Origin of the sequence: Staphylococcus sp. HMSC065D05, from assembly GCF_001813195.1 — a bacterium.
GTDB lineage: Bacteria > Bacillota > Bacilli > Staphylococcales > Staphylococcaceae > Staphylococcus > Staphylococcus epidermidis.
Map to the genome: position 1 here is coordinate 244254 of NZ_KV811746.1, position 115343 is coordinate 359596.

Consider the following 115343-nt stretch of genomic DNA (forward strand, 5'->3'; position numbering starts at 1 on the left):
TTCTGAGGTTAATGAAGGTGATATCGCACCAAATTTCACAGTTCTTGATAATAGTTTGAATCAAATTACTTTAGATGATTATAAAAACAAGAAGAAATTAATTAGTGTTATACCATCTATTGATACAGGAGTATGTGATAGTCAAACTCGAAAGTTTAATGAAGAAGCTTCAGCTGAAGATGGCGTAGTTTTAACGATATCAGTAGATTTACCTTTCGCCCAAAAAAGATGGTGTGCATCAAGCGGATTAGAAAATGTAATTACTTTAAGTGACCATAAAGATTTATCTTTTGGTCGAAATTATGGACTTGTAATGGATGAATTACGCTTACTTGCACGTTCGGTATTTGTGTTAAACGAAAACAATAAAGTAGTATATAAGGAAATTGTCAGTGAAGGTACGAATTACCCTGATTTTGAAGCCGCATTGAAAGCATATAGAAATATTTAGTCATATTGAACTATTGACAGTAAAAAGTTTTAGTGTCCATACTTGTTCGAGTAGTAAATTAATTATTTAGAGTTAATTCATACTATCAATCACGGATGGACACTTTTTTAAATAGAAAGGGATATTTTATGTCTGAAGAAAACACTATAATGGAACGTCTATTTCATACATTAGACGATAAAGCTAAAGTCTTAAACAAAGAAAATGGACAAAGTTTTATCGAAAATTTAGGGCTAGCTATGGAAGATATATATACAAACCAAAGAGAACTTTTAGAGCAAGCAACGCTTCAAGATAGAAGGAAAGCTTTTCAATTTGCATATTTAAGTTTATTACAAGAAGAAAATATTCAAGCTAATCATCAGATTACGCCTGATTCTATTGGACTCATTCTCGGGTTTCTTGTTCAACGCTTTTTAGAACATAAAGAGGAAATGCACATTGTAGATATTGCAAGTGGGGCAGGTCATCTAAGTGCAGCAGTGAAAGAAGTACTTTCTGATAAAACAATTATGCACCATCTGATAGAGGTCGATCCAGTGCTATCACGTGTAAGTGTGCATTTGGCCAATTTTTTAGAGATACCATTTGACGTTTATCCTCAAGATGCGATTATGCCATTACCATTGGAAGAGGCAGATGTCGTGATTGGAGATTTCCCAATAGGATACTATCCTTTAGATGAACGTAGTAGAGAAATGAAGTTAGGTTTCGAAGAGGGACACAGTTATTCCCATCATCTGTTAATCGAACAATCTATTAATGCGCTAAAAGGGGCAGGTTATGCATTTTTAGTTGTTCCTAGTCATCTCTTTGAAGATGATAAAGTGAAACAGTTGGAAAATTTCATTGCTACAGAGACTGAGATGCAAGCATTTTTAAATTTACCTAAAACTTTATTTAAAAATGAAAAAGCACGTAAATCTATATTGATTTTACAAAAGAAAAAATCAGGAGAAACTCGACCAGTTGAAGTCTTATTAGCAAATATCCCTGATTTTAAAAATCCTCAACAATTTCAAGGTTTCATTTCTGAATTGAATCAGTGGATAGTCACAAATCATACAAAAAAATAGTCTGTAACAATATAGTATTCAAACTGTGTTAATGATAAAATGATTATGTGAAAAATATAACTAAACAAATGATGGAGGACAATGTCTTATGTCAAAATTAATTTTGGCGGTAAATGCTGGTAGCTCATCTTTAAAGTTCCAGCTAATTAAGATGCCTGAAGAAAAACTAGTAACTAAAGGTGTGATAGAACGTATTGGTTTAAGCGATTCTATCTTCACCATTCATGTTAATGGCGAGAAGCTTACTGATATCAGAGATATCCATAATCATGAAGAAGCCGTTAATATAATGTTAGATAGTTTTAAAGAACATGAAATGATTAAAGACATCACTGATATTCAAGGAACAGGTCATCGTGTTGTGCACGGTGGCGAAACTTTCCCTAAATCAGTTGTTGTTACTGATGATGTAGAATCTCAAATTGAAGAATTAAGTGAATTAGCACCTTTACACAATCCAGCTAATTTAATGGGTATTAGAGCTTTTAGAAAGTTATTACCAGAAATCCCACATGTTGCGGTGTTTGATACTTCTTTCCACCAAACTATGCCTGAACAAGCTTATTTATATAGCTTGCCATATCATTACTATGAAGACTATGGTATACGTAAGTATGGTTTCCACGGCACAAGTCATAAATATGTATCTCGTAGAGCTGCTCAAATTGTTGGTAGACCAATTGAAGATTTAAGAATTATTTCTTGTCACATCGGTAACGGTGCATCTATTGCAGCTATAGACGGTGGAGAATCTATTGATACATCTATGGGATTCACACCACTTGCTGGTGTAACAATGGGGACTCGTTCGGGGAATCTTGATCCAGCTTTAATACCATTCATTATGGAAAAGACAGGTAAAACAGCTGATGAAGTATTAGAAATACTTAATAAAGAATCAGGATTATTAGGTCTTACTGGGACATCAAGTGATTTGCGTGATTTAACTGAAGAAGCAAAACATGGACGTCAACGTTCACGTGTTGCACTAGATTTATTTGCTTCAAAAATTCACAAATATATTGGTTCTTATGCAGCTAGAATGCATGGTGTAGATATTATTGTATTTACTGCAGGAATAGGTGAAAACTCACATATTATTCGTGGTAAAGTTTTAGAAGGACTTGAGTTTATGGGTGTTTATTGGGATCCTAAGAAGAATGAAAGTTTACATGGTGAAGAAGGTTATATTAATTATCCACATTCACCTGTAAAAGTACTTGTTGTACCTACTGATGAAGAAGTAATGATATCTCGTGACGTGATTAAATATGGTCAACTTAATGATAATACACCCAAAAAAGAAGAATTTAATACCAACGAAAGTATCGAAGTGAATTAATTTTAAAAATAGAATTAATGAATTCAAATAGTATCTTTTTCTATATGTATTAAAAAATTTTAGTACATATAGAAATACTGCCGGTTAAGTTAGTAAACTACAACCGGCAGTATTTTTGATTTTATCTATAACAGTGACTAATCTTGATATTTTTCACGTAATTGAGATGTTGCTACTTGAGGTTGGAAATCTTCAGGCATTTCTTCTGTACGTACAACTAATACGTCACAAGGTGCATGTCGAACAATCGCTTCTGATACAGAGCCAACAATAAAACGTTCTACCGCATTTAAACCTGATGTACCACTCATAATCAAATCAGCACCAACATCATGCGCTAATTTTTTAGGTATAATTGCTTTAGGTGAGCCGAATTCTAAACGTGTGTCAACATTTTTTACACCTGCATTTGTGGCTACTTCTTTATAACCTTTAAGTAATTCTTCGGAGAAATGCTTTGATTTTTCTGTGAATTGAGCATCATATACTTCATAAGAAGAATACGTACGTGAGTCAATTACATTCACAATAGTTAATTGAGCATCGTTACGTTTAGCAACACCGACAGCTTTGTTAAAAGCCCATTCTGCTTCATGAGATCCATCGACTGCGATTAATATATTTTTATAAGAAATCATCATTTATTGCCCCCTTTATCTTTCTTAATTCTATTTTAACACAATAAACAGAATATTTAATTAATAATAATTACAAAATTATGTCATTATATGTTATCGTTTGCCGTTTTGATAAGGACACGATACGATAAGGTTGGAGGTAGATAATATGAAAATTGGGATTCCTAAAGAAATAAAGAATAATGAGAATCGAGTGGGGTTATCACCAAGTGGTGTACATGCACTTGTAGACCAAGGACATGAAGTTTTAGTAGAAACAAATGCTGGTCTAGGATCTTACTTTGAAGATGGTGATTATCAAGAAGCCGGTGCCAAAATTGTTGATGAGCAGTCAAAAGCTTGGGATGTTGATATGGTCATCAAAGTCAAAGAACCACTTGAATCAGAATACAAATTCTTTAAAGAAGAGTTAATCTTATTTACTTATTTACACCTTGCGAATGAACAGAAATTAACTCAGGCACTTGTGGACAACAAGGTTATATCTATTGCTTATGAAACTGTACAATTACCAGACGGTTCTTTACCGTTATTAACACCAATGAGTGAAGTGGCTGGTAGAATGTCTGCACAAGTGGGAGCTGAATTTTTACAAAGATTTAATGGAGGTATGGGTATCTTACTAGGTGGCATACCTGGAGTGCCTAAAGGTAAAGTCACTATTATTGGTGGCGGTCAAGCAGGAACAAATGCAGCTAAAATAGCTTTAGGGTTAGGTGCTGAAGTGACAATTTTAGATGTTAACCCTAAACGTTTAGAAGAATTAGAGGACTTGTTTGATGGCAGAGTAAGAACAATAATGTCCAATCCATTAAATATAGAAATCTATGTAAAAGAAAGTGATTTAGTCATTGGAGCAGTTCTGATTCCAGGTGCTAAAGCGCCAAACTTAGTGACTGAAGATATGATAAAAGAAATGAAAGATGGATCAGTGATTGTAGATATTGCGATAGATCAAGGTGGAATCTTTGAGACTACTGATAAAATTACAACGCACGATGCCCCAACTTATACTAAACATGGTGTCGTGCATTATGCTGTGGCTAATATGCCAGGCGCCGTTCCACGTACATCTACAATTGGATTGAACAATGCAACATTACCTTATGCGCAATTATTGGCTAATAAAGGTTATCGTGAAGCATTCAAAGTAAATCATCCATTATCTTTAGGTCTAAATACATTTAATGGACACGTGACTAATAAGAATGTAGCCGATACATTTAATTTTGAATATACTTCAATTGAAGATGCATTGAAATAATGCGTGAAATTTACCCCAAGCTTCAATCATGTGAATGAAGCTTGGGGCTTATTGTGGTTTTGTTATTTTTCGTATTGAGTTAATATTTCATAACCATTTTCAGTTACTAAAATATCATCTTCAATTCTAACACCAGCCACATGAGGGACATATACGCCAGGCTCTATAGTAATCACCATTCCTGCTTCAAGTTTATTATTATTTACACTTGATATATCTTGATATTCATGTTCTTCAAGGCCTAATCCATGACCTAGTCTATGCGGAAAGTAATCACCATAACCTGCTTCTTGGATTATATCTCTTGCTATTTTATCAATATCTTTGATGGTAACTCCTGGTTTAATAGATTTAATTGCTTCCGTTTCTGCTTTTAAAACAATGTTATATATATTTTGTGCTTCCTTATTAGGTTTGCCAAAATGAATTGTGCGTGTCATATCACTGCAATAATGATGGTATACAACACCTAAATCAAATAGTACAAACTCATTTTGCTTTAATTTTCTGTCACCGGGTGTACCATGTGGTGAAGCAGCATGGTCACCGAAGAGTACCATCGTGTCGAAACTCATTTCATTAACGCCATATTTTTTTATTTCATTTTCGATATGGTTGACAACTTCTCTTTCTTCTACACCTTCTTTAAGAAAGGATTTACCAATTTCAATACATTTATCAGCTAACGCAGCTGCCTTTTTTATATTGATAATTTCATCTTCTGATTTGATATTACGTAAGTCCTTGATTGATTGATCAACATCTTGATAGTGTTCTATATTAAACGCTTTTGTTAATTCTCTTTGACGTTTAACTGTAAGATGTTCACTTTCAATGAGCATTTTAGAGAAAGTTTTAGAGTATTTGTCGAATGGGTTTTCAGTATCTAAATAACCGACGATTTTACCTTTAAACGGTGATTGTTTTACTTCTTCAACTTCCATTTTTGGACAAAATAAAACAGGCTCTTCATTTGATGGAATGAGCAAAGCGAAGAGTCTTTCATGTGGCTCACTTCGATACCCAGTAAAGTAAAAGATGTTTAAGGGTGTCGTAATCCATGCTGCATCAGCATCTTCTTGTTGTAAAACTTTTTTGATTTCTTCTATTTTAGTCATATAATGAACCTCCATCATGTGATGATATATTAATTCTATGCTAATAAGATATAGTTTTCAAAAAGTAAGAGTTATTGATTGAACTAAACAAGCTAAATAGCTCACTAGTGTTATAAATGTGACTGTTAGGGTATACTGTTAAAAGATATTACTTTTAGGAGGGAAACTCTTATGAAACTTTCATTTCATGGTCAATCAACAATTTATTTTGAAGGTAACGGCAAGAAAGTTATAGTTGATCCATTTATCTCTGGCAACGATAAATGTGACCTAGATGAACAAACGTTAGAGGTAGATTACATTATCTTAACACATGGTCACGCTGACCATTTTGGTGATGTAGTTGAATTGGCCAATCGTAACCATGCAACTGTGATTGGTTCGGCAGAATTACAAGGATATTTATCTACTTATCACGGAGTCGAAAATGTTCATGGCATGAACATTGGTGGGAAAGCTAAATTTGATTTTGGAACAGTCAAATTTGTTCAAGCATTCCATAGTTCTAGTTTTACACATGAAAATGGTGTGCCCGTATATTTAGGTATGCCTATGGGAATAATTGTCGAAGCTGAAGGTAAGACTATCTATCATACTGGGGATACAGGATTATTTAGTGATATGAAATTGATAGCAGATAGACACCCAGTTGATGTATGTTTTGTTCCTATTGGAGATAACTTTACCATGGGAATAGAAGATGCTAGTTACGCTATTAATGAATTTATTAAGCCTACAATCAGTGTTCCTATTCATTACAATACATTCCCGTTAATTGAACAAGATCCAGAGCAATTTAAGGATGCAGTTCAGGTAGGGGAAGTGCAAATTCTCAATCCAGGAGAATCAGTGGAATTTTAATTATTTGTCTAAATGACATATAGCTTTTGGTTTTTAAGTCATTTTCTAAAAGTACAACGTTAATTAAAATTTAACAGTAGTAAGTTGATATTTTGAATTTAAGAAATATAAATAAGAGCCTGAGACACACATAATGTCTCAGGCTTCCTAATGTTGTGGCAAGTCGATTGCTGAATAAAAATTGAAATTATATCAAACCTTTTAATACAAATACTAACTCATTTATTATAGTTTTGGTATTTTAGGTTACGAGTATGTCGTTTATTTAACTATTAAAACAGGAATAGTAGCACGTTTAGCTACTTTATGACTTACGCTACCTAAAACAAATTTCTTATTGTCTTCAGCTTTTCGGTTACTAAGAACAACAATTTCATATTTACCACTATTCGCAAATTTTAATAGCTCATCCTTAGCATTGCCTCTCACAATAACTTCATCATAATCAATGCCGTAGTCTTCTAAAGTTTTAAGTGTACTTTCTAAACCTTTAGAACGTTTTTCGGTTAGCTTATCTAAATGTACGCCAGCTCTGATTGACGCTTGAGCATCTTGCTCATTAATGGCATTTAAAACTGTGACGATAGTACCTTCACCTGCTAAACGAGACACCTCTTTAAGAGCTTTCTCATTTTTAATTTGAGTGTCTACCCCAAGTAGAATATGTTTATACATAAATCATCCCTCCTCAACTTTATTTTAGTAAAGTTTTAGTGTGATTTCCATTAATATTTAAATATTTTGAATATAATCTTTAACGGTAATTTATATTGATTAATATTTAGTATTTTAGAATGATTGAACAATGATTTTTTGTACATTAAAAGTTATAATGATAAAAAGACTGTTATAAAGATATAAGAGGTAACGGGATGACAAAGAATGAACAAATAATTAAACATATTGAATCTTTATCAATAGGCTCTAAAATCTCTGTGCGAAAAATTGCTAAAGATCTTAATGTGTCTGAAGGTACTGCGTACAGAGCAATTAAAGATGCGAGTCAACTTGGAATTGTAGCAACTATTGACAGAGTTGGTACTGTTAGAATCGAGAAACGAAATAGAGAAAATTTAGATAACTTAACGTTTAATGAAATTGCAAATATTGTTGAGGGTCAAATACTTGCCGGTAGAGCTGGACTTAATAAATCAGTTTCAAAATTTGCAATAGGAGCAATGCAATTTGATGATATTCTGAAATATATAGGCAAACACACATTATTAATTGTTGGAAATAGAGAAAATGTACAGATTGAAGCTTTAAAACGAGAAACTTCAATACTCATCACAGGTGGTTTTCGTCCAAGTGCTGAAATTATACGATATGCAGATGAGCATGAATTGCCAATTATTTCTTCAAGTTATGATACATTCTTAGTTGCTAATATCATCAATAAAGCAATGTTTAATCAGAAAATACGCAAAGAAATACTTGTGGTTGAGGATATAGTTAAACCAATCAATGAATTATCAGTGTTATTTGATTCAATGACAATTCATGATTACAAAAAAATAGCAAATGAAACTGGCCATACAAGGTTTCCTATAGTAAACGAAGAATTTAAATTAGTAGGTATAGTAACAAGTAGAGAAATCATCAATATGAACGAAGAAGATCTATTAGGTAAGGTTATGACTAAAAATCCATTGAGTGTTAAATTAACAAATACGGTTGCTAGTTGTGCCCATTTATTAATTTGGGAAGGGATTGAATTATTACCAGTAACTGATAATAATAAAAAAGCTGTCGGTGTAATTAACAGACAGGATGTTTTAAAATCAATGCAATTATTAGGTAGACAACCTCAAATTGGTGAAACAGTGAATGATCAAATTGCTAAACATATTTCAATACATCAACAAGGAATAAATGTCGACGTATCTCCACTCATTACAAATCATTACGGTACTTTAAGTAAAGCAGTATTTGTTGGAATTATTGAGGAAACGATTCGTCACGAAATGAGAAAGTATAAAAAAGGTAATGTCATGATAGAAAGTATGAGTATTATCTATATTAAGACTGTACCAATTGAATCTTCTATTGAAGTACATTATGAAATGTTAGATGTTGGACGATATTTTGCTAAATTAGAAGTTACTATGATTAATAATGGTGAAAAAGTTGCTAATGCCTTAGTAATTTGTCAAATGTTTGATGGGTTTTAAAATAATATTTAGAAATTTAAAGGGAGTAATTAAAATGGAAGTAAAAATGAATGAAATAATGGAAGCATTAGAACAAAGTGAGTTAATTATTATTCACAGACATCTAAGACCTGATCCAGACGCATATGGTTCGCAATTAGGTTTGAAATATTACTTGCAAAAGAAGTTTCCAGATAAACAAATTTATGCTGTAGGAACTAATGAAGATTCTTTGAAATTTATAGGTTTGATGGATGAAATTGACAATGATATGTATAAGAAAGCGACTGTAGTTGTATGTGATACGGCAAATGCACCAAGAATAGATGACCAACGTTATGATACAGGTACCAAACTTTTAAAAATTGATCATCATCCTGCTACTGATCAGTATGGAGATATAAACTATGTTAATACCAAAGCTTCTTCCACTAGTGAAATAATTTACGAATTCATTTCACATTTCAACGATGAACATATCATTGATGAACAAGTTGCTAGATTGTTATATCTTGGCATCGTCGGAGATACTGGACGTTTTTTATTTAATAATACTACACCACGGACAATGCAAATTGCTGGAAAATTACTTACATATCCTTTTGATCACAACCAAGAATTAAACAAAATGTCTGAAAAAGATCCGAAACTATTACCATTTCAAGGCTATATATTGCAAAATTTTGATTTAAATGATAAGGGATTCTGCAAAGTTAAAATAACTAAAGACATACTTGAAAAATTTCAAATACAACCTAATGAAGCGTCTTTATTTGTAAATACAATCGCCGATATTCGAGGATTAAAAATATGGATGTTTGGCGTTGATGAAGGAGATCAAATCAGATGTAGGTTGCGTTCTAAAGGTCATATTATTATTAATGATGTCGCTAATACATTTGGTGGTGGTGGACATCCAAATGCATCTGGAGTTTCAGTAAATAGTTGGGAGCAATTCGAGCAACTCGCCGAAGCTTTAAACGACAAGTTATAATTTTTAAAAGGAGGTAAGAGACCATGGAAGCACATTTAAATATTCATACTTCTTTTGACCTGTTAGATTCTAGTTTGAGAATTGATGCATTAATAGATAAAGCTAAAAAAGAAGGATACCGTGCGCTTGCAATAACCGATACAAATGTATTGTACGGTTATCCAAAGTTTTATGATGCTTGTATTGCAGCCCACATACATCCCATATTTGGTATGACTATATATTTAACGGATGGTCTCTATACTATTGAAACAGTTGTTTTAGCAAAAAATAATCAAGGACTCAAGTCATTATACCAACTTTCTTCTGCTATAATGATGAAAAATAAAGAAGAAGTACCTATTGAATGGCTAAAAAAATATGATAAACATTTAATTATCATATTTAAAGAGGCTGAGTTGTCTCATAAGCAAATCATTGATGCGTTTGAAGGTAAGAAAGAATTGTATTTAAATCATAATAGTAATAATACATTGACTGGCAAACGTGTATGGATGCAATCTGCAAGATATTTAAATGAAGATGATGCTGAAACCATTCCAGCTTTACATGCCATAAGAGATAATACTAAGTTAGATTTAATACATGAGAAAGAAACACTTGATGAACATTTTCCTAGTATGGAAGAACTTCAAACACTAAATCTTAGTGAAGATATGATTGCTAACACGAATGAAATTGAAAAATTATGCCAAGCAGAAATTGCATACCATCAATCACTGTTGCCACAATTTGTGACACCTAATGGTGAGACTTCGAAAGATTATCTTTGGACAATACTTATACATAGGTTACAAAAATGGGAACTTAATGACAAAACTTATTTCGATCGGTTGAAACATGAATATAAAATTATTACTGATATGGGTTTCGAGGATTATTTTCTTATTGTAAGTGATTTGATTCATTTTGCTAAAACACATGAAGTGATGGTTGGGCCAGGTCGTGGTTCATCAGCGGGATCATTGGTAAGTTATTTATTAGGTATTACTACGATAGACCCGTTAAAATATAATCTTTTATTTGAAAGATTTCTTAATCCTGAACGTGTAACTATGCCAGATATTGATATTGATTTTGAAGACACGAGACGTGAAAAAGTAATTAAGTATGTACAAGATAAATATGGTGAACATCATGTATCAGGTATTGTGACATTTGGACATCTGTTAGCCCGTGCTGTTGCTAGAGATGTAGGAAGAATAATGGGTTTTGATGAAACGAGTTTAAATGAGATTTCAAAACTTATTCCACATAAATTAGGTATAACTCTTGAAGAAGCATACCAGAAGCCAGAGTTTAAAGCATTTGTTCATCGTAATCATAGAAATGAACGTTGGTTTGAAGTAAGTAAAAAGTTAGAAGGCTTACCAAGACATACGTCGACACATGCTGCAGGTATCATTATCAATGATCAACCATTATTCAAATTTGCGCCATTAACAACTGGTGATACAGGATTATTAACGCAGTGGACTATGACAGAAGCGGAACGTATAGGATTATTAAAAATTGATTTCTTGGGATTACGCAATCTATCAATTATTCATCAAATTATTTTACAAGTTAAAAAGGATTTAAATATAAATATTGATATAGAAGCCATTCCTTATGATGATAAAAAAGTGTTTGATTTATTATCAAATGGGGACACTACAGGTATTTTTCAATTGGAATCAGAAGGCGTTAGAAGCGTATTAAAAAGATTGCAACCTGAACATTTTGAAGATATCGTAGCTGTCACATCATTATATAGACCAGGGCCAATGGAAGAAATACCAACTTATATAACCCGTAGACATAATCCTAACCAAGTTGCTTATTTACATCCTGATTTAGAACCAATCTTAAAAAACACATATGGTGTTATCATTTATCAAGAACAAATTATGCAGATTGCAAGTCAAGTTGCTGGCTTTAGTTATGGTGAAGCAGATATTTTAAGAAGAGCAATGAGTAAAAAGAATCGTGCAATCTTAGAGAGTGAGCGTCAACATTTCATAGATGGTGCAAAAAATAATGGTTACGGTGAACAGATAAGTAAGCAAATTTTTGATTTAATACTTAAGTTTGCTGATTATGGGTTCCCACGTGCCCATGCTGTTAGTTACTCAAAAATTGCATACATAATGAGCTATTTAAAAGTGCACTATCCTCATTATTTTTATGCAAATATCTTGAGTAATGTAATAGGAAGTGAAAAAAAGACTGCAGCTATAATTGACGAAGCTAAGCATCAAAGAATTAGCATTTTGCCTCCCAATATTAATCAAAGTCATTGGTATTATAAGGCAAGTAATAAAGGAATATATTTGTCTTTAGGTACAATTAAAGGAATTGGATATCAAAGCGTTAAATTAATTATTGATGAGCGCCAGCAGAATGGACCTTATAGAGATTTCTTTGATTTTTCAAGACGTATACCTAAAAGGGTGAAAAATAGAAAATTACTTGAGTCTCTTATCTTAGTAGGCGCATTCGACACTTTTGGCAAAACTAGAGCGACATTATTACAAGCAATTGATCAAGTATTAGATTTAAATTCTGATGTTGAACAAGATGATATGCTTTTCGATCTTTTAACTCCTAAACAATCATATGAAGAAAAAGAGGAACTGCCTGATCAATTATTAAGTGATTATGAAAAAGAATACCTAGGATTCTATATTAGTAAACATCCAGTTGAAAAGAAATTTGAAAAGAAACAATATTTAGGTATATTTCAATTGTCTAATGGAAGTCACTATCAACCTATACTTGTTCAATTTGACCATATCAAACAAATAAGAACGAAGAATGGTCAAAATATGGCATTTGTAACTATGAATGATGGAAGAACGATGATGGATGGAGTGATTTTCCCAGATAAGTTTAAAAAATACGAAACTTCTATTTCAAAGGAACAGATGTATATCGTATTGGGTAAATTTGAAAAGCGTAATCAGCAAATGCAACTTATCATCAATCAACTTTTTGAAGTTGAAGCGTATGAACAAACAAAATTGTCTAATTCGAAAAAAGTTATTTTACGTAATGTAACCCATCTTGAACCACAATTTGAACATTCAAAAGTGCAATCTAATAAACAACATGCATTAAATATTTATGGTTTTGACGAATGTGCAAATAAGATGACAATGTTGGGACAAATTGAACGTCAACCTCAAAATTTTGATCTATTAATACAAACTTATTCACCAGCTGATATTAGGTTTATTTAACTTTTAACGATTTTTAAATTATGATATAGTTAACTGATGATTATTTCTTAATCATCAGTTTTTCTTTTATAATTATTTTTTGTTCTGATTTAACACACTAAATCTGTTTTATCAGCAGAAGAAATAATTTGAATTGCAACATCTAAAAATCAATTTACTTTCAATGATTGTACTATTGTTCTACATATTTACTAGTAAATCGTGTATATTTAAAATGATTCAGTTTTCTATTCATGGATTGATTTATGTACTGAATACATATAGTTCAATGACTTCTCACAAAATAAAATAGGGGTTGATTAAATGTCTTTAAGAGATGACGCTTTAGAAATGCATAGAGAGAACCAAGGTAAACTAGAAATTACACCAAATGTTAAAGTGACAAATAAGCAACAATTAAGCCTAGCATACTCACCTGGCGTTGCTGAACCTTGTAAAGAAATCCATGAAGATCCAAGAAAAGTGTATGAGTACACTATTAAGGGAAATACAGTTGCTGTTGTAACGGATGGAACTGCTGTTCTCGGTTTAGGGAATATTGGAGCAGAAGCAAGTATTCCAGTAATGGAAGGAAAGGCAGCACTGTTCAAAAGTTTTGCGGGTATTAATGGTGTGCCGATAGCATTAGATACAACGGATACTCAAGAAATCATAAAAACAGTTAAACTTATTCAACCCAACTATGGTGGAATTAATCTTGAAGATATATCAGCTCCTCGCTGTTTTGAAATTGAAGAAACCTTAAAGAAAGAGACCAATATACCTATTTTCCATGACGATCAACATGGTACAGCTATCGTTACTATGGCTGGGTTAATCAATGCTTTAAAAATTGTAAATAAAGAGTTAACGGATATAAAAGTTGTATTAAATGGTGCAGGTGCAGCAGGTATCGCTATAGTAAAGTTACTTCATGCTTATGGCGTGAATAATATGATTATGTGCGATTCAAAAGGTGCTATTTATTCTGGCAGAAATTTAGGTATGAATGATACAAAAACATATGTAGCAAAGTGGACGAATAAAGATAAAGTTGAAGGTTCACTTGAAGAAGTGATTAAAGATGCAGATGTTTTTATAGGTGTATCTGTAGCGGATATATTGACGCAAAATATGGTGAAGACAATGGCTGATGACCCAATTATTTTTGCTATGGCTAATCCTAATCCTGAAATTAATCCCAATGAAGCCAAACAGGCAGGTGCAAAGGTTGTGGGTACTGGTCGATCTGATTTTCCGAACCAAATTAATAATGTATTAGCTTTTCCAGGTATTTTTAGAGGCGCTTTGGACGTTGAAGCTACTCATATTAACGAACATATGAAAAAGGCAGCTGTAGAAGCTATCGTTCATTTAATCGACGAAAATGAGTTACATCCCGATTATTGTATACCAGGACCATTTGATAAAAGAGTAGCTCCATCAGTAGCCAAAAATGTAGCTAAAGCTGCTATGGAATCCGGTGTAGCAAGAATTAAAATTGATACACAAGAAATATTTGATAAAACTATGAAACTTACTGACTTAAAATAGATTAAACGAATAGCTATATTTTAGTACTATTACGACTTTTACAAAATATGTAAAGTCTTTTTAAATGAAGTAACAGAGGATATTTGGAGGTTTACCAATGTTTAAAGATTTTTTTAATCGAAGTAAGAAAAAGAAATATTTAACAGTTCAAGATTCTAAACAAAATGATGTACCTGCTGGTATAATGACAAAATGTCCTAAATGCAAAAAAATAATGTATACAAAAGAATTGAATGAAAATTTAAATGTATGCTTTAATTGTGATCATCATATAGCTTTAACCGCATATAAAAGAATAGAAGCAATTTCAGACGAAGGGTCATTTATAGAATTTGATAGAGGTATGACATCTGCTAACCCATTAGACTTTCCTGGATATGAAGAAAAAATTGAAAAAGATCAGCAGAAGACTGGACTTAATGAAGCGTTAGTGTCTGGTACTGCGAAATTAGATGGAATACAATATGGTGTTGCAGTTATGGATGCTCGTTTTAGAATGGGAAGCATGGGCTCAGTAGTTGGTGAAAAAATATGTAGAATTATTGATTATTGTACAGAACATCGTTTGCCATTTATTCTGTTTTCTGCGAGTGGTGGAGCTAGAATGCAAGAGGGAATTATTTCTTTAATGCAAATGGGGAAAACTAGTGTTTCTTTAAAAAGACATTCTGATGCAGGACTATTATATATTTCTTACATAACTAATCCCACTACTGGAGGGGTTTCTGCAAGTTTTGCTTCGGTTGGGGATATTAATTTAAGTGAACCTAAAGCACTAATCGGATTTGCTGGTAGACGTGTTATAGAACAAACAATTAATGAAAAGTTGCCTGATGATTTCCAAACTGCTGAATTTTTACTAGAGCATGGTCAACTTGATAAAGTCATTCATCGAAAAGATATGCGTGAGACTTTATCAAATATTTTAAAAATCCATCAAGAGGTGAGTAACTAATGTTAGATTTTGAAAAACCACTTTTTGAAATTAGAAATAAAATTGATTCTTTAAAAGAATCTCAAGAAAAAAACGAAGTTGATCTTCAAGATGAAATAGATATGCTGGAAGCATCATTAAAAAGAGAAACAACAAAAGTTTATACTAATCTGAAACCTTGGGATCGTGTTCAAATCGCTCGTTTACCAGAAAGACCAACCACATTAGATTATATTTCCTATATTTTTGATTCATTTATTGAGTTACATGGCGATAGAACTTATAGGGATGATCCAGCAATGATTGGTGGAATTGGTTATCTAGATGATAAGCCAGTAACAGTTATAGGCCAACAACGTGGTAAAGACACGAAAGATAATATTTATCGTAATTTTGGTATGGCTCACCCTGAAGGGTATAGAAAAGCTTTGCGTTTAATGAAACAAGCAGAGAAATTTAATCGTCCAGTATTTACTTTTATAGATACTAAAGGTGCTTATCCGGGTAAAGCAGCTGAAGAAAGAGGTCAAAGTGAATCAATTGCAAAAAATTTGATGGAAATGGCTTCATTAACTGTACCAGTTATTGCTATTGTTATTGGTGAAGGTGGAAGTGGCGGTGCTTTAGGTATTGGAATCTCAAATCGTGTTCTGATGCTTGAAAATAGTACTTATTCAGTTATTTCACCTGAAGGTGCAGCTGCACTTTTATGGAAAGATAGTAACTTAGCTCAAATTGCCGCTGAAACTATGAAAATCACTGCACATGATTTACTAGATTTAGGTATCATAGATGAAGTGATTAATGAACCTCTTGGTGGTGCACAAAAAGATGAAGAAGCGCAAGCCTTATCAATTAAGAAAATGTTCCTTAAACATTTAAATGAATTGAAGCAACTCACACCTGAAGAATTAGCAAATGATCGTTTTGAAAAATTTAGACAAATTGGTTCGGTTGTGGAGTAATTTTGTATGGCTATTAGTCTAATTGTTAGGCTTTTAGCTCTTTTTTTATGTTGTAATAAAAATTACATTTTTAAAACGTTTACATCTATGAATTGTCTTTCTTTTAATGGAACGTTAAAAAAATTTATGGTAATTTAGAGTTGAAGATAAATCTAGTTAAGGAAAGGTATGTCGTCATGAAGAAGATTGCAGTTTTAACTAGCGGAGGAGATTCTCCGGGTATGAACGCTGCTGTTCGTGCAGTGACTCGAACAGCAATTTACAATAATATTGAAGTTTATGGTGTTTATCAAGGTTACCAAGGTTTACATGATGATGATATTCATAAGCTTGAATTGGGTTCAGTAGGGGATACAATACAACGAGGAGGAACGTTTCTCTTTTCCGCAAGGTGCCCTCAATTCAAAGAAGAGGATGTACGTAAGAAAGCTATTGAGAATTTACGTAAGCGTGGTATCGAAGGTTTAGTTGTCATTGGAGGAGATGGCAGCTATAGAGGGGCACAACGAATTAGTGAGGAATGTAAAGAAATTCAAACAATTGGTATTCCAGGTACAATTGATAATGATATTAATGGTACGGATTTTACAATTGGTTTTGATACTGCATTAAACACTATTATTGAATCAGTCGATAAGATTAGAGATACGGCATCAAGTCACGCAAGAACGTTTATTGTTGAAGTTATGGGGCGTGATTGTGGAGATTTAGCATTATGGGCTGGATTATCTGTAGGAGCTGAAACGATTGTTTTACCAGAAGTCAATACAGATATTAAAGATGTAGCTGAAAAGATTGAACAGGGTATCAAAAGAGGAAAAAAACATTCTATCGTTATGGTTGCAGAAGGTTGTATGAGCGGCCAAGAATGTGCAGATGAGTTAACGAAGTATATTAACATTGATACACGAGTTTCAGTGTTAGGTCACATTCAACGTGGCGGTAGCCCATCTGGTGCTGATCGAGTATTAGCTTCTCGACTTGGCGGATATGCTATTGAACTTTTAAAACAAGGCGAGACAGCTAAAGGTGTTGGCATTAGGAATAATCAATTAACTTCTACACCGTTTGATGAAATTTTTGCTGAAAATGATCGCAAATTTAATAGTCAAATGTATGAATTAGCAAAAGAATTATCAATTTAAATTTATTTGGGAGGATTATAAAAATGAGAAAGACTAAAATTGTATGTACAATAGGACCAGCTTCAGAATCAGAGGAAATGCTCGAAAAATTAATGAATGCAGGAATGAACGTTGCGCGTTTAAATTTCTCACATGGTAGTCATGAAGAACATAAAGCAAGAATTGATACAATTCGTAAAGTTGCTAAACGTTTAAATAAAACAATTGGCTTGTTATTGGATACTAAAGGGCCAGAAATTCGTACGCACAATATGAAAGATGGGCTTATTGTTTTAGAAAAAGGCAAAGAAGTCATTGTAAGTATGGATGAAGTTGAAGGAACACCTGAAAAATTCTCTGTAACATATGAAAATCTAATCAATGATGTCAATATTGGTTCATATATACTATTAGATGATGGTCTAGTTGAACTTCAAGTCAAAGAAATTAATAAAGATAAAGGCGAAGTTAAATGTGATATCTTAAATACTGGTGAATTAAAAAATAAAAAAGGTGTTAACTTACCTGGTGTTAAAGTTAATTTACCTGGTATCACTGATAAAGATGCCGATGATATCAGATTTGGTATAAAGGAAAATGTAGACTTTATAGCTGCAAGTTTTGTAAGACGTCCAAGTGATGTTTTAGATATCCGTCAAATTCTTGAAGAAGAAAAAGCAGAAATAACAATTTTCCCTAAAATTGAAAACCAAGAAGGTATCGATAATATTGAAGAAATTCTTGAAGTATCTGATGGATTAATGGTAGCACGTGGTGATATGGGGGTTGAAATTCCGCCAGAAAGCGTACCAATGGTTCAAAAAGATTTAATTAGAAAATGTAATAAATTAGGAAAACCTGTAATTACTGCGACTCAAATGCTTGATTCTATGCAACGTAATCCACGTGCGACACGTGCAGAAGCAAGTGACGTAGCTAATGCAATATACGATGGTACTGACGCGGTAATGTTATCAGGAGAAACTGCAGCAGGTCAATATCCAGAAGAAGCTGTTAAAACTATGCGCAATATTGCAGTTTCTGCTGAAGCAGCGCAAGACTATAAAAAATTATTAAGTGATCGTACTAAATTAGTTGAAACATCATTAGTCAATGCAATTGGTGTTTCTGTTGCACATACTGCCTTAAACTTAAATGTAAAAGCTATAGTAGCAGCAACTGAAAGTGGTTCAACAGCACGTACAATTTCTAAATATCGTCCACATTCAGATATCATTGCTGTAACACCTAGTGAAAAAACTGCTAGACAATGTGCAATTGTATGGGGAGTAAATCCTGTAGTTAAAGAAGGACGTAAAACAACTGATGCTTTACTAAATAATGCTGTAGCAACAGCAGTCGAAACTGGTAGAGTTTCAAACGGAGATTTAATTATTATTACTGCTGGTGTACCTACTGGAGAAAAAGGAACTACAAATATGATGAAAATCCACTTAGTAGGTGATGAGATTGCTAAAGGCCAAGGTGTTGGTAGAGGATCTGTTGTAGGCCACGCAATTGTTGCAGATAGTGCAAGTGACTTAGAAGGTAAAGATTTATCTGATAAAGTTATCATTACAAATTCTGTTGATGAAACATTAGTACCATATGTTGAAAAAGCTATAGGTCTAATTACAGAAGAAAATGGTATTACTTCACCAAGCGCAATTATAGGTTTAGAAAAAGGTATACCTACTGTTGTTGGTGTAGAACAAGCAACTAAAGAAATTAAAAATGATATGTTAGTGACTTTAGATGCGTCACAAGGTAAAGTGTTTGAAGGTTATGCTAACGTTCTTTAATTTAACAAATGATAAATTAAAAAAGAAGATTTGATAATCACAAAGCTTTAAAGCTATTCATAAGAGAGCCTGGAACATTGATTTATGTTCCAGGCTCTTATTATTAGGGTAGTTAATTATTGAAATTAAAAATGATTAAATCAACCTTTTTCAATACTAGTTATCGATTTTAAGGTAAAAAATCAAATGTCATCTGTATCCTAATTTATTCTTTTTATAACTTACAAAACAAATTATAAAAAATTAAATATATAGGGATTTTTCTATGTTTGACTAATAAAAGTAATAGAAGAATGATTCATTGAAAAATAAAAATTGAAGAAATTAACAAGATAAGATCAGAGGCTTCTAGATGACATCAATTAGTAAAAAGTAAGAAAAGTATATCACTAAAACAAATTAAAAAATCGACACTAGTAATCAGAAATTACTAAGTGTCGATGTAAATTTTATCGTGCTTCTTTATTAGCTTTTTTGTATCTTAAGTACATTAAACCTAATAAAATAAACCAAATAGGCGTGCAGTAAATCGCTCTTCTTGTATCAACATTAATAAATAACAAGGCAAATACAAAAACAAAGAAAATAAGAATAAGGTATCCCATGTATTGACCGCCTGGTAGTTTATATGTTGCTTTCTTATGAAGTTCTGGATTTTTACGACTATAGTTAATATAAGCAATAATAATTAATGCCCAAACCACAACAAATAATACTGTAGAAATCGTAGTTACATAAGTAAATACAAGTGTTGCATCAGGGAATATGTAATTCAGTAGCGCTGCAATTAACAATAAAGCTGATGATGCAATGATCGCTTTATGTGGCACACCATGTTTATTAGTACTAGCAAATGTTGGTGGTGCTTGATTTTGGTTTGAAAGTCCATAAAGCATTCTGCTGTTTGAGAAAATACCACTGTTACATGAAGAGGCAGCAGCTGTTAAAACAACGAAATTAATTATTCCTGCTGCAAATGGTATACCAATTAATGCAAACAATCTAACGAATGGACTATTATCTGGATCTACTTTATCCCATGGAATAATAGACATGATGACTGCTAATGCACCTACATAAAAGATTAAAATTCTAATAGGTACACTATTGATAGCTTTAGGTATAGTTTTTTCTGGATCTTTTGTCTCGCCTGCAGTAACACCAATCATTTCAATACCAACAAATGAGAACAATGCCATTTGGAATGACATAAAGAATCCAGAAGCTCCTTTTGGAAAAATTCCATGTTGATACAAATGAGTTAAACTTGTGTTACCAAATGGTGTCTTGAATGCGAATAAAATCATGATTACACCTATAACGATTAATGCAATGATTGTAACTATTTTGATGATTGCGAACCAGAATTCAAGCTCACCAAACAACTTTGCACTTAATAAATTGAAAGACATTAGAATAAGTACACAAAATAAAGCACTAATCCAATTAGGTATATCTGGGAACCAAAAACTTATATATTTGGCAACTGCAGTCACTTCAGCCATACCAGTAATAATCCAGCATAGCCAGTAAGTCCAACCAGTTACAAATCCTGCGAACGGTCCTATATATGTGTTGGTCACGTCAGCAAAAGATTTGAAGTTCGTATTTTGAATAATAATTTCTCCCAATCCACGCATGAACATAAATAACATGAACCCTATAATAATATAAGTAAGTAATATTGAGGGACCAGTCATTGCGATAGTTTGTCCGGCACCTAGGAACAGACCAGTTCCTATAGCACCTCCGATGGCAATTAATTGAACATGTCTATTGCTCAATTCTCTTTGTAAATTCTCAGCCATAAGACAACTCCCTTACTATAAGATATATATATTATGCACTTATAATGCAATTTATACAATTCTTTTCGAAAAAAAGTGTGAAAATTCACCATAATTATTATTAATATTTTTTAATCATTCTTGATAACTAAACGAAAAGACATAATCAATTGTGATTTTTTGGAGGAGATAAGTATGGGGAAACCTGTGTTGTTAGGGGTTTTAGAAGGCAAATATTATAAGTGGTGACTAGTGATTTTTCTTGTACTGATATGAGAATGTTTTTAATGTTTCACAAATTGTTTGAATTTAGCTATAATATTTATTGAAAGCCATTTCATAAAGAAACAGTAAAGGGGAAATTTATCATGGCAGAATTAAAAAGAGGTTTAGAAGGGGTTATTGCAGCTGAAACTAAAATTAGCTCAATAATTGACAGTCAGTTAACATATGCGGGCTATGATATTGACGATCTCGCAGAAAACGCGCAATTTGAAGAAATAATTTTTTTACTATGGAATTATAGACTTCCTAATGAAAAAGAGCTAAGTGAATTAAAAGAAAAATTATTTGATTATATGACTCTTAACACTAGAGTATACAAGCATTTTGAGGAGTATGTGACAGATCATGTCCATCCAATGACTGCTCTACGTACATCAGTATCTTATGTAGCTCATTTTGATCCAGAAGCGGAAAATGAATCTGATGAGAATAAATATGATAGAGCTATTCGTATTCAAGCTAAAATCGCTTCTTTAGTAACGGCTTTCGCTAGAGTTAGAGACGGTAAAGAACCTGTTAAACCTAATTCTGAACTTAGTTATGCAGCAAATTTCTTATATATGTTAAGGGGAGAACTACCAACAGAAGTTGAAGTTGAAGCATTTAATAAGGCATTAATTTTACATGCTGATCATGAACTTAACGCATCTGCATTTACAGCACGTTGCGCAGTATCTTCGTTATCAGATATGTATTCAGGTGTTGTTGCAGCTATTGGTTCATTAAAAGGACCATTACATGGTGGCGCAAATGAACGAGTGATGTCAATGCTTAAAGAAATAGGTAGCATTGATAATGTTGATCACTATTTAGATGAAAGATTTGCAAATAAAGATAAAATTATGGGCTTTGGTCATCGTGTTTATAAAGATGGTGATCCAAGAGCTAAATATTTAAGAGAAATGAGCCGTAAAATCACTGAAGAAACAGGGCAAAGTGAACTGTTTGAAATGTCATTAGCCATTGAGAAGAGAATGAAAGAAGAAAAAGGACTTATTCCTAATGTCGATTTCTTTAGTGCTACAGTCTATCATAGTATGAATATTCCACATGATTTATTCACACCAATATTTGCAGTAAGTCGTGCTTCTGGTTGGATTGCTCATATTTTAGAGCAATATCGAGACAATAGAATTATGCGACCAAGAGCTAAATATATAGGTGAACAAAATCGTAAATATGTGCCTATTGAAGAAAGATCATAAAATAAATTAGTATTATAACTTAAAAATATGGAGGTTAATTGTATGTCTGCAGAAAAAATAACACAGGGTAAAGATGGTTTAAATGTACCTAACGAACCTATTATTCCGTTTATTATTGGTGATGGTATTGGACCTGATATTTGGAAAGCAGCTAGCCGAGTAATCGATGCAGCTGTTGAAAAAGCGTATAATGGAGAAAAACGTATAGAATGGAAAGAAGTTTTAGCAGGTCAAAAAGCTTACGATGAAACTGGAGAATGGTTGCCACAAGAAACGTTAGAAACAATTAAAGAATATTTAATTGCTGTTAAAGGTCCTTTAACAACTCCAATTGGTGGTGGAATTCGTTCGTTAAACGTAGCACTGAGACAAGAGTTAGATTTATTTACTTGTTTACGTCCGGTACGTTGGTTCAAAGGCGTTCCTTCACCGGTTAAACGACCTGAAGATGTTGATATGGTTATTTTCCGTGAAAATACCGAAGATATATACGCAGGGATAGAATTTAAACAAGGTACATCAGAAGTAAAAAAAGTTATCGATTTCTTACAAAATGAAATGGGAGCAACAAATATTCGTTTCCCTGAAACTTCTGGTATTGGTATAAAACCAGTATCCAAAGAAGGTACAGAACGTCTAGTAAGAGCGGCTATTCAATATGCAATTGATAATGATCGTAAATCAGTAACTTTAGTTCATAAAGGTAATATTATGAAATTTACTGAAGGTTCATTTAAGCAGTGGGGCTATGATTTAGCTCATAATGAATTTGGTGATAAAGTGTTTACATGGCAACAATATGATGAAATTGTTGAACAAAAGGGTAAAGATGCTGCGAATGAAGCACAAAGTAAAGCTGAACAAGAAGGTAAAATTATTATTAAAGACTCTATCGCTGATATCTTCTTACAACAAATATTAACACGTCCAGCTGAACATGATGTTGTGGCAACTATGAATTTAAATGGTGACTATATCTCTGATGCTCTCGCAGCTCAAGTTGGAGGCATTGGTATTGCGCCTGGTGCTAACATTAACTATGAAACTGGACATGCTATTTTTGAAGCAACACATGGTACTGCACCTAAATATGCTGGTTTAAATAAGGTTAATCCGTCATCAGAAATTTTAAGTTCAGTTTTAATGCTGGAACATTTAGGTTGGCAAAAAGCCGCAGATAAAATCACTGACTCTATTGAAGCAACAATTGCTTCAAAAATCGTAACATATGATTTTGCACGTCTTATGGATGGTGCAAAAGAAGTTTCAACATCTGATTTTGCTGATGAACTAATTAAGAATATTAGATAACTTTTTTATAAAAATTTCAAAGAACCTGAGACATAAAATATTAGTGTCTCAGGTTTTTTTGTATGATCAATGAATTTAAAATAATCCTAACATTTTTTTACTTCATTGCGACCCAGTAGATAGAATATCATCAATAAATTGTACAAACACAGCAAGTTGGAATTGGGATAGAAATGTTTATTTAATACAAATTTAACCCACTTCTTATCTTGAACAATCACTCTGTTTAAATTTCATATTTCTTTTAATAAAGTTTCCTTCAACAAAATATAAGTCGACGTTACTATCATGTATAATTTTTACGGGTAAAATTATAACTTTTATTAAGATTATGTAAATTTGATGTATAGCTATATTATTTCCATTTAAATATCAGTTATAATATAAATGTATAAAAAGATTAGGAGGCACACTATGTCACAAAAAATATTAGTGGTTGATGATGAGCAATCCATCGTGACCTTACTAAAATATAATTTAGAAACAGCAGGGTATATAGTCGAAGTCGCTTATGATGGTGAAGAGGCATTGAAAAAAGTTGAAACCGAACAACCGGAACTAATTGTATTAGACGTTATGTTGCCAAAAAAAGATGGTATAGAAGTATGTAAAACAATCAGGTCTGATAAAAATTTAGTACCGATTTTAATGTTGACAGCAAAGGACGATGAATTTGATCGAGTTTTAGGACTAGAACTAGGTGCTGATGATTATATGACAAAACCATTTTCACCTAGAGAGGTAGTTGCCAGAGTTAAAGCAATATTAAGACGTTCTCAATTTGTTAATGAAATTGAAAAAGAAGATGTTGATGATGAAGATATTATCATTGGTTCAATTAGAATACGACCTGAATTCTTTGAAGTCTATAAAGAAGATGAATTATTAGAATTGACGCCAAAAGAATTTGAATTGTTATTATATTTAATTGAAAGACAAGGAAGAGTTATTACCCGAGAACATATGTTGAATTCAGTGTGGAATTATGAATTCGCTGGAGATTCTCGAATTGTTGATGTACATATAAGCCACTTAAGAGATAAATTGGAAGAAAATCCTAAGCAACCTAAATTGATAAAGACTGTACGAGGTTTAGGTTATAAACTGGAGAGACCTAAAGCTTAATGTTGAAGTTTCATCTGCGTTTATTACTATTAATTAGTACTATTACAATCATTAGTTTTATTGGTTTAGGCGCTATCATTCACAACACAATTTATCAAACATTAACTAGTAATCAAATTAAAAGCTTAGATAGTGAAGCTCGTAATTATATTAATCTCTTTAATAATAATAAAGAGAAAGAAATCACTAATATAGCTCATAATGAAAAAAATATCATATTAATAAAAGAGAACGATAAAGATAAAATTATTTACTCAAGTGGAAATATTAAAAATATTGACCATAGAATTGATAATGAAGCTAATCCTTCGAAATTAATCAATAAAAATACAAAACTCGGTATGCGTTACACCTATAAGAATACAATAGATAATAAAACAATATACATAAGTGGAATTAATAATGAAATTATTGATTTACAAAAGGATTTATGGAAATATTTGTCTATTGTTGGAGTCATTGTATTATTTACGGTTTATTTAGCAAGTAGAAGTATCAATCGAACATATATTAGACCTATCAATGAAGTAACTTATGCTACATCACTTCTTGCAGATGGATATTACCATGTTCGTGTTCCAGAAAGTAATGTGAAGGAAACTAGAGCATTATTTGTGACTACAAATGACTTAGCGCGACGATTGCAAAAATTAAACAATAGTCAAAAAATTCAATCCAATAGATTAAAAACTACCTTAGAAAATATACCGAGTTCAGTACTGATGATTGATAAACATGGAGAAATTGTAGTTGCTAATCATGCTTATTATCAGGTGTTTAACCCTGATCAAATGGTAGAAAATAAAAGTTACATTGGTTTCATAGATGATAGTATCGAAAAATTGATTATTGAAAGTTTTAGAACTGAAAAAGTTATCTATGAACAATTAGAAGTTGATATTAATAACGTACATACTAAATATTTCGATGTATCTTGCATCCCCATTTTAACTAAATCTAAAAAAAATTTACAAGGTATGGTGGTTGTGCTTCATGACATTACTAATTTGCAGAAATTAGAAAACCTTAGAAGGGAATTTGTTGCTAATGTGTCACATGAACTCAAAACACCGATTACTTCAATCAAAGGTTTTGCAGAAACTCTGATTGAAGGTGCTAAAAATGATGAACAATCGCTTGATATGTTTTTAAATATTATTTTAAAAGAATCTAATAGAATAGAGTCATTGGTTACAGACTTATTAGATTTATCACATATTGAACAGCAAAAAGAACTTGAAATAAATTACATGAATTTGTCTGAATTAGCTATTAATATAATAGATAATTTGCAAACACAAGCACAAAATAAGAGAATCAAAATACAATCTGAAATCGAAAAAGATGTCATCATTGAGGCACATGAAAATAAAATAGCGCAAGTTATTACTAATTTACTATCAAATGCTATAAATTATTCCTCAGAAGATAATAAGGTAATAGTAAGAGTATATAGAAATGACAATAAAGTTTATTTAGAGATTCAAGATTATGGTATTGGTATAAGTGAAACAGATCAAAAGCGTATATTTGAACGTTTCTATCGTGTAGATAAAGCTAGAAGTAGAGATTCAGGCGGTACAGGACTTGGTCTTTCTATAACAAAACATATTGTTGAAGCACACAATGGTAGAATAGACGTTAAAAGTGAACCTGGCAAAGGTTCGATATTCAAAGTTCTATTTAATGATAATTAAATTTGAGGGCACTACATTGTTGGTACAGACAAAGTGGTGTCCTTTGTTGTAGTGATTATTTAGAAATATAATGTTAAGACTCATGCTATTAATTAAAATCAAAATACATATTGTCATTGACAGACATAAGATGAGTGCAAACTCATAGATGGGAAATTTTTAAGAAGCATTTAACTTAATATTTTTTTAGCATTTATAAGTTAACTATTAGTAATAGTTAATGCGTAGTGAGTACTAAACTCGCTTACTCGTTATGTATTTGTATATATGCTAAAATATATGTAAATCTGTTCTGGAGGTTACGTATTTTGAATAAATTAGTATTAATAGATGGTAATAGTTTAAGCTTTAGAGCGTTTTATGCTCTTCCTTTACTTTCAAACCATGCAGGTATTCATACAAATGCAGTTTACGGCTTTGCTATGCTTTTAGAAAAAATAATTAAAGAAGAAAAACCGAATCATTTTTTAGTTGCATTTGATGCAGGTAAAACGACTTTCAGACATTCTAAGTACAGTGAATATAAAGGTGGTCGTCAAAAAACTCCACCTGAACTAAGTGAACAATTTCCATATATTCGTCAACTATTAGATGCGTATCATATTAAAAGATATGAACTTGATAATTATGAAGCTGATGACATTATAGGAACATTAAGTAGACAAGCTGATGAAGCTGATTTTGAAACCATTATCATTACAGGTGATAGAGACTTAACTCAATTAGCCACTGATAATGTTACAATATATTATACAAAAAAAGGTGTTACCGACGTTGATCATTATACACCTGAATTTATAGCAGAGAAATATCAGGGGTTAGTGCCGAAACAAATTATCGATATGAAAGGTCTAATGGGGGATACCTCTGACAATATTCCTGGAGTCGCTGGTGTCGGCGAAAAGACGGCAATTAAATTACTTAATCAATTTGAGTCAGTAGAAGGGGTCTATGAACATATTGAGGAGGTTACTGCAAAAAAATTAAAAGAAAAACTCATTAATAGTAAAGCTGATGCCTTAATGAGTAAAGATTTAGCAACAATCAATGTTCACAGTCCGATTGAAGTATCATTAGAAGATACAAAATTAACTCTTCAAGACGACACTGCAGAAAAAATTGAACTATTTAAAAAGCTAGAATTTAAACAGCTACTAGCAGATATAGACACACCTTCTAATAATGAAGAAGTTATAGATAAAACTTTTGAAATTGAGCAAGACTTTCAAAATGTAGATTTGAATGATTTAAATGAAGCGGTAATACATTTTGAACTTGAAGGTACTAATTATCTTAAAGACGCTATTCTCAAATTTGGTTTTTATACAAATCATCAACATGTAGTAATAAATGCTGATGATGTAAAGAATTATAAAAATTTAGTTCGATGGCTTGAAGATAAAAATACAACCAAAATTGTCTATGATGCAAAAAAGACTTATGTATCTGCTCATCGATTGGGGATTAATATAGAAAATATTGAATTTGATGTTATGTTAGCAAGCTATATTATTGACCCATCACGTTCTATTGATGACGTTAAATCTGTTGTAGGTTTATATGGACAAAATTATGTAAAAGATAATATTACAGTTTTTGGGAAAGGTAAGAAACATCATATACCTGAAGAATCAATTTTAAACGAACACATTGCTTCCGTGACAGAAGCTATATCAGCTGTAACTCCAATCATGAAATCACAGTTAGAAGATTATAATCAAATTGAACTGTTGAAAGATTTAGAATTACCATTAGCAAGAATTTTAAGTGAAATGGAAGAAATTGGTATATATACCGATATCAATGATTTGAAAGAAATGGAATTCGAAATTCAAAAAAAATTAGATGTATTAATTTCCAATATTCATGAGTCTGCTGGTGAAGCATTTAATATAAATTCTCCTAAGCAATTAGGTGTTGTTTTATTTGAAACATTACAATTGCCTGTCATTAAGAAGACCAAAACGGGCTATTCAACAGCTGTAGATGTATTAGAAAAACTACAAGGTGAGCATCCTATAATAGATGATATTTTAGAATATAGACAACTTTCTAAGTTGCAATCTACGTATGTAGAGGGATTACAAAAAGTAATAAGCAAAGATCATAGAATTCACACACGTTTTAATCAAACGCTTGCTCAAACTGGTAGATTATCTAGTGTAGATCCTAATTTACAAAATATACCTATACGATTAGAAGAAGGAAGAAAGATTAGAAAGGCTTTTAAACCAACTTCTAAGGATAGTGTGATTTTATCTGCTGATTATTCACAAATTGAGTTACGTGTACTTGCGCATATCACGCAAGATGAAAGTTTAAAACATGCATTTATAAACGGACATGATATTCACACTGCAACAGCAATGAAAGTATTTAATGTTGAATCTGATCAGGTTGATAGTTTAATGAGACGTCAAGCAAAAGCTGTTAACTTTGGTATTGTTTACGGCATCAGCGATTATGGATTGAGTCAGAGCTTGGGTATCACTAGAAAAAAAGCTAAAGCATTTATTGATGATTATTTAGCTAGTTTTCCAGGTGTAAAACAATATATGTCTGACATTGTTAAAGATGCAAAAGCACAAGGTTATGTAGAAACACTACTTCATCGTCGTCGATACATTCCTGATATAACAAGTAGAAACTTTAATTTAAGAAGTTTTGCAGAAAGAACAGCAATGAATACGCCCATTCAAGGTAGTGCGGCTGACATAATAAAATTAGCAATGGTTAAATTCAGTGAAAAGATTAAAGAAACTAAATATCATGCTAAGTTATTATTACAAGTTCATGATGAACTCATATTTGAAATACCAAAATCAGAAGTAGAAGATTTTAGTAAATTTGTAGAAGAAATTATGGAACAAGCATTAGTGCTTGATGTACCTTTAAAAGTAGATTCTAATTATGGTGCAACATGGTACGATGCTAAATAAAGAAAGGATAATATCATGCCTGAACTACCTGAAGTTGAACATGTTAAAAGAGGTATTGAGCCATTAATAAAAAGTGCAAAAATAGAGAAAGTAACTTTTGCTAAAAATGTAATTAACGGTAAGAATAATCACCGTGAGACGATTATAAAAGGTATGGAATTAGATACTTTTAAAAAACTTACTGAAGGTTATGTTATAAAAAAAGTTGAGAGAAGAAGTAAGTACATTATATTTTATATAGCCTATCATGACGAAGACAGAATCTTAGTTAGTCATTTAGGTATGGCAGGCGGTTTTTTCGTTGTTAATAACCTTGATGAGATAAGTACACCGAATTATCGAAAGCATTGGCAAGTCATTTTCGATTTGGATAATGATCAAAAATTAGTCTATTCTGATATCAGACGGTTTGGAGAAATCAGAAATATAGTCAATTTTGATAGTTATCCCTCTTTATTAGAAATCGCTCCAGAACCATTTGAAGAGGTGGCATTTGAACACTATTTAGAATGTTTGACTTTGAAAAAATATAAGAACAAACCAATAAAACAAACGATTCTTGATCATCGTGTTATAGCAGGAGCTGGAAATATCTATGCCTGTGAAGCTTTATTCAGAGCTGGTATTACTCCGGATAAAATTACAAATTCACTCACTAAACAAGAAAGAAAATCTCTCTTTTATTATGTTCGAGAAGTTTTAGAAGAGGGTATAAAATATGGAGGTACTAGTATTTCAGATTATAGGCACGCAGATGGTAAAACAGGACAAATGCAATTACATTTAAATGTATATAAACAAAAAAAGTGCAAGGTTTGTGGTCATTCGATTGAAACAAAAGTGATAGCTGGAAGAAATAGTCATTTTTGTCCAAACTGTCAGAGATAAAGGAAGAGTGAAATAATGTCTAAAGTGATTGGGATAACAGGTGGTATTGCCACTGGAAAATCAACTGTTTCAGAATTATTAACAGCATATGGGTTTAAAATCGTAGATGCTGATATTGCTTCACGCGAAGCAGTTAAAAAAGGATCTAAGGGACTTGAACAAGTTAAAGAGATTTTTGGGGAAGAAGCAATTGACGAAAATGGTGAGATGAATCGTCAATATGTAGGAGAGATTGTTTTTAATCATCCTGACTTACGCGAGGCTCTTAATGAAATAGTTCATCCTATTGTAAGAGAGATAATGGAACAAGAGAAAAACAATTATCTAGAACATGGATATCATGTAATTATGGATATCCCATTGTTGTACGAAAATGAATTACAAGATACTGTAGATGAAGTTTGGGTGGTTTACACTTCTGAAAGTATTCAAATCGATCGTTTAATGGAAAGGAATAATTTATCATTAGAAGATGCAAAAGCACGTGTATATAGTCAAATATCTATAGATAAAAAAAGTAGGATGGCAGATCATGTGATAGATAATCTAGGTGATAAATTAGAACTTAAACAAAATTTACAAAAATTACTTGAAGAAGAAGGGTATATTCAATCTGAGAGTGAATAGTAAATATAATGAAAATCGTATAGAATGCTTTTATATTGTTATCACTAAGTGTATGTATTATAAATAAATAATTACATATTAAACACTAACAATTAGAGCCACAAATTAGGCTGGGACATAATCCCTAGCAAAATAGCCAGTAAATGAGTTTTTATAAATTCATTTACTGGCTTCTTTATTTACAATACTTCGTATTGTTGGCTCGCTTTCTTAGGGGACAGCTTCAGCCTGTAGTCTTCAGCTTGTCCTATTTTCTCATGAGTTTCGCCCAAATACTTTGTATTTATATGTAATTTAACATTGAAATACTTTCAAAAATAAGGTCCTTTCGTATAATTTAACAAATACCACTAAACTAAATTAACGAGGTACCTTATGTATAAAGATTATAATATGACTCAACTTACTTTACTAAAGGAAACTTCAGTACATATTCCCACACATGATATGTCACAATATGCGAATGATATTGTTGAAACAATTCCCGATACTGAATTCAGACCGCATCGTTGCGCAACATTATAGCATCCCAATATGATGTTGAAAGTAGTGTTATATGCCTACACATAATCTGTATTTTCGGGTAGAAAAATTTCTTAATGATAGTATTCGAATGATGTGGTTTTCACAAATTCAAAATTCTTCTTATAAAACGATTAATCGATATAGAGTAAATACAAAAGTAGATGTTTTATTAGAATCCTTATTTATTCAATTCCATAGTCAATGTTTGAATCAAAATCTTATAAATGATAAAGCTTAATTTATATTTATAGATAAATTTGTCAGTAAACGCTTTCATTTAAAATTGAATATGTTATACTATTTCCATAAAGTATAACATATAAAACAAGGGGTGCTTTGAATGGCAACGAATATTGCAATTAACGGTATGGGTAGAATAGGTAGAATGGTGTTACGAATAGCACTAAATAATAAAAATTTAAATGTGAAAGCGATTAACGCTAGTTATCCACCTGAAACAATTGCACATTTACTTAATTATGATACGACGCATGGAGTTTATGATAAAAAAGTTGAACCGATAGAAAGTGGTATTAAAGTGAATGGACATGAAATTAAATTACTTTCTGATCGCAATCCAGAAAATTTACCATGGAATGAGATGGATATTGATGTTGTTATAGAAGCGACAGGTAAATTTAATCACGGAGATAAAGCAGTTGCTCATATTAATGCAGGTGCTAAAAAGGTATTACTCACTGGACCGTCTAAAGGTGGAGACGTTCAAATGATTGTTAAAGGAGTCAATGATAATCAACTTGATATTGATACATACGATATCTTTAGTAATGCATCTTGTACTACTAATTGTATCGGTCCAGTTGCAAAAGTCCTCAATGATAAATTTGGAATCATAAATGGTCTGATGACAACTGTTCATGCGATAACAAATGATCAAAAAAATATTGATAATCCACACAAAGATTTAAGAAGAGCACGTTCTTGTAATGAAAGTATTATTCCAACGTCAACAGGTGCTGCTAAAGCACTTAAAGAAGTATTGCCTGAAGTTGAAGGTAAACTTCATGGAATGGCTTTAAGAGTACCAACTAAAAATGTCTCTCTCGTTGATTTAGTTGTTGATTTAGAACAGAATGTTACAGTTACACAAGTTAATGATGCATTTAAAAATGCCGATTTAACAGGTGTTCTTGATGTTGAAGAAGCTCCTTTAGTTTCTGTAGACTTTAACACAAATCCTCATTCAGCTATTATTGATTCTCAATCTACGATGGTTATGGGACAAAATAAGGTGAAAGTTATCGCTTGGTATGATAATGAATGGGGGTATTCGAATAGAGTTGTTGAAGTAGCTGACAAAATTGGACAATTAATTGATGATAAAGCAATGGTAAAAGCCATTTAACTGAATATTTATACTTGCACTAAACCTGAGATAGCCATATTATCTCAGGTTTATTTATATACAAATAGCCCTAAACAAAGTTGAAGCACCATTGATGTTATTATAGATAACCAATTAGCTTTAGACATATTACTAGATACTTTCTTTATAGAAAAATAATCCATAGTCATTATTTATTAATCAAGTTGAGATGATTTTGAAATGAGATGATTTTAACGAATCATCTTTCAAATTATAATTTAATAATGGTACTTTTGGTCGTATTTATAAAATTGTGTAGTACACTTAAATGATTGAAATTCATTTAATATGTTTAATCACGTTAAAATGTAATATTTTTAATAAATAACATAGTACACTAAAACCTTTATTTATAAGATATATTTTCCTTTTTTACACATAGTGGTGTTATCAATGTATCATTACATTCTTTCATTTATAGTTGTAATTGACCTTTCTTTTTTACACAGTACTTTTATAGTATAATGTACGGTGATCAAACTTGGGAGGGTGATATATATGAAATGCCCAAAATGTAATTCTACACATTCCAGAGTGGTTGATTCTAGACATGCAGATGAGGCCAATGCGATTAGACGTAGAAGAGAATGTGAAAATTGCGGAACGCGTTTTACAACATTTGAACATATTGAAGTAAGTCCATTAATAGTAGTGAAGAAAGATGGAACTAGAGAACAATTTTTAAGAGAAAAAATATTAAATGGTTTAGTAAGATCTTGCGAGAAACGACCAGTGCGTTATCAACAACTTGAAGACATAACTAATAAAGTGGAGTGGCAACTTAGAGATGAAGGACAAACTGAAATTTCTTCTAGAGAAATTGGCGAGCATGTTATGAATTTATTAATGCATGTTGACCAAGTTTCTTATGTAAGATTTGCATCTGTATATAAAGAATTCAAAGATGTTGATCAACTCTTAGAGTCAATGCAAGGTATCTTGAGTGATAATAAACGGAGTGATAAATAGATGGGGTTACAAACCTATGAATATGGTCTAAAACCACAAGATGGATTTGAGGTGATTACACATTTCGAATTCACCTCACAACATTTAGATATTTTAAATCGACTATTTACCCCTTTAATTGGAGTTGAATCAATAGGACTCTATCATTTTATGAGTCAATTCATAGACGAAAGTCAACATCTCGGGTTAACGCATTATATATTCATGAATGAACTAAAAATTAACTTATTAGATTTTAGGGAGCAAATGGACAATTTAGAGGCTATTGGATTGATTAAAACATTTGTAAGGCATGAAGAAAAGTATTCTCACTTTGTTTATGAGTTAATTCAGCCTCCAACAGCCTATCAATTTTTTAATGATCCTATGTTATCAGTATTTTTATTTAGTGAGGTTGATAAAAAACGTTATCAAGCACTTAAATCTTATTTCGAAAAAGATGAGAAAGATTTAAGCAAATATCAACAGACCACTAGAAAATTTACAGAAGTATTCAATGTACCTAAAAAGGTCAATGTTTCAGATCAAATTAATTTAAAGCAAATCAAACATTATAATGGTATAGATTTATCTAATGAAACTTTTGATTTTGAAATGTTGAGACAGATGTTGAACCATCATTTTATTAGTAATGAAATTATCGATAAAGAAGCTAAGAATTTGATTATACAACTTGCGACGCTTTATGGGATTACTGAAGATGGCATGAAAAATGTTATATTAAGCTCCATTACCAGTGCACAACAGTTATCTTTTGAAGAAATGCGTAAGCAAGCTAGAACTTATTATCTGATTGAACATGATAATCAATTGCCTAAATTAGAGCATCAAACACATAAAACTAACGATGAAAAAAAAGATCGACACACAAAAGATACTACAAATGATTGGTTACAACTGCTAGATGAAACAAGTCCGATTGATATGTTAGCAAGTTGGTCTGATTCAGAACCTACACAGTCGCAAAAAAGTATGATAGAAGAATTGATTAACCGTGAAAAAATGAATTTTGGTGTAATCAATATACTTTTACAGTTTGTTATGCTAAAAGAAGATATGAAGTTGCCAAAATCTTATATTTTCGAAATTGCTTCTAACTGGAAGAAAATTGGTATTTCAAATGCCAAACAAGCATATGAATACGCATTACAAGTTAATCAACCTAAAAATTATGAAACACATTCTAATGATAAACGGCAGAACAATCGTGGAAGACAAAATCAATTTTTATCCAAAGAAAAGACGCCTAAATGGCTTCAAAATAGGGACAATCAAGAAGATAATAAAGATATAAATGATGACACCCTCGAAGAAGATCGACAAGCATTTCTTGAAAAGTTAAATCAAAAGTGGAAGGAGGAAGATAATTAATGAAAAGTTTCAGAAATATCATGGGCGATTCTCAAAATCTAGATAAACGTATACAAAAAATAAAACAAAATGTGATTAATGATCCTGACGTTAAACATTTTCTTGAGAAAAATCGTAGTCATATAACTAATGAGATGATAGACGAAGATTTAAATGTTCTTCAAGAGTATAAAGACCAACAAAAAGTCTATGATGGACATCGCTATGATGATTGTCCGAATTTTGTAAAAGGACATGTTCCTGAACTATATATCGAAAATGAAAGAATCAAAATTAGATATCTACCTTGCCCGTGTAAAATAAAACATGATGAGGAACGATTCGATTCACAACTTATTATATCTCACCATATGCAAAGAGATACACTTCATGCAAAGCTAAAAGATATTTATATGAATAATCGAGAGAGACTTGATGTAGCAATGGCAGCTGACAAAATCTGTACAGCAATTACTAATGATGAAAAAGTAAAAGGATTATATTTATATGGGCCTTTTGGTACAGGAAAATCATTCATATTGGGTGCTATTGCAAATCAACTTAAATCGCAAAAGATTTCATCAACTATTGTATATTTACCAGAATTTATACGCACTTTAAAAGGTGGTTTTAAAGACGGTAGTTTTGAAAAAAAATTACAACGTGTGAGAGAAGCTAATATTTTGATGTTAGATGACATTGGCGCAGAAGAAGTCACACCGTGGGTAAGAGATGAAGTGATTGGTCCTTTATTACATTATAGAATGGTACATGAACTTCCTACATTTTTTAGTTCTAATTTTAATTATAGTGAACTTGAGCATCATCTTTCAATAACTAGAGATGGCACTGAAAAGACTAAAGCAGCTAGAATTATTGAAAGAATTAAAACTTTATCGTCACCTTATTATTTGACTGGCAAAAATTATAGAAACAATTGAATTTTAAAGTATGTGGTGTATAATAGAGATAAATCTTAATCGTTGAAACTATTGAAGATACGATAATTTAATCTCTGTTACACAGAAAGTCATTAACTGATGAGAATATGGCTAACACATTAAATTATTACTACTTCGTTATTATTGATATTTGTAATGAATATCCGGCTCAAGACCGTTATCTTATGTAGAGTATAGTATATGACTGGTCACGCATGTTTTTCATATACTTAACTAGGGTGGTACCACGACAAACTCGTCCCTTGATAGGGGGCGAGTTTTTTTATGCTCAGTAAAGTCAATTTATTCAATAAGCCAACGATCAGATGTTTTATTAAATAGGAGGATAACATATGAATCAAATTAATATTCAATTTCCAGATGGTAATACAAAAGAATTTGATAAAGGGACTACTACAGAAGACATCGCTCAATCAATTAGTCCAGGATTAAGAAAAAAGGCAGTTGCGGGAAAATTCAATGGTCAACTTGTCGATTTAACACGCCCTTTAGAACAAGATGGAACTATTGAAATTATTACGCCTGGGAGTGAAGAAGCGTTAGAAGTACTTCGTCATTCAACAGCTCATTTAATGGCACAAGCATTAAAACGTTTATACGGTGACGTTAAATTTGGTGTTGGTCCTGTAATAGAAGGCGGATTCTATTATGATTTTGATATGGATGATAAGGTTTCATCAGATGATTTTGATAAAATTGAGAAAACAATGAAACAAATTGTGAACGAAAATCATAAAATTGTAAGAGAAGTAGTTAGTAAAGAAGAAGCAAAAGACTTCTTCAAGGATGATCCTTATAAATTAGAACTTATTGATGCAATTCCTGATGATGAAAGTGTAACACTTTATACACAAGGTGAATTTACTGATCTTTGTCGAGGCGTACATGTACCTTCAACTTCTAAAATTAAAGAGTTCAAACTATTATCTACAGCTGGTGCATATTGGCGTGGAAATAGTGATAATAAAATGTTACAACGAATTTATGGTACAGCATTCTTTGACAAAAAAGATTTGAAAGCACATCTAAAAATGTTGGAAGAACGTCGTGAGCGTGATCATCGTAAAATTGGTAAAGATTTAGAATTGTTTACAAATAATCAACTCGTTGGTGCTGGTTTACCGTTATGGTTACCAAATGGTGCTACAATACGTAGGGAAATAGAACGTTATATTGTCGATAAAGAAGTAAGTATGGGATACGATCATGTTTACACACCAGTATTAGCCAATGTTGATTTATATAAAACATCTGGTCACTGGGATCATTATCAAGAAGATATGTTCCCAGCAATGAAGTTAGATGAAGACGAGGCTATGGTCTTAAGACCAATGAACTGTCCACATCATATGATGATTTATAAAAATAAACCCCATTCTTATCGCGAATTACCTATACGTATTGCTGAATTGGGTACTATGCATCGTTACGAAGCAAGTGGTGCAGTATCAGGTTTACAACGTGTTCGAGGAATGACATTGAATGATTCTCATATTTTTGTTAGACCTGACCAAATTAAGGAAGAATTTAAACGTGTAGTTAATATGATTCAAGATGTATACAAAGATTTTGGTTTTGAAGATTATCGCTTCAGATTGAGTTATAGAGATCCTGAAGATAAGCACAAGTATTTTGATGATGATGAAATGTGGGAAAAAGCTGAATCAATGCTTAAAGAAGCATCAGATGAATTAGGTTTAACATACGAAGAAGCCATTGGTGAGGCAGCATTCTATGGACCTAAGTTAGATGTTCAAGTAAAAACAGCAATGGGAAAAGAAGAAACTTTATCAACAGCACAACTTGATTTTCTTTTACCAGAACGTTTTGACTTAACGTACATTGGTCAAGATGGAGAACAACATCGTCCTGTAGTTATACACCGTGGTGTAGTTTCTACTATGGAACGTTTTGTTGCATTTTTAACTGAAGAAACAAAAGGTGCATTTCCAACTTGGTTGGCGCCAATGCAAGTTGAAATTATTCCTGTAAATGTAGATTTACATTATGATTATGCTAGACTTTTACAAGATGAACTAAAATCGCAAGGTGTTCGCGTTGAAATTGATGATCGTAATGAAAAAATGGGATATAAAATTCGTGAAGCTCAAATGAAAAAAATACCTTATCAGATTGTTGTAGGTGACAAAGAAGTAGAGAATCAAGAAGTAAATGTAAGAAAATATGGTTCTGAAAAACAAGAATCAGTTGAAAAAGATGAATTTATTTGGAATGTTATTGATGAAATCCGTTTAAAAAAGCATAGATAAACTTGAAAATATAAAGGATATCATGTATATTACAAATTAATATAATAAATAGAGTTAGAGGTTGCATTATTAATGACTAACTTATCAGAAGTCGTATGGGACAAGTGTTGAATAAGCGAAAGGTAATAATGCCGAAATGATGTTAATTCCATAAGTTAGCATTGTTGGGACAACTTTCGAATAGAAGTTGTACTGTCACTTTATGTGATGTGCTACCTTATATAGATAAACATAAGTGGTTGCATATCTTATAGGTATGTAACCACTTTTCACATTATTGATACAGATAAAAAGACAAGCGATATAAAAGTAAAATGATATTAATATCGTTTCACTTTTATATCATCTATACCAAATTTATCTACAACAATGATATGCATTGATGTGGTAACAAGTTAGCCTCTACTTATGAAGGAAAGGGAGCTTCTATGAATAAGAATAATAAACAAATTGACGGTGTTCAAAGAGGGTTAAAAGATAGACATATTTCAATGATTGCCATTGGGGGATGTATAGGAACTGGTCTATTCATGACTTCTGGTGGAGCTATACATGACGCAGGTGCATTGGGCGCTTTGATTGCCTATGCAGTTATTGGAGCGATGGTGTTTTTTCTAATGACGTCGTTAGGGGAGATGGCGACATATTTGCCTGTGTCAGGTTCATTTAGTACTTATGCTACACGCTTTGTCGATCCCTCACTAGGATTTGCTTTAGGATGGAATTATTGGTTTAACTGGGTGATTACAGTAGCAGCTGATGTTACTATTGCAGCGCAAGTTATACAATATTGGTCCCCTATGCAAGGCATACCAGCTTGGGTCTGGAGTTGTATCTTCCTTATTATTATTTTCGCGCTTAATTCTCTATCCGTTAGAGTATATGGAGAGAGTGAATATTGGTTCGCACTTATCAAAGTAGTTACAGTCATCATATTTATAGGAATTGGTATCTTAACTATTTTAGGAATTATGGGTGGAGAATTTGTAGGATTTGATACGTTTACAAAAGGAGATGGGCCAATACTAGGTGGGAATTTAGGTGGTAGCTTGCTATCAATTCTCGGTGTATTTCTAGTCGCAGGCTTCTCATTCCAAGGAACTGAACTTATTGGTATTACAGCAGGTGAATCTGAAAATCCAGAAAGGGCAGTTCCAAAAGCGATTAAACAAGTGTTTTGGCGTATACTTTTATTTTACATTCTAGCTATTTTCATTATTGGTATGTTGATTCCATATGATAGTGAAGCGTTAATGGGCGGTGGTGATAGTATAGCTACTTCACCTTTTACATTAGTATTTAAGAACGCTGGACTAGCTTTTGCTGCTTCATTTATGAATGCTGTTATATTAACAAGTGTATTATCAGCAGGTAACTCTGGAATGTATGCTTCAACAAGAATGTTATATTCAATGAGTAGAGATAAATTAGCTTATAATTCTTTTGGAAAAACAAATAAAAATGGGGTACCATATGTATCTTTAATTGCTACTGGAATACTAGTCATTCTTATTTTTGCTTTGCAACATTTAAGTGGAGATGCATATGAATACATTGTAGCTGCTAGTGGGATGACTGGTTTTATTGCTTGGGTTGGTATAGCAATCAGTCACTTTAGATTTAGACGCGCATTTGATAAACAAAATTATGATAAGTCAAAATTAAAATATAAAGCGAAGTTATTCCCATTTGGTCCTATTTTTGCAGGTGTTTTATGTGTAATAGTTATCATTGGACAAGATGTAGATTTTATTAAAACAGGTAACTTTGATATGAATAGATTTTTTATAACTTACATGGGAATTCCTGTATTCTTAATTTTCTTCTTTTACCATAAATTTAGATATAAAACTAAAAAGATTCCTCTAAACAAAGTTGACTTAAGGCAAGATGTTTCGATGGAAGAAATAAGACACCATAAAAATAATTAAAAAAAGTTTGACTTAAACAATAAATATTGATATGATTATTAACGTTGAATACGAAACGAACCAAGTAGAAGCACCCGCTTCTCACCTGTGGCGACGCTAATGCAGTTGGCAGGTCAATCATGTTACACATTTATTGTGTCTAAGAAGAGCGGGTAGTTATACTCGCTCTTCTTTTTGCTTGGAACAATTTCGTAAATTTCTGGGAGGTGTCAACCATAGCAAAAGATCAAACTCAAATTAATGAGAAAATTCGTGCAAAAGAACTACGCTTAATAGGCCAAGATGGTGAACAAATTGGTGTTAAATCTAAACGTGAAGCTTTAGAAATGGCTGAACGTGTTGATTTAGATTTAGTTGTTGTAGCACCAAATGCAAAACCACCTGTTGCGAGAATAATGGATTATGGTAAATATAAATTCGAACAGCAGAAAAAAGAAAAAGAAATGAAGAAGAAACAAAAAGTCATTAATGTTAAAGAATTACGTTTAAGCCCAACTATTGAAGAACATGATTTCCAAACTAAGTTGAAAAATGGACGTAAGTTCTTATCTAAAGGCGATAAATGTAAAGTTTCAATTCGTTTCAGAGGTCGTGCGATTACACATAAAGAAATTGGTCAACGTGTGTTAGAAAAATTTGCAGATGAATGTAAAGATATTGCAACTGTTGAACAAAAGCCTAAAATGGAAGGGCGTCAAATGTTTATTATGTTAGCGCCTATCAACGAAAAATAAACGTTAAATTATAGGAGGAAATGAATCATGCCTAAAATGAAAACTCACCGTGGAGCAGCTAAACGTGTTAAAAGAACTGGTTCAGGTCAATTAAAACGTTCTAGAGCTTTCACATCTCACTTATTCGCAAATAAAAATACTAAACAAAAACGTCAATTACGTAAAGCTAAGTTAGTTTCTAAAAGTGATATGAAACGTGTTAAACAATTATTAGCATACAAAAAATAAGATTTTAAACGAATATATACGATAGAGATCATCTAAGGAGGAATTTATTATGCCACGAGTTAAAGGTGGAACAGTAACAAGAGCACGTCGTAAAAAAACGATTAAATTAGCTAAAGGTTACTTTGGTTCAAAACATACATTATATAAAGTAGCTAAACAACAAGTAATGAAATCAGGACAATATGCTTTCCGTGACCGTCGTCAACGTAAGCGTGATTTCCGTAAATTATGGATAACACGTATTAATGCAGCTGCACGTCAACATGACATTAGCTACTCACGTCTAATGAACGGATTGAAAAAAGCTGAGATTGATATTAATCGTAAAATGTTATCAGAAATTGCAATCTCAGACGACAAAGCTTTCGCTGAATTAGTATCAAAAGCTAAAGAAGCTTTAAAATAATATTTATACAAGACCTGAGACAATAATCTTTGTCTCAGGTCTTTTTATGTGCTTGTTGTTAATATATTATTTAAAAGTACTTAAATATTGAGTACAATACCTTGATGTAATGACGGACATATTTTATTTATTTGGTCATTTTCATAATACTAGGTTATTTCAAATCATGCTTTGAAATAATCAATATATACGAAGTCAATAACTAATAAGAGATAAATTTTCATTCATGTTATGACAGTGAGGTGTATAATTTTACTTTGCTAAAAGTTTCATCATATCAATAATGTAAGATTGTGTCTTATTTTAATTAAGAATATAATGACACTTTTATCGTTTTACATATACATATATTCAATCGCAAAAAATGATAATTTTTGCTAAAATGACTGATAGTATACTATATCTAAAAGGAGATAATCATGTCTAAATTTGATGAACAAATAATTGTTGTAAACAGAGATATTTTATTTAACAAAGATAAGAATGCTTTTAATGGTTTTTTACATAAAAATAATTTCAAAGGAAAAGAAATTTTTAGCGCGTTAAGTAAATATGAAGTGAAAAGACGTGGTGATATGGAAGATGATCCATCGTTTAAACAATTAATATCATATTGCCTACTAGAAAATGAGAAGGGAGAAATCCTTGTTTACGAGCGTCTTTCTGGTGGGGGGGAAGAACGGTTACATGGTCAGTCATCTATCGGTGTTGGTGGTCATATGAATGATGTTACTGGAGCTGATTCAATTAATGAAGTTTTAAGAGTTAATGCTCAACGAGAATTAGAAGAAGAAGTAGGATTAAGTAATAATAAATCTCAAAATATGGAATATTTAGGTTTTATAAATGATGATGATAATGATGTGGGTAAAGTTCATATGGGCGTCGTATTTAAAATCACTGTGCAATCAAACGATGTTGAAGCAAAAGAAACTGATACGCTAAAAATTAAATGGATAGAACAAGGCGACATTCATTCCTATGAGGATTTTGAAACATGGAGTGCATTAATTCTTCAAGATATATCATGATTGGAGTGCTAAATTAATGGCTGATATTATACCTTTTCCGCAGTCTAAAAGTAAAGTGATTAAACAAATAAATGATGCAGAAAGAAATGCAGATTTTGAAAAGATGTATCATTTGTTTAATGTATATGAACAGCATTTCGACCTTAACGAGGATATTGCATTAAAGAAATGCCGGATGCTTTTAAAATTGAATGCTTATTTAGAGTTACGAGAAGAGGCAATTATTTTGTTAAAACGTGGATTCAACTGTTATGACGAATTGATGATATATTATATTAAAAGTCTGAATGGTTTAGGTCAATTTTATGAAGCAGTTGAAGTAATTAATCAAATTATCGATGAAGTTAAAAATCATAAAACCAGAATGGAACTTTTTCCACTTAAAGAATATGCAATATCGAGACTTGATGAAGATAGAGAAGCATTGTCTTCATCTTTATCAGATTTTGGTTCGCTTAACACACGTGAACAAACATCTTTAATATTACAACTTATTGATAATGGGCATTATAATTTTAAAGAATCAGTAGCGAATATATTAATTTCTATAGAGTTACCTAAAAATTTAGTGAGCTTAATGTTGGAATATTTAAGATTTGCTGAATATTCTCATACAATTACAATCCATAAATATGGTGAAACGATAAATGTCAATCCTAATCATTTAAGTGGCATTGAGCACACGACGATTAAAGACAAGGTCATCCCTGTCGTAATGAATAGATTAGAAGATGGAGCGCTGCATATTTTAAAAGAAGCACAACATATGATGAATAATCATTCTATACTCATGTATCCTATAGATATAGAGTCGTTATACACTATTGATGATTGGATAGATGCATATGATGTTTACTTCAAACAATTAATTGGTATAGATATAAATGGCTGTAACAATGACACTTTACATTTCATTAAATCATTAGATAATGAAATGTAAAATTTAATTTGTTGCAAATTGAGTAAAAGAATTTTAATATAGAAATCGTTGAAAATAAACTTGAACAACCCTTCGTTTTCAAAGTTTGTTAACGCTAAAAACCTATGCTATAATAGGGAAGTTGAAAAAATAAATTAGTCAATCATGGAGGTATTTATACATGACAGCAACTTGGGAAAAAAAGGAAGGTAATGAAGGCGTTTTAACTGTTACTGTTCCTGCAGAGAAAGTAAATAAAGCATTAGATCAAGCATTTAAAAAAGTGGTCAAACAAATTAATGTGCCTGGATTCCGTAAAGGTAAAGTGCCTCGTCCGATTTTTGAGCAACGTTTTGGTGTAGAAGCACTATATCAAGATGCAGTGGATATCTTATTACCTGAAGCTTATGGTGAAGCAATTGCAGAAACAGAAATTAGTCCAGTTGCACAACCAGAAGTTAATGTAACTCAAATCGAAAAAGGTAAAGATTTCATTTTTGAAGCTACAGTTACAGTTGAACCTGAAGTTAAATTAGGTGATTACAAAGGATTAGAAATTGAAAAGCAAGAAACTGAACTTTCTGATGAAGAATTAAAAGAATCAATCGACCATAGTTTAAGTCACCTTGCTGAAATGGTTGTTAAAGAAGATGGTGCTGTTGAAAACGGTGACACAGTAAACATTGATTTCTCAGGTTCAGTTGATGGTGAAGAATTTGATGGCGGACAAGCTGAAGGTTATGACCTAGAAATTGGTTCTGGATCATTCATCCCTGGCTTTGAAGAACAAATAGAAGGAATGAAAACTGGCGATGAAAAAGATGTAGTTGTTACATTCCCAGAAGAATACCACGCTGAAGAATTAGCTGGTAAAGAAGCTACATTTAAAACAAAAGTCAACGAAATTAAATTCAAAGATGTACCAGAATTAAATGATGAAATCGCTAATGAATTAGATTCTGATGCTGAAAACGTGGACGAATATAAAGAAAATCTCCGCAAACGTTTAAGTGAACAGAAAGCAACTGAAGCGGAAAATACTGAAAAAGAAGAAGCTATTAATAAAGCAACAGAAAATGCTTCAATTGATATTCCTGAAGCAATGATTAATACTGAATTAGATCGTATGATTCAAGAATTTGGTCAAAGAATTCAACAACAAGGCTTAGATTTGCAAACATATTATCAAATCTCTGGTCAAAACGAAGAACAACTAAGAGACCAAATGAAAGACGATGCAGAACAACGCGTTAAAACAAACTTAACGTTAACTGCGATTGCTGATGAAGAAAATATTGAAGTATCTGATGAAGATATTGATAAAGAATTAGAAAAAATGAGCGAGCAATTTAACATTTCTGTAGAAGATATTAAATCTACTTTAGGTAATACAGATATTGTTAAAAATGATGTACGCATTCAAAAAGTTATTGATTTATTAAGAGATAACGCGAAATATGTTGAAGCTACTAAAGAAGACTAGTATCGTTCATTAAATGAATGCTTAATATTGAATTAGTCAATTGTCTATAAGTTGAATGAAATATAGGCAGTGTCAATTGTATAGATTGACAACTTAATATAGCATCATTATGATTTATTATTGTTGATGTTAAATGAAATTTAGGGGCGGGACAATGAAATCATTCATTAAGAATAAGATTTCAGTCCCGCTCCAAGTTATTTAAGCATCTTGATTGTAAATATGTTAAGTTGCATTGTAAAATGCTTTTTAGTATAGTCTTTATGGAATAGGGGTGTAAAAAAGAATGTTCAAATTCAATGAAGATGAAGAAAATTTAAAATGTTCTTTCTGTGGTAAAGATCAAGATCAAGTGAAAAAATTAGTCGCAGGAAGTGGCGTTTATATTTGTAATGAATGTATTGAATTGTGCTCAGAAATCGTTGAAGAAGAATTAGCACAAAATACGTCTGAAGGATTTACGGAATTACCAACTCCTAAAGAAATTATGGATCACCTCAATGAATATGTCATTGGTCAGGAAAAAGCCAAAAAATCATTAGCAGTTGCTGTATATAATCACTATAAGCGTATTCAACAATTAGGTCCAAATGAAGACGATGTTGAATTACAAAAAAGTAATATCGCATTAATTGGGCCAACTGGTAGCGGTAAAACATTATTAGCTCAAACACTAGCTAAAACACTAAATGTACCATTTGCAATTGCTGATGCTACAAGTTTAACTGAAGCAGGTTATGTAGGTGATGACGTAGAAAACATCTTATTACGTCTTATTCAAGCTGCTGATTTCGACATTGATAAAGCTGAAAAAGGTATTATATATGTCGATGAAATTGATAAAATTGCGCGTAAATCTGAAAATACTTCAATCACGCGCGACGTGTCTGGTGAAGGTGTACAACAAGCATTGCTTAAAATTTTAGAAGGTACAACTGCTAGTGTACCGCCACAAGGTGGTCGAAAGCATCCAAATCAAGAATTAATTCAAATTGATACGACAAACATATTATTTATCTTAGGTGGAGCTTTTGATGGTATCGATGAAGTCATTAAGAGACGCTTAGGAGAAAAAGTGATAGGATTTGCTAGTAATGAAGCAGATAAATATGATGAAGAAGCTTTACTGGAACAAATTCGTCCAGAGGATCTCCAATCATATGGATTAATTCCAGAATTTATTGGTCGTGTACCTATAGTTGCTAATCTTGAAACTTTAGATGTTGCTGCACTTAAAAATATTTTAACTCAACCTAAAAATGCGCTAGTTAAACAATACACTAAAATGCTAGAGTTAGATAATGTGGAATTAGAGTTTTCTGAAGAGGCTCTATCTGCTATAAGTGAAAAAGCAATCGAACGTAAAACTGGAGCGCGTGGATTACGTTCAATTATAGAAGAAGCATTAATTGACATCATGTATGATGTACCTTCTTCTGAAAATGTAAGTAAAGTAGTCATTACTGAACAAACGATTAATGAAGAAATTGAGCCTGAATTATATGATGATGAAGGAAATCTAATTAATAAGAATAAGACATCTGCTTAAAAAATTTGATTTAATACTGAGTCACGTGAATTGTGACTCAGTTTTTTTATATGTAAACATAGAAAAAAATGTTAAAGTTAATTATACAATAGTATAAGAAAGAGGAAGTTTATGAATATAAATCCAAATAATATCAACTTAATTATAAGTGCTGTTAAAAAAGCGCAGTACCCTGACACTGGTTTAATAGAAGTAGCGTTAAGTGGACGCTCAAATGTAGGTAAATCTACATTTATTAATAGTATGATTGGGCGCAAAAATATGGCGCGAACGTCACAACAACCTGGTAAGACACAGACATTGAATTTCTATAATATAGATGAACAACTTATTTTTGTTGATGTACCGGGATATGGATACGCTAAAGTAAGTAAAGTTCAACGAGAAAAATTTGGTAAAATGATTGAAGAATATATTACACAACGAGAGAATTTAAAACTTGTTATTCAACTTGTTGATTTAAGGCATCAACCTACTGAAGATGATGTGCTAATGTACAATTATCTTAAACATTTTGATATACCAACACTTGTAATATGTACTAAGGAAGATAAAATTGCTAAAGGAAAAGTACAAAAGCATATCAAAAGAATAAAAGACAAATTAGAATTAGAGCCTGGAGACAATATTATAAGCTATTCTTCAATTAAGAATAGTAAACAGCAAGAAATTTGGAACTTTATTGAAACATATATATAAATTTTTTCAATTAGAGAAATGTATTTTAACCACAATAAAAAAATGTCGTTATTTTGACAAAAAATTGAATGTAGATTATAATCTTTCTAATTTATTTAAGCATTCCACTTAAACATCTTTTTAAATGTGTTATACTTGTTTTATTGTTAGTATATGGAGGGCGTTATAAATGCATTTTGTTGCAATTAGCATAAATCATCGAACAGCTGATGTAACATTAAGAGAGCAAGTTGCTTTTAGAGATGATGCCTTACGATTAGCACATGAAGATTTATATGAAACTAAAGCAATTTTAGAAAATGTCATTTTATCTACATGTAATCGTACTGAAGTATACGCTATTGTTGATCAAGTTCATACAGGACGTTATTATATACAAAGATTTTTAGCGCGCTCTTTTGGATTTGAAGTAGATAATATTAAAGATATGTCGGAAGTTAAAGTGGGGGACGATGCAGTTGAACATTTATTGCGTGTCACTTCTGGCTTGGATTCAATTGTGCTTGGTGAAACACAAATTTTAGGACAAATGCGCGATGCATTTTTCTTAGCACAAAATGCTGGCACAACTGGAACGATTTTTAATCATCTATTTAAACAAGCGATTACTTTTGCTAAAAAAGCACACAGTGAAACAGATATTGCAGATAATGCTGTAAGTGTTTCTTATGCTGCTGTTGAATTAGCTAAAAAGGTATTTGGAAAATTAAAAAGTAAACATGCTGTCGTTATTGGAGCGGGGGAAATGGGTGAATTATCACTCTTAAATCTTTTAGGTTCTGGAATTTCAAGTGTAACAATTGTTAATCGGACATTGTCTAAAGCTAAAATTTTAGCCGAAAAACACAATGTTTCATATGATTCGCTTTCAGCATTACCATCTTTATTAGAAACTACAGATATAGTAATTAGTTCTACAAGTGCTAAAGACTATATCATTACTAATTCTATGGTGAAAACAATTTCAGAAACTAGAAAACTGGATTCATTAGTTCTGATTGATATTGCGGTTCCACGAGACATTGAACCAGGTATTGATGCAATTACAAATATTTTTAATTATGATGTTGATGATTTAAAAGATTTGGTAGATGCCAATTTAAGAGAACGTCAATTAGCTGCTGAAACTATTGCAGCACAAATACCTGAAGAGATTGATTCACACAATGAATGGGTTAATATGCTTGGCGTTGTACCTGTAATCAGAGCTTTACGTGAAAAAGCTATGAATATCCAAGCAGAAACTATGGAAAGTATTGATCGTAAATTGCCAGATCTCTCTGAAAGAGAACGTAAAGTCATTTCGAAACATACAAAAAGTATTATCAATCAAATGTTAAAAGATCCTATCAAACAGGCTAAGGAATTAAGTACTGATAAAAAAAGTAATGAAAAATTAGAGCTATTTCAAAACATATTTGATATTGAAGCCGAAGATCCTCGTGAAAGAGCAAAGTTAGAAAAAGAGAGTAGAGCAAAGGAAATCTTAGCGCATCGAATATTTAGTTTTGAATAAGCATATTAATTTGGTGATGATATGCAAGAAACCCTGTTAATTAGATTTCATGAAATCATATTAATGATTTATCTGTTTAGTATTATATGTTACTTTGTTGATTTCATTAATAAAAATTATAAGACTAGAACTGTAGGTTTTTATTCATTAGGGATTGTTTGGGTTTTACAAACAATCTCTTTGTCTATTTTTTTTATTCATACTAAACAAGTGCCACTAGGTTCTATATTTGACGTTTTTTTCTCTTTAACATGGATTATTATATCAATTTCGTTGATATTGAATTTGATTAAAGTAATGAATTTTTCCGTTTTCTTCCTTAATTTGATAGGATTTATTCTAATGACTTTAAATACATTTCAGCCTGAACATTATCAAACGCAAATTCAACAAGTTGCAGTAATTAATGAGTTATTACTTATTCATATAGCACTTGCAGTATTAAGTTATGCATTTTTTGCAATCGCATTTGTAAATTCATTACTCTATATTATTCAATATCGAAATTTAAAGGAGAAAAATTTCGATCAAAATTACTTTAGAATTGGTAGTGTTGCTACTTTAGAAACAATCGTTTTCTATTCTACACTTGTTGCATGGATTATCCTTATATTAAGTACAATTTTAGGTGCGCAATGGGGGATCTTTGCAGTCGGTAAAAGGATATTTATAGATCCAAAAGTAATATTTTCATCAATTATTACTTTATTATATGGTGTTTATATTTTGATTAGAATAAAAAAATGGATATCACAAAGAAATCTTATCTATTTTAACATTATATTATTTTGTTTGTGTATGATTAATCTATTCTTTTTAACTCATTTTAGGTAAGAAATAACCTGTTTTTCATATAAAAATCGGTATCTAGGAGGCATTTAACGTATGCGTAAATTAATTGTTGGGTCGCGAAGAAGTAAGTTAGCGCTAACACAAAGTCAACAATTTATTGATAAATTAAAATTTATCGATCCGTCTTTGGATATTGAAATAAAAGAAATTGTAACTAAAGGCGACAAAATTGTAGATAAACAATTATCCAAAGTTGGAGGTAAAGGACTTTTTGTTAAGGAAATTCAAAATGAATTATTTAACAAAGAGATAGATATGGCAATACATTCACTAAAGGATGTACCAAGTATAATTCCTGACGGTCTCACATTAGGATGTATTCCTGACAGAGAAATCCCTTTTGATGCCTATATAGCAAAAAATCATATTCCATTAGAAGAATTGTCTGAGGGTAGCATTGTAGGTACAAGTTCTTTACGTCGTGGCGCTCAAATTTTATCAAAATACCCACATTTAAAAATTAAGTGGATTCGTGGAAACATCGATACTCGATTAAAAAAATTAGAGACTGAAGATTACGATGCAATTATATTAGCCGCCGCTGGATTAAAACGCATGGGTTGGTCAGATAATATTGTTACGACTTATCTTGATAGAGATGTATTACTGCCTGCTATAGGTCAGGGTGCACTTGGTATTGAGTGTAGGAGTGATGACAAAGAACTTTTAGATTTACTAGCTAAAGTACACAATCATGATGTAGCACAATGTGTGACTGCTGAACGTACTTTTCTATCAGAAATGGATGGCAGCTGTCAGGTTCCTATAGGTGGATATGCAACAATTGTTCACGATAACCAAATTGAATTTACAGGACTGATTATGTCTCCAGATGGTAAGGAAAGATACGAACATACTACATTGGGTTCTGATCCTGTACAATTAGGTATAGAAGTGAGTCAAGTACTTAAAAAACAAGGTGCTTATGACATAATTAAAAAGTTAAATGAAGCAGAATAATACTAAACTCTATTATAGAGGTGAAACAAATTTATGAAACCAGTTATAGTTATGACGCAGACGAATGAAGTTCATAGTCATTTAGTTGATATTGTCCACAAGCCTTTTATCCAACTAAAACAACTTCATTTTAATGAAAAATTGCTTGATCATAGCTACGACTGGCTTATTTTTTCGTCTAAAAACGCAGTAAAATACTTTTATCCTTATTTAAAAAACGTTAAAGTTAAAAAGGTAGCTGTTATAGGTGATAAAACAGCTCAGTATTGCAATGAACTAGGTATTAGTGTCGACTTTGTGCCACGTGATTTTTCGCAAGAAGGCTTTTTGGACGAGTTTAAGATTAGAGAACAACATTTATTATTGCCCTCAAGTGAAAAAGCACGTCCAAAATTAGTTCAACAATTGAGCAAATATAATGAAATCGTTAAAATAGATTTATATAGACCAGTACCGAATTTTAAAAATATAAGTCAAGTTAAGGCACTTGTTAGAAAACATCAAATAGACGCAGTGACTTTTTCAAGTTCATCTGCAGTTGAATTTTATTTTAAAGAGGGCAATGTGCCTGAATTTGATCATTATTTTGCTATCGGTAAGCAAACTGCTAGGACCATTTTAAAATTCAATGCATCTGTAAAAGTGGCAAATAAACAAACATTAGATTCACTTGTTGATAAAATTATAGAAAGTAGGGAACAAAATGAAATTTGATAGACATAGAAGATTACGTTCATCTAAGACAATGCGTGATTTAGTAAGAGAAACTCATGTTAGAAAAGAAGATTTAATATATCCAATATTTGTAGTTGAGCAAGATGATATAAAAAGTGAAATTAAATCATTGCCAGGTGTATACCAAATTAGTTTAAATTTATTGCATGAAGAGATTAAAGAGGCATATGATTTAGGTATTAGAGCAATTATGTTCTTCGGTGTTCCAAATGAAAAAGATGACATCGGATCTGGTGCATATGATCATAATGGAGTTGTTCAAGAAGCGACACGAATATCCAAGAATTTATATAAGGATTTACTTATTGTGGCAGATACTTGTCTTTGTGAATACACAGATCACGGACACTGTGGCGTTATTGACGATCATACGCATGATGTAGACAATGATAAATCACTTCCATTACTTGTAAAAACAGCTATTTCTCAAGTTGAAGCTGGAGCTGACATCATTGCTCCAAGCAATATGATGGATGGTTTTGTTGCTGAAATTCGTGAAGGCCTTGATCAAGCGGGATATCAAAATATTCCTATCATGAGTTATGGTATTAAATATGCTTCAAGCTTTTTCGGTCCATTCAGAGATGCTGCAGATTCAGCACCTTCATCTGGGGATAGAAAAACCTATCAAATGGATCCTGCAAACCGTTTAGAAGCATTAAGAGAATTGGAAAGTGATCTTAAAGAAGGTTGTGATATGATGATAGTTAAACCATCTTTAAGTTATCTAGATATTATTAGAGATGTAAAAAATAATACGAACGTGCCAGTTGTAGCATACAATGTTAGTGGAGAATATAGTATGACAAAAGCAGCAGCGCTAAATGGTTGGATAGATGAAGAGAAAATTGTTATGGAACAAATGATATCTATGAAACGTGCAGGTGCTGATTTAATAATTACTTACTTTGCAAAAGATATCTGTCGTTATTTAGATAAATAGATGATAATTGTGGAGGTCATATGATGAGTTTTGAAAAATCTATTAAAGCAATGGAACATGCTGAGAAATTAATGCCTGGTGGTGTTAACAGTCCCGTAAGAGCATTTAAATCAGTAGACACACCAGCTATTTTTATGGATCATGGTGAAGGATCTAAAATATATGATATTGATGGAAATGAATACATTGATTATGTGCTAAGTTGGGGTCCATTAATTCTTGGACATAAAAATCAACAAGTTATATCCAAATTACATGAAGCAGTTGATAAAGGTACAAGCTTCGGCGCTTCAACACTTCAAGAAAATAAACTTGCTGAACTTGTGATTGACCGTGTACCTTCAATTGAAAAAGTAAGAATGGTTTCCTCAGGAACTGAAGCTACTTTAGACACACTTCGTTTAGCTAGGGGTTATACAGGACGTAATAAAATTATAAAATTTGAAGGGTGTTATCATGGACACAGTGATTCTTTACTGATTAAAGCAGGATCAGGTGTTGCAACACTAGGTTTACCTGATTCACCAGGCGTTCCTGAAGGTATTGCTAAAAATACTATCACGGTGCCATATAATGATTTAGATTCACTTAAATTAGCGTTCGATAAATATGGCGATGATATTGCTGGTGTTATTGTAGAACCGGTTGCTGGAAATATGGGTGTAGTGCCTCCAGTGAATGGATTTTTACAAGGTTTAAGAGATATTACTACTGAATATGGAGCATTACTTATATTTGATGAAGTGATGACTGGTTTCCGTGTAGGTTACAATTGTGCGCAAGGATACTTTGGTGTAACACCTGATTTAACTTGCTTAGGAAAAGTGATAGGTGGAGGTTTACCCGTTGGAGCTTTTGGTGGTAAAAAAGAAATTATGGATTACATTGCTCCTGTTGGGACTATTTATCAAGCCGGCACACTTTCAGGTAATCCTTTAGCAATGACTAGTGGTTATGAAACATTGAGTCAACTTACTCCTGAATCTTATGAGTATTTTAATTCTCTAGGAGATATACTTGAAAAAGGATTAAAAGAGGTATTTGCTAAGCACAATGTTCCAATCACAGTAAATCGCGCTGGTTCAATGATTGGTTACTTCTTAAATGAGGGGCCTGTAACAAATTTTGATGAAGCGAATAAAAGTGATTTAAAATTATTTAGTAACATGTATAGAGAAATGGCTAAGGAAGGTGTTTTCTTACCACCTTCACAATTTGAAGGAACATTTTTATCAACTGCACATACTAAAGATGATATTGAGAAAACTATTCAAGCATTTGATAATGCATTAAGTCGTATTGTGTGATAATTTTAAAATATAATTATTTAAATTAATTGAGTCTAGGGCAAAAATCAATGTCCTAGACTTTCTTAACTTATAAGTAGTTTATAACTGAATTGAAGATGCACTTATATCAAATTTTAAAGCTATTTTATGTCATCAATACAGAAAATTTCACTGAGAAATTCAACAGACAAAGCAAGTTGGGGTTCGATGGTGGACAAGGAATTTAAGATGCATTTTGTTCTACTCTTTTATTTAAATAAAGTTATAAAATTTTTTCGACTTACTTTTAACGAAAGTAGAGTGGTATTTTGAATCGGAATTTTATTAATAATTTAATCATATTATTAATTGCTATTATGTTAAGTCTATTATTAAAAATGTTACATGTGATTTTGCCATTTATGTTTGGACCAATATTAGCGGCGTTATTATGTGTAAAAGTATTAAAATTAAAAATTCGATGGCCATTTTGGTTAAGTCAAATCGGTTTAATATTACTTGGAGTTCAAATTGGCTCTACATTTACACAACAAGTGATTAAAGACATAAGTAAAAATTGGTCAACTATCGTTTTTGTCACTATCCTACTAATTTTATTAGCTTTGATAATTGCATTCTTTTTTAAGAAAATTGCACAAGTGAATTTAGAAACTGCAATTTTAAGTGTCATACCAGGTGCGCTAAGCCAAATGTTAGTGATGGCAGAAGAAAATAAGAAAGCAAATATATTAGTTGTGAGTTTAACACAGACATCACGTGTAATATTTGTTGTTATTTTAGTACCACTTATTTCGTATTTTTTTCAGGATAATCATCATGAAATGAATCATCCTACAATGGAAGTACCTGCACTTTCTCAGACTTTAAATATATGGCAAATAATCATCTTATTCTCAATGGTGGGTATCATCTATATAGGAATGTCAAAAATTAACTTCCCCACTAAACAATTATTAGCACCTATAATAGTTTTAATTATATGGAATATGACAACACATTTAACATTTTCACTAGATCATTGGTTGTTAGCCACAGCGCAACTTATTTATATGATACGTATTGGATTACAGATTGCCAACTTAATGAGTGATTTAAAGGGAAGAATTGCAATAGCAATAGCCTTTCAAAATATAATGCTCATAGTCACAACGTTTATAATGATAATAGGAATACATTTGATTACTAATGAATCCATCAATGAATTGTTTTTAGGAGCAGCACCAGGAGGTATGAGTCAAATAGTTTTAGTGGCTATGGCTACTGGAGCTGATGTAGCGATGATTTCAAGCTATCACATTTTTAGAATATTTTTTATATTATTTGTCATTGCGCCACTAATTGGTTATTTTATTAATATTAAATTAAATGAAAAATGATTTTAATGACCTGAGTTATACGTTTTTTAAATAAAACTTTGAAAATATTTGCGAGCAAATGTAATTATTTAAAAGTGAAATTTGGATAAATTAAACGTTGTAAACTTTTAGTATGTGTGAAAAAACTCATATTGTTTGAATACCCATAGCCCAACTTTTAGCTATGTTTCACCCATGATTTGGTTTAAATGGACATCCTTCAAGATGTGAGTCATACAATCCAGCAGCTTCTAAAAATGAGAACACGGTTACTGGACCTAAAAATTTAAAACCATATGCTTTTAAATCTTTTGATAATTGAGTAGCTCGTTGATCAACTTTTTTACGATCTCTAGGTTTTTTATAACCCATATTTATGGGTTGATGATTTACATAGGACCATAAAAATTTACTAAAACTACCATAGTCTTTTTCAATTTTTAAATATCCCTTCGCTTGGCTCACAATTGCTTCTAATTTTTTACGATTGTGAATAATGTTTGGGAATTTCATTAAATGATCAATATCCTTTTCAGTCATTTGTGCGATAAATTGAGGTTCAAAGTTGTAAAATGCCTGTTCATACGATTCCTTTTTCTTTAATATTGTCAACCATGATAAACCTGCATGTTGTGATTCAAGAGCCATTAGCTTAAATAATTCTTTGCTATCATAGATTGGTTGTCCCCAATAATAATCATGATACTCTAGATATGTGGGATCAGTTGTGTTAAAAGCACATTCGTTCATAAATTCATCTCCAATACATTGACTTATTTTAATATCCATTATAATATAAATGGGTAAAAGAATATATTATTTGGGAAGAGTAAGTTTATATCATTTTAAAGAGAGCATATGGTGGCTGTGAATATGTAAATGATTAAGTCTGAAGGTAGCCCTATTTTATAACTTCTATTGAAACATAGATGACAAGTAGATAGAAGCGTGTATGAGCGTTAATCAGAGACTTAAGTGCTTGAAGAAAAGAATGAATTATTTCTTCTTGAATATAGGTGGTACCACGGAACAGAACATCCGTCCTATTTTTTTATAGGATGGATGTTCTTTTATTTTTTAGGAGGTAGACATATGGAAATGAAACCAAAATATGATCCAAGAGAAGTTGAAAAGGGTCGTTATGAGGAATGGGTAAGTAATGGTTACTTTAAACCATCTGAAGATAAATCTAAAGAGGCATATACAATTGTAATTCCGCCCCCTAATGTTACAGGTAAATTACATTTAGGTCATGCATGGGATACTACATTACAAGATATAATAACTAGAATGAAAAGAATGCAAGGATACGATACTTTATATCTGCCTGGTATGGATCATGCTGGTATAGCAACTCAAGCAAAGGTTGAAGCAAAACTTAATGAACAAGGTATATCCAGACACGACTTAGGAAGAGAGAAATTTTTACAGCAAGCATGGGATTGGAAAGAAGAATATGCAACATTTATTAGACAACAATGGGCTAAACTTGGCTTAGGGTTAGATTATAGTAGAGAACGCTTTACGTTAGATGATGGTTTAAGTAAAGCTGTAAGAAAAGTATTTGTTGATTTATATAATAAAGGTATTATTTATCGTGGCGAAAGAATTATTAACTGGGATCCTAAAGCTAGAACAGCTTTATCAGATATTGAAGTCATTCATGAAGATGTCCAAGGTGCTTTTTATCATTTTAAATATCCTTATGCTGATGGGAATGGATATATAGAAATAGCTACTACACGTCCTGAGACTATGTTAGGTGACACTGCTATCGTTGTAAATCCAAATGACGAAAGATATAAAGATGTGATTGGTAAAACAGTTATATTACCTATTGTAGGAAGAGAGTTACCTATTTTAGCTGATGAATACGTTGATATTGAATTTGGTTCAGGAGCGATGAAAGTTACTCCGGCACATGACCCTAATGACTTTGAAATTGGTCAAAGACATCAATTAGAAAATATTATAGTCATGGATGAATATGGTAAGATGAACGAAAAAGCTGATAAATACAAAGGGATGGATAGATTTGATTGTAGAAATCAGCTTGTTAAAGACTTAAAAGAACAAGATCTTGTTATAAAAATTGAAGAACATACACATTCAGTTGGACATTCTGAACGTTCTGGTGCAATTGTAGAACCTTATTTGTCCACACAATGGTTTGTAAAAATGAAACCTTTGGCACAAAGAGCTTTGGATAATCAAAATACAAAAGATAGAATTGACTTTTTCCCAGGTAGATTTGAAAATACATTCAATCGCTGGATGGAAGAAATTAGAGATTGGACGATTTCACGTCAACTATGGTGGGGACACCAAATACCTGCTTGGTATCATAAAGACACAGGTGAAGTCTTTGTTGGTGAAGAAGCGCCTGAAGACATCGAGAATTGGATACAAGATGAGGATGTATTAGATACATGGTTCTCAAGTGCACTTTGGCCGTTTTCAACATTAGGATGGCCTGACACAAATGCTGATGATTTTAAACGATATTATCCGACAAATGCATTAGTTACTGGTTATGACATCATTTTCTTCTGGGTAGCCCGTATGATTTTCCAAGGATTAGAATTTACTGATAGAAGACCATTTAATGATGTATTACTCCACGGTTTAGTCAGAGCTGAAGATGGACGCAAAATGAGTAAATCATTAGGTAATGGTGTTGATCCGATGGATGTTATTGACGAGTATGGCGCTGACAGTCTACGTTACTTTTTAGCAACAGGATCTTCACCAGGTCATGACTTGAGATATTCTACTGAAAAAGTTGAATCAGTTTGGAATTTCATTAATAAAATATGGAATGCTGCGCGTTTTAGTTTAATGAATATTGGTGAAGATTTTAAAGTCGAAGATATAGACCTAAGTGGTAATTTGTCATTAGCAGATCAATGGATATTGACTAGATTAAATGAAACGATATCTACAGTAACCGAATTAAGTGACAAATACGAATTTGGTGAGGTAGGTCGTGCACTTTATAATTTCATTTGGGATGAGTTCTGTGACTGGTATATTGAAATGAGCAAGATACCTATGAATGGCGAGGACGAATCTCAAAAGCAAACGACGCGATCAGTACTTAGTTATGTTTTAGATAAAATAATGAAAATGTTACATCCATTTATGCCTTTTGTGACAGAAACAATTTGGCAAAGTCTTCCACACCATGGAGAAACAATTGTTAAAGCTAACTGGCCAACTGTTGATCAAGCATTAATCTTTAATGAAAGTAAACAAACAATGGAACAATTAGTTGAAATTATTAAGTCTGTCCGTCAATCAAGAGTTGAAGTTAATACACCGTTATCTAAAGCAATACCGATTTTAATTCAAACTAAAGATGAAAAGATTAAACAAACACTTATGGATAACATAAGTTACCTACACAAATTCTGTAATCCAAGTCAATTGACTATTGATACTGAGATTGAAATTCCAGAAAAAGCAATGACATCTGTAGTAGTTGCTGGTAAGGTAGTTCTGCCATTAGAAGGTCTTATTGATATGGACAAAGAAATTGCTCGACTTGAAAAAGAATTAGATAAATTACAAGGCGAGTTAGATAGAGTAGATAAAAAGTTATCCAATGAGAATTTTGTAAATAAAGCACCAGAAAAAATAATTAATGAAGAAAAAGAAAAACAACAACATTATCAAGAAAAATATAATGGTGTTAAATCAAGAATTGAACAACTAAAGGCATAGGAGCATGATCATGAATTACCTAGACAGCTTGTATTGGATACACGAAAGATCTAAATTTGGTATCAAACCTGGCGTCAAACGTATGGAATGGATGCTAGAACAATTAAATAATCCCCAACATAAAATAAGAGGTATTCATGTGGGTGGAACAAATGGTAAAGGTTCAACTGTTGCATACTTGAGAACCGCATTAATTGAGAACGGATACTCAGTCGGAACATTTACCTCACCATTTATCGAAAGTTTCAATGAACGTATCAGTTTAAATGGTGTACCAATTATGAACGATGAACTTGTTCAATTAGTTGAACAAGTTAAACCTGTTAGTGAAGCCTTAGAGATAGAAACAGATTTAGGTGGGGCTACTGAATTTGAGATTATAACAACAATGATGTTCCTTTACTTTGGTGAGATAAATCCTGTTGATTTTGTGGTAATTGAAGCAGGTTTAGGAATAAAAAATGATTCGACGAATGTTTTTAAACCTGTGCTATCCATACTCACAAGTATAGGACTTGACCATACAGATATCTTAGGTACAACTTATTTAGATATCGCAAAAGACAAGGCAGCTATAATTAAACCACATATACCGATTGTTTATGCGGTGAAAAATGACGATGCTTTAAAGTATGTGAGGGATTACGCGCTAGAACAAAACGCAAAACCAATCGAATTGGATCGGGAGATTACCGTTGTCTCCCAAGATGATGAGTTCACATATCGGTATAAAGATTATGAATTAGAAACTATCATTCTTAATATGTTAGGGGAACATCAAAAGGAAAATGCAGCACTTGCAATTACTGCTCTCATTGAATTAAATGAAAGACAAATTATAGAACTAGATTTTAATAAAATGATAGACGGTATAGAATCTGTGAACTGGACAGGTAGAATAGAACAAGTAAAAGAACAACCATTAATGGTTGTTGACGGTGCTCACAATAATGAAAGTGTTGATGCGTTAGTAGACACAATTAGACATTATTATGGAAGAGATAAAATTGATATTTTATTTTCTGCCATTAAAGGAAAGCCAATTCATAGTATGATTAACAAATTAAATGATATTGCCTCAAAATTCTATATAGCAGATTTTGAGTTTCCAAAAGCATTAGCTAAAGAAGAAATTGCCGAAGAATTGAAATTAGATAATTTACATTTAATTGATGATTATGTTGATTTTATTGAAAATTACGAAGGTGATGGGCTGATTATTACTGGAAGTTTATACTTCATCAGTGAGGTAAAAGCAAAAATTAATTTTAATTAAATTCAAAAGAGTGACAACTGCAGTTAAAACTGTAAGTTTCACTCTTTCTTTTTATAATCTTCTTTAATAATTTATGTTTATTAAAGTATAGAAAAAAGACATACTCACGAATGAATTGTAAAATTCCTCTCATATTTACTTTTATTTAAGACTGTTTATAATAAATATTGAGGAGTGTGATATATGCTATTACTTGCCTATACTTGTAGCATTATATTTAGTTTTCTTTATCAATTTTGCAATCAAAATATAGTAAAACTTCAATATCTTTATTCAAGGTCTCACTGTGATTTTTGTCATACTATCATTAAACCCTTAGATTTACTGCCTATTATAAGTTTTTTAAAACTTCGTGGACAATCTCGTTGTTGTAATCAACCATTACAACGGTTATATTTAATCGGAGAATTCGTTTCGTTTAGTGCAATTTTCTTCTTTTATCCTACTCATTTTAATATACACTTCATATTATTTTTAACAACTTTCCTGTTTCTACTGACGATGTGTCTTTACGATATTCACTCAATGCATATAGATTTAAGACTCTTATTTGTCTACACAATCGTATCCGTTTTCGTAACCCAAACCTATTTTGGTAATTTTGTAATGATATTTTTGATTTCACATGTCATTTATCTATTCGCATCTAAATTTATAGGGTATGGAGACATATTGCTTTTTAACATATTGGGACTTATATTTCCGTTAAATTTTTTCTTTTTTATTGTTGTATTTACGTTTATTATTGGGGGGATTTTTGCCATAATTTTAAAATTTTTTTCTTTTAAAGATATTAAATATTTACCTTTAATACCATTTATATTCATATCATTCGTAGTAACTTCATTAGTTTATCGTCACATTTTATTTCTTTTAGGGGGAGAATTTTATTGAGAATAAATGAAATGGCTCTGCATGAAAAACCTAGAGAGCGTTTAATTACATATGGCGCTAAAACTCTATCTAATGTTGAACTTTTAGCAATTCTCTTAAACACTGGTAGAAAAGGATTTTCTAGTATAGACATTGCAAACGAATTATTGAAGCAACAATCCACAATTAGAGATTTAAAAAAAATGTCTATCAATGATCTACTGAAAATAAAGGGCATTGGACTTTATAAAGCTGTAATATTGCAGGCTGCATTTGAACTAGGTGAACGTATTAATTCTACAAGCACTTTAGACAAAGTACAGATTACACATCCTAGTGATGTTGCTAGTCTGATGATGTCGACAATGAAAGATTTAGAGCAAGAACATTTTGTTGTACTTTTACTTAACTCAAAAAATATAGTCACAAAACAAGCTTGGGTATATAAAGGCACATTGAATAGTTCGATTATTCATCCAAGAGAAGTATTTAATATTGCAATAAGAGAGTCTTCTAATTCAATAATAGTTGTACATAATCATCCTTCAGGTGATGTAACACCTTCGAAAGAGGATATTACTACAACTTATAGACTTAAAGAGTGCGGAGATATATTAGGTATAAATTTACTTGATCATATTATTATTGGTGATAATAAATTTACGAGTTTAGTCGAAGCGGGGTATTTTGATGAATAAAAAAGCTAGCTTAATACATTAACAATTTTAATTAAAAAATTTGTATAGCTAACTTATCATTTATTATTGAATAAAACCTGAAAAGTTTTGAAAATGCTCAAATAACCATAATACACCTTGATAACCTAAATAGATACATAACAAAACAATGCCAGCTGAAATCAAAAAGCGTAATATAGATAATCCAACTTTAAATAAGAGGATGACTAGCAAAACAATTAAAATAATCGTTAAAATGCTCATTGTGTTGAACCTCCTTAAATCACTTATATTGTATATGTAGTATTATATATTATATTAACAGATTTGCCATCGGTCTATAGATACATCATCTATACGGCTATAGTCTGATGTAATGAAAAATATTTTAAATTATACTAAATTTGATTTGTAAAGGGGGGTTCGTATGAGGTATATCTTTAGTGTTATAAAAAATATTATTGCAGTAATAGCGATAATATTGATTATATATATAGCTCTTCAACATGCACCATTTCTCAAAAATCAAGAATGGAACCCACTTAATGATATGAACAATCATCATCAAAATATCACACAAAAAGCGAGTCAAAAAAATAATACACTCTATTCACAGCCTAGTAACGATAAAAGTTACATTTTAAAAGATAATGATATCATCAATAATGTTCCAGCAAGTCAAATCAAGACAGTTTTTAATATGATTGATAAGGCAGAATTTATGTCTGTTTCAGGATTAGAACGTATGGGATTCAATGACGAATATCTTGCTGGTCAACAAGGTGATGAATTTATTATTTATAAATTTGGTGATGATTATATCCGAGTTTATAATACTGAATTCGAAATGAACGAAGACTTAAATCAATTAAAGCAACCTATTAATTTGAAGCCAATTGAAGCCTATCAATAACAATAGGAATGATTCATTTGAAAACCAGTTTTAAATACGTTAGGGTTTATATAGATTATTTATAAAGGTTGGTGTGATTCAAAATGGCTGAACAATCGAAAGAAAAACAAGCTAATGAACAAGCAAAAGCGCAAAATCTTTTTGCTCGCTGGAGAAAAGAAGAAACACTTTATAGTGAGGATGAAAAGAAAGAGAAGTCTTCAAATAAGAAAGATAAAGAATAGCTTATCAAAGTAAAGTGAATCAGTAAGTGTAATACAGTAAGTAAAATTGCTCATTTTAGAATGATATAAATATTTTTATCATTTTAATAAAAATAAAATCTTGATCTTTGTGTTAAGCCTGGGACGATGAATTTTGTTCCAGGTACTTTTATGTTCTGACAGCTAATGATTATACTGAAAAATTATTTGAAGTCTAGTTATATCAAGATTTAGTGCCGTTTTCCAAAGCTCGTTTAATCTATCTATTTTATTAATTAGATTAGTTAATGTTAGTTCTAAAGTGGCAAATAATATAATAGAATCAATTTCGTAAAGTTAGTGCTTTATTTAACTGAATGAGTAATATAAAATATATAAAGATACTAATTTTAGTCATATAGAGGTGTTCTGGGTGCTTAAGTTTTTTAGAAATAACAAGCTCATTGTCGTTTTGTGTGCAATGATTATTTTTATTGCATTAATAGGGTTATCGATACGTTCTCAGACCCAATCTCCACCTGAACAATACGTAGGAGACTCTGTATCATTTGGACAAAGAGTTATTAGTTATCCAATTCAATTTGTTACTGGATCTATTGGTAATTTATTTGAAAAAGGAAGCTCAAAAAAGGATAAAAATAAAATCAAACAACTTGAAGCTAAAAATGAAGAGTTAGAATCAGAAAATAAGAAATATAAAAAAGAACTTGATATCAAAGATTTATCAAAATATGAACCTATTTCTACTACAGTTATTGCGAGAAACCCAGATCAATGGATGAATACGATATTAATAGATAAGGGCTCTAAAGCAGGTATAAAAAATAATATGGCCGTCATGACATCAGAAGGATTAGTTGGAAGAGTAACCAAAGTTAATCAATTTTCATCACAAGTAGACCTTATTTCCACTCATACTCGGGCAGGAAAATTATCTGTTAATATTCACCACGGTACTAAGAATATTTTTGGTTTAATTGATCGATACGACAATAAAAACGAAGAATTGATCATAAGTGATATTAATAACAAAGATAGCGTTAAAAAAGGAGATAAAGTAGTAACAAGTGGATTAGCAGATCAATTACCTAGTGGGTTGTATATAGGTGAAGTAACAAAAGTCGAAAATGATCAATACGGGCTTGCAAAACAAGTACGGGTCAAAACTGGAGCTGATATGACAGATTTAACTCATGTATATGTTGCTAAACGTGATGTTAGTACTATTCCTAATGAAGGTAGTGATAATTAATGCGTACTTTTTATTACTTTCTAATAGGAATACTTCTATTTTATATTGATACCATTATAGGGCTTACCATCCCCATGCATTTCGGAAAAATTGATATTATTTTTGTACCACATTTAACTATCATGTACATTCTTATCATGACTGTTTACCGAGGTTTTGGCGTTGCTATGTCTTTAGCTTTCTTCTTCGGAATAGTAACTGATTTATATTTCGGAAGTATATATGGTCTATATATGTTTGGATATATCATTTTAGTTGTTATAGTTGATAAATTTTTTAAGATCTTTTATCGTGATTATTCTGTATTATTTTTTATCATTTTATTATCCACAGTATTTTTAGAAATATATGTGGCTATGATTTATGGAGTAATAGGTTTCATTGAATTTAATTTAATAGAGTTTGTATTATTAAGACTTATTCCAACTCTCATCATTAATTTTTTACTACTAATTATGTTATTTCCTATTATTATTAAATTTACTAAAAAAATAAAAAACACAATTGACAGTAAGGCTTAGTGATGGTAAGATGCAGTAGTTGAGTAGTTTCAAGCTACATACAACCGCTCACATACAGGTTGAAGTACAATCATATTGTCACCTGTATATGGCGTGACTTATTATATAGGAGGTGCAAAGTATGTTTGCTATTATTGAAACAGGTGGAAAACAAATCAAAGTAGAAGAAGGTCAAGAAATCTACGTTGAAAAATTAAATGCTAACGAAGGTGACTCTTTCACTTTTGATAAAGTTTTATTTGTAGGTGGCGACTCAGTTAAAGTTGGTGCTCCAACAGTTGAAGGTGCATCAGTAACTGCGACAGTTAATAAACAAGGACGCGGTAAAAAAATTACTGTCTTCACTTACAAACGTCGTAAAGACTCTAAACGTAAAAAAGGCCATCGTCAACCATATACTAAATTAACTATCGATAAAATCAACGCATAATCGTATGATTACTGTTGATATTACGGTTAATGACGAAGGTAAGGTCACAGATGTAGTCATGGATGGTCATGCAAATCATGGTGAATATGGTCATGATATTGTCTGTGCAGGAGCATCAGCAGTCTTATTTGGAAGTGTTAATGCTATAATGGGATTAACATCAGAGAAGCCAGATATCAACTATGAAGATGACGGCGGATATTTTCATATAAGAAGTGTTGATACGAATAACAAAGAAGCTCAATTAATTCTTCAAGCAATGTTAGTTTCTTTACAAACGATAGAAGAAGAATATAATGAAAATATCAAATTAAATTATAAGTGAGGTGTATCCCGATGTTAAAATTAAACTTACAATTCTTCGCATCTAAAAAAGGGGTAAGTTCTACAAAAAACGGACGTGACTCTGAGTCTAAACGTTTAGGTGCAAAACGTGCTGATGGTCAATATGTATCAGGTGGTTCTATTCTTTATCGCCAACGTGGTACTAAAATCTACCCTGGTGAAAATGTAGGTCGTGGTGGCGATGATACATTATTCGCTAAAATCGACGGCGTTGTTAAGTTTGAACGCAAAGGTCGCGACAAAAAGCAAGTTTCTGTATACGCAGTTGCTGAATAATTTTGTCTAGTAAACACCAGAAGTGAATACTTCTGGTGTTTTATTTTGTTTAGGTAAAGATACTTATTGACTATAGTTTTTATATCATTATGTATAGTGATATAATTAATAAGATGAAAATTTCGGAGTAAAAGAGGTGAGATATATGTTCGTCGATCAAGTGAAAATATCTCTAAAAGCTGGTGATGGAGGTAATGGCATCACTGCTTATAGAAGAGAAAAATATGTACCTTTTGGTGGTCCAGCTGGTGGCGACGGTGGTAAAGGTGCTTCTGTGATATTTGAGGTGGATGAAGGATTGAGAACTTTATTAGATTTCAGATATCAAAGACATTTTAAAGCTAAAAAAGGCGAAAATGGTCAAAGTAGCAACATGCATGGTAAAAATGCGAAAGACTTAGTGTTAAAAGTACCACCAGGTACAATTATTAAAAGTGTTGAAAGTGAAGAAGTGCTTGCAGATTTGGTTGAAGATGGCCAACGTGCTATTGTAGCTAGAGGAGGACGTGGCGGGCGTGGTAACTCAAGATTTGCTACCCCTAGAAATCCTGCACCTGATTTTAGTGAAAATGGTGAGCCAGGCGAAGAATTAGAAGTAACTTTAGAGTTGAAATTGTTAGCAGATGTTGGATTAGTAGGTTTTCCTAGTGTAGGTAAATCCACATTGCTTTCAATAGTTTCTAAAGCGAAACCTAAGATAGGTGCTTATCATTTTACGACAATAAAACCTAATCTAGGTGTCGTTTCAACGCCTGATCATAGAAGTTTTGTTATGGCAGATTTACCAGGATTAATTGAGGGCGCTTCTGATGGTGTCGGCCTTGGACATCAATTCTTAAGACATGTTGAACGAACTAAAGTGATTGTCCATATGATTGATATGAGTGGGTCAGAAGGTCGAGACCCTTTAGATGATTATAAAATTATTAATCAAGAATTAATAAATTATAAACAACGCTTAGAAGATCGTCCGCAAATTATAGTAGCAAATAAAATGGATTTACCTGATTCACAAGGGAATTTGTCACTTTTTAAGGAACAATTAGATAATGATGTGACAGTCGTTCCTGTTTCAACTATTACGAGAGACAATATTGATCAATTATTATATCAAATTGCTGATAAGCTCGAGGAAGTTAAAGATGTTGACTTCTCGGTTGAAGAAGATGAGAATTTAGGTGTTAATCGTGTATTATATAAACACACACCATCAGCAGATAAATTTACTATTTCTAGAGATGATGACGGCGCATATGTAGTGAGTGGCAATGCTATTGAAAGAATGTTTAAAATGACTGATTTCAATAGTGATCCAGCTGTAAGAAGGTTTGCAAGACAAATGCGGTCAATGGGTATTGATGATGCTTTAAGAGAGAGAGGTTGTAGCAATGGTGATATTGTTAGAATCTTAGGTGGAGAATTTGAATTTGTCGAATAGGGGTGTCTAAATTGGACAATAAAGACAATCGAAAATTTTATTTAATTAGAGAAGATGTACTACCAGAATCTGTCATCAAAACTTTAAAAGTTAAGGATGCTTTAAAAAATAATTCGAATTTGTCCATTTATGATGCTGTAAAACAATTCAATCTCTCTAGAAGTGCATTTTACAAATACAGAGAGACAATATTTCCAGTAGATGAAAAAATATTAGATCAAAGAGAATTTACTTTGATTTTATATGTAAATGATATTGTTGGAATGTTAGCCCAAGTTCTTAATGCAATCTCGCAACTTAAATTATCAGTTTTGACAATACATCAAAGTGTTCCAATTGAAGATAAAGCGACAATCACATTATCTTTGAATGCGGGAAATTCTAATTTATCCATTGACGAGGTCATTGAATCATTAAGAGAGATAAATCATGTAACTAAAGTAGACTTAATAAGTATGACTATGTAAAGGAGTACTGACATGTATGCATATATTAAAGGAACATTATCTCAATTGTTCCCTACACATGTAGTAGTTGAGACATGTGGCATAGGTTATGAAATACAAACGCCTAATTCGTATCGTTTTCAAAAATATCTTGAAAAAGAAGTCCAAATTTATACTTCACTAATTGTACGAGAAGATGCCCAATTACTATATGGCTTTATCAATGAAGAGGAAAAAGAAATGTTTCTTAGCTTAATAAAAGTGACTGGTATAGGACCTAAATCCGCTTTGGCGATACTTGCTTCAAGTACACCACATGAAGTTAAATTAGCTATCGAAAATGAAAATGATGCTTATTTAACACAATTTCCTGGGATAGGAAAGAAAACTGCAAGACAAATTGTGTTAGATTTAAAAGGGAAGGTTACAATTACTGAAGAAAATAGTGACGATTTATTACAAACTCAAGTTAATGGTAATGAGCAAAATCAAATTATATCTGAAGCACTATTAGCTTTACAAGCACTGGGCTATTCTAAACGAGAATTAAGTAAAGTAGAAAAATCACTCAACAAACATAATGTGAATAGTGTGGATGAAGCCGTTAAAATAGGACTACAAACACTAGTTTCTTAATGGAGGAAGTCAAATGGATAAAAGAATGGTCGATCAAGAATTTCATAATGAAGATACTGACTTGGAATTATCACTAAGACCAACACAATTAAAGCAGTATATAGGTCAATCCTCTATAAAAAGTAATTTAGAAGTCTTTATCAAGGCTGCTAAACTTAGACAAGAGCCTCTCGATCATGTCTTGTTATTTGGTCCTCCAGGACTAGGTAAAACGACTTTATCAAATATCATTGCTAATGAGATGGATGTAAATATTCGTACTATTTCAGGACCATCTTTAGAAAGACCAGGTGACTTAGCAGCGATATTATCTGGGTTACAGCCAGGTGATGTGTTATTTATCGATGAAATTCATAGATTAAGTAGTGTTGTTGAAGAAGTTCTGTACCCTGCTATGGAGGATTTTTTCTTAGATATCATTATTGGTAAAGGCGATGAAGCAAGAAGCATTCGAATAGATTTGCCGCCTTTTACATTAGTTGGAGCAACGACAAGAGCCGGTAGTTTGACGGGTCCGTTAAGAGATCGTTTTGGTGTGCATCTTAGATTAGAGTACTATAATGAAAATGATTTAAAGGAAATAATCACGCGAACTGCAGAGGTGCTTGGAACGGACATCGATAAGGAAAGTGCTTTAGAATTAGCTCGTCGCTCTAGAGGTACACCTAGGATAGCGAATAGGTTACTAAAACGTGTAAGAGACTTCCAACAAGTAAATGAAGACGATCAGATATATATTGAAACGACTAAACGAGCATTACAATTATTGCAGGTTGATCAACAAGGTTTAGATTACATCGACCATAAAATGATGAATTGTATTATTAATCAGTACAACGGTGGTCCTGTTGGATTAGATACAATTGCAGTTTCAATAGGTGAAGAACGAGTGACTATAGAAGATGTATATGAACCTTTCTTAATCCAAAAAGGTTTCTTGGAAAGGACTCCACGTGGGAGAAAAGCAACTGCTTTAGCCTTTGAACACTTTAATACTACTAACGAAAAGAGGAAATAATTTGAATATCGAAGATTTCGATTATCATTTGCCAGAGTCTCTCATTGCACAAACACCACTAAAAAACAGAGACCAAAGTAGATTGTTAGTTCTTAGAAAAGATACTGGTGAGATGACACACTTACATTTTAGAGATGTCATCCATTATTTTGAGCCAGGTGATACATTAGTTCTTAATGATACACGTGTTATGCCTGCTAGATTATTTGGCCAAAAAGAAGAAACTGGTGCTAAAGTTGAAATGCTAATGCTCACCCAAATTGAAGGTAATGATTGGGAAGTTTTACTTAAACCTGCAAAGAGAATTAAAAAAGGTCATCGTCTAAATTTTGGAGATGGTAAAATCGTTGCTGAGTGTATTGAGGAACTTGAACAAGGTGGGCGTATTATGCGTCTACATTATGAGGGTATACTTCAAGAACGCTTAGATGAATTAGGTGAGATGCCATTACCTCCATACATTAAAGAAAGATTAGATGATCCTGATAGGTATCAAACGGTTTATGCTAAAGAGAGTGGATCAGCAGCTGCACCAACAGCAGGTTTACATTTTACTGATGATTTATTAAATAAAATTGAACAAAAAGGGGTTCATATTGCCTTTATTACATTACATGTTGGATTAGGAACCTTTAGACCCGTAAGTGTTGATAATATCGATGATCACGAAATGCATAGTGAGTATTATCAAATGACACAAGAAACGGCTGATTTATTAAATCAAACAAAAGAAAATGGTAAGCGTGTGATATCAGTTGGGACAACATCAACGCGTACATTAGAAACGATACGTCGTGATCATCCTCAATTTGTTGCTACAAGTGGATGGACTGATATCTTTATTTATCCTGGCTTTGAGTTTAAAGCGATAGATGGATTAATTACTAATTTCCACTTACCCAAATCAACGTTAGTCATGCTAGTTTCAGCATTTAGCAGTAAAAAATATATTTTAAATGCTTATCATAAAGCTGTTGAAATGGAGTATCGATTCTTTAGCTTTGGAGATGCAATGTTAATTATATAAAAGAATGTGAGGTTTAACATATGCCTGCAGTGACATATGAGCATATAAAAACATGTAAACAATCCGGTGCCAGATTAGGAATTGTACATACACCGCATGGATCTTTTGAAACACCAATGTTTATGCCGGTTGGGACAAAAGCAACAGTTAAAACAATGAGCCCGGAAGAATTAAGAGACATAGAAGCAAAGATTATATTAGGAAACACATATCATTTGTGGTTACAACCAGGAAATGATATTATCAAGCACGCTGGGGGATTACACAAATTCATGAATTGGGACGGTCCAATTTTAACAGATTCTGGTGGTTTCCAAGTATTTAGTTTAAGTAATTTGCGTAAAATTTCTGAAGAAGGTGTAGAATTTAGACATCATACTAATGGCTCAAAACTATTTTTGAGTCCTGAAAAGTCTATGCAAATACAGAATGATTTAGGTTCTGATATTATGATGGCATTTGATGAATGTCCACCAATGCCAGCTGAATATGAGTACGTCAAGGATTCAATCGAACGTACAACTCGATGGGCAGCCAGATGTTTAAAAGCACATCAACGCCCTGAAGATCAAGCACTGTTCGGCATTATTCAAGGTGGAGAATACAAAGACTTAAGAGAACAAAGTGCTAAAGAACTTGTCAATCTTGATTTTCCAGGGTATGCAATAGGAGGGCTGTCTGTAGGTGAGCCAAAACCTGTTATGTATGACATGGTTGAACATACAGAACAATTTATGCCGAAAGATAAACCTAGATATTTAATGGGAGTAGGTTCTCCTGATGCTTTGATTGAATGTAGCATTAGGGGTATGGATATGTTTGATTGTGTATTGCCTACTAGAATTGCTAGAAATGGTACTTGTATGACATCAAATGGTCGATTAGTTGTTAAAAACGCTAAATATGCAGATGATTTAAGACCACTTGATGAACAATGTGACTGTTATACATGTCAACATTACACAAGAGCTTATATTAGACATCTAGTTAAAGCGGAAGAGACTTTTGGTATCCGTCTTACTACTATTCATAATTTACATTTTCTGCTAAAATTAATGGAAGATATTAGACAAGCCATTCGAGAAGACCGTCTTTTAGATTTTAAAGATGAATTCTTTGAACAATATGGATTAAATGTAGAAAACCCTAAAAACTTTTAAAGAGGAGTAACTAAAATGGAATTAACTTCATTGATTATACCAATTTTATTATTGGTTGTAATGTATTTCTTATTAATAAGACCACAACAAAAACGTGCAAAAGAACATCGTGCAATGATTAACCGTGTAGAAGCGGGTCAAAAGATTACTACAATCGGTGGTATTAAAGGAACTATTAAAGCTGTAGATGAAACTTCTGTAATCATTACTGTAAATAGTAATGGAACAGAAATGACTTTTGAAAAACCAGCAATAAAACAAGTAGACCCTTCATAAATACAGATTGATACCTAAATGTAGGGGATAAATAGCTTATGGAATATTTTATCTTTCTACTGTAATGGTATTTTAGTCTTAAATGAATAAAATAAATTCATTTTAACTTCTGTATTGATTATTATAATGTTAAGAATGCCTGGGACAATTTCTGTCTCAGGTTTTTTAGCATTGTTTAAATAGAAAAAATATTATAAAATTGTTGCATTTTTAGACAATAATTTCACTATTTCTATGAGTATGTTAATATAAGTAAGTCCGTTAAAGTGAACGTAATATCATTTTAACTTGCACGATAATTTATTCATCGAGTATTCTAGATACATAAGTAAATAATGAGGTGTTCATGTGAAGAAAACGAGTAGAATAATTGCATTCATACTCCTCGTAGCTCTACTATTCACTGGAATGGGTATGACGTATAAGAATGTAGTTAAAAATGTTAATTTAGGTCTAGATTTGCAAGGTGGTTTTGAAGTCCTCTTCCAAGTAGATCCTTTAAATAAAGGAGATAAAATTGATAAAAAAGTACTTCAGGCTACATCTCAAACATTAGAAAATCGTGTAAATGTTCTAGGTGTATCAGAACCGAAAATACAAATCGAAGATCCTAATCGAATTCGTGTACAATTAGCAGGTATTAAGGATCAAGCACAAGCGCGTAAATTATTATCGACACAAGCTAATTTAACAATTAGAGATGCTGAAGATCATGTTTTAATGTCTGGTTCAGACATTAAACAAGGCTCTGCTAAACAAGAATTTAAACAAGAAACTAATCAACCAACAGTTACATTTAAAGTAAAAAGTAAAGATAAATTTAAGAAAGTAACTGAAAAGATTTCTAAAAAACGTGACAATGTCATGGTAGTTTGGTTAGATTTCGAAAAAGGCGATAGTTACAAGAAAGAAGCTAAAAAGCAACAAGAAGGTAAAAAGCCTAAATTTATATCTGCAGCGAGTGTAGACCAACCTATTAATTCTAGTAGTGTTGAAATTTCAGGTGGCTTCAATGGTAAAAAAGGTGTTGAAGAAGCGAAACAAATAGCTGAGTTATTAAATGCCGGCTCATTACCAGTTGATTTAAAAGAAATTTACTCTAACTCTGTTGGTGCACAATTTGGTCAAGATGCTTTAGATAAGACCATGTTTGCATCAATTGTAGGTATAGCATTAATTTATTTATTTATGCTTGGTTTCTATCGTTTGCCTGGTTTAGTTGCAATCATTGCGCTAACCACTTATATTTATTTAACTTTAGTCGCATTCAATTTCATATCAGGTGTATTAACTCTACCTGGATTGGCGGCATTAGTTTTAGGTGTAGGTATGGCTGTCGATGCCAATATCATTATGTATGAACGTATTAAAGATGAACTAAGAATTGGACGCACGCTTAAACAAGCGTATTCTAAAGCAAATAAAAGTTCATTCTTAACTATATTTGATTCCAATTTAACAACTGTCATTGCTGCGGCTGTGCTTTTCTTCTTTGGAGAAAGTTCAGTCAAAGGCTTCGCAACGATGTTACTCTTAGGTATCTTAATGATATTTGTAACCGCAGTATTCTTATCAAGAGGGTTGTTATCATTACTGGTATCTTCAAACTTCTTTAAAAAACAATACTGGTTATTTGGTGTTAAGAAGAAGAATAGACATGATATTAATGAAGGTAAAGATGTACATGATTTAAAAACATCATATGAAAAGTTAAACTTTGTTAAATTAGCTAAGCCACTTATTTCACTTAGTATTTTAATTGTAATTATTGGATTGATTATCATTTCGATATTTAAATTAAACTTAGGTATTGATTTCTCATCCGGAACAAGAGCAGATATTCAATCTAAAAATGCTATAACACAAGCACAGGTTGAGAAAACTGTAAAATCAGCTAGATTAGAACCAGATCAAATACAGATTAATGGTAGTGGAAATAAAAATGCCACAGTTCAGTTTAAAAAAGATTTATCACGTGAGGAAGACAATAAATTAAGTGCTAAGGTGAAATCTGAATTTGGAGATAATCCACAAATTAATACCGTTTCACCTCTCATTGGCCAAGAACTTGCTAAAAATGCTGTAACTGCATTAATACTTGCTTCTATAGGTATTATTATCTATGTTTCACTAAGATTTGAATGGCGTATGGGCCTATCTTCTGTACTTGCATTATTACATGATGTATTTATCATCATTGCAATCTTTAGTTTGTTTAGAATAGAAGTAGATTTAACGTTTATTGCAGCAGTATTAACTATCGTTGGTTATTCAATCAATGATACGATCGTAACTTTCGACCGTGTTCGAGAAAATCTGCATAAAGTTAAAGTCATTACGCATACTGATCAAATTGATGATATAGTCAACCGCTCTATTAGACAAACTATGACACGTTCTATTAATACAGTGTTAACTGTAGTTGTAGTGGTAGTTTCAATTTTAATTTTAGGTGCACCAACAATATTTAATTTCTCTTTAGCATTGCTAATTGGATTATTATCTGGTGTATTCTCATCAATTTTCATTGCTGTACCATTATGGGGCATGTTGAAGAAACGACAGTTTAAAAAGACAAAAAATAATAAATTAATAGTGCACAAAGAGAAGAAATCTAACGATGAAAAAATCTTAGTTTAACTTCTTCACATTTTTATAATTTTAAAAGTTTACAAGCCAACCAAGGTGAATTATCTACTTTGGTTGGCTTGATTTCATGTATTAGCGTTTAATCATTAAGTTAGCAGTTAATGAAAAAACTGAACGATAAAAGTTTTGTGAAGAATTGTAACTTTATATTCTTTTAAAAAATGCAAGTACTTTTTATTTCATTAAAATTTCGGTATAATGACCTGTGGAAATGAGGACGATTATAATGATTAAATCAAAATATAATTGGGATATAACTCAACCTGACACCTTTATAAGTGAGAGTAGTAGTGATCAATTTAAACTTTCACCCATAGTAAAAAAGGTATTAGAGAGTAAAAATATTGTGGATAATCAGGAGATTCAAAATCTATTTAAAGACACTAACATTAGTCATGATTATATGTTATTAAGTGATATGCAAAAAGCGATTGATCGCATTAAATTAGCTATCGATCAAAATGAACGAATACTAGTATATGGTGACTATGATGCAGATGGTGTTACATCTACTACAATTCTAGTGTCTACTTTACGTATACTTGGCGCTCAGGTGGGGTGGTATATTCCCAATAGATTTACAGAAGGATATGGACCTAATGAATTAGCATTTAAAAATGCTTATGACGAAGGGATCTCCTTAATAATAACTGTAGATAATGGTATACAAGGACATCATGAAATAAGTACCATACAAGAATTAGGTGTAGATGTTATAGTGACAGATCATCATGAAATAGGAGAAACTTTACCTGATGCTTTTGCAATTGTACATCCGATGCATCCTAATTTTGAATATCCTTTTAAATATTTATGTGGTGCGGGTGTTGCTTATAAATTGGCCCAAGGATTGATAAAGCATCCACCTCAACATTTCATAGCATTAGCTGCCATAGGTACGATTGCAGATTTAGTATCATTAACAGATGAGAATAGATATATTGTAAAGCAAGGATTAAAGATATTAAACAGTCATACACCATCGTCCATAAAGGCTATCTTAAATCAAGCGGGTTTTAATGATGAAATAACAGAAGAAACGATTGGTTTTATTATTGGACCTCGATTAAATGCTGTTGGTAGACTAGAAGATGCATCATTAGCTGCTGAACTTTTATTGTCCGATGAATTTGAAGAGGCGGAATTTTTAGCTGAACAAGTTGAACATTTTAATCAAGAACGTAAAGATATAGTATCTAAAATTACTGATGAAGCATTGATATTAGCAGAGGAACAAATCAAACAAGGACATTTGTTTCTTTTACTTGCCAAAGAGGGTTGGCATGAGGGTGTATTAGGTATTGTTGCATCTAAAATTGTAGAAACATATGCATTACCAACATTAATTTTAAATATTGATAAAAATCAAAATCATGCCAAGGGTTCTGCGAGGTCGATTGAACAAGTTTCCATGTTTGATATTTTAAATGATCATCAACAGTTAATTGATAAGTTTGGTGGTCATCACATGGCTGCAGGAATGACGATGCCTATCGATAATATTGAACGTTTACATAAAGAGCTAAATGTGTGGATGAAGGAACTTACAGTTACCACTTCATTAGAGCCTTCAATAAAGGTGGATGCGCAACTTGAAGAAACAGAAATTAACATTAAAAATATTAAAGATATATTTCAATTAAGGCCTTTTGGTACGGACTTTAATAGTCCTCTTTTTATGGTTAGAGATTTAATTGTCAAGTCAACAAAAGGAATCGGACAGGATAATAAACATCTTAAGTTAACGCTTGGTCATTCAGGTTTAACTGCTTTATTTTGGAATCATGGACATTTAGCAAGTGAACTCGAAGCAGGTCAACCGATTCATATAATAGGAACATTGCAAATTAATGAATGGAATGGTAATCAAACACCTCAATTTATCATCAAAGATATTGCTATAGACCAATTACAAATTTTGGATTATCGTAGTAAACGTAAAAATATACAATTTAAAGAAACTGAATCAAATGTTGCCTATGTCATTCATCCGAAACTCAAAAAAAGCAATTCACATTACTATCATTATGGTGAGGCTATTGATAGACCTTATGATAAAATAGTGTTTAGAGACTTACCTAATACTATGGTTGAAATTGAACAAACTTTAGAACATTCACAAATTTCTCAACTATATTTAGTTCTGCAGCATGATAAGTCAATATATTTTGAAGGTATCCCTAGCAAGTCGCTTTTTAAAAAGTGTTACAAAGCTTTAATAAACAAAAAAGAAACTGACTTAATTAAAGAAGGTATGCTGCTTTGTGAGTACTTAAATATTAAGCCCGAAATATTAACATTCATGCTTAAAGTCTTTAAAGAATTGGAGTTTATTTACGACGAAAAGGGATTGATTAAGATAAATCCGACGCCAAATAAACAAGATATAGAAAATAGTCGTATTTACCAAATGAGACAAGCACGTATGGAAGTAGAAGAACGCCTTCTCTATGATGATTTTTTAAATATAAAAGAATGGATAATATCAAAGTTAACATAGCTTTCAGGAGGAAAAACAATGGATTTAAAACAATATGTTTCAGAAGTAAAAGATTGGCCTTCAGCAGGTGTAAGCTTTAAGGATATAACAACTATAATGGATAATGGTGAAGCTTATGGCTATGCTACGGATCAAATTGTTGAATATGCAAAAGAAAAAAATATAGATATAGTAGTTGGTCCTGAAGCCAGAGGTTTTATAATAGGGTGTCCAGTTGCTTACTCAATGGGTATTGGTTTTGCTCCAGTACGTAAAGAAGGAAAACTACCTCGAGAAGTTATTCGTTATGAATATAATTTAGAATATGGAACTAACGTATTAACTATGCATAAAGATGCGATTAAACCTGGACAACGAGTTTTAATTACTGATGATTTACTAGCTACAGGTGGAACAATTGAAGCTGCAATAAAACTTGTTGAACAATTAGGTGGTATAGTTGTAGGTATTGCGTTTATTATTGAACTTAAATATTTGAATGGAATTGATAAAATAAAAGATTATGATGTGATGAGTTTGATTTCATATGATGAATAAAAATAATAAAATTTAGATTTTTATGAGCCTGAAAAAATAATATCAGGCTCATTAATCTTTTTGAAAAGCTTAATGTATTAAAATGATTATCAATTTTATATTAGTTTATTTTATAACTACTGTGAACATCAGCTAAGTATTCATCTCTATTTATAATTGGACATTGTTTTAAATCGATATTAAATAAAATTATGTGTTTTAATTTTTTAATTGGAACCGACAACTTAAATGTAAATTTAAATGTGTGATTAAAGTTTAACATCATTTATTTATTTGTAAGTCATATTGTAGTATCATGAAACTATTATTTAGAAAATTAATAAATGAGTTTCAATTATATAGTTGAACATGATAATTTGATATATGTAGAACCTTTCTACTTTCTTAAGCTATAAATGATTTATGGTAAAATGAATACAATAACAATGAATAAGTACTTTCATGTGGTATGTTAAACATCTTTGCAACATGAGTACTAAACGAAAGTAATGAATTGAGTGGGGTGTCATTAAAGTGAATAACGAGTATCCATATAGCGCGGATGAGGTGCTTTATAAAGCTAAATCATATTTATCAACAAGTGAATATGAATATGTTCTCAAAAGTTATCATATAGCTTATGAGGCACATAAGGGTCAATTTAGAAAAAATGGCTTACCATATATTATGCACCCTATTCAAGTTGCAGGGATTTTAACAGAGATGCGTTTAGACGGACCCACTATTGTCGCTGGATTTCTACATGATGTGATTGAAGATACTTCTTATACATTTGAAGATGTTAAAGATATGTTTAATGAAGAAATTGCACGAATCGTAGACGGGGTAACTAAACTTAAAAAGGTTAAGTATCGTTCTAAGGAAGAACAACAAGCAGAAAACCATCGTAAACTATTTATTGCTATTGCTAAAGATGTACGTGTAATTTTAGTGAAGTTGGCAGATCGGCTTCATAATATGAGAACTTTAAAGGCAATGCCAAGAGAGAAGCAGGTAAGAATCTCTAAGGAAACCTTAGAAATCTATGCTCCGCTAGCACATCGACTTGGAATCAACACGATAAAGTGGGAACTTGAAGATACAGCGCTGAGATATATTGACAGTGTCCAATATTTCCGCATCGTTAATCTTATGAAGAAAAAACGTAGTGAACGCGAAGCTTACATTACAAATGCAATCAATAAAATTAAAAACGAAATGACTAAAATGAATCTTTCGGGCGAAATTAACGGTAGACCAAAACATATTTACAGTATATATCGCAAAATGATTAAACAAAAAAAGCAATTTGATCAAATATTTGATTTGCTTGCTATACGTATTATAGTTAATTCGATAAACGATTGTTATGCGACGCTTGGTTTAGTTCATACATTATGGAAACCAATGCCTGGACGTTTTAAAGATTATATAGCTATGCCTAAACAAAATATGTATCAATCACTACATACCACTGTAGTTGGACCCAATGGCGACCCTTTAGAAATACAAATTCGAACACACGAAATGCATGAAATCGCTGAACATGGTGTTGCTGCACATTGGGCTTATAAAGAAGGTAAGACAGTTAATCAAAAAACACAGGATTTTCAAAATAAGCTTAATTGGTTAAAAGAACTTGCTGAAACTGACCATACTTCTGCAGATGCGCAAGAATTTATGGAATCCTTAAAATATGATTTACAGAGCGATAAGGTATATGCATTTACACCAGCTAGTGATGTTATAGAGTTACCTTATGGTGCAGTACCAATTGATTTTGCTTATGCAATACACAGTGAAGTAGGAAATAAAATGATTGGGGCTAAGGTTAATGGTAAAATCGTACCTATAGATTATGTTCTACAAACTGGTGATATTATAGAGATTCGTACAAGTAAACACTCTTACGGTCCAAGTAGAGACTGGTTGAAAATTGTAAAATCTTCTAGTGCTAAAAGTAAAATCAAAAGTTTCTTTAAAAAACAAGATCGTTCTTCTAATATAGAAAAAGGTAAATTTATGGTAGAAGCGGAGATTAAAGAGCAAGGATTCCGTGTTGAGGATATTTTAACTGAGAAAAATTTAGAAGTCGTTAATGAAAAATATCATTTTGCAAATGATGAAGATTTGTACGCAGCTGTTGGATTCGGTGGTGTTACATCAATACAAATCGTCAATAAATTAACTGAACGACAAAGAATATTAGATAAACAAAAGGCATTAAATGAGGCGCAGGAAGTTACAAAATCTGTACCTATAAAAAAAGATATTACCACAGACAGTGGTGTATACGTTGAGGGATTAGAAAACGTCTTAATCAAGTTATCAAAATGTTGTAATCCTATACCAGGTGATGATATTGTTGGTTATATCACTAAAGGACATGGGATTAAAGTTCATCGTACAGATTGTCCAAATATAAAAAATGAAACAGATCGATTGATTTCGGTAGAGTGGGTAAAATCTAAAGATTCAACACAACAATATCAAGTCGATTTAGAGGTTACTGCATATGATAGAAATGGCTTGCTCAACGAAGTATTACAAGCTGTGAATTCTACTGCTGGAAGCTTGATTAAAGTTTCTGGGCGTTCAGACATTGATAAAAATGCTGTAATTAATATTAGCGTGATGGTAAAAAATGTCAATGATGTGTACCGTGTCGTTGAAAAAATTAAACAACTAGGTGACGTTTATACAGTATCTAGAGTTTGGAACTAGAGGTGCAAAAGAAATGAAGATAATTGTACAAAGAGTTAAAAATGCTAGAGTTACGAATGATACAATTGATAACCAAATTAATAAAGGGTATTGTTTACTTGTAGGAGTAGGTCAAAGTTCTACCGAAGAGGATGTAAAAGTCATCGCAAGAAAGATTGCTCATGCACGTCTCTTTGAAGATGAAAATGACAAATTGAATTTAAATATTCAACAAGTCGAAGGAGAAATTCTTTCAGTTTCCCAATTTACTATATACGCTGATGTTAAAAAGGGAAATAGACCTGGATTCTCAAATTCTAAAGCTCCAGAACAAGCTAAAGACTTATATCAAAAATTTAATAAAGAATTAGAAGGTTATGGCTTAATTGTCAAAACAGGTGAGTTTGGAACACATATGAATGTAGAAATTCATAACGATGGACCTGTCACATTGATCTATGAATCGCAGGATGGGAAAATAATATGAAGAAAATAGATTCATGGCTAACTAAACATGGTCTAAAAAATCGACTTACGCTTGTAGTAATTGCAATTTTTATTATATTTTTAATTTTACTTTTTATGTTTGTTAATTTAAGCGATGAAGATACAGGTCAAATTACTATAACTGATAATGCTGAGTTAAGAACAGGACCTAATGCCGCCTATCCTGTTATATATAAAATAGATAAAGGCGAAAGTTTTAAGAAAATAGATCGAAAAGGGAAATGGATTGAAGTTCAAAATCACGCTGGCACTGAGAAAGGCTGGGTTGCTGGTTGGCACACGAATTTGAACATTCCTGCTGATCAATCACTTTCGTCAAACCCTCTAAAAGGAAAAACAATTGTACTTGACCCTGGTCACGGTGGAAGTGACCAGGGTGCCTCAAGTAGTACGCCATCTAAAAGTCTCGAAAAAAATTACACGCTTAAAACTGCTAAAGAATTGAAAAAGTTATTAAACAAGGAAGGTGCTCATGTAAAAATGACTCGTTCCAATGATAAATATGTGTCCCTGGATGATAGAAATATAAAGGGTGACGCATTTATTAGTATACATAATGATGCGCTTGATTCTTCAAATGCCAATGGAGTAACTGTTTATTGGTTTAAAGACAAGCAAGAATCACTTGCACAAACTTTAAATTCTGCAATTCAAAAGAAGGCATTATTGACAAATCGAGGTTCTAGACAACAAAATTATCAAGTGTTGAGACAGACAGATATACCAGCAGTACTGTTAGAGTTAGGCTATATAAGTAACCCTACTGACGAATCTATGATTAATGATCAATTACATAGACAGGTGGTTGAACAAGCTATTGTTGATGGTCTAAAACAATATTTCTCATCCTAGACCTTGCAAATTATTCTAAAAATCGTTATCATTATTGATGAACTTTATAAATAAAACCGATATGATTCTTGAAATTTTAAATGAAGTAGGTAGCATTTAATGCGTAGAAATACAATCCCTGGCTGTAAGATTGTACTTAGTAATTTAAAAATTTGAACGCAAGAAGAGGTACTTTTAATTAAAAGTCGGATGGCGCACGTTAAGCGTTTTGAGTGGATTGTGCTTTTATAAGTATAATCAAATAGGGTGGCAACACGGTGAATCGTCCCTTGTATAGTTTTGTACTATACAAGGGACTTTTTAATTTTTTATAACCCATATGAAAATGAAAGACTATTTTAATCTTTTTTAATAATAAAGGAGAGAGTTTTATGATTAAGATGCCGAGAGGTACCCAAGATATCTTGCCGCAAGATTCTGCTAAATGGCGTTACATTGAAAATCGATTACACACATTAATGGAATTGTATAATTATAAAGAAATAAGAACGCCAATTTTTGAAAGTACTGAACTTTTTGCAAGAGGCGTGGGGGATTCTACTGACGTTGTTCAAAAGGAAATGTATACATTTAAAGATAAAGGAGGTCGTAGTTTAACGTTACGTCCTGAAGGAACTGCAGCCGTTGTACGTTCATATATTGAACATAAAATGCAAGGTGAACCCAATCAACCTATCAAACTTTACTACAATGGTCCTATGTTTAGATATGAACGTAAACAAAAAGGAAGATATCGCCAATTTAACCAATTTGGTGTCGAAGCAATAGGAGCGGAAAACCCTAGTATTGATGCTGAAATACTCGCTATGGTTATGCATATTTATGAGTCTTTCGGATTAAAACACTTAAAGTTAGTTATCAATAGTATTGGAGATAGTGAGTCACGTAAAGAATATAACGAAGCATTAGTAAAACATTTTGAACCTGTAATTGATACATTTTGTTCAGATTGTCAATCAAGATTACACACTAATCCTATGAGAATTTTAGATTGTAAAATCGATAGAGATAAAGAAGCAGTAAAAAATGCACCCTGTATCACAGATTATCTCAATAATGATTCTAAATCTTATTATGAACAAGTTAAATTACATCTTGATAATTTGAACATATCTTATGTTGAAGATCCTAACTTAGTTCGTGGATTAGATTATTATACTCATACTGCCTTTGAATTAATGATTGATAATCCAGAATACGATGGTGCTATCACTACATTATGTGGTGGCGGTCGATATAATGGATTGTTACAATTATTAGATGGTCCAGATGAAACAGGTATTGGATTTGCACTAAGTATTGAAAGATTATTAATGGCACTTGATGAAGAAGGTATTTCATTAGATGTAAGGGAAGATTTTGATTTATTTGTTGTGACAATGGGAGAAGATGCCGATCGTTATGCTGTTAAGTTAATCAATGATTTAAGAAGAAATGGAATAAGGGTAGATAAGGATTATCTAAACAGAAAAATTAAAGGACAAATGAAACAAGCTGATCGTCTTAATGCTAAATATACTGTAGTAATTGGAGATCAAGAACTTGAAAATAATGAAATTGGTGTGAAAAACATGATTTCAGGTGAAACAGAAAATGTGCAATTAGATGAATTAATTAACTATTTTAAAAATAGAAAGGAAGTCTAAAAATGAATAAAAGAACAACGTATTGTGGTTTAGTCACAGAAGAATTTTTAAACGAAAAAGTAACATTAAAAGGTTGGGTTCATAACAGACGCGATTTAGGTGGATTAATTTTTGTTGATTTAAGAGATCGTGAAGGTATTGTCCAAATAGTTTTTAATCCTGACTTTTCAGAAGAAGCATTGCAAGTTGCTGAAACAGTACGCTCAGAATATGTAGTCGAAGTTCAAGGTGTAGTAACAAAACGTGATGCTGAAACTATTAATCCAAAAATCAAAACAGGTCAAGTTGAGGTTCAAGTTTCAAATATTGAGATTATTAACAAATCAGAAACACCTCCATTTTCAATTAATGAAGAAAATGTAAACGTTGATGAAAATATTCGATTAAAATATAGATATTTAGATTTGCGTAGACAAGAATTAGCACAAACTTTTAAAATGAGACATCAAACTACGCGTTCTATCCGTCAATACTTAGATAATAATGGGTTCTTCGATATTGAAACACCAGTATTAACAAAATCAACACCTGAGGGTGCGCGAGATTATTTAGTACCTTCCCGTGTACACGAGGGTGAATTTTACGCGTTGCCACAATCACCACAATTATTTAAACAACTATTAATGATAAGTGGTTTTGACAAATATTATCAAATTGTTAAATGTTTCCGCGATGAAGACTTACGTGCAGATCGCCAACCAGAATTCACTCAAGTTGATATTGAAATGAGTTTTGTCGATCAAGAAGATATCATAGCCATGGGTGAAGATATGTTACGTAAAGTTGTTAAAGATGTAAAAGGAATAGACGTTAGTGGGCCTTTCCCACGTATGACATATGCAGAGGCTATGGATCGTTATGGTTCAGATAAACCTGACACTCGTTTCGGTATGGAACTTATCAATGTGTCACAGCTTGGTAAAGAAATGAATTTTAAAGTTTTTAAAGATACTGTAGACAACAACGGCGAAATTAAAGCAATTGTCGCAAAAGACGCTGCAGATAAATATACACGTAAAGACATGGATGCATTAACAGAGTTTGTAAATATATATGGTGCAAAAGGATTAGCTTGGGTTAAAGTTGTTGATGATGGTTTAAGTGGCCCAATTGCTAGATTTTTCGAAGATGCTAATGTTGAAACACTTAAACAATTAACAGAAGCTAAACCTGGAGATTTAGTAATGTTTGTAGCTGATAAACCTAATGTTGTTGCTCAAAGTTTAGGGGCTTTAAGAATTAAGTTAGCAAAAGAATTAGGTTTAATTGATGAATCAAAATTAAATTTCTTATGGGTAACTGATTGGCCGTTATTAGAGTATGATGAAGATGCAAAACGTTATGTAGCTGCACATCATCCATTTACTTCACCTAAAAGAGAAGATATCGAAAAGCTAGACACAGAACCTGAAAATGTACAAGCTAACGCTTATGATATTGTTCTAAATGGTTATGAACTTGGTGGTGGTTCTATAAGAATACACGATGGTGAATTGCAACAAAAAATGTTTGAAGTTTTAGGATTTACTAATGAACAAGCTCAAGAACAATTTGGTTTCTTATTAGATGCCTTTAAATACGGTGCTCCACCTCATGGTGGTATTGCGTTAGGATTAGATAGACTTGTGATGTTATTAACAAATAGAACAAACTTAAGAGATACAATTGCATTCCCTAAAACAGCATCAGCTACATGTCTTTTAACTGACGCTCCAGGAGAAGTATCTGATAAACAACTCCAAGAACTCTCACTAAGAATCAGACACTAGGGCCCCAACAAAGAGAATTTCACAAAGAAATTCAACAGACAAAGCAAGTTGGGACTAGGGCCTTAATTTAATGGTTCTTAAGAGATTGGCACAGAGAGGTCAATCGTAAGAAATGAATGTAAAACAACGATGAGTAAGATAATTAATCAGACATTATATTCTAATTTTGGAACTAGTTTAGAATTCATGAAAAATTAATACACATTTGAGCTAAATGATAAGTCTTTAAAATTTACTTCTCTTTTTAAATTGTGGTATGATAATTTCATAAGATAGTCATCTGTGGTGTTCGTAAGTTTGCTTTTTATTTGGGCCTAACACTCTTTGATCAGGGAGCCCAATAGGTTTTCTCGCAGCGCACACGCCTCTATAGGAGGACTTGCAAAACGAGAAACAGGGCACCCACCTGTATATAGCAGGCCGAATGATCAAGCTATTTATAACTACGGCATCAACGGACTCTATCGGTACGCAAGACTTTTGTCTTGCGTATTTTTGTGTAAATAATTATAAAGAGGCATAGATATAATGAATTGGAATTAAAGGAGCTAAAGATGAAACATCAATTTTCAAGGAACGAATTAGCAATAGGACAAGAAGGGCTGGACTTACTAAAAAATAAGACTGTTGCAGTTTTAGGCGTTGGCGGCGTCGGGTCATTTGCAGCTGAAGCATTAGCTCGGACTAATATTGGGCACATCATACTTATAGATAAAGATGATGTCGATATTACAAATGTGAACAGGCAAATCCATGCACTGACATCAACTATTGGTCAAAGTAAAGTCACGCTAATGGAAGAAAGAATCAAATTAATAAATCCTGATTGTAAAGTTACTTCTTTGCATATGTTTTATACTGAGGAAACATACAAAGATATTTTTAATAATTATGATATTGATTATTTTATTGATGCGAGCGATACAATCATTTATAAAGTTCATCTCATGAAAGAGTGTTTAGAAAGAGGAATTGAGTTAATTTCAAGTATGGGTGCAGCAAATAAGACTGATCCGACACGTTTTGAAATTGCAGATATTTCAAAGACACATACTGATCCTATGGCTAAAGTAATTAGAAATCGTTTGAAACGTCTTGGTATTCGTAAGGGTGTTAAAGTAGTATTTTCTGATGAAAGTCCTATTGTTATACGCGAGGACGTAAAAGAAACAGTAGGAGATAAAAATGCAATCAATAGAAAAGGGCAAATGCCTCCATCTTCTAATGCATTTGTTCCAAGTGTAGTAGGCCTTATTTGTGCAAGCTACGTTGTCAATGATATTTTAAAAGATATACCTGTAAGGCGAATTAAAGATAAAGGACTAAATTAAAGTCATCTATCTCATTGCAAGAAAAATACTATCTTCTATTTTTTGTAAAATTTGATTCATAGTTTAAATAAATCTACAATAACTTATTGTAAAAACCTGGGACATTACCATTGTCCCAGGTTTTTTGCAACTAACATATTAATCTTCGCTACATATTTTCAATGAATATAATTATGTTTTATTTCGTAAATTATCGTAAATTGTTTTAAATTGTTGTTCGCTTTTTGATGTGGTTTTTGGTTCATAATACACTCTGTTTTTTAATTTTTCTGGTAAGTACTGTTGTACAACATGACCATTTTCATAGTTATGAGGATATTTGTAACCTATAGCCCGTCCTAACTTTTTAGCGCCTGAATAATGACCGTCTTTCAGATAATCTGGTATTTGACCTATATGTCCATTTCTTATATCTCCAAGAGCTTTATCTATTGCTGTGATACCAGAATTTGATTTAGGTGATAAGCATAATTCTATTACCGCTTGACTAAGGGGAATTCGTGCTTCTGGAAAACCTAGACGTTCAGCTGATTGTATCGCTGCTAAAGTCCTCTGACCTGCATTAGGTGATGCTAACCCAACATCTTCATAACTAATTACAAGTAATCGACGTACGATTGTAGGTAAGTCACCAGCTTCAATTAGACGTGCTAAGTAGTGGAGTGCTGCATTGACATCACTACCTCTAATTGATTTTTGAAAAGCACTCATGACATCGTAATGCATGTCGCCATCTTTATCGCTTACAAAAGCACCTTTTTGTAAGCAATCTTTTGCGTCATCTAAAGTAATATGTCTTTCGTTTTGTTCATCAATATGAGCACTTAGTACAGCTAATTCCAAAGCGTTTAATGAACTTCTAACATCGCCTTGGCTTTGCGTTGAAAAATATTCGATAGCATCTTCATCTACAATAGGATGATAAGTACTTAAACCCCTTTCCTTATCATTTATAGCTCTATCTAATGCCAATCTTATATCATCTTGATTTAATGGGTAAAGCTCAAATATTTGTGCTCTAGATCGTATCGCTGGATTTATCGCATGATAAGGATTTGAAGTTGTTGCACCGATTAATACAATTTTACCATTTTCAAGATGAGGTAATAAAAAATCTTGTTTAGCTTTGTCTAAACGATGAATTTCATCTAATAGTAAGATAACTTGTCCTGACATCTTCGCTTCTTCGACAACTAACTGCATATCTTTCTTTGTATTAGTTACGGCATTTAATTGTCTGAATTTAAATTGTGTACTTCCTGAAATTGCTTTTGCAATACTTGTTTTACCAATTCCAGGTGGACCATAAAAAATCATAGAAGAAAGACGTTTAGTATCTACCATCCTTCTTATTATACCTTTCGGACCAACCAGGTGCTGTTGAGATATAATTTCATCTATATTTTTCGGTCTCATTCGAGAGGCTAATGGTTCTGTACTCACATTTTTCACACCTTTCTAATATTATATTAACGTAAAAAATGATAGAATGGTAACAGATACTATTCGAATTAAGTGAGGTTATACAATGAAAATATCAACAAAAGGGAGATACGGATTAACATTGATGATATCTCTTGCTAAAAGAGAAGGTCAAGGTTGTGTATCACTAAAAACAATTGCTGAAGAAAATAAACTAAGTGATTTATATCTTGAACAATTAGTAGGCCCTTTAAGAAATGCTGGATTAATTCGAAGCGTTCGAGGTGCTAAAGGTGGTTATCAACTTAGAGTTCCATCAGAAGAAATTACTGCAGGAGATATTATCCGATTACTAGAAGGACCGATTACGTTTGTAGAGAGTATTGATTCAGAACCGCCTGCACAAAAGCAACTATGGATTAGAATGAGAGACGCTGTAAGAGATGTTTTAGATCATACTACATTAAAATATCTTGCAGATTACAAAGATACGAATGAAGACTTAGATGGTTATATGTTCTATATTTAAATTTTTATAGTGGTTAAATAGATATATAGATATGACCATTTATTATTTACTCGTAAAAATTTTGCCTACAATGTTTAACTAATATTTTTTGAGGTTATAACAAAACATAGCAATCATGGATTCACATTTTTAATCCATTTTATTGTTGCTATAAATAAACTTTTATAACTGAGAGGAGTAAATTTTATGGGTTTTATGGATAAAGCTAAAGAAGCTGCTGAAAAATTTAAAGATAGTGATAACGAACAAGTTAACAAAGTAAAAGATAAAATAAATGAATATACAGGTGGCGAAGACAACAAAGATAAAAACGACAAAAAGGATAAATAAAAAAAGCCCCTAAATGATTTTAAAAGGTTAAATAGCTACCAACACAGTTTGAAACAGTGTTGGTAGCTATTAATTTTTTAATACAAAATGATTTATATATAAAGTTATGAAAATCATATTTAACTTATTAAAATTCATCAAAAGAGTGAGACAATATTGAATGTCTAACCCTCAGTAAACATTGGTAAGGTGTTAACATTTTACTATGATTTAATTGCACGTTCTAATCTTCGATATGATTCTATTTGTTTGTCTTGATCATAGATATAACTAATTGCCATGAGTTCATCGATATCGCCGTATTCTTTTATGAACGATTCAAGTTTTTGTTTAACTGTATCTTCAGATCCTATAAGTGAACCTTTTAAACGTTGTTGCGCTAATTCATATTCGCGCGGTGTTAATAGTGCCTTTAAATCATCTGTTGGTGGTTGGACAGGTTGCATTTTTCCTCGTGTTATACTCACCATTATTTGAGACGTCGTAGTTGCTAAATATTCTGCTTGTTCATCAGAGTCTGACACAATTGTATTTAAACAAACAATTACATAAGGTTTATCTAGTACTTCTGAAGGTTCAAATAATTCTCTATAAATTTGTAGTGCTTCCTTCATTTGTTGTGGAGCAAAATGTCCTGCAAAAACATATGGTAACCCTTTACGTGCAGCTAAATGTGCAGAATCTGTAGATGAACCTAAAATATACATTGGGACATTTTTATTTACCGCAGGATAAGCACGTACATATGCTTGTTGATGACCCGGTCCAAAATATTGTTGCAGTTGTTCAACTTCTTCAGGAAATTGATAAACACCATTATGCTGATCTCTTCTTAATGCGCTCGCAGTCATCATATCTGTACCAGGAGCACGTCCTAATCCTAAGTCCACACGTTGAGGGAATAATGTTTCTAATGTCCCAAATTGTTCTGCTACGACTAATGGTGCATGATTCGGTAACATTATGCCTCCAGAACCTACTTTGATAGAATGAGTATGTTCTAATGTATGTTGAATTAATAGAGAAGTAGCTGAACTAACTAAATTTGGAGCATTATGATGCTCTGCAATCCAGTATCGCTCATAATCTAAGTCATCTAATGCTTGAGCGAGTGTAACCATGTCGTTAATTGCATCTTTATCTTCTTGACCTTCACGTATAGGTACTAAGTTTAATGCAGATAATTTTATATTTTTCATACAAAATGCTTCCTTTCCATTATTAATAATAGTTGAAGTATAACAATCATTTTCGATTTTCAATATTGAATTGCTCAAATTATTTTAACTTTATATACAAAAATGTTATTCGATAAATTGGTAGGTTAGATGTTAAAATTTAAATGACTTACATTTTCTTTCATTGGAAAAACAGAAAAGTAGAAATAAATAAATAATGGTGCTATTATAGGAACATTGATAATTTGACAAGGAGTGTCCAAACATGGAAGTATACGCAGATTATGCTGCGACTACGCCAGTAAAACAAGAAGTAATAGATGCTATGATGGAAATATATCAATCTCATTTTGGTAATCCATCGTCAATACATTCTATTGGTAGAGATGCGCGTAAATATCTTGACCAGTCACGTCGTACAGTTGCACAATTGTTGGGAGCGAATCCAAATGAAGTAATATTTACAAGTGGTGCAACAGAATCAAATAATACTGCTATAAAAGGATTAGTGAAAGCGAATGAACAATTAGGTAATCATATTATTACCACGAAAATTGAACACCACTCAGTATTACATGTATATGAGCAACTTGAAAAAGAAGGTTATGATGTTACGTATCTAGATGTAGATGATACTGGTGCAGTTGATTTAGACCAATTAAAAGAAACAATTAATGATAGAACAATTTTAGTATCAATTATGTTTGTAAATAATGAGATTGGAACAGTACAAAATATTTATGATATTGAAGATATTATTGCAGACACTCATGCATTATTCCATGTTGATGCTGTTCAAGCCATTGGACATTTAGATTTAGATTTTCATAATTTTAAAATTGATACGATGAGTATTTCAGCACACAAATTTGGTGGTCCTAAAGGTGTTGGTTTGCTATTAGTAAAAGAGTATACACCAATAGCATATAATCAACTTGGTGGTGAACAAGAAACCAAACGTCGAGCAGGTACAGAAAATTTACCTCAAATTGTAGGATTAACAAAGGCACTTGAATTAGCTATAACTAATCAAGATGCAAATAATGTTCATTTAATGAATTTAAAAGAATTATTTTTAGTTCAGTTACAGGAAAGGGCAATTCCGTTTGAATTAAACGGTTCGATGACAGATTCAACGGGGCATATTTTAAATATTTATTTTCCATTTATAGATGTTGAAACAATGTTAACATTACTAGATTTAGCCCATGTATATGTATCTTCAGGTTCTGCTTGTACAGCAGGTTCTACGACACCATCTCATGTACTCGCAGCTATGTTTGAAGATGAAGAACGAGCAAAACATTCAGTACGTTTTAGCTTTAATGAACAAACAACACCACAAGAAATTAAATATATAGTAGCTGAAATTCATAAAATCTATCATAAATTTAAGGAGGAATCATAGTGTCTAACAAAGATATACGCGTAGTTGTGGGCATGTCTGGTGGAGTGGATAGCTCTGTTACTGCATACTTGTTGAAAGAACAAGGTTATGATGTAATAGGTATATTTATGAAAAATTGGGACGATACTGATGAAAATGGAGTGTGTACAGCCACTGAGGATTATAATGACGTGATTGCAGTATGTAATCAAATTGGCATCCCATACTACGCTGTTAATTTTGAAGAACAGTATTGGGATAAAGTATTTACTTATTTTCTTGATGAATATAAAAAAGGTCGTACACCTAACCCTGATGTAATGTGTAATAAAGAAATTAAATTTAAAGCATTTTTAGAACATGCTTTAAAATTAGGGGCTGATTATGTCGCTACAGGTCATTATGCACGTATACGTCGTCATGAGGATGGGCATGTTGAAATGCTAAGAGGTGTTGACAATAATAAAGATCAAACTTACTTTTTAAATCAATTATCCCAAGAACAACTATCCAAAGTCATGTTCCCAATTGGAGATATTGAAAAAAGTGAAGTAAGACGTATTGCAGAAGAGCAAAATTTAGCTACTGCCAAGAAAAAAGACTCAACAGGTATTTGTTTTATCGGTGAAAGAAACTTTAAAGAATTTTTATCACAATACTTACCAGCTCAATCTGGTGAAATGTTGACATTGAACGGAAAAAAAATGGGACAGCATAGCGGATTGATGTATTATACAATTGGTCAACGCCACGGCTTAGGCATCGGTGGAGATGGAGATCCATGGTTTGTTGTTGGTAAAAATTTAAATGATAACATATTATATGTTGAACAAGGATTCCATCATGATGCACTTTATAGTGATTATCTTATAGCTTCTGATTTTTCATTTGTTAATCCAAGTGAAATTGATTTGGAAAAAGGTTTTGAATGTACAGCTAAATTCCGTTATCGCCAAAAAGATACTAAAGTTTATGTTCAACGCGAAAACGAGAATTCCATTAGAGTAACTTTTGCTGAACCAGTAAGAGCAATCACACCTGGTCAAGCAGTTGTCTTCTATAATCAAGAAGTATGTTTAGGTGGCGCTACAATTGATGATGTTTATAAAAACGAAGGTCAATTAAGTTACGTCGTATAAATTGCTTATACCGTTAATTCATGAGAAATTCTTGTATTAACGGTTTTTTTATGACTTGTTTTTTAATAAAAAATATATAAATAAAGAAAAATTGACTTAAATGTCCTGAAAATACATATTTCAATAATCATGTTATAATCGTGTAGAAATGAGGGAGAAAAAATGCACGAACAAAGTAAGATATACCAAAACATTAAAGATGGTAAATTAGATACCGCTTTGAAAGACTTGTTTGAAAATATAGAAGAAAATCCAGCCATTGTTGAAAATTATATTAACGCAGGTATTGTATTATCAGATGTTGGAGAAATTGAAAAAGCAGAACGTTTTTTTCAAAAGGCATTAACTATTGAACCTGAAAATGGTGCTGTTTACTATAACTTGGCGAATATTTATTATAATGAAGAACGTTATAACGAAGCAATAAAACTATATCAAACTGCACTACAATATGAAGTTGCGAAAAAAGATTGTAATTATATGATTGGTATGTCATTTAATCAACTAGGTGCTTTTAAAGAAGCTTTACCATTTTTAATGACTGCAGCTGAATTGGACGATGATAGAGATTTAGAAGTACGATTTCAATATGGTTTAGTACTATGTCAACTCGAAATGTTTGATGAAGCAATTAAACAATTAAATAAGGTTCTTTCTATCGATTCACAACATGTAGATGGTATATATAATCTTGGTTTAGCAACATATATGAAAAATGAAGATTTAGATGAAGCAATTGCATATTTTGAACAAGCAATATCAATTGATGAAAAACATTTACTTAGCCAACATGCATTAAAGACATTCAAAACTATGAAAGAGGAGGAATAATATGTCTGACCCTACACTTTTTGATTATTCAATGATCAAAGGTACAGTTGATACTATTTTATTTCAAAATACGGATAATTTTTATACTGTTCTAAAAGTAGATACTATCGAATCAAACGAAAAATTTGATAGTATGCCAACTGTGGTAGGGTTTCTTCCCAATGTAGTTGAAGGCGATGTTTATACTTTTAAGGGGCAAGTCGTACAACATCCACGTTATGGTAAGCAATTAAAGGCTGAAAGATTTGAAAAAGAGTTACTTCAAACTAAAGATGCTATTATTAGTTACTTATCAAGTGATTTATTTAAAGGCATCGGTAAAAAAACGGCTCAAAACATTGTAAATACACTAGGTGAAAATGCTATAAATGATATTTTAACTCGCCCAGAAATCTTAGAAAATGTACCTAGTTTACCAAAGAAGAAACAAAAACAAATTGCTGATCAGATTAATGCAAACCAAGAATCTGAGAAAATTATGATACGTTTACACGACCTTGGGTTTGGACCGAAATTATCAATGGCTATATATCAGTTCTATATGGGTGATACTTTAAATGTTTTAGATAAAAACCCTTACCAATTAGTATATGACATTAAAGGTATTGGATTTAATAAGGCTGATCAACTCGCTCGAAACGTCGGTATTGAGCCACATTCACCTGAAAGATTAAAAGCAGCATTATTATTTACATTAGAAGAAGAATGTATTAAACAAGGACATACATATCTACCTCGTACCATTGTTATAGAAACAACACAAAATTTACTCAATGAAGATATTGAGAAACCAGTTGAAACAGAGCAATTACTAGAAATAATTGACGTTTTATCAGAAGAGAAAAAATTAGTATCTGAAGCTGATCAGGTATCAATTCCAAGTTTATACTATTCAGAATTGAAAAGTGTGCAAAACTTATACCGAATTAAAACAAACACATCTAAATTAAAAGAAATAGAACAGTCTGATTTACAAATACATATTGGTGATATTGAGTCACAAAATAAGGTTAATTACTCTGCCTCTCAAAAAGAAGCGCTTGAAACAGCAATAAATTCTAAAATTATGCTTTTAACTGGCGGTCCGGGCACCGGTAAAACCACAGTCATTAAAGGTATAGTTGAATTATATGCAGAAATACATGGGCTCTCTCTCGATTATGATGATTACAATGAAGATGATTATCCAGTAGTGTTAGCCGCACCCACAGGTCGTGCTTCTAAGCGCCTTCATGAATCGACAGGTTTAGAAGCAATGACAATACATCGTTTAATCGGTTGGAACCAAGATACACAACCTCAGGATATTTTAGAAAATGAAATAAATGCAAGACTCATTATCATCGATGAAATGTCAATGGTAGATACTTGGTTGTTCCATCAATTTTTAAGTGCTGTGCCTTTAGAAGCACAAATTGTATTTGTCGGAGATGAAGATCAGTTACCATCAGTAGGTCCAGGACAGGTATTTAAAGACCTTATTGATTCTGAAATAATACCGCGTGTTAATCTTACCGAAGTATATCGTCAGCAAGATGGTTCCAGTATTATTGACTTAGCTCACCGTATGAAATTAAATGAACCTATCGATATTACTAAACGTTATCATGATCGTAGTTTTATTCGTTGTGGTACGAATCAAATACCAGACGTTGTTGATAAAGTAGTTAAAAGCGCTGTAGCTAAAGGCTATGATATGAGTGATATACAAGTTTTGGCTCCTATGTATAAAGGTAACGCTGGTATTAAGAGACTTAACCAAGTTCTACAATCTATTCTTAATCCGAAACAACAAGATGATCGTGAAATAGAATTTGGTGAAGCGGTGTTTCGAAAAGGGGATAAAGTACTTCAGTTAGTTAATCGACCTAATGATAATATATTTAATGGGGATATAGGTATAATAGTAGGTATATTTTGGGCCAAAGAAAATGCTCTAAATAAAGATGTGTTAGTTGTAGATTTTGAAGGTAATGAAATTACATTTACTAAACAAGATTTAATGGAACTAACACATGCATATTGTACATCTATCCATAAATCACAAGGTTCAGAATTTCCTATTGTTATTATGCCTATTGTTAGACAATATTATAGGATGTTACAACGTCCCATTCTTTATACAGGATTAACTAGAGCTAAACAATCACTTGTTTTGCTTGGTGAACAAGAAGCGTTTGATATAGGTTTAAAAACAAATGGACAAACACGATTAACACAATTAAATGATTTGTTAAAATCGTATTTTGGACAAAACAAAAATAATTTAAATACAAATAAACAAACTATTAACGAGCAAAAACAAAATGAAAATCAACTGGATTTGAATAATGAAAAAGAAAATGATATCCAATTAAACGAGTCGACAATTTTCCAAATTGATCCAATGATTAATATGGGGGAAATGACGCCATATGACTTCGTTGAACATTGACAAATCAATGTAAAGAAAATAAAATAAAACTAAGTAAGTATAGAGACGAGTAAATAACTTTTGAATTATAGAGATGTACTGGTTGGTGAAAAGTACAAACAAAATTATTGAATGCTACTCTATATTAGGTAAATAAAGTATACAAAGTGATAAGAAATAGTAGACAAACAAAATTCAAGTATGTAAATAGGTCACAATTCTTATAACTAGGGTGGTACCGCGATAACGTTCGTCCCTTTGTGGATGAACGTTTTTATATTCTTGAATAATACTCAACTATGACTATCTAACTGAGCTAACAAAAACGTATGAAGGAGAGTTTTTATTTATGAAAAAAATGAAAGCTAGTGAAATTAGGCAAAAATATTTGGATTTCTTTGTAGAAAAGGGCCATATGATTGAACCATCTGCACCACTTGTACCTATCGATGATGATTCATTATTGTGGATCAATTCTGGTGTAGCTACCTTAAAAAAATACTTTGACGGGCGTGAAACTCCTAAAAAACCAAGAATTGTCAATTCTCAAAAAGCTATACGAACAAACGATATAGAAAACGTCGGTTTTACTGCTCGCCACCATACTTTTTTTGAGATGCTAGGTAATTTTTCAATCGGTGACTACTTTAAACATGAAGCGATTGAATTTGCTTGGGAATTTCTAACAAGCGATAAATGGATGGGCATGGAACCTGAGAAGCTATATGTGACTATTCATCCTGAAGATACTGAAGCTTATAGAATTTGGCATGAAGACATTGGTTTAGAGGAAAGTCGTATTATTCGAATAGAGGGCAATTTTTGGGATATCGGGGAAGGACCATCTGGACCGAATACAGAAATTTTCTATGATCGTGGATTGGCTTATGGAAAAGATGATCCTGCTGAAGAAATGTATCCTGGTGGTGAAAACGAAAGATATTTAGAAGTCTGGAATCTAGTGTTTAGTGAGTTTAATCACAATAAAGACAATACTTACACACCACTACCAAACAAAAATATTGATACTGGCATGGGATTAGAACGTATGACTTCTATCTCACAAAATGTAAGAACAAATTATGAAACAGACTTATTTATGCCTATAATTAAGGAAGTAGAACATGTTTCAGGAAAAAAATATTTAATTGATGATGCACAAGATGTTGCATTTAAAGTTATCGCAGACCACATTAGAACAATTTCATTCGCAATTGCTGATGGCGCATTACCAGCTAATGAGGGTCGAGGATATGTATTAAGAAGATTATTACGTAGAGCAGTACGCTTTAGCCAATCATTGGGAATTAATGAACCATTTATGTATAAACTTGTTGATATAGTCGCTGATATCATGGAACCATATTATCCAAATGTCAAAGACAAGTCCCACTTTATTAAACGTGTCATTAAATCAGAGGAAGAACGCTTCCATGAAACGCTTGAGGAAGGTCTTACGATTTTAAATGAACTGATAAAAGAAGCGAAGAATAGTGATCAGGTTATTAAAGGTCATGATGCTTTTAAGTTATATGATACTTATGGATTCCCAATAGAATTAACCGAAGAATTAGCAACTCAAGAAAATTTGTCTGTTGATATGCCTACTTTTGAGCAGGAAATGCAACAACAGAGAGATCGAGCTAGACAAGCTCGACAGAATTCTCAATCAATGCAAGTTCAAAGTGAAGTACTGAAAAATATTCAAGATGATAGTCAATTTGTTGGGTATGAAACTACGGACTATCAATCATTATTAACTCATATCATATACAATGGTGAAGAAGTCAAACATGCTGAAGCAGGAGAAACAATTTACTTTATTTTAAGAGAAACGCCTTTCTATGCAGTAAGTGGTGGACAGGTCGCAGATAAGGGAACAGTTGGTAATGAGAACTTTGAAATAAATGTAACTGACGTAACTAAAGCACCTAATGGCCAAAACTTACACAAAGGTGTTGTGCAATTTGGCGAAGCAACACAGAACGCGAAAGTTGAAGCACGTGTTAACAAAGAGGATAGACGACTTATTCAAAAAAATCATAGTGCTACACATTTACTACATGCTGCTTTAAAAGAAGTATTAGGAGATCATGTTAATCAGGCTGGTTCGTTAGTTGAACCTGAAAGACTACGTTTTGACTTTTCACATTTTGGTCCTATGACACAAGAAGAAATTAATTTAGTAGAACGTAGAGTAAATGAGGAAATTTGGAGAGCTATCGATGTCCGTATTCAAGAAATGAGTATTGAAGAAGCCAAATCAATAGGCGCTATGGCTTTATTTGGTGAAAAATATGGAGATATTGTTCGCGTTGTCAATATGGCACCATTTTCAATAGAATTGTGCGGTGGAATACATGTGAATAATACTGCGGAAATCGGTCTCTTTAAGATTGTGAGTGAATCTGGAACAGGCGCTGGTGTTAGAAGAATAGAAGCTTTAACAGGTAAAGGTGCATTCTTACACCTTGAAGAAATTGAAACTCAATTTAATACTATTAAAAATCATTTAAAAGTTAAATCTGATAACCAAGTAGTTGAAAAAGTTAAACAACTTCAAGAAGAAGAAAAAGAACTGCTTAAACAATTAGAACAACGCAACAAAGAAATCACATCACTAAAGTTGGGGAACATTGAAGAACAGGTTGAGTTAATTAATGATTTGAAAGTTTTAGCAACAGAAGTAGAAATTCCAAATCCAAAAGCGATACGTTCAATTATGGATGACTTTAAATCTAAACTTCAAGATACTATTATAGTGTTAGTCGGACAAGTTGATGGAAAGGTTTCTGTAATTGCTACAGTACCAAAATCACTTACAAATCAAGTGAAAGCTGGAGATCTTATCAAAAACATGACACCAATTATTGGTGGAAAAGGTGGCGGCCGTCCTGATATGGCTCAAGGTGGCGGAACCCAACCTGAAAAAATAACAGAAGCATTACGCTTTATTAAAGATTACATTAAAAATCTATAACTCCAATAAATAATGGTGTAGAATTAAAGTGAGTCAGAATACGCTTATGAAGGAGTGTCGTATATGGAAAATTTTGATAAAACAATGAAATTTAGTTATGAAGAAATTCCTAAGGAAGATGTCAAATCAGTTCTTCAGAATGTCCATCGTACATTAGAAGAACGTGGATATAATGCAGTTAATCAAATTGTGGGTTATTTATTATCTGGAGACCCTGCATATATTCCACGTCAAAATGAAGCAAGAAACCAAATACGCCATATAGACCGTGATGTAATTATGGAAGAACTCGTTTCAAACTATTTAAAAGAGTCTAAGAATTAATATGCTAAAGCATAAAATTTTAGGACTAGATGTTGGAAGTAAAACTGTTGGCATTGCTATAAGTGACCTTATGGGTTGGACTGCTCAAGGGTTAGACACACTCCGTATCAATGAAGAACAAGAGGATTTAGGAATTGATCAACTCGTGAAGATTATTAAAGATAATCAAGTTGGAACTGTTGTTATTGGCTTACCCAAGAATATGAACAATTCAATAGGTTTTCGTGGAGAGGCTTCAATAAAATATAAAGAAAAGTTACAAGAGTCTGTCCCTTCTATTGATATTGTTATGTGGGACGAACGTTTAAGTACAATGGCTGCTGAAAGATCTTTACTTGAAGCTGATGTTTCAAGACAAAAAAGAAAGAAGGTAATAGATAAAATGGCAGCTGTATTTATTTTACAAGGCTATTTAGATTCTATTCAATAAAGGAGAAAATGAAAATGACAGAACATAATCACGATGCAGAATTAACAATAAATAATGAAGAGGAATTACTTACGTTATATGATGAAAACGGAAATGAAGTTTTATACCGTAAAATGTTAGAATTTTATCATCCAGAATTCAAAAAAGAATATGTCGTTCTTGCAGAAGAAGGTGCACAATCAGATGACGAAGACATGATTGAACTTGTACCAATGATAAATGAACCTGATGAGTCTGGTGATGGAGGGAAATTAGTCCCTATTGAAACAGATGAAGAGTGGGATATGATTGAAGAAGTTGTAAATACTGAGATTAACGAATAATCTTTATAAGATGTTGTATGAGAAGTGTAATTGAGTTTCTAGGTCTCCTCTATCAAGGAATTATATTGAGAGGGAAAGTTTAATATTATTAAATTTTTAACTTAGTTACCATCTTAAATTACATTCAAAATGCCTGAGACAATCAAAGCTGTCCCAGGCATTTTAATATTAGAATTATTTGAATTTACCCTACTAATAATAGTGCTCAAAGACATATTCGTATAATTGCCTCTTATAAAAATCTTTGAATTATGGTAAAATGTCTAAAGTTAATTTCTATGAATACTCATATTTACTTCTAATATAAAAGTATAGAAGAATTACTATCATAATCAGTCATTTTCATTGATTAACTATCAACATAATCAATACATGGGCTGATTTATTTTGTTTTTGCAATTGTTAATGATGAAGGAAGTTTTAATGATATGGATTCAAATCAAAAATATTTAACACAATTACATCAATCAATTGATACTGAAATCGAAGAACTAAGAGTTTATGCCGAAGAAAATCAAGTTCCTATTGTTGATAAATTAACACTTGATTTGATAAGACAACTCATTCGAATGAATAGAACTAAAAATATTTTAGAAATTGGTACAGCCATTGGTTATAGTTCAATGCAATTCGCTAATATTTCTAAAGATATAAATGTAACAACAATTGAACGAAATGAGGACATGATTCATCTTGCAAAAAAGTTCATAAAAAAGTATCGATACCAGAATCAAATCCACATAATTGAATATGATGCTTTGAATGCATTTGAACAAGTCAATGACAAACAATATGATATGATATTTATCGACGCAGCTAAAGCACAATCAAAGAAATTCTTCCAACTATATACACCGTTATTAAAAAAAGGTGGAATTGTAGTTACTGATAATGTTTTATATCATGGATTTGTTTCAAATATAGACGTTGTTCGTTCTAGAAATGTGAAACAAATGGTTAAGAAAGTGCAACAGTACAATGAATGGTTGATGGCGCAATCTCAATTTACAACAAACTTTATAAATATGGATGATGGATTAGCAATATCTATAAAAGGAGAATGACTATGGTTGAATTATTAGTTACTCCTAAGTCAATAACTCATATGGAAACACTAATAGATAAAGGTGCAGACGCATTTGTTATTGGTGAACAAAAATTTGGTTTAAGACTGCCGGGAGAATTTAATCGTGATGCTATGCAAGAAGCTGTAGCATTAGCCCATAAAAATAACAAAAAAGTATACGCTGCTGTGAATGGTATTTTCCATAATTACCACTTAGACGCTTTGGAAGACTATATTAACTTTTTACATGATATTCAAGTAGATCGCATTATATTTGGTGATCCAGCTGTCGTTATGTATGTTAAACAACACGAGCATCCAATTCCATTAAATTGGGATGCTGAAACTCTTGTAACGAATTATTTTCAGTGTAATTACTGGGGGAAAAAAGGTGCAAATAGAGCAGTATTAGCTCGAGAACTTAGTTTAGATGAAATAATTCATATTAAAGAGCATGCTGATGTAGAGATAGAAGTTCAAGTTCATGGTATGACTTGTATGTTTCAATCCAAAAGAATGCTATTAGGAAATTATTATACTTTCCAAGAGCGACAAATGAAGATAGAACGTCAACATGATCATGGAGACTTATTATTATACGATGAAGAAAGAGATAATAAATATCCAGTTTTCGAAGATTATAATGGTACGCATATCATGTCTCCAAATGATATCTGTTTAATAGAAGAATTAGAGCCTTTTTTTGAGGCAGGGATAGACGCGTTTAAAATAGATGGTATTTTACAAAGTGAAGAATATATAAATGTAGTCACAGAGCAATATCGAGAAGCTATAGATTTATTTAATGAAGATCCGGATGCATATGAAGATGAAAAATTTATGCTCGTTGATCCTATAGAAGAAATACAACCTGAACATCGTCCATTCGACGAAGGTTTCTTGTATAAACAAACAGTATATTAAGGAGGCTTATCATTAAAATGAAAACTTTAGAAGAAGTTAAATCCAAGACCCAAAAGATAATGAAAAAGCCTGAACTACTTGCACCAGCTGGTAACTTAGAGAAACTTAAGATTGCTGTTCACTATGGTGCAGATGCAGTGTTTTTAGGTGGCCAAGAATATGGATTACGTTCTAATGCTGATAATTTTACTATGGAAGAGATTGCTGAAGGTGTAGACTTCGCTAATCATTATGGCGCTAAAATTTATGTTACAACGAATATTATTGCACATGATGAAAATATGGAGGGACTAGAAGAGTACTTGCAAAATCTTGAATCTACAGGTGCTACAGGTATTATAGTAGCGGATCCTCTTATCATAGAAACTTGTAAAAAAGTTGCGCCTAGACTAGAAATTCATTTATCAACGCAACAATCTCTTTCAAATTATAAAGCTGTTGAATTTTGGAAACAAGAAGGATTAGACCGAGTTGTACTTGCACGTGAAACTGGTGCAATGGAAATGAGTGAAATGAAAGAAAAAGTTGATATTGAAATAGAAGCGTTTATACATGGCGCAATGTGTATCGCATATTCTGGTCGTTGTACTTTAAGTAATCATATGACAGCTCGAGATTCTAATCGAGGTGGTTGTTGTCAGAGTTGTCGATGGGACTATGATTTACTTGAAGTTGATAGTGATGGAGACCTAGATTTATATTATGACAACAGTGATGTTACTCCTTTTGCAATGAGTCCTAAAGATTTAAAATTAATAGAATCTATACCTCAAATGATGGAATTAGGCATCGATTCGTTAAAAATTGAGGGACGCATGAAATCTATACATTACATTGCCACAGTTGTTTCTGTATACCGTAAAGTCATTGATGCATATGCTGAGGATCCCGAAAACTTTAAAATAAAACCGGAATGGTTAATGGAATTAAATAAATGTGCAAATCGTGACACAGCACCAGCTTTCTTTCAAGGTACACCTGGTTATGAAGAGCAAATGTTTGGTGAAGAACAGTCTAAAAAGTCATCTTATGATTTTTGTGGTCTCGTGCTAGATTATGACCATGAAACACAATTAGCAACAATACAACAGAGAAATCATTTTAAACCAGGACAAGAAATTGAGTTCTTCGGTCCAGAAATTGATAGTTTTAAACAAGTTGTTGAAGCGATTTACGACGAAGAAGGTAATTCTTTAGATGCAGCACGTCATCCATTACAAATTGTACAGATTAAAGTAGATAAGCCTATTTATTCTAACAACATGATGAGAAAGGAAATTGGCTAATGAATCAGACAACGATTATTGGCATTGCAGGGGGTTCGGGCTCTGGAAAAACTACAGTTACAAATGCAATTATGAAGAATTTAGAAGGTCATAGTGTCGCACTCTTAGCACAAGATTATTACTATAAAGATCAATCACATTTAACATTTGAAGAACGGCTTGAAACAAATTATGACCACCCGTTTGCATTTGATAATGATTTACTTATTCATAACTTAAAAGATTTAAGAAATGGAAAACCAGTTGAGGTACCTACGTATGATTATTCTCAACATACACGTAGTAAAGAAACAATTGCATTTGATCCAAAAGATGTTATTATCGTAGAAGGTATCTTTGCTTTAGAAAACAAGACATTACGAGACATGATGGATGTGAAAATTTATGTTGATACTGATGCTGATTTACGAATTTTACGCAGACTTACTAGAGATACTAAAGAGCGTGGTCGTACAATGGAATCAGTAATTAATCAATATCTTAATGTAGTTAGACCTATGCATGAGCAATTTATTGAACCTACAAAAAAGCATGCTGACATCATAATTCCTGAAGGAGGCAGCAATAAAGTTGCCATAGATATTATGACTACTAAAATCCAATCACTCGTAAGCAAAAAATAGTAATTTTTATAGTAAAGGAAGATGAGATTTATGGAAAACCAAAAACAATATCCTATGACTCAAGAAGGTTATGAGAAACTTGAACAAGAATTAGAAGAATTAAAAACGGTTAAAAGACCTGAGGTAGTTGAAAAAATAAAAGTAGCCCGTTCATTTGGAGACCTATCTGAGAACTCTGAGTATGATGCTGCTAAAGATGAACAAGGCTTTATTGAACAAGATATACAACGTATTGAACACATGATTAGAAATGCTTTAATCATTGAAGATAACGGTGATAACAATGTAGTTCAAATTGGTAAAACAGTTACTTTTATTGAATTACCTGGAGATGAAGAAGAAAGTTATCAAATCGTTGGGTCTGCTGAAGCTGACGCATTTAAAGGAAAAATTTCTAACGAATCTCCAATGGCAATAGCATTAATTGGTAAAGGATTAAATGATCAAGTACGTGTTCCACTTCCTAACGGTGGCGAAATGAACGTTAAAATCGTTGAAATTAAGTAAATAATTTACTAAATGAGGGAAGTCAAACTTAAAAATCATTGAATTACTTTCTAAACTCAATTCCGGATAGTAATATAGAGAAATTTTGAGTAGAACCTTGTATATATAAGATTCTAATATATCATTTAAAAAGTGTTATTCTTGTATTTTGATAGTTATGATTACACTTAAATGCACTTTAAAACCTGAGACTATTTTTGATGTCTCAGGTTTTTTTGTGTAATTTGAGAATAGTTTAAACATATGTTTGATGAGGTTTTATACAACACAGTATGACAAACTGTCATCAATATGATTAAATGATAATAGAAATTTAATGTTTAGAAGTTTGCAATAATTAAGATAACCTAATAACTTTAATTCAATTTATTATTTGTTATTATTAGCTATTTGAATTAATTATTAAACAACATCTTTATTGCAATGGTACAATAAAATTGTTGTAACAAATAATTCCTTAGTATTTTTAAAAGGAGGGATTTTGTTTTGAGGACACAATTTATTAATGAACAAACAATTATGATTTACTTTGAAAATGAAATTAGTGAATCTACGTTCAAAAAGGTACAACAAACAATTCAATACATAAAATCGAAAAATTTATCAGAAATAACAAACATTGTACCTTCTTATCGTGCTATTCTAATTTACTTTGATAACTCAGAGATAAATGGAGCTGAATTATTAGAAAATTTAGAATTTGATGAAGGTTTGAACAGTGGAAAACAATCACATTTTAAACAGCGTATCATTCATATACCTGTATTATATGGTGGAGATTTTGGTCCAGATTTATCAGAAGTAGCTAACGTTAATAAATTAAGTCAGGAAGCAGTTATTCAAATACATACACAACAACCTTATCTAATCTATATGCTTGGGTTTATGCCGGGTTTCCCTTACTTAGGTGGATTAGATGCTAAGTTGCACACACCTAGACGATCTGAACCTAGAATCAAAATTAACGCTGGTTCTGTTGGAATAGCAAATAATCAAACAGGTTTATATCCTATGGACTCACCTGGTGGTTGGCAGATTATTGGTCGCACACCAATAAAAGTTTTCGATTTAAATAGGTCACCAATGACGTTATATGAAGCTGGTGATTACATACAATTTTATAGTATTAATTATCAAGAGTTTGAAAAAATATCAAACGATATTAATAAAGGAAAATTTGATATAGATAAGTGGGTGACATATCAAGATGAGTATTAAAATTTTAAAGCCTGGTCTGTTTTCAACAATTCAAGATATAGGTAGAATTGGGTATCAGGATTTAGGATTTTCTGAAGCAGGTGCTTTAGATTACTATAGTTTTTCTATTGCACAAAAACTTATCGGAAATCAAGGACCAGCAATTGAATATACGTTAGCAGGTCCTAAGATAGAATTTTTAACAGACAATACTTTTGCCATTGTCGGTGGTGATTCAGAACCGAAACTTAATGGTAACAAAATTGATTTACTAACCGTTTATCATGTGAGAAACGGAGATCAATTAGACATTGGTCAAATCACTGAAGGAGCAAGAGGATATATTGTTTTTGGACACCCACTTAAAATTAATAAAGTGGCTCAAAGCTATTCTACACATGTTAGGAGTGGAATGGGCGGATTTAAAGGTCGTGCATTAAAGAAATACGATGTTATTGCAACTCAAGTTAATCATAACTATAAAACTAATTTAGGAAAAACAATTGATTTCTCATCTATACCTGATAATAATTACATACACGTCATTGAAGGACCTCAAATCAATGAATTTGATGAAGAAACGATAGCTAAATTCGTAAATAGTGATTTCAAAATTTCTGATCAATCAGATCGAATGGGATACAGATTAAAAGGTAATACAGTAGCACCTAAAAATAGTGCTGATATCATTTCTGAACCTGTCGCTTTGGGCAGTATTCAAGTACCTAGCGACGGTAATCCCATTATTCTTTTAAATGATAAACAAACAATTGGTGGTTATACAAAAATTGCAACGGTAACACAATTAGATTTAAGAAAATTAGCACAGATGAAGCCTGGAGACATTATACAGTTTGAATGGATAACTGTTGAAGAAGCTTCTAAAAGGCTTAAAGAATTTAAGTCTAAATTTGAACAATTATTAAAGCGTTTTGATGAGCAACCATTGTTTAACCTAAATCATATTAGACATACTTCTAATAAAATTGCAGAAATAATTAAGGAGGATAGTTAAATGGATATTAAAAAAATTGAGAAAGTCATTAAATTGGTAAAAGCTAATGATGTAAAAAAATTTAAGTATAAGGACGCTGATAATGAAATAGAACTTGATTTTACTAATGGAGCATCTCAACAATATTCACAACAGTTATCTCAAGATATTCAACAAGATAATATTAAATCCTATGATGAAAAACAAGAAGCCATATCAAATGACCAGCAAGAGATTAAATCTCCTATGGTTGGAACATTCTTCTTACAAGATAGTAAAGAATTAACAGAACCTAAGATTAAAGTTGGCGATACAGTAACTGAAGGAGATGTTATCGGTTACATTGAAGCTATGAAAGTTATGAATGAAGTAACTACGGATGTTTCAGGTGAGGTCACAGAAATATTAGTAGAACATGGAGACAATGTTGAATATGATCAGCTACTAGTCAGAGTTAAATAGGAGGAATTCATTGATGTATCGATGTTTGATTGCAAATAGAGGCGAAATAGCAGTAAGAATTATAAGAGCTTGTAGAGAGCTTAACATAGAGACAGTTGCCATTTATGCAAAAGGTGATGAAACTAGCTTACATGTAAGTTTAGCCGATCAAGCAATATGCATAGGTGAAGCAAATCCATTAGACAGTTATTTAAATATTGATCGTATTATATCTGCTGCAAAAGTTACAGAATCAAACGCTATTCACCCTGGCTATGGTTTCTTATCGGAATCTACGAATTTTGCGAAAGCCGTTGAAGACAATCATATACATTTTATTGGTCCTAGTAAGAAAACTATGGAAATGATGGGGGATAAAATTACTGCCAGACAAACTGTGAAACAAGCAGGAGTACCTGTTATACCAGGTTCTAATGATGCTGTTCAAAGTGTAGATGAAATTAAATTATTAGCCAAAGAAATAGGATTTCCAGTTGTACTAAAAGCAGCTAGTGGTGGTGGTGGGAAAGGCATAAGAATTGTTAAAGAAGCATCTCAATTGGATCAGGCTTTGAAAGAGGCTAAAAGTGAAGGACAAAAATACTTTAATGATGATCGAGTGTATGTAGAGGCATTCATACCAGTAGCAAAACATGTAGAAGTGCAGATTATCGGAGACGGTAAAAATAACTATGTTCACTTAGGTGAACGCGACTGTTCTGTTCAACGAAAGAATCAAAAATTAATAGAGGAATCGCCTTGTGCTGCATTAACTGAACAAAGAAGAACAAGAATATGTAACGACGCAGTTAAAGTAGCTCAAGCTTCAAGATATCGTAGTGCTGGAACTATAGAATTTTTAGTTACTGAAGATGCACATTACTTTATTGAAATGAATGCTCGTATTCAAGTTGAACATACAGTTACAGAAATGCGTGCTGATAGAGACTTATTACAAGCTCAGTTATATTTATTAACACACGGTGAATTACCATTCACTCAGAAAGATATTTTATTTAATGGTCATGTAATTGAGGCACGTATAAATGCTGAAAATCCTGAAAAAAATTTTTTACCTACTCCAGGAAAAGTTAATAAATTACACTTACCTCAAGGATTTAATATACGTGTAGATTCTTTACTTTACACAGGTTATCAAGTTTCTCCTTATTATGATTCACTTGTAGCTAAAGTGATTGTAAAGGATTCTAATAGACAAACTGCTATTAATAAACTAAAAGTTGCGTTAGATGAACTGGTCATCGAAGGTTTTACTACTACAGCTGACTTTCTATATGCGGTTTTAAATTATCCAATATATGCAAAAGGCGATGCAAGTAAAGTAGATATTAAATTTCTTGAAAAACATCAAATCATTAAAGAGGTGAAATGAAGTTGAAAATTGACTTAAATTGTGATTTAGGAGAAGCTTTTGGTAATTATACATTCGGTGGAGATCAGCATATTTTACCATTAATAACTTCTGCTAATATTGCTTGTGGTTATCATGCAGGTGATGAAGATGTTATGAATGAAACCGTTCAATTAGCGAAAAAAAATAATATAAGTATTGGAGCGCATCCAGGTCTTCCTGATTTGAAAGGCTTTGGTCGTCGTAAAATGGATCTTACTCCAAATGAAATTTATAACTTAGTTGTATATCAATTAGGTGCGTTAAGTGGCTTTTGTAAAATCAATCATGTAAAAATGAAGCATGTTAAACCACATGGTGCTCTTTATCAAATGGGGGCTAGAAATAAAGAAATTGCACATGCAATTGCTCAAGCAGTTTTTGATTTCGACTCAAATCTAATATTTGTCGGCTTAGCGAATACATTACTTATTTCGGAAGCTGAATTAGTTGGGCTTAGGGTAGCTTCGGAAGTATTTGCTGACCGTCGTTATGAAGATGATGGACAATTGGTAAGTAGAAAAAAAACCGATGCCACTATCACTAATACAGACGAAGCAATCCAACAAGCATTAAAAATGGTTTTGGAAAATAAAGTTATAAGTAAAAATGGAAAAATCATCGATTTGAAAGCAGATACAATTTGCGTTCATGGAGATGGTGAACACGCATTAGAATTTGTTACGCAAATTAGAAATGAATTAATGAAAGAAGGCATTGATATTCAATCCTTATAGGGGGTCAAAAGATGGGGGAAAATACAAAACAAGATTTCAATCAAAAAGGACAAAATTTTAAATTCACAAAAAAGCATAGACGATTATTATATGGTTCAGTTTTTTTAATGGCTACATCAGCTATTGGTCCAGCATTTCTGACTCAAACTGCAGTGTTTACTGCACAATTTTATGCTAGTTTTGCATTCGCAATATTAATTTCTATTATTATAGATATAGGCGCTCAAATAAATATATGGAGAATATTAGTGGTAACTGGTTTACGTGGTCAAGAAATATCTAATAAAGTATTACCTGGACTTGGTACTATTATCTCCATTCTAATTGCATTTGGAGGTCTCGCATTTAACATAGGTAATATTGCTGGTGCAGGTTTAGGTTTAAATGCAATATTTGGTCTTGATGTCAAATGGGGGGCTGCAATAACAGCTATTTTTGCGATTCTTATCTTTGTTAGTAGAAGTGGTCAGAAAATAATGGATGTTATTAGTATGATTCTAGGTATCGTAATGATTTTAGTAGTAGCTTATGTCATGGTCGTTTCAAATCCCCCTTATGGAGATGCATTAGTACATACATTTGCACCTGAACATCCTTTCAAACTTATATTACCTATAATTACATTAGTTGGTGGTACAGTAGGGGGTTATATTACTTTTGCAGGTGCACATAGAATTCTAGATTCTGGTATAAAAGGTAAAACATACCTTCCTTTCGTAAATCGCTCTGCTATAGCAGGTATTTTAACAACTGGTGTTATGCGTGCCTTATTGTTTTTAGCTGTACTAGGTGTTGTTGTAACTGGCGTTACGCTTAGTTCAGATAACCCACCAGCATCGGTTTTCCAACATGCATTAGGTCCTATAGGTAAAAATATTTTTGGTGTAGTAATATTTGCAGCAGCAATGTCCTCCGTAATTGGTTCTGCATATACAAGCGCAACATTTTTAAAAACACTACACAAATCGTTACTCCATAAAAATAATCTTATCGTTATTATATTTATTGTAATTTCAACTTTTATTTTCTTATTTATTGGTAAACCGGTGAGTTTACTTATAATAGCTGGAGCGATTAATGGTTGGATTCTACCAATCACATTAGGTGCAATTCTCATTGCAAGTAGGAAAAAATCTATCGTTGGTGATTACCAACACCCAACATGGATGCTTGTTTTTGGTATTATAGCCGTCATTGTCACGATAATGACTGGTATTTTTTCATTACAAGATTTAGCAAGTCTTTGGAAAGGTTAATTTTATAATAAAGTTCTATGACTACCCGCAACTGTTTTTAAATCAATTGCAGGGTAGTTTTTAATTATAAATAAGAATAGATATTATTTAACCATAGCGATTTAAGCATTGATACTTTAAAACTCGCTATCGTGGAGATATTTAAAATGTGATAAAATACTTATGCTAATGCTTTATAAATGAGGTGTAAAAAGATATATGATAGGAATTATTGGAGCAATGGAAGAAGAAGTGACGATTTTAAAGCGTAAATTGAATGATATGAATGAAATAAATATTGCGCATGTTAAATTTTATGTTGGCACGCTAAACCACAAAGAGGTGGTTTTAACACAAAGTGGTATAGGTAAAGTTAATGCTTCTATCTCAACGACTTTGTTATTAGAAAAATTTAATCCTGAAGTCGTCATTAATACTGGATCAGCAGGTGCATTAGATCAAACACTATCTATTGGAGATATATTAGTGAGTAACCATGTTTTATATCATGATGCTAATGCTACAGCGTTTGGTTATGAATTTGGACAAATACCTCAAATGCCTAAAACTTATACTACTGATCCTACATTGTTGAAAAAAACAATGCATGTATTAGAACAACAACAACTGAATGGTAAAGTAGGTATGATTGTTAGTGGTGATAGTTTTATAGGTAGCTCAGAGCAGCGACAAAAAATTAAGCAACAATTTCCAGAAGCTATGGCTGTCGAAATGGAGGCAACTGCAATTGCACAAACATGTTACCAATTTAAAGTACCATTTATCGTAACTAGAGCTGTTTCTGACTTAGCAAACGGTAAAGCCGATATTTCTTTTGAAGAATTTTTAGATAAAGCAGCTTTATCATCTAGTGAGACAGTTTCATTATTAGTAGAATCATTATAAAGGTAAAGGTGAAAAGATAGTGGGAATCATAAAAAAATTATTTATGCCAAATGCATATGTGAAATCAATATTTGAAATTGATATAGAAAAACTTGCCGATAGTGGTGTTAAAGGTATCATAACTGATTTAGATAATACACTTGTTGGTTGGGATGTTAAAGAACCTACTAACGGTGTTAAATCGTGGTTTGCTAAGGCTAAAGATTTAGGAATAACTGTTACAATTGTGTCAAATAATAATAAAAGTCGTGTATCAAGTTTCTCTAGTAGTTTAGGTGTAGATTATATATTCAAAGCACGTAAACCAATGGGGAAAGCCTTTAAGATGGCTATAAAAAAAATGAAAATCCAACCGAGAGAAACTGTTGTTGTAGGAGATCAAATGCTTACTGATGTGTTTGGTGGCAATTGTAATGGTTTATATACAATTATGGTAGTACCTGTTAAACGGACTGATGGATTAATTACAAAGTTTAATCGATTAATTGAAAGACGATTATTAAATCATTTTAGAAAAAAAGGTTATATTAAATGGGAGGAAAATTGATTGAATGAAATACTAAAATGTATTGGATGTGGTGCACCCCTACAGTCAGAAAATAAAGACGCACCCGGCTATGTTCCAGAACATAATATGTTTCGAGAAGATGTCATCTGTAGAAGATGTTTTAGATTGAAAAATTATAATGAAGTTCAAGATGTGGGTATGGAAAGTGAAGATTTTTTAAATCTACTTACTGGACTATCTGAAAAAAAAGGAATTATTGTCAATGTAGTAGATGTGTTTGATTTTGAAGGGTCATTCATCAATGCAATACAACGGATTGTTGGTAATAAAAAAATTATATTAGTGGCAAATAAAATAGATTTATTACCTAAACAAATTAATCATCGACGTGTAAAAGAATGGTTAAGAAAATCTGCTCGTAAATATGGATTAGAAGCAGAAGATGTCGTTCTTATTTCTGCAAATAAAGGTTGGGGGATTGATGAATTATTGCAATCTATAAACCATGTAAGAAATAAAGATGACGTATACATTGTAGGTACAACAAATGTTGGGAAATCTACATTAATTAATAAATTAATTGAACAGAGTGTGGGAGAAAAGGATGTAGTAACTACATCACGCTTTCCAGGAACAACTTTAGATATGATAGATATTCCATTAGACGAAAAATCATTTATGTTTGATACACCAGGTATCATTCAATCACATCAAATGACAAACTATGTATCTGAAAATGAGTTGAAAATCATCATACCTAAAAATGAAATAAAGCAACGTGTGTATCAACTTAATGAAAAACAGACATTATTTTTCGGAGGATTGGCACGCATTGATTATGTATCTGGTGGTAAAAGACCACTTGTTTGTTTCTTTTCTAATGATTTAAATATTCATAGAACTAAAACCGAAAAAGCTAATGATTTATGGAAATCCCAATTAGGCGCATTGCTTTCACCACCTCAAGATGCACAACAATTTAATCTTAATGATGTAAAAGCAGTAAGACTGGAAACCGGTAAAACTAAACGTGACATAATGATATCTGGTTTAGGATTCATAACTATTGATGCTGGTGCAAAAGTGATAGTTCGTGTTCCAAAACATGTAGATGTTATTTTAAGAAATTCAATTCTCTAAAATGAGGTGATAAAAGTGAAATTTGCAGTAATTGGAAACCCCATTTCTCATTCATTATCGCCATTGATGCATCATGCAAATTTTCAATCTTTAAATTTGGAAAGCACTTATGAAGCGATAAATGTACCAGTTAATCAATTGCAAGACATTAAAAAAATAATTTCAGAAAAGAGCATTGATGGATTCAATGTTACTATTCCACATAAAGAACGTATTATTCCGTACCTAGATGATATTAATGAACAAGCGAAATCTGTCGGTGCGGTAAATACAGTTTTAATTAAAGATGGTAAGTGGATTGGTTATAATACTGATGGAATTGGTTATGTCAATGGTTTAAAGCAAATATATGAAGGTATAGAAGACGCTTATATATTAATTTTAGGTGCAGGTGGAGCAAGTAAAGGCATAGCAAATGAATTATATAAAATCGTTCGTCCTACTATAACAATCGCAAATAGAACGATGTCTCGTTTTAATAATTGGTCGTTAAATATTAACAAAATAAATTTAAGCCATGCAGAACGCCATTTAGATGAATTTGATATTATAATAAACACTACACCTGCTGGTATGTACGGAAATAAAGATTCTGTAATTTCTTTAAATCGTTTAGCTTCTCATACATTAGTAAGTGATATTGTTTATAATCCATATAAAACACCAATACTGATAGAAGCCGAACAAAAAGGAAATCCAATCTATAATGGTCTCGATATGTTCGTTCATCAAGGTGCTGAAAGTTTTAAAATTTGGACTAATCTAGAACCAGATATAGAAGCAATGAAAAACGTAGTAATTCATGAATTGAAAGGAGAATTATGATGTTAACTGGTAAGCAAAAAAGATATTTACGTAGTTTAGCTCATAACATTGATCCAACTTTTCAAATAGGTAAAGGTGGTATTAATGAAAATATGATTCAACAAATTTCTGAAACATTAGAAAAGAGAGAATTAATTAAGATTCATATATTACAAAATAATTTTGATGATAAAAAAGATTTAGCAGCATTAGTAGCTGAGCAAACGCAAAGTGAATTGGTACAAATAATCGGGTCAATGATTGTGTTATATAAAGAGTCTGAAGAAAATAAAGAAATCAAGTTGCCATAATGAATCAAAAAATCGTTCTCTTTGGCGGTCAATTTAACCCGATTCACACTGCTCACTTAGCAGTAGCAAGTGAGGTTTATCATGCTATTAAACCAGACATATTTTTCTTTTTGCCTAGTTATATGGCCCCTTTAAAGCATCATAATACGCAATTATATTCTGTACAGCGAGTAAAAATGATACAGCTCGCTATTAAGGAGATTGGATTTGGTGAAATTTGCACTACTGATTTAGATAGAAAAGGTCCAAGCTATACGTATGAAACCATTTTGCATCTCAGAAAAATATATCATAATGCACAGTTATACTTTATTATTGGAACAGATCAGTATAAACAATTGGATAAGTGGTATAAAATTAATGAATTAAAAAAACTTGTAACCTTTATTGTTGTGAATAGAGAAACTGATAACCAAAATGTAAGTAAAGAGATGATTTCTATAAAGATACCTCGAATAGATATAAGCTCCACAATGATTAGAAATAGAGTGAAAATGAACCAATCTATAAAAGTTTTAGTACCCAAAGGGGTAGAGAATTATATAAAGGAGGAGGGGTTATATGGAGATAAGTAAAGCTAAAGAACTGGTAAAAGAAAAACTGCCTGATAAACGTTATCAACATTCATTACGAGTGGCGGATACCGCAGTTAAGTTAGCAGAAATATACGATGGTGATATCAAAAAAGCTGAGTTGGCAGGTATATTACATGATTACTGTAAATACGAAGACTTAAGTACAATGTATCAAATTGTTAGACAATATGACCTTGAAAGTGATTTGCTTAGTTATGGTGGAGAGATTCTTCATGGACCAGTATGTGCGGCAATTATGAAGCATGAATTTGATGTAAATGATGAAGAAGTTTTACTTGCTATAAAATATCATACGACTGGACGTCAACAAATGACTAAAACTGAGAAACTTGTTTTTATTGCAGACTATATAGAGCCTGGTAGAAAAACGCCTGGAGTTGAAGAAATTAGAGATATGGCATACAATCAAGGTAGCTTAGATAAGACAATTTATGAGATTTCTAAGCGTACTGTATTATTTTTAATAGAAAAGGATATTACTGTATATGGCGCCACAATTGCGTGTTTAAATTATTATAATTATAGCGATGAAAGAATAAAGGATGATTAAATGAATTCAGAAGAATTATTAAATATTGCTGTCGAAGCGGCAGAGAATAAGAAAGCAGAAGATATTATTTCTCTCAATATGAATGAAATTAGTGATATGACAGATTATTTTGTAGTCTGTCACGGGAACAATGAACGTCAAGTTCAGTCCATTGCTAGATCTGTTAAAGAAGTGGCACATAAACATGATATTGAAGTTAAACGTAGGGAAGGCTATCAAGAAGCTCGATGGATACTTATTGATTTAGCAAATGTAGTTGTTCATGTGTTTCATAAAGATGAAAGAAGCTACTACAATTTAGAGAAATTGTATCAAGATGCACCTATTAAAGAATATGGTCAGGCAGTATTTTAGTCATGAATCAATATGAAGATATGAGTTTAGTTTATGACCAACTTACTCAAGATCAACCGTATCATTCGTGGTTT

The 115343-nt window shown here is 32.0% G+C and carries 105 protein-coding genes, 1 other RNA gene, 3 pseudogenes, 1 riboswitch and 3 other annotated features (2 of these 113 cut by a window edge); of the genes and pseudogenes, 101 read left to right on the forward strand and 8 right to left on the reverse strand.

What is annotated here, in order from left to right; genetic code table 11:
- The 3 genes from tpx to HMPREF2897_RS06200 all read left to right on the forward strand — a co-directional run.
- A protein-coding gene (gene tpx / locus HMPREF2897_RS06190; RefSeq protein WP_002446674.1) for a thiol peroxidase crosses the window boundary here: on the forward strand, window positions 1-451 show its 3' portion. Its footprint begins 44 nt before the window's first position; 451 of the gene's 495 nt are visible here — the last part of the coding sequence; the start codon falls outside the window, past its left edge; its stop codon occupies window positions 449-451.
- A 128-nt stretch (window positions 452-579) separates the two neighbouring features.
- A complete protein-coding gene (locus HMPREF2897_RS06195; RefSeq protein ID WP_002474990.1) occupies window positions 580-1527 on the forward strand; it encodes a class I SAM-dependent methyltransferase in 948 nt (315 codons plus the stop codon).
- An 88-nt stretch (window positions 1528-1615) separates the two neighbouring features.
- The gene (locus HMPREF2897_RS06200) at window positions 1616-2869 is read left to right on the forward strand and encodes an acetate kinase (RefSeq protein WP_002446672.1); all 1254 of its coding nucleotides are present in this window, start codon (window positions 1616-1618) and stop codon (window positions 2867-2869) included.
- A 137-nt stretch (window positions 2870-3006) separates the two neighbouring features.
- On the opposite strand, the gene HMPREF2897_RS06205 is transcribed toward HMPREF2897_RS06200, so the two are convergent.
- Window positions 3007-3507, reverse strand: a complete 501-nt coding sequence (locus HMPREF2897_RS06205) for a universal stress protein (RefSeq protein WP_002457820.1) — start codon at window positions 3505-3507, stop codon at window positions 3007-3009.
- Window positions 3508-3655: 148 nt separating this feature from the next.
- Between HMPREF2897_RS06205 and ald the strand changes: the two genes are divergently transcribed.
- A complete protein-coding gene (gene ald, locus HMPREF2897_RS06210) occupies window positions 3656-4771 on the forward strand; it encodes an alanine dehydrogenase (RefSeq protein ID WP_070592819.1) in 1116 nt (371 codons plus the stop codon).
- Window positions 4772-4833: 62 nt separating this feature from the next.
- Here the strand turns inward: ald and HMPREF2897_RS06215 are convergent, their stop codons facing one another.
- Window positions 4834-5889, reverse strand: coding sequence for a M24 family metallopeptidase (locus tag HMPREF2897_RS06215; RefSeq protein ID WP_002474995.1), 1056 nt, complete (start codon window positions 5887-5889; stop codon window positions 4834-4836).
- Between the two features lie 171 nt (window positions 5890-6060).
- Between HMPREF2897_RS06215 and HMPREF2897_RS06220 the strand changes: the two genes are divergently transcribed.
- The gene (locus tag HMPREF2897_RS06220) at window positions 6061-6750 is read left to right on the forward strand and encodes a metal-dependent hydrolase (protein WP_002446668.1); all 690 of its coding nucleotides are present in this window, start codon (window positions 6061-6063) and stop codon (window positions 6748-6750) included.
- 261 nt (window positions 6751-7011) lie between these two features.
- On the opposite strand, the gene HMPREF2897_RS06225 is transcribed toward HMPREF2897_RS06220, so the two are convergent.
- Window positions 7012-7425, reverse strand: coding sequence for a universal stress protein (locus HMPREF2897_RS06225; RefSeq protein WP_002446667.1), 414 nt, complete (start codon window positions 7423-7425; stop codon window positions 7012-7014).
- 197 nt (window positions 7426-7622) lie between these two features.
- Between HMPREF2897_RS06225 and HMPREF2897_RS06230 the strand changes: the two genes are divergently transcribed.
- The 8 genes from HMPREF2897_RS06230 (at window position 7623) to pyk (ending at window position 19473) form a co-directional block, all read left to right on the forward strand.
- Window positions 7623-8921, forward strand: coding sequence for a DRTGG domain-containing protein (locus tag HMPREF2897_RS06230; protein WP_002446666.1), 1299 nt, complete (start codon window positions 7623-7625; stop codon window positions 8919-8921).
- Window positions 8922-8955: 34 nt separating this feature from the next.
- Window positions 8956-9894: a DHH family phosphoesterase gene (locus tag HMPREF2897_RS06235; protein ID WP_002457815.1), complete on the forward strand. Its 939-nt coding sequence runs from the start codon at window positions 8956-8958 to the stop codon at window positions 9892-9894.
- Window positions 9895-9917: 23 nt separating this feature from the next.
- Window positions 9918-13115: a DNA polymerase III subunit alpha gene (locus HMPREF2897_RS06240; RefSeq protein WP_002446664.1), complete on the forward strand. Its 3198-nt coding sequence runs from the start codon at window positions 9918-9920 to the stop codon at window positions 13113-13115.
- Window positions 13116-13418: 303 nt separating this feature from the next.
- Window positions 13419-14648: an NADP-dependent malic enzyme gene (locus HMPREF2897_RS06245; protein WP_002446663.1), complete on the forward strand. Its 1230-nt coding sequence runs from the start codon at window positions 13419-13421 to the stop codon at window positions 14646-14648.
- 97 nt (window positions 14649-14745) lie between these two features.
- Window positions 14746-15603, forward strand: a complete 858-nt coding sequence (gene accD / locus HMPREF2897_RS06250; protein ID WP_001832673.1) for an acetyl-CoA carboxylase, carboxyltransferase subunit beta — start codon at window positions 14746-14748, stop codon at window positions 15601-15603.
- The gene (locus tag HMPREF2897_RS06255; protein WP_070592820.1) at window positions 15603-16547 is read left to right on the forward strand and encodes an acetyl-CoA carboxylase carboxyltransferase subunit alpha; all 945 of its coding nucleotides are present in this window, start codon (window positions 15603-15605) and stop codon (window positions 16545-16547) included. The genes accD and HMPREF2897_RS06255 overlap by 1 nt, the downstream gene beginning before the upstream one ends.
- A 176-nt stretch (window positions 16548-16723) precedes the next feature.
- Window positions 16724-17692 carry a 6-phosphofructokinase gene (gene pfkA, locus HMPREF2897_RS06260; protein WP_070592821.1) on the forward strand — a complete coding sequence of 323 codons (969 nt, stop codon included), beginning with the start codon at window positions 16724-16726 and terminating at the stop codon, window positions 17690-17692.
- Between the two features lie 23 nt (window positions 17693-17715).
- Entirely contained in the window at window positions 17716-19473 is a 1758-nt protein-coding gene (gene pyk / locus HMPREF2897_RS06265; RefSeq protein WP_002446660.1) for a pyruvate kinase, read from the forward strand.
- 449 nt (window positions 19474-19922) lie between these two features.
- Here pyk and HMPREF2897_RS06270 read toward each other — a convergent pair whose 3' ends face one another.
- The gene (locus HMPREF2897_RS06270) at window positions 19923-21281 is read right to left on the reverse strand and encodes an amino acid permease (RefSeq protein WP_002446659.1); all 1359 of its coding nucleotides are present in this window, start codon (window positions 21279-21281) and stop codon (window positions 19923-19925) included.
- 347 nt (window positions 21282-21628) lie between these two features.
- On the opposite strand from HMPREF2897_RS06270, the gene HMPREF2897_RS06275 reads away from it, so the two are divergent.
- The 29 genes and pseudogenes from HMPREF2897_RS06275 to HMPREF2897_RS06415 all read left to right on the forward strand — a co-directional run bounded on the left by HMPREF2897_RS06275 (window position 21629) and on the right by HMPREF2897_RS06415 (window position 55451).
- Window positions 21629-22750: a citrate synthase gene (locus HMPREF2897_RS06275; RefSeq protein WP_002446658.1), complete on the forward strand. Its 1122-nt coding sequence runs from the start codon at window positions 21629-21631 to the stop codon at window positions 22748-22750.
- A 42-nt stretch (window positions 22751-22792) separates the two neighbouring features.
- Window positions 22793-24061, forward strand: a complete 1269-nt coding sequence (gene icd / locus HMPREF2897_RS06280; RefSeq protein ID WP_002499850.1) for an NADP-dependent isocitrate dehydrogenase — start codon at window positions 22793-22795, stop codon at window positions 24059-24061.
- Between the two features lie 414 nt (window positions 24062-24475).
- Window positions 24476-25186 carry a response regulator transcription factor gene (locus HMPREF2897_RS06285; RefSeq protein WP_001830897.1) on the forward strand — a complete coding sequence of 237 codons (711 nt, stop codon included), beginning with the start codon at window positions 24476-24478 and terminating at the stop codon, window positions 25184-25186.
- The gene (pnpS, locus tag HMPREF2897_RS06290; RefSeq protein WP_002446656.1) at window positions 25186-26883 is read left to right on the forward strand and encodes a two-component system histidine kinase PnpS; all 1698 of its coding nucleotides are present in this window, start codon (window positions 25186-25188) and stop codon (window positions 26881-26883) included. Before HMPREF2897_RS06285 ends, pnpS begins: the two co-directional genes overlap by 1 nt.
- 308 nt (window positions 26884-27191) lie before the next feature.
- A complete protein-coding gene (gene polA / locus HMPREF2897_RS06295; RefSeq protein ID WP_070592822.1) occupies window positions 27192-29822 on the forward strand; it encodes a DNA polymerase I in 2631 nt (876 codons plus the stop codon).
- A gap of 15 nt (window positions 29823-29837) precedes the next feature.
- Window positions 29838-30710 carry a bifunctional DNA-formamidopyrimidine glycosylase/DNA-(apurinic or apyrimidinic site) lyase gene (gene mutM / locus HMPREF2897_RS06300; protein WP_002446654.1) on the forward strand — a complete coding sequence of 291 codons (873 nt, stop codon included), beginning with the start codon at window positions 29838-29840 and terminating at the stop codon, window positions 30708-30710.
- 15 nt (window positions 30711-30725) lie between these two features.
- Entirely contained in the window at window positions 30726-31337 is a 612-nt protein-coding gene (gene coaE / locus HMPREF2897_RS06305) for a dephospho-CoA kinase (RefSeq protein WP_001830774.1), read from the forward strand.
- 375 nt (window positions 31338-31712) lie between these two features.
- Window positions 31713-32097: pseudogene (locus HMPREF2897_RS12775) on the forward strand (transposase); the annotation flags it as partial.
- A gap of 105 nt (window positions 32098-32202) precedes the next feature.
- The gene (gene gap / locus HMPREF2897_RS06315) at window positions 32203-33228 is read left to right on the forward strand and encodes a type I glyceraldehyde-3-phosphate dehydrogenase (protein ID WP_002446650.1); all 1026 of its coding nucleotides are present in this window, start codon (window positions 32203-32205) and stop codon (window positions 33226-33228) included.
- A 519-nt stretch (window positions 33229-33747) separates the two neighbouring features.
- Complete coding sequence (nrdR, locus tag HMPREF2897_RS06320) at window positions 33748-34218, forward strand: transcriptional regulator NrdR (RefSeq protein WP_001830825.1); 471 nt, start codon at window positions 33748-33750, stop codon at window positions 34216-34218.
- Window positions 34219-35589 carry a replication initiation and membrane attachment family protein gene (locus HMPREF2897_RS06325; RefSeq protein ID WP_002475295.1) on the forward strand — a complete coding sequence of 457 codons (1371 nt, stop codon included), beginning with the start codon at window positions 34219-34221 and terminating at the stop codon, window positions 35587-35589.
- The gene (dnaI, locus tag HMPREF2897_RS06330; RefSeq protein WP_002446648.1) at window positions 35589-36509 is read left to right on the forward strand and encodes a primosomal protein DnaI; all 921 of its coding nucleotides are present in this window, start codon (window positions 35589-35591) and stop codon (window positions 36507-36509) included. The genes HMPREF2897_RS06325 and dnaI overlap by 1 nt, the downstream gene beginning before the upstream one ends.
- Before the next feature lie 353 nt (window positions 36510-36862).
- The gene (gene thrS, locus HMPREF2897_RS06335) at window positions 36863-38800 is read left to right on the forward strand and encodes a threonine--tRNA ligase (protein ID WP_002446647.1); all 1938 of its coding nucleotides are present in this window, start codon (window positions 36863-36865) and stop codon (window positions 38798-38800) included.
- A gap of 47 nt (window positions 38801-38847) precedes the next feature.
- Window positions 38848-39023, forward strand: a riboswitch (Lysine riboswitch).
- Window positions 39024-39228: 205 nt separating this feature from the next.
- Window positions 39229-40731 (forward strand): amino acid permease, encoded by a 1503-nt coding sequence (locus HMPREF2897_RS06340; protein WP_002475306.1) that lies wholly within the window; start codon window positions 39229-39231, stop codon window positions 40729-40731.
- Window positions 40732-40787: 56 nt separating this feature from the next.
- Window positions 40788-40911 (forward strand) — a sequence feature (ribosomal protein L20 leader region).
- A gap of 26 nt (window positions 40912-40937) precedes the next feature.
- Window positions 40938-41465 (forward strand): translation initiation factor IF-3, encoded by a 528-nt coding sequence (infC, locus tag HMPREF2897_RS06345; RefSeq protein WP_001830789.1) that lies wholly within the window; start codon window positions 40938-40940, stop codon window positions 41463-41465.
- Window positions 41466-41492: 27 nt separating this feature from the next.
- Window positions 41493-41693 carry a 50S ribosomal protein L35 gene (gene rpmI, locus HMPREF2897_RS06350; RefSeq protein WP_001830767.1) on the forward strand — a complete coding sequence of 67 codons (201 nt, stop codon included), beginning with the start codon at window positions 41493-41495 and terminating at the stop codon, window positions 41691-41693.
- A gap of 49 nt (window positions 41694-41742) precedes the next feature.
- The gene (rplT, locus tag HMPREF2897_RS06355; RefSeq protein ID WP_001830839.1) at window positions 41743-42099 is read left to right on the forward strand and encodes a 50S ribosomal protein L20; all 357 of its coding nucleotides are present in this window, start codon (window positions 41743-41745) and stop codon (window positions 42097-42099) included.
- Between the two features lie 419 nt (window positions 42100-42518).
- The gene (locus HMPREF2897_RS06360) at window positions 42519-43130 is read left to right on the forward strand and encodes an NUDIX domain-containing protein (RefSeq protein WP_002446645.1); all 612 of its coding nucleotides are present in this window, start codon (window positions 42519-42521) and stop codon (window positions 43128-43130) included.
- Window positions 43131-43146: 16 nt separating this feature from the next.
- The gene (locus tag HMPREF2897_RS06365) at window positions 43147-44070 is read left to right on the forward strand and encodes a hypothetical protein (protein WP_002499846.1); all 924 of its coding nucleotides are present in this window, start codon (window positions 43147-43149) and stop codon (window positions 44068-44070) included.
- 160 nt (window positions 44071-44230) lie between these two features.
- Window positions 44231-45532: a trigger factor gene (gene tig, locus HMPREF2897_RS06370; protein ID WP_070592823.1), complete on the forward strand. Its 1302-nt coding sequence runs from the start codon at window positions 44231-44233 to the stop codon at window positions 45530-45532.
- A gap of 286 nt (window positions 45533-45818) precedes the next feature.
- Window positions 45819-47081 (forward strand): ATP-dependent Clp protease ATP-binding subunit ClpX, encoded by a 1263-nt coding sequence (gene clpX, locus HMPREF2897_RS06375; protein WP_001830765.1) that lies wholly within the window; start codon window positions 45819-45821, stop codon window positions 47079-47081.
- A 111-nt stretch (window positions 47082-47192) separates the two neighbouring features.
- Entirely contained in the window at window positions 47193-47780 is a 588-nt protein-coding gene (yihA, locus tag HMPREF2897_RS06380) for a ribosome biogenesis GTP-binding protein YihA/YsxC (RefSeq protein ID WP_002499844.1), read from the forward strand.
- Window positions 47781-47949: 169 nt separating this feature from the next.
- Complete coding sequence (hemA, locus tag HMPREF2897_RS06385; protein ID WP_002499843.1) at window positions 47950-49296, forward strand: glutamyl-tRNA reductase; 1347 nt, start codon at window positions 47950-47952, stop codon at window positions 49294-49296.
- Window positions 49297-49317: 21 nt separating this feature from the next.
- Window positions 49318-50130, forward strand: coding sequence for a cytochrome c biogenesis protein (gene ccsA / locus HMPREF2897_RS06390; protein ID WP_002446640.1), 813 nt, complete (start codon window positions 49318-49320; stop codon window positions 50128-50130).
- Between the two features lie 51 nt (window positions 50131-50181).
- On the forward strand, window positions 50182-51108 hold the full coding sequence (hemC, locus tag HMPREF2897_RS06395) for a hydroxymethylbilane synthase (protein WP_002490133.1): 927 nt from the start codon (window positions 50182-50184) through the stop codon (window positions 51106-51108).
- A 33-nt stretch (window positions 51109-51141) separates the two neighbouring features.
- Complete coding sequence (locus HMPREF2897_RS06400; protein WP_002499842.1) at window positions 51142-51822, forward strand: uroporphyrinogen-III synthase; 681 nt, start codon at window positions 51142-51144, stop codon at window positions 51820-51822.
- A complete protein-coding gene (gene hemB / locus HMPREF2897_RS06405) occupies window positions 51812-52786 on the forward strand; it encodes a porphobilinogen synthase (protein WP_070592824.1) in 975 nt (324 codons plus the stop codon). Before HMPREF2897_RS06400 ends, hemB begins: the two co-directional genes overlap by 11 nt.
- Window positions 52787-52809: 23 nt before the next feature.
- Window positions 52810-54093: a glutamate-1-semialdehyde 2,1-aminomutase gene (gene hemL, locus HMPREF2897_RS06410; RefSeq protein ID WP_002499841.1), complete on the forward strand. Its 1284-nt coding sequence runs from the start codon at window positions 52810-52812 to the stop codon at window positions 54091-54093.
- Between the two features lie 290 nt (window positions 54094-54383).
- On the forward strand, window positions 54384-55451 hold the full coding sequence (locus tag HMPREF2897_RS06415; RefSeq protein WP_002499840.1) for an AbrB family transcriptional regulator: 1068 nt from the start codon (window positions 54384-54386) through the stop codon (window positions 55449-55451).
- 168 nt (window positions 55452-55619) lie between these two features.
- Here the strand turns inward: HMPREF2897_RS06415 and HMPREF2897_RS06420 are convergent, their stop codons facing one another.
- Entirely contained in the window at window positions 55620-56180 is a 561-nt protein-coding gene (locus tag HMPREF2897_RS06420) for a DNA-3-methyladenine glycosylase I (protein WP_002457795.1), read from the reverse strand.
- 57 nt (window positions 56181-56237) lie between these two features.
- Window positions 56238-56479, forward strand: a binding site (T-box leader).
- Between the two features lie 43 nt (window positions 56480-56522).
- Between HMPREF2897_RS06420 and HMPREF2897_RS06425 the strand changes: the two genes are divergently transcribed.
- From HMPREF2897_RS06425 to radC, 4 genes are all read left to right on the forward strand, one after another.
- Window positions 56523-59153 carry a valine--tRNA ligase gene (locus tag HMPREF2897_RS06425; protein ID WP_002490142.1) on the forward strand — a complete coding sequence of 877 codons (2631 nt, stop codon included), beginning with the start codon at window positions 56523-56525 and terminating at the stop codon, window positions 59151-59153.
- Window positions 59154-59163: 10 nt separating this feature from the next.
- Complete coding sequence (locus HMPREF2897_RS06430) at window positions 59164-60429, forward strand: bifunctional folylpolyglutamate synthase/dihydrofolate synthase (RefSeq protein WP_002446632.1); 1266 nt, start codon at window positions 59164-59166, stop codon at window positions 60427-60429.
- Between the two features lie 183 nt (window positions 60430-60612).
- On the forward strand, window positions 60613-61323 hold the full coding sequence (locus HMPREF2897_RS06435) for a prepilin peptidase (protein ID WP_002446631.1): 711 nt from the start codon (window positions 60613-60615) through the stop codon (window positions 61321-61323).
- Entirely contained in the window at window positions 61320-62000 is a 681-nt protein-coding gene (radC, locus tag HMPREF2897_RS06440; RefSeq protein WP_002446630.1) for a RadC family protein, read from the forward strand. The genes HMPREF2897_RS06435 and radC overlap by 4 nt, the downstream gene beginning before the upstream one ends.
- Window positions 62001-62063: 63 nt before the next feature.
- Here radC and HMPREF2897_RS06445 read toward each other — a convergent pair whose 3' ends face one another.
- Complete coding sequence (locus HMPREF2897_RS06445) at window positions 62064-62243, reverse strand: hypothetical protein (protein ID WP_002446629.1); 180 nt, start codon at window positions 62241-62243, stop codon at window positions 62064-62066.
- Window positions 62244-62406: 163 nt separating this feature from the next.
- Between HMPREF2897_RS06445 and HMPREF2897_RS06450 the strand changes: the two genes are divergently transcribed.
- The 24 genes from HMPREF2897_RS06450 (at window position 62407) to HMPREF2897_RS06565 (ending at window position 86393) form a co-directional block, all read left to right on the forward strand.
- Window positions 62407-62892 carry a DUF4930 family protein gene (locus HMPREF2897_RS06450; RefSeq protein WP_002446628.1) on the forward strand — a complete coding sequence of 162 codons (486 nt, stop codon included), beginning with the start codon at window positions 62407-62409 and terminating at the stop codon, window positions 62890-62892.
- Between the two features lie 83 nt (window positions 62893-62975).
- Window positions 62976-63116, forward strand: a complete 141-nt coding sequence (locus HMPREF2897_RS06455) for a hypothetical protein (protein WP_002446627.1) — start codon at window positions 62976-62978, stop codon at window positions 63114-63116.
- 391 nt (window positions 63117-63507) lie between these two features.
- Complete coding sequence (gene mreC / locus HMPREF2897_RS06460; RefSeq protein ID WP_002446626.1) at window positions 63508-64347, forward strand: rod shape-determining protein MreC; 840 nt, start codon at window positions 63508-63510, stop codon at window positions 64345-64347.
- Window positions 64347-64868 carry a rod shape-determining protein MreD gene (gene mreD, locus HMPREF2897_RS06465; protein WP_002446625.1) on the forward strand — a complete coding sequence of 174 codons (522 nt, stop codon included), beginning with the start codon at window positions 64347-64349 and terminating at the stop codon, window positions 64866-64868. The genes mreC and mreD overlap by 1 nt, the downstream gene beginning before the upstream one ends.
- Before the next feature lie 32 nt (window positions 64869-64900).
- Window positions 64901-64977 (forward strand) — a sequence feature (ribosomal protein L21 leader region).
- A 12-nt stretch (window positions 64978-64989) separates the two neighbouring features.
- On the forward strand, window positions 64990-65298 hold the full coding sequence (gene rplU / locus HMPREF2897_RS06470) for a 50S ribosomal protein L21 (RefSeq protein WP_001830820.1): 309 nt from the start codon (window positions 64990-64992) through the stop codon (window positions 65296-65298).
- Between the two features lie 4 nt (window positions 65299-65302).
- On the forward strand, window positions 65303-65623 hold the full coding sequence (locus HMPREF2897_RS06475; RefSeq protein WP_001830797.1) for a ribosomal-processing cysteine protease Prp: 321 nt from the start codon (window positions 65303-65305) through the stop codon (window positions 65621-65623).
- 11 nt (window positions 65624-65634) lie between these two features.
- Complete coding sequence (gene rpmA / locus HMPREF2897_RS06480; protein WP_001830822.1) at window positions 65635-65919, forward strand: 50S ribosomal protein L27; 285 nt, start codon at window positions 65635-65637, stop codon at window positions 65917-65919.
- A 145-nt stretch (window positions 65920-66064) separates the two neighbouring features.
- Window positions 66065-67357 carry a GTPase ObgE gene (gene obgE, locus HMPREF2897_RS06485; protein WP_070592825.1) on the forward strand — a complete coding sequence of 431 codons (1293 nt, stop codon included), beginning with the start codon at window positions 66065-66067 and terminating at the stop codon, window positions 67355-67357.
- A gap of 11 nt (window positions 67358-67368) precedes the next feature.
- Window positions 67369-67824 carry an ACT domain-containing protein gene (locus HMPREF2897_RS06490; RefSeq protein ID WP_070592826.1) on the forward strand — a complete coding sequence of 152 codons (456 nt, stop codon included), beginning with the start codon at window positions 67369-67371 and terminating at the stop codon, window positions 67822-67824.
- A 12-nt stretch (window positions 67825-67836) separates the two neighbouring features.
- Window positions 67837-68439: a Holliday junction branch migration protein RuvA gene (ruvA, locus tag HMPREF2897_RS06495; protein WP_002457788.1), complete on the forward strand. Its 603-nt coding sequence runs from the start codon at window positions 67837-67839 to the stop codon at window positions 68437-68439.
- Between the two features lie 13 nt (window positions 68440-68452).
- A complete protein-coding gene (ruvB, locus tag HMPREF2897_RS06500) occupies window positions 68453-69457 on the forward strand; it encodes a Holliday junction branch migration DNA helicase RuvB (RefSeq protein ID WP_002487462.1) in 1005 nt (334 codons plus the stop codon).
- A gap of 1 nt (window position 69458) precedes the next feature.
- Entirely contained in the window at window positions 69459-70484 is a 1026-nt protein-coding gene (gene queA / locus HMPREF2897_RS06505) for a tRNA preQ1(34) S-adenosylmethionine ribosyltransferase-isomerase QueA (RefSeq protein WP_060545577.1), read from the forward strand.
- 20 nt (window positions 70485-70504) lie between these two features.
- Entirely contained in the window at window positions 70505-71644 is a 1140-nt protein-coding gene (gene tgt, locus HMPREF2897_RS06510) for a tRNA guanosine(34) transglycosylase Tgt (RefSeq protein WP_058702835.1), read from the forward strand.
- A gap of 15 nt (window positions 71645-71659) precedes the next feature.
- Window positions 71660-71920, forward strand: a complete 261-nt coding sequence (yajC, locus tag HMPREF2897_RS06515; protein ID WP_001830800.1) for a preprotein translocase subunit YajC — start codon at window positions 71660-71662, stop codon at window positions 71918-71920.
- 348 nt (window positions 71921-72268) lie between these two features.
- Complete coding sequence (gene secDF / locus HMPREF2897_RS06520) at window positions 72269-74560, forward strand: protein translocase subunit SecDF (RefSeq protein ID WP_070592827.1); 2292 nt, start codon at window positions 72269-72271, stop codon at window positions 74558-74560.
- 235 nt (window positions 74561-74795) lie between these two features.
- Window positions 74796-77069: a single-stranded-DNA-specific exonuclease RecJ gene (gene recJ, locus HMPREF2897_RS06525; RefSeq protein ID WP_002446616.1), complete on the forward strand. Its 2274-nt coding sequence runs from the start codon at window positions 74796-74798 to the stop codon at window positions 77067-77069.
- A gap of 18 nt (window positions 77070-77087) precedes the next feature.
- Window positions 77088-77606 carry an adenine phosphoribosyltransferase gene (locus HMPREF2897_RS06530; protein ID WP_001832698.1) on the forward strand — a complete coding sequence of 173 codons (519 nt, stop codon included), beginning with the start codon at window positions 77088-77090 and terminating at the stop codon, window positions 77604-77606.
- A gap of 513 nt (window positions 77607-78119) precedes the next feature.
- The gene (locus HMPREF2897_RS06535) at window positions 78120-80309 is read left to right on the forward strand and encodes a RelA/SpoT family protein (RefSeq protein WP_001832683.1); all 2190 of its coding nucleotides are present in this window, start codon (window positions 78120-78122) and stop codon (window positions 80307-80309) included.
- A 13-nt stretch (window positions 80310-80322) separates the two neighbouring features.
- Window positions 80323-80775: a D-aminoacyl-tRNA deacylase gene (gene dtd / locus HMPREF2897_RS06540; protein WP_002457781.1), complete on the forward strand. Its 453-nt coding sequence runs from the start codon at window positions 80323-80325 to the stop codon at window positions 80773-80775.
- A complete protein-coding gene (locus HMPREF2897_RS06545; RefSeq protein WP_002446614.1) occupies window positions 80772-81647 on the forward strand; it encodes an N-acetylmuramoyl-L-alanine amidase family protein in 876 nt (291 codons plus the stop codon). The genes dtd and HMPREF2897_RS06545 overlap by 4 nt, the downstream gene beginning before the upstream one ends.
- Window positions 81648-82018: 371 nt before the next feature.
- A complete protein-coding gene (gene hisS / locus HMPREF2897_RS06550) occupies window positions 82019-83293 on the forward strand; it encodes a histidine--tRNA ligase (RefSeq protein WP_070592828.1) in 1275 nt (424 codons plus the stop codon).
- Between the two features lie 2 nt (window positions 83294-83295).
- On the forward strand, window positions 83296-85062 hold the full coding sequence (gene aspS / locus HMPREF2897_RS06555) for an aspartate--tRNA ligase (protein WP_002446612.1): 1767 nt from the start codon (window positions 83296-83298) through the stop codon (window positions 85060-85062).
- Between the two features lie 274 nt (window positions 85063-85336).
- A non-coding RNA gene (ssrS, locus tag HMPREF2897_RS06560) (6S RNA) lies at window positions 85337-85527 on the forward strand.
- 89 nt (window positions 85528-85616) lie between these two features.
- Window positions 85617-86393: a tRNA threonylcarbamoyladenosine dehydratase gene (locus HMPREF2897_RS06565; protein ID WP_002475155.1), complete on the forward strand. Its 777-nt coding sequence runs from the start codon at window positions 85617-85619 to the stop codon at window positions 86391-86393.
- Window positions 86394-86564: 171 nt separating this feature from the next.
- Here HMPREF2897_RS06565 and HMPREF2897_RS06570 read toward each other — a convergent pair whose 3' ends face one another.
- Window positions 86565-87836, reverse strand: coding sequence for a replication-associated recombination protein A (locus tag HMPREF2897_RS06570; protein WP_070592829.1), 1272 nt, complete (start codon window positions 87834-87836; stop codon window positions 86565-86567).
- A gap of 85 nt (window positions 87837-87921) precedes the next feature.
- Here HMPREF2897_RS06570 and cymR point away from each other — a divergent pair, with 85 nt between their 5' ends.
- Window positions 87922-88344 carry a cysteine metabolism transcriptional regulator CymR gene (gene cymR / locus HMPREF2897_RS06575; RefSeq protein WP_002446609.1) on the forward strand — a complete coding sequence of 141 codons (423 nt, stop codon included), beginning with the start codon at window positions 87922-87924 and terminating at the stop codon, window positions 88342-88344.
- Between the two features lie 186 nt (window positions 88345-88530).
- Window positions 88531-88674, forward strand: coding sequence for an SAS049 family protein (locus HMPREF2897_RS06580; protein ID WP_002446608.1), 144 nt, complete (start codon window positions 88531-88533; stop codon window positions 88672-88674).
- A gap of 203 nt (window positions 88675-88877) precedes the next feature.
- Here HMPREF2897_RS06580 and HMPREF2897_RS06585 read toward each other — a convergent pair whose 3' ends face one another.
- On the reverse strand, window positions 88878-89873 hold the full coding sequence (locus tag HMPREF2897_RS06585) for an LLM class flavin-dependent oxidoreductase (protein ID WP_070592830.1): 996 nt from the start codon (window positions 89871-89873) through the stop codon (window positions 88878-88880).
- 244 nt (window positions 89874-90117) lie between these two features.
- On the opposite strand from HMPREF2897_RS06585, the gene HMPREF2897_RS06590 reads away from it, so the two are divergent.
- The 29 genes and pseudogenes from HMPREF2897_RS06590 to HMPREF2897_RS06725 all read left to right on the forward strand — a co-directional run.
- Window positions 90118-91260: a cysteine desulfurase family protein gene (locus HMPREF2897_RS06590; protein ID WP_002446606.1), complete on the forward strand. Its 1143-nt coding sequence runs from the start codon at window positions 90118-90120 to the stop codon at window positions 91258-91260.
- Window positions 91260-92378: a tRNA 2-thiouridine(34) synthase MnmA gene (mnmA, locus tag HMPREF2897_RS06595; RefSeq protein WP_002475161.1), complete on the forward strand. Its 1119-nt coding sequence runs from the start codon at window positions 91260-91262 to the stop codon at window positions 92376-92378. Before HMPREF2897_RS06590 ends, mnmA begins: the two co-directional genes overlap by 1 nt.
- Window positions 92379-92540: 162 nt before the next feature.
- Window positions 92541-93209 carry a tetratricopeptide repeat protein gene (locus HMPREF2897_RS06600; RefSeq protein WP_070592831.1) on the forward strand — a complete coding sequence of 223 codons (669 nt, stop codon included), beginning with the start codon at window positions 92541-92543 and terminating at the stop codon, window positions 93207-93209.
- Between the two features lies 1 nt (window position 93210).
- Complete coding sequence (locus HMPREF2897_RS06605; protein ID WP_070592832.1) at window positions 93211-95643, forward strand: SF1B family DNA helicase RecD2; 2433 nt, start codon at window positions 93211-93213, stop codon at window positions 95641-95643.
- Window positions 95644-95971: 328 nt separating this feature from the next.
- Entirely contained in the window at window positions 95972-98602 is a 2631-nt protein-coding gene (gene alaS / locus HMPREF2897_RS06610; RefSeq protein ID WP_002446602.1) for an alanine--tRNA ligase, read from the forward strand.
- Window positions 98603-98665: 63 nt separating this feature from the next.
- The gene (locus HMPREF2897_RS06615) at window positions 98666-98926 is read left to right on the forward strand and encodes an IreB family regulatory phosphoprotein (protein WP_001830883.1); all 261 of its coding nucleotides are present in this window, start codon (window positions 98666-98668) and stop codon (window positions 98924-98926) included.
- A gap of 1 nt (window position 98927) precedes the next feature.
- Entirely contained in the window at window positions 98928-99356 is a 429-nt protein-coding gene (ruvX, locus tag HMPREF2897_RS06620; protein ID WP_002446601.1) for a Holliday junction resolvase RuvX, read from the forward strand.
- 14 nt (window positions 99357-99370) lie between these two features.
- Window positions 99371-99679: a DUF1292 domain-containing protein gene (locus tag HMPREF2897_RS06625; protein ID WP_001830855.1), complete on the forward strand. Its 309-nt coding sequence runs from the start codon at window positions 99371-99373 to the stop codon at window positions 99677-99679.
- A 428-nt stretch (window positions 99680-100107) separates the two neighbouring features.
- On the forward strand, window positions 100108-100743 hold the full coding sequence (locus HMPREF2897_RS06630) for an O-methyltransferase (RefSeq protein WP_070592833.1): 636 nt from the start codon (window positions 100108-100110) through the stop codon (window positions 100741-100743).
- A gap of 2 nt (window positions 100744-100745) precedes the next feature.
- On the forward strand, window positions 100746-101669 hold the full coding sequence (locus HMPREF2897_RS06635) for a peptidase U32 family protein (RefSeq protein ID WP_002456168.1): 924 nt from the start codon (window positions 100746-100748) through the stop codon (window positions 101667-101669).
- 17 nt (window positions 101670-101686) lie between these two features.
- On the forward strand, window positions 101687-102955 hold the full coding sequence (locus tag HMPREF2897_RS06640) for a peptidase U32 family protein (RefSeq protein WP_002446597.1): 1269 nt from the start codon (window positions 101687-101689) through the stop codon (window positions 102953-102955).
- Window positions 102955-103578: a uridine kinase gene (gene udk, locus HMPREF2897_RS06645; protein WP_002446596.1), complete on the forward strand. Its 624-nt coding sequence runs from the start codon at window positions 102955-102957 to the stop codon at window positions 103576-103578. The genes HMPREF2897_RS06640 and udk overlap by 1 nt, the downstream gene beginning before the upstream one ends.
- 30 nt (window positions 103579-103608) lie before the next feature.
- Window positions 103609-104085, forward strand: coding sequence for a transcription elongation factor GreA (gene greA, locus HMPREF2897_RS06650; protein WP_002457767.1), 477 nt, complete (start codon window positions 103609-103611; stop codon window positions 104083-104085).
- 486 nt (window positions 104086-104571) lie between these two features.
- Entirely contained in the window at window positions 104572-105303 is a 732-nt protein-coding gene (gene pxpB / locus HMPREF2897_RS06655; protein ID WP_002446594.1) for a 5-oxoprolinase subunit PxpB, read from the forward strand.
- Window positions 105293-106297 carry a 5-oxoprolinase subunit C family protein gene (locus HMPREF2897_RS06660; RefSeq protein WP_002491153.1) on the forward strand — a complete coding sequence of 335 codons (1005 nt, stop codon included), beginning with the start codon at window positions 105293-105295 and terminating at the stop codon, window positions 106295-106297. The genes pxpB and HMPREF2897_RS06660 overlap by 11 nt, the downstream gene beginning before the upstream one ends.
- Window positions 106298-106406: pseudogene (locus tag HMPREF2897_RS13265) on the forward strand (acetyl-CoA carboxylase biotin carboxyl carrier protein subunit); the annotation flags it as partial.
- Window positions 106407-106495: 89 nt separating this feature from the next.
- A pseudogene (locus HMPREF2897_RS13270) lies at window positions 106496-106738 on the forward strand (acetyl-CoA carboxylase biotin carboxyl carrier protein subunit); the annotation flags it as partial.
- Between the two features lie 13 nt (window positions 106739-106751).
- A complete protein-coding gene (locus tag HMPREF2897_RS06670) occupies window positions 106752-108110 on the forward strand; it encodes an acetyl-CoA carboxylase biotin carboxylase subunit (RefSeq protein WP_070592834.1) in 1359 nt (452 codons plus the stop codon).
- A 2-nt stretch (window positions 108111-108112) separates the two neighbouring features.
- Complete coding sequence (gene pxpA / locus HMPREF2897_RS06675) at window positions 108113-108865, forward strand: 5-oxoprolinase subunit PxpA (protein WP_002490285.1); 753 nt, start codon at window positions 108113-108115, stop codon at window positions 108863-108865.
- An 11-nt stretch (window positions 108866-108876) separates the two neighbouring features.
- Window positions 108877-110121: an NRAMP family divalent metal transporter gene (locus HMPREF2897_RS06680; RefSeq protein WP_070592835.1), complete on the forward strand. Its 1245-nt coding sequence runs from the start codon at window positions 108877-108879 to the stop codon at window positions 110119-110121.
- Between the two features lie 198 nt (window positions 110122-110319).
- Entirely contained in the window at window positions 110320-111006 is a 687-nt protein-coding gene (locus HMPREF2897_RS06685; RefSeq protein ID WP_002475168.1) for a 5'-methylthioadenosine/adenosylhomocysteine nucleosidase, read from the forward strand.
- Window positions 111007-111049: 43 nt separating this feature from the next.
- Window positions 111050-111553 (forward strand): YqeG family HAD IIIA-type phosphatase, encoded by a 504-nt coding sequence (locus HMPREF2897_RS06690; RefSeq protein WP_202595933.1) that lies wholly within the window; start codon window positions 111050-111052, stop codon window positions 111551-111553.
- A complete protein-coding gene (gene yqeH, locus HMPREF2897_RS06695) occupies window positions 111554-112654 on the forward strand; it encodes a ribosome biogenesis GTPase YqeH (protein WP_001832784.1) in 1101 nt (366 codons plus the stop codon).
- Window positions 112655-112669: 15 nt separating this feature from the next.
- A complete protein-coding gene (gene aroE / locus HMPREF2897_RS06700; RefSeq protein WP_002490286.1) occupies window positions 112670-113479 on the forward strand; it encodes a shikimate dehydrogenase in 810 nt (269 codons plus the stop codon).
- Window positions 113479-113769, forward strand: a complete 291-nt coding sequence (gene yhbY / locus HMPREF2897_RS06705; RefSeq protein WP_002475687.1) for a ribosome assembly RNA-binding protein YhbY — start codon at window positions 113479-113481, stop codon at window positions 113767-113769. The genes aroE and yhbY overlap by 1 nt, the downstream gene beginning before the upstream one ends.
- A complete protein-coding gene (locus HMPREF2897_RS06710; protein ID WP_002446583.1) occupies window positions 113769-114344 on the forward strand; it encodes a nicotinate-nucleotide adenylyltransferase in 576 nt (191 codons plus the stop codon). The genes yhbY and HMPREF2897_RS06710 overlap by 1 nt, the downstream gene beginning before the upstream one ends.
- Window positions 114331-114915, forward strand: a complete 585-nt coding sequence (yqeK, locus tag HMPREF2897_RS06715) for a bis(5'-nucleosyl)-tetraphosphatase (symmetrical) YqeK (RefSeq protein ID WP_070592836.1) — start codon at window positions 114331-114333, stop codon at window positions 114913-114915. The genes HMPREF2897_RS06710 and yqeK overlap by 14 nt, the downstream gene beginning before the upstream one ends.
- Window positions 114916-115269 carry a ribosome silencing factor gene (gene rsfS, locus HMPREF2897_RS06720; RefSeq protein WP_038813154.1) on the forward strand — a complete coding sequence of 118 codons (354 nt, stop codon included), beginning with the start codon at window positions 114916-114918 and terminating at the stop codon, window positions 115267-115269.
- A 2-nt stretch (window positions 115270-115271) separates the two neighbouring features.
- Window positions 115272-115343 carry the 5' end (the start) of a class I SAM-dependent DNA methyltransferase gene (locus HMPREF2897_RS06725; protein WP_002446579.1) on the forward strand. The gene runs 648 nt beyond the window's last position, so 72 of the gene's 720 nt are visible here — the first part of the coding sequence; it begins with the start codon at window positions 115272-115274; its stop codon lies off the right edge, out of view.

Excerpts from the sequence above, each read along its gene's own strand:
- mreD (WP_002446625.1), top strand. The coding sequence starts at position 64,347 with ATGCGTACTTTTTATTACTTTCTAATAGGAATACTTCTATTTTATATT.
- nrdR (WP_001830825.1), top strand. The coding sequence starts at position 33,748 with ATGAAATGCCCAAAATGTAATTCTACACATTCCAGAGTGGTTGATTCT.
- pnpS (WP_002446656.1), top strand. The coding sequence starts at position 25,186 with ATGTTGAAGTTTCATCTGCGTTTATTACTATTAATTAGTACTATTACA.
- HMPREF2897_RS06455 (WP_002446627.1), top strand. The coding sequence starts at position 62,976 with ATGGCTGAACAATCGAAAGAAAAACAAGCTAATGAACAAGCAAAAGCG.
- HMPREF2897_RS06640 (WP_002446597.1), top strand. The coding sequence starts at position 101,687 with ATGAAAACTTTAGAAGAAGTTAAATCCAAGACCCAAAAGATAATGAAA.
- HMPREF2897_RS06270 (WP_002446659.1), bottom strand. The coding sequence starts at position 21,281 with ATGGCTGAGAATTTACAAAGAGAATTGAGCAATAGACATGTTCAATTA.
- accD (WP_001832673.1), top strand. The coding sequence starts at position 14,746 with ATGTTTAAAGATTTTTTTAATCGAAGTAAGAAAAAGAAATATTTAACA.
- aspS (WP_002446612.1), top strand. The coding sequence starts at position 83,296 with ATGAATAAAAGAACAACGTATTGTGGTTTAGTCACAGAAGAATTTTTA.
- HMPREF2897_RS06585 (WP_070592830.1), bottom strand. The coding sequence starts at position 89,873 with ATGAAAAATATAAAATTATCTGCATTAAACTTAGTACCTATACGTGAA.
- HMPREF2897_RS06625 (WP_001830855.1), top strand. The coding sequence starts at position 99,371 with ATGACAGAACATAATCACGATGCAGAATTAACAATAAATAATGAAGAG.
- rsfS (WP_038813154.1), top strand. The coding sequence starts at position 114,916 with ATGAATTCAGAAGAATTATTAAATATTGCTGTCGAAGCGGCAGAGAAT.
- HMPREF2897_RS06220 (WP_002446668.1), top strand. The coding sequence starts at position 6,061 with ATGAAACTTTCATTTCATGGTCAATCAACAATTTATTTTGAAGGTAAC.
- hemL (WP_002499841.1), top strand. The coding sequence starts at position 52,810 with ATGAGTTTTGAAAAATCTATTAAAGCAATGGAACATGCTGAGAAATTA.
- HMPREF2897_RS06325 (WP_002475295.1), top strand. The coding sequence starts at position 34,219 with ATGGGGTTACAAACCTATGAATATGGTCTAAAACCACAAGATGGATTT.
- HMPREF2897_RS06545 (WP_002446614.1), top strand. The coding sequence starts at position 80,772 with ATGAAGAAAATAGATTCATGGCTAACTAAACATGGTCTAAAAAATCGA.
- yihA (WP_002499844.1), top strand. The coding sequence starts at position 47,193 with ATGAATATAAATCCAAATAATATCAACTTAATTATAAGTGCTGTTAAA.
- tig (WP_070592823.1), top strand. The coding sequence starts at position 44,231 with ATGACAGCAACTTGGGAAAAAAAGGAAGGTAATGAAGGCGTTTTAACT.
- HMPREF2897_RS06215 (WP_002474995.1), bottom strand. The coding sequence starts at position 5,889 with ATGACTAAAATAGAAGAAATCAAAAAAGTTTTACAACAAGAAGATGCT.
- ruvB (WP_002487462.1), top strand. The coding sequence starts at position 68,453 with ATGGATAAAAGAATGGTCGATCAAGAATTTCATAATGAAGATACTGAC.
- HMPREF2897_RS06205 (WP_002457820.1), bottom strand. The coding sequence starts at position 3,507 with ATGATTTCTTATAAAAATATATTAATCGCAGTCGATGGATCTCATGAA.
- HMPREF2897_RS06365 (WP_002499846.1), top strand. The coding sequence starts at position 43,147 with ATGGCTGATATTATACCTTTTCCGCAGTCTAAAAGTAAAGTGATTAAA.
- HMPREF2897_RS06285 (WP_001830897.1), top strand. The coding sequence starts at position 24,476 with ATGTCACAAAAAATATTAGTGGTTGATGATGAGCAATCCATCGTGACC.
- HMPREF2897_RS06605 (WP_070592832.1), top strand. The coding sequence starts at position 93,211 with ATGTCTGACCCTACACTTTTTGATTATTCAATGATCAAAGGTACAGTT.
- ald (WP_070592819.1), top strand. The coding sequence starts at position 3,656 with ATGAAAATTGGGATTCCTAAAGAAATAAAGAATAATGAGAATCGAGTG.
- coaE (WP_001830774.1), top strand. The coding sequence starts at position 30,726 with ATGTCTAAAGTGATTGGGATAACAGGTGGTATTGCCACTGGAAAATCA.
- HMPREF2897_RS06680 (WP_070592835.1), top strand. The coding sequence starts at position 108,877 with ATGGGGGAAAATACAAAACAAGATTTCAATCAAAAAGGACAAAATTTT.
- icd (WP_002499850.1), top strand. The coding sequence starts at position 22,793 with ATGTCTGCAGAAAAAATAACACAGGGTAAAGATGGTTTAAATGTACCT.
- yhbY (WP_002475687.1), top strand. The coding sequence starts at position 113,479 with ATGTTAACTGGTAAGCAAAAAAGATATTTACGTAGTTTAGCTCATAAC.
- HMPREF2897_RS06690 (WP_202595933.1), top strand. The coding sequence starts at position 111,050 with ATGCCAAATGCATATGTGAAATCAATATTTGAAATTGATATAGAAAAA.
- hemB (WP_070592824.1), top strand. The coding sequence starts at position 51,812 with ATGAAATTTGATAGACATAGAAGATTACGTTCATCTAAGACAATGCGT.
- greA (WP_002457767.1), top strand. The coding sequence starts at position 103,609 with ATGGAAAACCAAAAACAATATCCTATGACTCAAGAAGGTTATGAGAAA.
- cymR (WP_002446609.1), top strand. The coding sequence starts at position 87,922 with ATGAAAATATCAACAAAAGGGAGATACGGATTAACATTGATGATATCT.
- HMPREF2897_RS06230 (WP_002446666.1), top strand. The coding sequence starts at position 7,623 with ATGACAAAGAATGAACAAATAATTAAACATATTGAATCTTTATCAATA.
- HMPREF2897_RS06425 (WP_002490142.1), top strand. The coding sequence starts at position 56,523 with ATGGAAATGAAACCAAAATATGATCCAAGAGAAGTTGAAAAGGGTCGT.
- HMPREF2897_RS06275 (WP_002446658.1), top strand. The coding sequence starts at position 21,629 with ATGGCAGAATTAAAAAGAGGTTTAGAAGGGGTTATTGCAGCTGAAACT.
- mutM (WP_002446654.1), top strand. The coding sequence starts at position 29,838 with ATGCCTGAACTACCTGAAGTTGAACATGTTAAAAGAGGTATTGAGCCA.
- HMPREF2897_RS06630 (WP_070592833.1), top strand. The coding sequence starts at position 100,108 with ATGGATTCAAATCAAAAATATTTAACACAATTACATCAATCAATTGAT.
- rplU (WP_001830820.1), top strand. The coding sequence starts at position 64,990 with ATGTTTGCTATTATTGAAACAGGTGGAAAACAAATCAAAGTAGAAGAA.
- HMPREF2897_RS06660 (WP_002491153.1), top strand. The coding sequence starts at position 105,293 with ATGAGTATTAAAATTTTAAAGCCTGGTCTGTTTTCAACAATTCAAGAT.
- HMPREF2897_RS06615 (WP_001830883.1), top strand. The coding sequence starts at position 98,666 with ATGGAAAATTTTGATAAAACAATGAAATTTAGTTATGAAGAAATTCCT.
- dnaI (WP_002446648.1), top strand. The coding sequence starts at position 35,589 with ATGAAAAGTTTCAGAAATATCATGGGCGATTCTCAAAATCTAGATAAA.
- HMPREF2897_RS06590 (WP_002446606.1), top strand. The coding sequence starts at position 90,118 with ATGGAAGTATACGCAGATTATGCTGCGACTACGCCAGTAAAACAAGAA.
- rplT (WP_001830839.1), top strand. The coding sequence starts at position 41,743 with ATGCCACGAGTTAAAGGTGGAACAGTAACAAGAGCACGTCGTAAAAAA.
- HMPREF2897_RS06600 (WP_070592831.1), top strand. The coding sequence starts at position 92,541 with ATGCACGAACAAAGTAAGATATACCAAAACATTAAAGATGGTAAATTA.
- HMPREF2897_RS06685 (WP_002475168.1), top strand. The coding sequence starts at position 110,320 with ATGATAGGAATTATTGGAGCAATGGAAGAAGAAGTGACGATTTTAAAG.
- HMPREF2897_RS06225 (WP_002446667.1), bottom strand. The coding sequence starts at position 7,425 with ATGTATAAACATATTCTACTTGGGGTAGACACTCAAATTAAAAATGAG.
- pfkA (WP_070592821.1), top strand. The coding sequence starts at position 16,724 with ATGAAGAAGATTGCAGTTTTAACTAGCGGAGGAGATTCTCCGGGTATG.
- HMPREF2897_RS06430 (WP_002446632.1), top strand. The coding sequence starts at position 59,164 with ATGAATTACCTAGACAGCTTGTATTGGATACACGAAAGATCTAAATTT.
- HMPREF2897_RS06420 (WP_002457795.1), bottom strand. The coding sequence starts at position 56,180 with ATGAACGAATGTGCTTTTAACACAACTGATCCCACATATCTAGAGTAT.
- HMPREF2897_RS06340 (WP_002475306.1), top strand. The coding sequence starts at position 39,229 with ATGAATAAGAATAATAAACAAATTGACGGTGTTCAAAGAGGGTTAAAA.
- HMPREF2897_RS06565 (WP_002475155.1), top strand. The coding sequence starts at position 85,617 with ATGAAACATCAATTTTCAAGGAACGAATTAGCAATAGGACAAGAAGGG.
- HMPREF2897_RS06200 (WP_002446672.1), top strand. The coding sequence starts at position 1,616 with ATGTCAAAATTAATTTTGGCGGTAAATGCTGGTAGCTCATCTTTAAAG.
- ruvX (WP_002446601.1), top strand. The coding sequence starts at position 98,928 with ATGCTAAAGCATAAAATTTTAGGACTAGATGTTGGAAGTAAAACTGTT.
- HMPREF2897_RS06235 (WP_002457815.1), top strand. The coding sequence starts at position 8,956 with ATGGAAGTAAAAATGAATGAAATAATGGAAGCATTAGAACAAAGTGAG.
- tgt (WP_058702835.1), top strand. The coding sequence starts at position 70,505 with ATGCCTGCAGTGACATATGAGCATATAAAAACATGTAAACAATCCGGT.
- obgE (WP_070592825.1), top strand. The coding sequence starts at position 66,065 with ATGTTCGTCGATCAAGTGAAAATATCTCTAAAAGCTGGTGATGGAGGT.
- yqeK (WP_070592836.1), top strand. The coding sequence starts at position 114,331 with ATGGAGATAAGTAAAGCTAAAGAACTGGTAAAAGAAAAACTGCCTGAT.
- HMPREF2897_RS06255 (WP_070592820.1), top strand. The coding sequence starts at position 15,603 with ATGTTAGATTTTGAAAAACCACTTTTTGAAATTAGAAATAAAATTGAT.
- dtd (WP_002457781.1), top strand. The coding sequence starts at position 80,323 with ATGAAGATAATTGTACAAAGAGTTAAAAATGCTAGAGTTACGAATGAT.
- udk (WP_002446596.1), top strand. The coding sequence starts at position 102,955 with ATGAATCAGACAACGATTATTGGCATTGCAGGGGGTTCGGGCTCTGGA.
- ruvA (WP_002457788.1), top strand. The coding sequence starts at position 67,837 with ATGTATGCATATATTAAAGGAACATTATCTCAATTGTTCCCTACACAT.
- HMPREF2897_RS06245 (WP_002446663.1), top strand. The coding sequence starts at position 13,419 with ATGTCTTTAAGAGATGACGCTTTAGAAATGCATAGAGAGAACCAAGGT.
- alaS (WP_002446602.1), top strand. The coding sequence starts at position 95,972 with ATGAAAAAAATGAAAGCTAGTGAAATTAGGCAAAAATATTTGGATTTC.
- HMPREF2897_RS06670 (WP_070592834.1), top strand. The coding sequence starts at position 106,752 with ATGTATCGATGTTTGATTGCAAATAGAGGCGAAATAGCAGTAAGAATT.
- HMPREF2897_RS06530 (WP_001832698.1), top strand. The coding sequence starts at position 77,088 with ATGGATTTAAAACAATATGTTTCAGAAGTAAAAGATTGGCCTTCAGCA.
- hemC (WP_002490133.1), top strand. The coding sequence starts at position 50,182 with ATGCGTAAATTAATTGTTGGGTCGCGAAGAAGTAAGTTAGCGCTAACA.
- pyk (WP_002446660.1), top strand. The coding sequence starts at position 17,716 with ATGAGAAAGACTAAAATTGTATGTACAATAGGACCAGCTTCAGAATCA.
- yajC (WP_001830800.1), top strand. The coding sequence starts at position 71,660 with ATGGAATTAACTTCATTGATTATACCAATTTTATTATTGGTTGTAATG.
- recJ (WP_002446616.1), top strand. The coding sequence starts at position 74,796 with ATGATTAAATCAAAATATAATTGGGATATAACTCAACCTGACACCTTT.
- HMPREF2897_RS06360 (WP_002446645.1), top strand. The coding sequence starts at position 42,519 with ATGTCTAAATTTGATGAACAAATAATTGTTGTAAACAGAGATATTTTA.
- HMPREF2897_RS06240 (WP_002446664.1), top strand. The coding sequence starts at position 9,918 with ATGGAAGCACATTTAAATATTCATACTTCTTTTGACCTGTTAGATTCT.
- clpX (WP_001830765.1), top strand. The coding sequence starts at position 45,819 with ATGTTCAAATTCAATGAAGATGAAGAAAATTTAAAATGTTCTTTCTGT.
- HMPREF2897_RS06475 (WP_001830797.1), top strand. The coding sequence starts at position 65,303 with ATGATTACTGTTGATATTACGGTTAATGACGAAGGTAAGGTCACAGAT.
- HMPREF2897_RS06710 (WP_002446583.1), top strand. The coding sequence starts at position 113,769 with ATGAATCAAAAAATCGTTCTCTTTGGCGGTCAATTTAACCCGATTCAC.
- hemA (WP_002499843.1), top strand. The coding sequence starts at position 47,950 with ATGCATTTTGTTGCAATTAGCATAAATCATCGAACAGCTGATGTAACA.
- HMPREF2897_RS06435 (WP_002446631.1), top strand. The coding sequence starts at position 60,613 with ATGCTATTACTTGCCTATACTTGTAGCATTATATTTAGTTTTCTTTAT.
- HMPREF2897_RS06195 (WP_002474990.1), top strand. The coding sequence starts at position 580 with ATGTCTGAAGAAAACACTATAATGGAACGTCTATTTCATACATTAGAC.
- HMPREF2897_RS06400 (WP_002499842.1), top strand. The coding sequence starts at position 51,142 with ATGAAACCAGTTATAGTTATGACGCAGACGAATGAAGTTCATAGTCAT.
- HMPREF2897_RS06450 (WP_002446628.1), top strand. The coding sequence starts at position 62,407 with ATGAGGTATATCTTTAGTGTTATAAAAAATATTATTGCAGTAATAGCG.
- hisS (WP_070592828.1), top strand. The coding sequence starts at position 82,019 with ATGATTAAGATGCCGAGAGGTACCCAAGATATCTTGCCGCAAGATTCT.
- rpmI (WP_001830767.1), top strand. The coding sequence starts at position 41,493 with ATGCCTAAAATGAAAACTCACCGTGGAGCAGCTAAACGTGTTAAAAGA.
- HMPREF2897_RS06580 (WP_002446608.1), top strand. The coding sequence starts at position 88,531 with ATGGGTTTTATGGATAAAGCTAAAGAAGCTGCTGAAAAATTTAAAGAT.
- HMPREF2897_RS06445 (WP_002446629.1), bottom strand. The coding sequence starts at position 62,243 with ATGAGCATTTTAACGATTATTTTAATTGTTTTGCTAGTCATCCTCTTA.
- ccsA (WP_002446640.1), top strand. The coding sequence starts at position 49,318 with ATGCAAGAAACCCTGTTAATTAGATTTCATGAAATCATATTAATGATT.
- HMPREF2897_RS06635 (WP_002456168.1), top strand. The coding sequence starts at position 100,746 with ATGGTTGAATTATTAGTTACTCCTAAGTCAATAACTCATATGGAAACA.
- thrS (WP_002446647.1), top strand. The coding sequence starts at position 36,863 with ATGAATCAAATTAATATTCAATTTCCAGATGGTAATACAAAAGAATTT.
- rpmA (WP_001830822.1), top strand. The coding sequence starts at position 65,635 with ATGTTAAAATTAAACTTACAATTCTTCGCATCTAAAAAAGGGGTAAGT.
- gap (WP_002446650.1), top strand. The coding sequence starts at position 32,203 with ATGGCAACGAATATTGCAATTAACGGTATGGGTAGAATAGGTAGAATG.